The 107,130-nt window shown below is 71.7% G+C and carries 113 protein-coding genes and 13 pseudogenes (1 of these 126 only partly in view); 65 read left to right on the top strand and 61 right to left on the bottom strand.

Annotated elements, in window-relative coordinates; translation table 11 throughout:
• Positions 1 to 448, bottom strand: partial view of an RNA polymerase sigma factor gene (locus ACIGXP_RS34400; protein ID WP_399775127.1) — the 5' portion only. Its footprint begins 101 nt before the window's first position; the window shows 448 of its 549 coding nt (coding positions 1–448); the start codon lies at positions 446 to 448; its stop codon lies off the left edge, out of view.
• Positions 449 to 495: 47 nt separating this feature from the next.
• Between ACIGXP_RS34400 and ACIGXP_RS34395 the strand changes: the two genes are divergently transcribed.
• The 5 genes from ACIGXP_RS34395 to ACIGXP_RS34375 all read left to right on the top strand — a co-directional run bounded on the left by ACIGXP_RS34395 (position 496) and on the right by ACIGXP_RS34375 (position 6,000).
• Positions 496 to 1,884 carry a serine/threonine-protein kinase gene (locus ACIGXP_RS34395; protein ID WP_399775124.1) on the top strand — a complete coding sequence of 463 codons (1,389 nt, stop codon included), beginning with the start codon at positions 496 to 498 and terminating at the stop codon, positions 1,882 to 1,884.
• A 148-nt stretch (positions 1,885 to 2,032) separates the two neighbouring features.
• On the top strand, positions 2,033 to 2,722 hold the full coding sequence (locus ACIGXP_RS34390; RefSeq protein ID WP_399775122.1) for a DUF4232 domain-containing protein: 690 nt from the start codon (positions 2,033 to 2,035) through the stop codon (positions 2,720 to 2,722).
• Positions 2,723 to 2,921: 199 nt separating this feature from the next.
• A complete protein-coding gene (locus tag ACIGXP_RS34385; protein WP_399775248.1) occupies positions 2,922 to 4,160 on the top strand; it encodes a hypothetical protein in 1,239 nt (412 codons plus the stop codon).
• 65 nt (positions 4,161 to 4,225) lie between these two features.
• Positions 4,226 to 5,479, top strand: coding sequence for an arsenic transporter (locus ACIGXP_RS34380; RefSeq protein ID WP_399775245.1), 1,254 nt, complete (start codon positions 4,226 to 4,228; stop codon positions 5,477 to 5,479).
• A 29-nt stretch (positions 5,480 to 5,508) separates the two neighbouring features.
• Positions 5,509 to 6,000, top strand: coding sequence for a universal stress protein (locus tag ACIGXP_RS34375; protein ID WP_399775119.1), 492 nt, complete (start codon positions 5,509 to 5,511; stop codon positions 5,998 to 6,000).
• A 1-nt stretch (position 6,001) separates the two neighbouring features.
• On the opposite strand, the gene ACIGXP_RS34370 is transcribed toward ACIGXP_RS34375, so the two are convergent.
• Positions 6,002 to 8,155 carry a ricin-type beta-trefoil lectin domain protein gene (locus ACIGXP_RS34370; RefSeq protein ID WP_399775117.1) on the bottom strand — a complete coding sequence of 718 codons (2,154 nt, stop codon included), beginning with the start codon at positions 8,153 to 8,155 and terminating at the stop codon, positions 6,002 to 6,004.
• Between the two features lie 459 nt (positions 8,156 to 8,614).
• Here ACIGXP_RS34370 and ACIGXP_RS34365 point away from each other — a divergent pair.
• Positions 8,615 to 8,782 (top strand): annotated as a pseudogene (locus tag ACIGXP_RS34365) (phytanoyl-CoA dioxygenase family protein); the annotation flags it as partial.
• 16 nt (positions 8,783 to 8,798) lie between these two features.
• Here the strand turns inward: ACIGXP_RS34365 and ACIGXP_RS34360 are convergent.
• Entirely contained in the window at positions 8,799 to 9,767 is a 969-nt protein-coding gene (locus tag ACIGXP_RS34360) for an aldo/keto reductase (protein ID WP_399775114.1), read from the bottom strand.
• A 290-nt stretch (positions 9,768 to 10,057) separates the two neighbouring features.
• Here ACIGXP_RS34360 and ACIGXP_RS34355 point away from each other — a divergent pair, with 290 nt between their 5' ends.
• Positions 10,058 to 10,915, top strand: a complete 858-nt coding sequence (locus ACIGXP_RS34355; protein ID WP_399775112.1) for a hypothetical protein — start codon at positions 10,058 to 10,060, stop codon at positions 10,913 to 10,915.
• A 59-nt stretch (positions 10,916 to 10,974) separates the two neighbouring features.
• Here the strand turns inward: ACIGXP_RS34355 and ACIGXP_RS34350 are convergent, their stop codons facing one another.
• Entirely contained in the window at positions 10,975 to 11,508 is a 534-nt protein-coding gene (locus ACIGXP_RS34350; protein WP_399775110.1) for a flavoprotein, read from the bottom strand.
• Positions 11,509 to 11,517: 9 nt separating this feature from the next.
• A complete protein-coding gene (locus ACIGXP_RS34345; protein ID WP_363219488.1) occupies positions 11,518 to 11,976 on the bottom strand; it encodes a nuclear transport factor 2 family protein in 459 nt (152 codons plus the stop codon).
• A 132-nt stretch (positions 11,977 to 12,108) separates the two neighbouring features.
• Between ACIGXP_RS34345 and ACIGXP_RS34340 the strand changes: the two genes are divergently transcribed.
• Positions 12,109 to 12,696: a TetR/AcrR family transcriptional regulator gene (locus ACIGXP_RS34340; RefSeq protein ID WP_399775106.1), complete on the top strand. Its 588-nt coding sequence runs from the start codon at positions 12,109 to 12,111 to the stop codon at positions 12,694 to 12,696.
• On the opposite strand, the gene ACIGXP_RS34335 is transcribed toward ACIGXP_RS34340, so the two are convergent.
• From ACIGXP_RS34335 to ACIGXP_RS34325, 3 genes are all read right to left on the bottom strand, one after another.
• Positions 12,671 to 12,871 (bottom strand): ferredoxin, encoded by a 201-nt coding sequence (locus ACIGXP_RS34335; protein ID WP_363219490.1) that lies wholly within the window; start codon positions 12,869 to 12,871, stop codon positions 12,671 to 12,673. The genes ACIGXP_RS34340 and ACIGXP_RS34335 overlap by 26 nt on opposite strands.
• Before the next feature lie 12 nt (positions 12,872 to 12,883).
• Positions 12,884 to 14,113 (bottom strand): cytochrome P450, encoded by a 1,230-nt coding sequence (locus tag ACIGXP_RS34330; RefSeq protein WP_363219491.1) that lies wholly within the window; start codon positions 14,111 to 14,113, stop codon positions 12,884 to 12,886.
• Positions 14,114 to 14,282: 169 nt separating this feature from the next.
• Positions 14,283 to 14,741, bottom strand: a complete 459-nt coding sequence (locus ACIGXP_RS34325; protein WP_399775102.1) for a nuclear transport factor 2 family protein — start codon at positions 14,739 to 14,741, stop codon at positions 14,283 to 14,285.
• A 196-nt stretch (positions 14,742 to 14,937) separates the two neighbouring features.
• Here ACIGXP_RS34325 and ACIGXP_RS34320 point away from each other — a divergent pair, with 196 nt between their 5' ends.
• Positions 14,938 to 15,387 carry a nitroreductase family deazaflavin-dependent oxidoreductase gene (locus ACIGXP_RS34320; protein ID WP_399775099.1) on the top strand — a complete coding sequence of 150 codons (450 nt, stop codon included), beginning with the start codon at positions 14,938 to 14,940 and terminating at the stop codon, positions 15,385 to 15,387.
• Positions 15,388 to 15,490: 103 nt separating this feature from the next.
• Here ACIGXP_RS34320 and ACIGXP_RS34315 read toward each other — a convergent pair whose 3' ends face one another.
• Positions 15,491 to 16,456, bottom strand: coding sequence for a cation diffusion facilitator family transporter (locus ACIGXP_RS34315; protein ID WP_399775243.1), 966 nt, complete (start codon positions 16,454 to 16,456; stop codon positions 15,491 to 15,493).
• A gap of 215 nt (positions 16,457 to 16,671) precedes the next feature.
• On the opposite strand from ACIGXP_RS34315, the gene ACIGXP_RS34310 reads away from it, so the two are divergent.
• A complete protein-coding gene (locus ACIGXP_RS34310) occupies positions 16,672 to 17,688 on the top strand; it encodes a glutathione S-transferase C-terminal domain-containing protein (RefSeq protein ID WP_363219494.1) in 1,017 nt (338 codons plus the stop codon).
• 28 nt (positions 17,689 to 17,716) lie between these two features.
• Complete coding sequence (locus tag ACIGXP_RS34305) at positions 17,717 to 18,019, top strand: DUF4235 domain-containing protein (RefSeq protein WP_399775096.1); 303 nt, start codon at positions 17,717 to 17,719, stop codon at positions 18,017 to 18,019.
• Between the two features lie 4 nt (positions 18,020 to 18,023).
• Here the strand turns inward: ACIGXP_RS34305 and ACIGXP_RS34300 are convergent, their stop codons facing one another.
• The gene (locus ACIGXP_RS34300) at positions 18,024 to 18,485 is read right to left on the bottom strand and encodes a pyridoxamine 5'-phosphate oxidase family protein (RefSeq protein ID WP_399775093.1); all 462 of its coding nucleotides are present in this window, start codon (positions 18,483 to 18,485) and stop codon (positions 18,024 to 18,026) included.
• 194 nt (positions 18,486 to 18,679) lie between these two features.
• Between ACIGXP_RS34300 and ACIGXP_RS34295 the strand changes: the two genes are divergently transcribed.
• On the top strand, positions 18,680 to 20,314 hold the full coding sequence (locus ACIGXP_RS34295) for an amidohydrolase (protein ID WP_399775090.1): 1,635 nt from the start codon (positions 18,680 to 18,682) through the stop codon (positions 20,312 to 20,314).
• Between the two features lie 33 nt (positions 20,315 to 20,347).
• On the opposite strand, the gene ACIGXP_RS34290 is transcribed toward ACIGXP_RS34295, so the two are convergent.
• Positions 20,348 to 21,316 carry a helix-turn-helix domain-containing protein gene (locus tag ACIGXP_RS34290; protein ID WP_363219498.1) on the bottom strand — a complete coding sequence of 323 codons (969 nt, stop codon included), beginning with the start codon at positions 21,314 to 21,316 and terminating at the stop codon, positions 20,348 to 20,350.
• A gap of 71 nt (positions 21,317 to 21,387) precedes the next feature.
• On the opposite strand from ACIGXP_RS34290, the gene ACIGXP_RS34285 reads away from it, so the two are divergent.
• Both ACIGXP_RS34285 and ACIGXP_RS34280 read left to right on the top strand, forming a co-directional pair.
• Positions 21,388 to 22,338, top strand: coding sequence for an NADP-dependent oxidoreductase (locus ACIGXP_RS34285; RefSeq protein ID WP_363219499.1), 951 nt, complete (start codon positions 21,388 to 21,390; stop codon positions 22,336 to 22,338).
• Positions 22,339 to 22,513: 175 nt separating this feature from the next.
• On the top strand, positions 22,514 to 22,894 hold the full coding sequence (locus ACIGXP_RS34280) for an anti-sigma factor antagonist (protein WP_363219500.1): 381 nt from the start codon (positions 22,514 to 22,516) through the stop codon (positions 22,892 to 22,894).
• A 21-nt stretch (positions 22,895 to 22,915) separates the two neighbouring features.
• On the opposite strand, the gene ACIGXP_RS34275 is transcribed toward ACIGXP_RS34280, so the two are convergent.
• Positions 22,916 to 23,863 carry a ribose-phosphate diphosphokinase gene (locus ACIGXP_RS34275; RefSeq protein ID WP_399775085.1) on the bottom strand — a complete coding sequence of 316 codons (948 nt, stop codon included), beginning with the start codon at positions 23,861 to 23,863 and terminating at the stop codon, positions 22,916 to 22,918.
• A gap of 154 nt (positions 23,864 to 24,017) precedes the next feature.
• Between ACIGXP_RS34275 and ACIGXP_RS34270 the strand changes: the two genes are divergently transcribed.
• Positions 24,018 to 24,677: a DUF4230 domain-containing protein gene (locus ACIGXP_RS34270; protein ID WP_363219502.1), complete on the top strand. Its 660-nt coding sequence runs from the start codon at positions 24,018 to 24,020 to the stop codon at positions 24,675 to 24,677.
• Here ACIGXP_RS34270 and ACIGXP_RS34265 read toward each other — a convergent pair whose 3' ends face one another.
• The 6 genes from ACIGXP_RS34265 to ACIGXP_RS34240 form a co-directional block, all read right to left on the bottom strand.
• Positions 24,678 to 26,450, bottom strand: a complete 1,773-nt coding sequence (locus ACIGXP_RS34265; RefSeq protein ID WP_399775083.1) for a complex I subunit 5 family protein — start codon at positions 26,448 to 26,450, stop codon at positions 24,678 to 24,680.
• The gene (locus tag ACIGXP_RS34260; RefSeq protein WP_363221043.1) at positions 26,450 to 26,797 is read right to left on the bottom strand and encodes a sodium:proton antiporter; all 348 of its coding nucleotides are present in this window, start codon (positions 26,795 to 26,797) and stop codon (positions 26,450 to 26,452) included. Before ACIGXP_RS34260 ends, ACIGXP_RS34265 begins: the two co-directional genes overlap by 1 nt.
• A 10-nt stretch (positions 26,798 to 26,807) precedes the next feature.
• A complete protein-coding gene (locus ACIGXP_RS34255) occupies positions 26,808 to 27,545 on the bottom strand; it encodes an MnhB domain-containing protein (RefSeq protein WP_399775080.1) in 738 nt (245 codons plus the stop codon).
• Positions 27,542 to 27,802, bottom strand: coding sequence for a hydrogenase subunit MbhD domain-containing protein (locus ACIGXP_RS34250; protein WP_363221042.1), 261 nt, complete (start codon positions 27,800 to 27,802; stop codon positions 27,542 to 27,544). Before ACIGXP_RS34250 ends, ACIGXP_RS34255 begins: the two co-directional genes overlap by 4 nt.
• Positions 27,803 to 28,183: 381 nt before the next feature.
• Positions 28,184 to 28,636: an MrpF/PhaF family protein gene (locus tag ACIGXP_RS34245; RefSeq protein ID WP_399775076.1), complete on the bottom strand. Its 453-nt coding sequence runs from the start codon at positions 28,634 to 28,636 to the stop codon at positions 28,184 to 28,186.
• Positions 28,633 to 28,827 (bottom strand): hypothetical protein, encoded by a 195-nt coding sequence (locus tag ACIGXP_RS34240; RefSeq protein WP_399775074.1) that lies wholly within the window; start codon positions 28,825 to 28,827, stop codon positions 28,633 to 28,635. Before ACIGXP_RS34240 ends, ACIGXP_RS34245 begins: the two co-directional genes overlap by 4 nt.
• Positions 28,828 to 29,068: 241 nt before the next feature.
• On the opposite strand from ACIGXP_RS34240, the gene ACIGXP_RS34235 reads away from it, so the two are divergent.
• Both ACIGXP_RS34235 and ACIGXP_RS34230 read left to right on the top strand, forming a co-directional pair.
• The gene (locus tag ACIGXP_RS34235; protein ID WP_399775071.1) at positions 29,069 to 29,713 is read left to right on the top strand and encodes a VanZ family protein; all 645 of its coding nucleotides are present in this window, start codon (positions 29,069 to 29,071) and stop codon (positions 29,711 to 29,713) included.
• A 111-nt stretch (positions 29,714 to 29,824) separates the two neighbouring features.
• Positions 29,825 to 31,060: an RICIN domain-containing protein gene (locus ACIGXP_RS34230; protein WP_399775068.1), complete on the top strand. Its 1,236-nt coding sequence runs from the start codon at positions 29,825 to 29,827 to the stop codon at positions 31,058 to 31,060.
• 9 nt (positions 31,061 to 31,069) lie between these two features.
• Here ACIGXP_RS34230 and ACIGXP_RS34225 read toward each other — a convergent pair whose 3' ends face one another.
• From ACIGXP_RS34225 to ACIGXP_RS34215, 3 genes and pseudogenes are all read right to left on the bottom strand, one after another.
• The gene (locus ACIGXP_RS34225; protein WP_399775065.1) at positions 31,070 to 31,315 is read right to left on the bottom strand and encodes a hypothetical protein; all 246 of its coding nucleotides are present in this window, start codon (positions 31,313 to 31,315) and stop codon (positions 31,070 to 31,072) included.
• Positions 31,316 to 31,350: 35 nt separating this feature from the next.
• Positions 31,351 to 32,376, bottom strand: a pseudogene (locus ACIGXP_RS34220) (DNA topoisomerase IB).
• 4 nt (positions 32,377 to 32,380) lie between these two features.
• Complete coding sequence (locus ACIGXP_RS34215) at positions 32,381 to 33,169, bottom strand: SDR family oxidoreductase (RefSeq protein ID WP_399775063.1); 789 nt, start codon at positions 33,167 to 33,169, stop codon at positions 32,381 to 32,383.
• Positions 33,170 to 33,329: 160 nt separating this feature from the next.
• Here ACIGXP_RS34215 and ACIGXP_RS34210 point away from each other — a divergent pair, with 160 nt between their 5' ends.
• Both ACIGXP_RS34210 and ACIGXP_RS34205 read left to right on the top strand, forming a co-directional pair.
• Positions 33,330 to 34,370 (top strand): PHP domain-containing protein, encoded by a 1,041-nt coding sequence (locus tag ACIGXP_RS34210; RefSeq protein ID WP_399775238.1) that lies wholly within the window; start codon positions 33,330 to 33,332, stop codon positions 34,368 to 34,370.
• A gap of 75 nt (positions 34,371 to 34,445) precedes the next feature.
• Positions 34,446 to 35,111 (top strand): HAD family hydrolase, encoded by a 666-nt coding sequence (locus ACIGXP_RS34205; RefSeq protein ID WP_399775060.1) that lies wholly within the window; start codon positions 34,446 to 34,448, stop codon positions 35,109 to 35,111.
• Positions 35,112 to 35,275: 164 nt separating this feature from the next.
• On the opposite strand, the gene ACIGXP_RS34200 is transcribed toward ACIGXP_RS34205, so the two are convergent.
• Positions 35,276 to 36,160 carry an alpha/beta fold hydrolase gene (locus ACIGXP_RS34200; RefSeq protein WP_399775058.1) on the bottom strand — a complete coding sequence of 295 codons (885 nt, stop codon included), beginning with the start codon at positions 36,158 to 36,160 and terminating at the stop codon, positions 35,276 to 35,278.
• 177 nt (positions 36,161 to 36,337) lie between these two features.
• On the opposite strand from ACIGXP_RS34200, the gene ACIGXP_RS34195 reads away from it, so the two are divergent.
• Positions 36,338 to 37,369 carry an SDR family oxidoreductase gene (locus tag ACIGXP_RS34195; RefSeq protein WP_399775236.1) on the top strand — a complete coding sequence of 344 codons (1,032 nt, stop codon included), beginning with the start codon at positions 36,338 to 36,340 and terminating at the stop codon, positions 37,367 to 37,369.
• Between the two features lie 34 nt (positions 37,370 to 37,403).
• Entirely contained in the window at positions 37,404 to 37,646 is a 243-nt protein-coding gene (locus ACIGXP_RS34190) for a hypothetical protein (protein WP_399775055.1), read from the top strand.
• A 31-nt stretch (positions 37,647 to 37,677) separates the two neighbouring features.
• Here ACIGXP_RS34190 and ACIGXP_RS34185 read toward each other — a convergent pair whose 3' ends face one another.
• Entirely contained in the window at positions 37,678 to 39,087 is a 1,410-nt protein-coding gene (locus ACIGXP_RS34185) for a PLP-dependent aminotransferase family protein (protein WP_399775052.1), read from the bottom strand.
• An 84-nt stretch (positions 39,088 to 39,171) separates the two neighbouring features.
• On the opposite strand from ACIGXP_RS34185, the gene ACIGXP_RS34180 reads away from it, so the two are divergent.
• Both ACIGXP_RS34180 and ACIGXP_RS34175 read left to right on the top strand, forming a co-directional pair.
• Positions 39,172 to 39,927, top strand: coding sequence for a metallophosphoesterase (locus ACIGXP_RS34180; RefSeq protein ID WP_399775050.1), 756 nt, complete (start codon positions 39,172 to 39,174; stop codon positions 39,925 to 39,927).
• Positions 39,924 to 40,169 (top strand): alanine racemase, encoded by a 246-nt coding sequence (locus ACIGXP_RS34175; protein ID WP_399775048.1) that lies wholly within the window; start codon positions 39,924 to 39,926, stop codon positions 40,167 to 40,169. Before ACIGXP_RS34180 ends, ACIGXP_RS34175 begins: the two co-directional genes overlap by 4 nt.
• 121 nt (positions 40,170 to 40,290) lie before the next feature.
• Here ACIGXP_RS34175 and ACIGXP_RS34170 read toward each other — a convergent pair whose 3' ends face one another.
• Entirely contained in the window at positions 40,291 to 41,583 is a 1,293-nt protein-coding gene (locus ACIGXP_RS34170; RefSeq protein ID WP_399775046.1) for an ROK family protein, read from the bottom strand.
• A gap of 142 nt (positions 41,584 to 41,725) precedes the next feature.
• Positions 41,726 to 44,944, bottom strand: coding sequence for a cytochrome P450 (locus ACIGXP_RS34165; protein WP_399775044.1), 3,219 nt, complete (start codon positions 44,942 to 44,944; stop codon positions 41,726 to 41,728).
• Positions 44,945 to 45,193: 249 nt separating this feature from the next.
• Between ACIGXP_RS34165 and ACIGXP_RS34160 the strand changes: the two genes are divergently transcribed.
• Both ACIGXP_RS34160 and ACIGXP_RS34155 read left to right on the top strand, forming a co-directional pair.
• Complete coding sequence (locus ACIGXP_RS34160) at positions 45,194 to 45,835, top strand: PAS domain S-box protein (RefSeq protein ID WP_399775042.1); 642 nt, start codon at positions 45,194 to 45,196, stop codon at positions 45,833 to 45,835.
• A 227-nt stretch (positions 45,836 to 46,062) separates the two neighbouring features.
• Positions 46,063 to 46,557 carry an FBP domain-containing protein gene (locus ACIGXP_RS34155; protein ID WP_399775040.1) on the top strand — a complete coding sequence of 165 codons (495 nt, stop codon included), beginning with the start codon at positions 46,063 to 46,065 and terminating at the stop codon, positions 46,555 to 46,557.
• Positions 46,558 to 46,631: 74 nt separating this feature from the next.
• Here ACIGXP_RS34155 and ACIGXP_RS34150 read toward each other — a convergent pair whose 3' ends face one another.
• Positions 46,632 to 46,853, bottom strand: coding sequence for a hypothetical protein (locus ACIGXP_RS34150; protein ID WP_399775038.1), 222 nt, complete (start codon positions 46,851 to 46,853; stop codon positions 46,632 to 46,634).
• Positions 46,854 to 47,240: 387 nt separating this feature from the next.
• Positions 47,241 to 47,849, bottom strand: coding sequence for a TIGR03086 family metal-binding protein (locus tag ACIGXP_RS34145; protein WP_363219584.1), 609 nt, complete (start codon positions 47,847 to 47,849; stop codon positions 47,241 to 47,243).
• A 165-nt stretch (positions 47,850 to 48,014) separates the two neighbouring features.
• Between ACIGXP_RS34145 and ACIGXP_RS34140 the strand changes: the two genes are divergently transcribed.
• From ACIGXP_RS34140 to ACIGXP_RS34130, 3 genes are all read left to right on the top strand, one after another.
• Positions 48,015 to 49,268, top strand: a complete 1,254-nt coding sequence (locus ACIGXP_RS34140; protein ID WP_399775035.1) for an aromatic acid exporter family protein — start codon at positions 48,015 to 48,017, stop codon at positions 49,266 to 49,268.
• Positions 49,269 to 49,337: 69 nt separating this feature from the next.
• Positions 49,338 to 50,438 carry a hypothetical protein gene (locus ACIGXP_RS34135; protein WP_399775033.1) on the top strand — a complete coding sequence of 367 codons (1,101 nt, stop codon included), beginning with the start codon at positions 49,338 to 49,340 and terminating at the stop codon, positions 50,436 to 50,438.
• Positions 50,439 to 50,550: 112 nt separating this feature from the next.
• On the top strand, positions 50,551 to 51,783 hold the full coding sequence (locus ACIGXP_RS34130; RefSeq protein ID WP_399775031.1) for a lactonase family protein: 1,233 nt from the start codon (positions 50,551 to 50,553) through the stop codon (positions 51,781 to 51,783).
• A 146-nt stretch (positions 51,784 to 51,929) separates the two neighbouring features.
• On the opposite strand, the gene ACIGXP_RS34125 is transcribed toward ACIGXP_RS34130, so the two are convergent.
• Both ACIGXP_RS34125 and ACIGXP_RS34120 read right to left on the bottom strand, forming a co-directional pair.
• The gene (locus ACIGXP_RS34125) at positions 51,930 to 52,670 is read right to left on the bottom strand and encodes a DUF2470 domain-containing protein (protein WP_399775029.1); all 741 of its coding nucleotides are present in this window, start codon (positions 52,668 to 52,670) and stop codon (positions 51,930 to 51,932) included.
• Positions 52,671 to 52,750: 80 nt separating this feature from the next.
• A complete protein-coding gene (locus ACIGXP_RS34120; RefSeq protein ID WP_399775027.1) occupies positions 52,751 to 53,356 on the bottom strand; it encodes a TetR/AcrR family transcriptional regulator in 606 nt (201 codons plus the stop codon).
• 119 nt (positions 53,357 to 53,475) lie between these two features.
• On the opposite strand from ACIGXP_RS34120, the gene ACIGXP_RS34115 reads away from it, so the two are divergent.
• Positions 53,476 to 55,056 carry a cytochrome P450 gene (locus ACIGXP_RS34115; RefSeq protein WP_399775025.1) on the top strand — a complete coding sequence of 527 codons (1,581 nt, stop codon included), beginning with the start codon at positions 53,476 to 53,478 and terminating at the stop codon, positions 55,054 to 55,056.
• Here the strand turns inward: ACIGXP_RS34115 and ACIGXP_RS34110 are convergent.
• From ACIGXP_RS34110 to ACIGXP_RS34095, 4 genes and pseudogenes are all read right to left on the bottom strand, one after another.
• Positions 55,018 to 55,887, bottom strand: a complete 870-nt coding sequence (locus tag ACIGXP_RS34110) for a pentapeptide repeat-containing protein (protein ID WP_399775023.1) — start codon at positions 55,885 to 55,887, stop codon at positions 55,018 to 55,020. The genes ACIGXP_RS34115 and ACIGXP_RS34110 overlap by 39 nt on opposite strands.
• Before the next feature lie 648 nt (positions 55,888 to 56,535).
• The gene (locus ACIGXP_RS34105) at positions 56,536 to 57,279 is read right to left on the bottom strand and encodes a PIG-L deacetylase family protein (RefSeq protein ID WP_399775021.1); all 744 of its coding nucleotides are present in this window, start codon (positions 57,277 to 57,279) and stop codon (positions 56,536 to 56,538) included.
• 191 nt (positions 57,280 to 57,470) lie between these two features.
• Entirely contained in the window at positions 57,471 to 58,772 is a 1,302-nt protein-coding gene (locus ACIGXP_RS34100; protein WP_363219371.1) for an alpha/beta fold hydrolase, read from the bottom strand.
• Positions 58,773 to 58,897: 125 nt separating this feature from the next.
• Positions 58,898 to 59,390, bottom strand: a pseudogene (locus ACIGXP_RS34095) (LacI family transcriptional regulator); the annotation flags it as partial.
• Between the two features lie 209 nt (positions 59,391 to 59,599).
• On the opposite strand from ACIGXP_RS34095, the gene ACIGXP_RS34090 reads away from it, so the two are divergent.
• The 4 genes from ACIGXP_RS34090 (at position 59,600) to ACIGXP_RS34075 (ending at position 63,770) form a co-directional block, all read left to right on the top strand.
• Positions 59,600 to 60,355 (top strand): (Fe-S)-binding protein, encoded by a 756-nt coding sequence (locus ACIGXP_RS34090; RefSeq protein WP_399775019.1) that lies wholly within the window; start codon positions 59,600 to 59,602, stop codon positions 60,353 to 60,355.
• Complete coding sequence (locus ACIGXP_RS34085) at positions 60,352 to 61,830, top strand: LutB/LldF family L-lactate oxidation iron-sulfur protein (RefSeq protein WP_399775017.1); 1,479 nt, start codon at positions 60,352 to 60,354, stop codon at positions 61,828 to 61,830. The genes ACIGXP_RS34090 and ACIGXP_RS34085 overlap by 4 nt, the downstream gene beginning before the upstream one ends.
• Positions 61,827 to 62,468, top strand: coding sequence for a lactate utilization protein C (locus tag ACIGXP_RS34080; protein WP_399775014.1), 642 nt, complete (start codon positions 61,827 to 61,829; stop codon positions 62,466 to 62,468). The genes ACIGXP_RS34085 and ACIGXP_RS34080 overlap by 4 nt, the downstream gene beginning before the upstream one ends.
• 147 nt (positions 62,469 to 62,615) lie before the next feature.
• A complete protein-coding gene (locus tag ACIGXP_RS34075; protein WP_399775012.1) occupies positions 62,616 to 63,770 on the top strand; it encodes a betaine/proline/choline family ABC transporter ATP-binding protein in 1,155 nt (384 codons plus the stop codon).
• On the opposite strand, the gene ACIGXP_RS34070 is transcribed toward ACIGXP_RS34075, so the two are convergent.
• From ACIGXP_RS34070 to ACIGXP_RS34060, 3 genes are all read right to left on the bottom strand, one after another.
• Positions 63,667 to 64,722 carry an ABC transporter substrate-binding protein gene (locus ACIGXP_RS34070; protein WP_399775010.1) on the bottom strand — a complete coding sequence of 352 codons (1,056 nt, stop codon included), beginning with the start codon at positions 64,720 to 64,722 and terminating at the stop codon, positions 63,667 to 63,669. The genes ACIGXP_RS34075 and ACIGXP_RS34070 overlap by 104 nt on opposite strands.
• A 62-nt stretch (positions 64,723 to 64,784) precedes the next feature.
• Positions 64,785 to 65,456, bottom strand: a complete 672-nt coding sequence (locus ACIGXP_RS34065; RefSeq protein ID WP_399775007.1) for an ABC transporter permease — start codon at positions 65,454 to 65,456, stop codon at positions 64,785 to 64,787.
• A gap of 28 nt (positions 65,457 to 65,484) precedes the next feature.
• Positions 65,485 to 66,228: an ABC transporter permease gene (locus tag ACIGXP_RS34060; protein ID WP_399775004.1), complete on the bottom strand. Its 744-nt coding sequence runs from the start codon at positions 66,226 to 66,228 to the stop codon at positions 65,485 to 65,487.
• Between the two features lie 159 nt (positions 66,229 to 66,387).
• Here ACIGXP_RS34060 and ACIGXP_RS34055 point away from each other — a divergent pair, with 159 nt between their 5' ends.
• Genes ACIGXP_RS34055 through ACIGXP_RS34045 form a run of 3 tightly spaced genes read left to right on the top strand, consistent with a single transcriptional unit; the run spans position 66,388 to position 69,622 of the window.
• Positions 66,388 to 67,245 carry an AAA family ATPase gene (locus tag ACIGXP_RS34055; RefSeq protein ID WP_399775001.1) on the top strand — a complete coding sequence of 286 codons (858 nt, stop codon included), beginning with the start codon at positions 66,388 to 66,390 and terminating at the stop codon, positions 67,243 to 67,245.
• Positions 67,242 to 68,594: a VWA domain-containing protein gene (locus tag ACIGXP_RS34050; protein WP_399774998.1), complete on the top strand. Its 1,353-nt coding sequence runs from the start codon at positions 67,242 to 67,244 to the stop codon at positions 68,592 to 68,594. The genes ACIGXP_RS34055 and ACIGXP_RS34050 overlap by 4 nt, the downstream gene beginning before the upstream one ends.
• 59 nt (positions 68,595 to 68,653) lie before the next feature.
• Positions 68,654 to 69,622, top strand: a complete 969-nt coding sequence (locus tag ACIGXP_RS34045) for a pyridoxal-phosphate dependent enzyme (RefSeq protein WP_399774996.1) — start codon at positions 68,654 to 68,656, stop codon at positions 69,620 to 69,622.
• 429 nt (positions 69,623 to 70,051) lie between these two features.
• Here ACIGXP_RS34045 and ACIGXP_RS34040 read toward each other — a convergent pair whose 3' ends face one another.
• Complete coding sequence (locus tag ACIGXP_RS34040; protein ID WP_363219724.1) at positions 70,052 to 70,408, bottom strand: cupin domain-containing protein; 357 nt, start codon at positions 70,406 to 70,408, stop codon at positions 70,052 to 70,054.
• 275 nt (positions 70,409 to 70,683) lie between these two features.
• On the bottom strand, positions 70,684 to 71,340 hold the full coding sequence (locus ACIGXP_RS34035) for a hypothetical protein (RefSeq protein WP_363219723.1): 657 nt from the start codon (positions 71,338 to 71,340) through the stop codon (positions 70,684 to 70,686).
• Positions 71,341 to 71,424: 84 nt separating this feature from the next.
• On the opposite strand from ACIGXP_RS34035, the gene ACIGXP_RS34030 reads away from it, so the two are divergent.
• From ACIGXP_RS34030 to ACIGXP_RS34005, 6 genes and pseudogenes are all read left to right on the top strand, one after another.
• The gene (locus tag ACIGXP_RS34030) at positions 71,425 to 71,991 is read left to right on the top strand and encodes a GNAT family N-acetyltransferase (protein WP_399775235.1); all 567 of its coding nucleotides are present in this window, start codon (positions 71,425 to 71,427) and stop codon (positions 71,989 to 71,991) included.
• 147 nt (positions 71,992 to 72,138) lie between these two features.
• A complete protein-coding gene (locus tag ACIGXP_RS34025; RefSeq protein WP_399774993.1) occupies positions 72,139 to 72,576 on the top strand; it encodes a hypothetical protein in 438 nt (145 codons plus the stop codon).
• Between the two features lie 172 nt (positions 72,577 to 72,748).
• Positions 72,749 to 72,931, top strand: a pseudogene (locus ACIGXP_RS34020) (sigma factor-like helix-turn-helix DNA-binding protein); the annotation flags it as partial.
• On the top strand, positions 72,928 to 73,269 hold the full coding sequence (locus ACIGXP_RS34015; RefSeq protein ID WP_399774990.1) for a hypothetical protein: 342 nt from the start codon (positions 72,928 to 72,930) through the stop codon (positions 73,267 to 73,269). The pseudogene ACIGXP_RS34020 and the gene ACIGXP_RS34015, both read left to right, overlap by 4 nt.
• Before the next feature lie 91 nt (positions 73,270 to 73,360).
• Positions 73,361 to 74,326: a pirin family protein gene (locus ACIGXP_RS34010; protein WP_363219721.1), complete on the top strand. Its 966-nt coding sequence runs from the start codon at positions 73,361 to 73,363 to the stop codon at positions 74,324 to 74,326.
• A gap of 180 nt (positions 74,327 to 74,506) precedes the next feature.
• Positions 74,507 to 74,740 (top strand): annotated as a pseudogene (locus ACIGXP_RS34005) (IS5/IS1182 family transposase); the annotation flags it as partial.
• A gap of 36 nt (positions 74,741 to 74,776) precedes the next feature.
• Here ACIGXP_RS34005 and ACIGXP_RS34000 read toward each other — a convergent pair.
• The gene (locus ACIGXP_RS34000) at positions 74,777 to 74,989 is read right to left on the bottom strand and encodes a DUF4287 domain-containing protein (protein WP_399774986.1); all 213 of its coding nucleotides are present in this window, start codon (positions 74,987 to 74,989) and stop codon (positions 74,777 to 74,779) included.
• 29 nt (positions 74,990 to 75,018) lie between these two features.
• Positions 75,019 to 75,147 (bottom strand): hypothetical protein, encoded by a 129-nt coding sequence (locus ACIGXP_RS33995; protein WP_399774983.1) that lies wholly within the window; start codon positions 75,145 to 75,147, stop codon positions 75,019 to 75,021.
• 303 nt (positions 75,148 to 75,450) lie between these two features.
• On the opposite strand from ACIGXP_RS33995, the gene ACIGXP_RS33990 reads away from it, so the two are divergent.
• Positions 75,451 to 75,813 (top strand): TetR/AcrR family transcriptional regulator, encoded by a 363-nt coding sequence (locus tag ACIGXP_RS33990; RefSeq protein WP_399774981.1) that lies wholly within the window; start codon positions 75,451 to 75,453, stop codon positions 75,811 to 75,813.
• 627 nt (positions 75,814 to 76,440) lie between these two features.
• Here the strand turns inward: ACIGXP_RS33990 and ACIGXP_RS33985 are convergent.
• Positions 76,441 to 76,620: a hypothetical protein gene (locus ACIGXP_RS33985; RefSeq protein ID WP_363219719.1), complete on the bottom strand. Its 180-nt coding sequence runs from the start codon at positions 76,618 to 76,620 to the stop codon at positions 76,441 to 76,443.
• Positions 76,621 to 76,666: 46 nt separating this feature from the next.
• Positions 76,667 to 77,089, bottom strand: a complete 423-nt coding sequence (locus ACIGXP_RS33980) for an Hsp20/alpha crystallin family protein (RefSeq protein WP_399774979.1) — start codon at positions 77,087 to 77,089, stop codon at positions 76,667 to 76,669.
• Between the two features lie 232 nt (positions 77,090 to 77,321).
• On the opposite strand from ACIGXP_RS33980, the gene ACIGXP_RS33975 reads away from it, so the two are divergent.
• The 5 genes and pseudogenes from ACIGXP_RS33975 to ACIGXP_RS33955 all read left to right on the top strand — a co-directional run bounded on the left by ACIGXP_RS33975 (position 77,322) and on the right by ACIGXP_RS33955 (position 80,549).
• On the top strand, positions 77,322 to 77,897 hold the full coding sequence (locus ACIGXP_RS33975) for an HdeD family acid-resistance protein (RefSeq protein WP_399774976.1): 576 nt from the start codon (positions 77,322 to 77,324) through the stop codon (positions 77,895 to 77,897).
• An 82-nt stretch (positions 77,898 to 77,979) separates the two neighbouring features.
• Positions 77,980 to 78,369 (top strand): hypothetical protein, encoded by a 390-nt coding sequence (locus ACIGXP_RS33970; RefSeq protein ID WP_399774973.1) that lies wholly within the window; start codon positions 77,980 to 77,982, stop codon positions 78,367 to 78,369.
• A gap of 82 nt (positions 78,370 to 78,451) precedes the next feature.
• Positions 78,452 to 78,874, top strand: a complete 423-nt coding sequence (locus ACIGXP_RS33965) for an Hsp20/alpha crystallin family protein (protein WP_399774970.1) — start codon at positions 78,452 to 78,454, stop codon at positions 78,872 to 78,874.
• A 203-nt stretch (positions 78,875 to 79,077) separates the two neighbouring features.
• A pseudogene (locus ACIGXP_RS33960) lies at positions 79,078 to 79,299 on the top strand (IS256 family transposase); the annotation flags it as partial.
• 167 nt (positions 79,300 to 79,466) lie between these two features.
• Positions 79,467 to 80,549 carry a hypothetical protein gene (locus ACIGXP_RS33955; RefSeq protein ID WP_399774968.1) on the top strand — a complete coding sequence of 361 codons (1,083 nt, stop codon included), beginning with the start codon at positions 79,467 to 79,469 and terminating at the stop codon, positions 80,547 to 80,549.
• A 301-nt stretch (positions 80,550 to 80,850) separates the two neighbouring features.
• On the opposite strand, the gene ACIGXP_RS33950 is transcribed toward ACIGXP_RS33955, so the two are convergent.
• Entirely contained in the window at positions 80,851 to 81,240 is a 390-nt protein-coding gene (locus ACIGXP_RS33950) for a hypothetical protein (RefSeq protein WP_399774965.1), read from the bottom strand.
• Positions 81,237 to 81,617: an STAS domain-containing protein gene (locus ACIGXP_RS33945; RefSeq protein WP_399774962.1), complete on the bottom strand. Its 381-nt coding sequence runs from the start codon at positions 81,615 to 81,617 to the stop codon at positions 81,237 to 81,239. Before ACIGXP_RS33945 ends, ACIGXP_RS33950 begins: the two co-directional genes overlap by 4 nt.
• Positions 81,618 to 81,890: 273 nt before the next feature.
• Between ACIGXP_RS33945 and dnaK the strand changes: the two genes are divergently transcribed.
• The 7 genes and pseudogenes from dnaK to ACIGXP_RS33910 all read left to right on the top strand — a co-directional run bounded on the left by dnaK (position 81,891) and on the right by ACIGXP_RS33910 (position 86,240).
• Positions 81,891 to 83,756: a molecular chaperone DnaK gene (dnaK, locus tag ACIGXP_RS33940; protein WP_399774959.1), complete on the top strand. Its 1,866-nt coding sequence runs from the start codon at positions 81,891 to 81,893 to the stop codon at positions 83,754 to 83,756.
• A gap of 2 nt (positions 83,757 to 83,758) precedes the next feature.
• Positions 83,759 to 84,304 (top strand): nucleotide exchange factor GrpE, encoded by a 546-nt coding sequence (gene grpE / locus ACIGXP_RS33935; RefSeq protein ID WP_399774957.1) that lies wholly within the window; start codon positions 83,759 to 83,761, stop codon positions 84,302 to 84,304.
• Positions 84,305 to 84,416: 112 nt separating this feature from the next.
• On the top strand, positions 84,417 to 84,554 hold the full coding sequence (locus tag ACIGXP_RS33930; protein WP_399774955.1) for a hypothetical protein: 138 nt from the start codon (positions 84,417 to 84,419) through the stop codon (positions 84,552 to 84,554).
• 15 nt (positions 84,555 to 84,569) lie between these two features.
• Positions 84,570 to 84,647 (top strand): annotated as a pseudogene (locus ACIGXP_RS33925) (hypothetical protein); the annotation flags it as partial.
• A 174-nt stretch (positions 84,648 to 84,821) separates the two neighbouring features.
• Positions 84,822 to 85,217, top strand: a complete 396-nt coding sequence (locus ACIGXP_RS33920; RefSeq protein WP_399774953.1) for a DUF2267 domain-containing protein — start codon at positions 84,822 to 84,824, stop codon at positions 85,215 to 85,217.
• 440 nt (positions 85,218 to 85,657) lie between these two features.
• Positions 85,658 to 85,876: an ANTAR domain-containing protein gene (locus tag ACIGXP_RS33915; RefSeq protein ID WP_399774950.1), complete on the top strand. Its 219-nt coding sequence runs from the start codon at positions 85,658 to 85,660 to the stop codon at positions 85,874 to 85,876.
• A gap of 52 nt (positions 85,877 to 85,928) precedes the next feature.
• Positions 85,929 to 86,240 (top strand): hypothetical protein, encoded by a 312-nt coding sequence (locus ACIGXP_RS33910; protein ID WP_399774948.1) that lies wholly within the window; start codon positions 85,929 to 85,931, stop codon positions 86,238 to 86,240.
• A 373-nt stretch (positions 86,241 to 86,613) separates the two neighbouring features.
• Here ACIGXP_RS33910 and ACIGXP_RS33905 read toward each other — a convergent pair whose 3' ends face one another.
• Positions 86,614 to 88,692, bottom strand: coding sequence for a SpoIIE family protein phosphatase (locus tag ACIGXP_RS33905; protein ID WP_399774945.1), 2,079 nt, complete (start codon positions 88,690 to 88,692; stop codon positions 86,614 to 86,616).
• Positions 88,693 to 88,996: 304 nt separating this feature from the next.
• On the opposite strand from ACIGXP_RS33905, the gene ACIGXP_RS33900 reads away from it, so the two are divergent.
• Positions 88,997 to 89,170, top strand: a complete 174-nt coding sequence (locus ACIGXP_RS33900) for a hypothetical protein (protein ID WP_399774943.1) — start codon at positions 88,997 to 88,999, stop codon at positions 89,168 to 89,170.
• A 445-nt stretch (positions 89,171 to 89,615) separates the two neighbouring features.
• On the opposite strand, the gene ACIGXP_RS33895 is transcribed toward ACIGXP_RS33900, so the two are convergent.
• From ACIGXP_RS33895 to ACIGXP_RS33865, 7 genes and pseudogenes are all read right to left on the bottom strand, one after another.
• Positions 89,616 to 89,882, bottom strand: a complete 267-nt coding sequence (locus ACIGXP_RS33895; protein ID WP_363217257.1) for a DUF4235 domain-containing protein — start codon at positions 89,880 to 89,882, stop codon at positions 89,616 to 89,618.
• 3 nt (positions 89,883 to 89,885) lie between these two features.
• Positions 89,886 to 90,374: a DUF3618 domain-containing protein gene (locus tag ACIGXP_RS33890; protein WP_399774941.1), complete on the bottom strand. Its 489-nt coding sequence runs from the start codon at positions 90,372 to 90,374 to the stop codon at positions 89,886 to 89,888.
• Entirely contained in the window at positions 90,371 to 90,802 is a 432-nt protein-coding gene (locus ACIGXP_RS33885) for a phage holin family protein (RefSeq protein WP_399774938.1), read from the bottom strand. Before ACIGXP_RS33885 ends, ACIGXP_RS33890 begins: the two co-directional genes overlap by 4 nt.
• 455 nt (positions 90,803 to 91,257) lie before the next feature.
• The gene (locus ACIGXP_RS33880; RefSeq protein ID WP_399774935.1) at positions 91,258 to 91,572 is read right to left on the bottom strand and encodes a phosphatase PAP2 family protein; all 315 of its coding nucleotides are present in this window, start codon (positions 91,570 to 91,572) and stop codon (positions 91,258 to 91,260) included.
• Between the two features lie 49 nt (positions 91,573 to 91,621).
• Positions 91,622 to 92,015: pseudogene (locus ACIGXP_RS33875) on the bottom strand (transposase); the annotation flags it as partial.
• A gap of 136 nt (positions 92,016 to 92,151) precedes the next feature.
• The gene (locus tag ACIGXP_RS33870) at positions 92,152 to 93,135 is read right to left on the bottom strand and encodes a BtrH N-terminal domain-containing protein (protein WP_399774933.1); all 984 of its coding nucleotides are present in this window, start codon (positions 93,133 to 93,135) and stop codon (positions 92,152 to 92,154) included.
• A 98-nt stretch (positions 93,136 to 93,233) separates the two neighbouring features.
• Positions 93,234 to 93,519: pseudogene (locus ACIGXP_RS33865) on the bottom strand (integrase core domain-containing protein); the annotation flags it as partial.
• Between the two features lie 376 nt (positions 93,520 to 93,895).
• On the opposite strand from ACIGXP_RS33865, the gene ACIGXP_RS33860 reads away from it, so the two are divergent.
• The 3 genes from ACIGXP_RS33860 (at position 93,896) to ACIGXP_RS33850 (ending at position 96,289) form a co-directional block, all read left to right on the top strand.
• Positions 93,896 to 94,102 (top strand): hypothetical protein, encoded by a 207-nt coding sequence (locus ACIGXP_RS33860; RefSeq protein ID WP_399774930.1) that lies wholly within the window; start codon positions 93,896 to 93,898, stop codon positions 94,100 to 94,102.
• A gap of 134 nt (positions 94,103 to 94,236) precedes the next feature.
• The gene (locus tag ACIGXP_RS33855) at positions 94,237 to 95,796 is read left to right on the top strand and encodes a sigma factor-like helix-turn-helix DNA-binding protein (protein ID WP_399774927.1); all 1,560 of its coding nucleotides are present in this window, start codon (positions 94,237 to 94,239) and stop codon (positions 95,794 to 95,796) included.
• A 235-nt stretch (positions 95,797 to 96,031) separates the two neighbouring features.
• Positions 96,032 to 96,289 (top strand): hypothetical protein, encoded by a 258-nt coding sequence (locus ACIGXP_RS33850; protein WP_399774924.1) that lies wholly within the window; start codon positions 96,032 to 96,034, stop codon positions 96,287 to 96,289.
• Positions 96,290 to 97,614: 1,325 nt separating this feature from the next.
• Here ACIGXP_RS33850 and ACIGXP_RS33845 read toward each other — a convergent pair.
• Positions 97,615 to 98,352, bottom strand: a complete 738-nt coding sequence (locus tag ACIGXP_RS33845; RefSeq protein ID WP_399774922.1) for a TetR/AcrR family transcriptional regulator — start codon at positions 98,350 to 98,352, stop codon at positions 97,615 to 97,617.
• On the opposite strand from ACIGXP_RS33845, the gene ACIGXP_RS33840 reads away from it, so the two are divergent.
• Entirely contained in the window at positions 98,351 to 98,794 is a 444-nt protein-coding gene (locus ACIGXP_RS33840; protein ID WP_399774919.1) for a nuclear transport factor 2 family protein, read from the top strand. The genes ACIGXP_RS33845 and ACIGXP_RS33840 overlap by 2 nt on opposite strands.
• Positions 98,795 to 98,991: 197 nt before the next feature.
• Positions 98,992 to 99,609 (top strand): hypothetical protein, encoded by a 618-nt coding sequence (locus ACIGXP_RS33835; RefSeq protein ID WP_399774916.1) that lies wholly within the window; start codon positions 98,992 to 98,994, stop codon positions 99,607 to 99,609.
• 90 nt (positions 99,610 to 99,699) lie between these two features.
• On the opposite strand, the gene ACIGXP_RS33830 is transcribed toward ACIGXP_RS33835, so the two are convergent.
• A complete protein-coding gene (locus ACIGXP_RS33830) occupies positions 99,700 to 100,608 on the bottom strand; it encodes an NmrA/HSCARG family protein (RefSeq protein ID WP_399774913.1) in 909 nt (302 codons plus the stop codon).
• Positions 100,609 to 100,735: 127 nt separating this feature from the next.
• Here ACIGXP_RS33830 and ACIGXP_RS33825 point away from each other — a divergent pair, with 127 nt between their 5' ends.
• The gene (locus ACIGXP_RS33825; RefSeq protein WP_399774910.1) at positions 100,736 to 101,320 is read left to right on the top strand and encodes a TetR/AcrR family transcriptional regulator; all 585 of its coding nucleotides are present in this window, start codon (positions 100,736 to 100,738) and stop codon (positions 101,318 to 101,320) included.
• A gap of 607 nt (positions 101,321 to 101,927) precedes the next feature.
• Here the strand turns inward: ACIGXP_RS33825 and ACIGXP_RS33820 are convergent.
• The 4 genes and pseudogenes from ACIGXP_RS33820 to ACIGXP_RS33805 all read right to left on the bottom strand — a co-directional run.
• Positions 101,928 to 102,548 (bottom strand): LysE family translocator, encoded by a 621-nt coding sequence (locus ACIGXP_RS33820; protein ID WP_399774908.1) that lies wholly within the window; start codon positions 102,546 to 102,548, stop codon positions 101,928 to 101,930.
• Positions 102,549 to 102,675: 127 nt separating this feature from the next.
• On the bottom strand, positions 102,676 to 102,861 hold the full coding sequence (locus ACIGXP_RS33815; RefSeq protein ID WP_399775271.1) for a hypothetical protein: 186 nt from the start codon (positions 102,859 to 102,861) through the stop codon (positions 102,676 to 102,678).
• A 4-nt stretch (positions 102,862 to 102,865) separates the two neighbouring features.
• A pseudogene (locus ACIGXP_RS33810) lies at positions 102,866 to 103,015 on the bottom strand (IS5/IS1182 family transposase); the annotation flags it as partial.
• Positions 103,016 to 103,018: 3 nt separating this feature from the next.
• A pseudogene (locus tag ACIGXP_RS33805) lies at positions 103,019 to 103,159 on the bottom strand (IS5/IS1182 family transposase); the annotation flags it as partial.
• A gap of 84 nt (positions 103,160 to 103,243) precedes the next feature.
• On the opposite strand from ACIGXP_RS33805, the pseudogene ACIGXP_RS33800 reads away from it, so the two are divergent.
• Positions 103,244 to 103,363: pseudogene (locus ACIGXP_RS33800) on the top strand (IS5/IS1182 family transposase); the annotation flags it as partial.
• A gap of 382 nt (positions 103,364 to 103,745) precedes the next feature.
• Here the strand turns inward: ACIGXP_RS33800 and ACIGXP_RS33795 are convergent.
• Entirely contained in the window at positions 103,746 to 104,249 is a 504-nt protein-coding gene (locus ACIGXP_RS33795; RefSeq protein ID WP_399774906.1) for a hypothetical protein, read from the bottom strand.
• Positions 104,250 to 104,390: 141 nt separating this feature from the next.
• Complete coding sequence (locus ACIGXP_RS33790; protein WP_399774904.1) at positions 104,391 to 105,530, bottom strand: NUDIX hydrolase; 1,140 nt, start codon at positions 105,528 to 105,530, stop codon at positions 104,391 to 104,393.
• A 353-nt stretch (positions 105,531 to 105,883) separates the two neighbouring features.
• Here ACIGXP_RS33790 and ACIGXP_RS33785 point away from each other — a divergent pair, with 353 nt between their 5' ends.
• Positions 105,884 to 106,174 carry a hypothetical protein gene (locus ACIGXP_RS33785; RefSeq protein ID WP_399775269.1) on the top strand — a complete coding sequence of 97 codons (291 nt, stop codon included), beginning with the start codon at positions 105,884 to 105,886 and terminating at the stop codon, positions 106,172 to 106,174.
• On the opposite strand, the pseudogene ACIGXP_RS33780 reads toward ACIGXP_RS33785, so the two are convergent.
• Positions 106,098 to 106,476 (bottom strand): annotated as a pseudogene (locus ACIGXP_RS33780) (IS5 family transposase); the annotation flags it as partial. The gene ACIGXP_RS33785 and the pseudogene ACIGXP_RS33780 overlap by 77 nt on opposite strands.
• 51 nt (positions 106,477 to 106,527) lie before the next feature.
• Between ACIGXP_RS33780 and ACIGXP_RS33775 the strand changes: the two are divergent.
• Entirely contained in the window at positions 106,528 to 107,034 is a 507-nt protein-coding gene (locus ACIGXP_RS33775) for an NUDIX hydrolase (protein WP_399774901.1), read from the top strand.
• Positions 107,035 to 107,130: the final 96 nt, after the last annotated feature.

Below are 107,130 nucleotides of genomic sequence, written 5' to 3'. Positions count from 1 at the left end.
AGTCCAGCTGGCAGATGTCCCGGTAGACCAGCGGCGCGACCAGGTGCGGATGTGTCCGCTCCAGCCGGTCCAGCGCCTCCAGCAGATCCACCCGGGAGCCGGCGATGACGCTGGTGGTGCGCGGGTCGACGGCGTACGACGGCTCGATGGCGGCCGGCTGCTCGGCGGCCCGCCGCTTCAGCTCGCGGTACTTCTGCCGGGCGCAGTTGGCGACCACGGTGTACAGCCAGGTGCTGAAGCGGCTGCGGCCCTCGAAGCCGGAGATGTACCGGGCCACCTGGAGCAACACGTCCTGCGCGGCCTCCTCGGCGTCCTCCCGGCACGGCAGGAAGCGCCCGCAGCGTCGCAGGACCTCCGGCCGGATCTCGGTGAGCAGCCGGTCCAGGGCCGCGCTGTCGCCGGCGGCGGCCCGCCGCGCGAGGTCTTCCAACGGCGCCTGGTCCTGCACGGACGGGCCCTCCTTCAAGTCGATCTCAGGCCAGGCATGATAGTCGTATGCACTCCCTGGAGCGGATCGGCCGCTACCGCCTCAACCGGCCGCTGGGCACCGGCGGCTTCGCCACGGTCTGGCTCGCCCATGACGACGAGCTTCAGGCACCGGTCGCGGTCAAGGTCCTCGCCGACAACTGGGCCCACCGGCTCGACATCAGGGACCGCTTCCTGTCCGAGGCGCGGCTGCTGCGCCGGGCCGGCTCCAGCCGTGTGGTGCAGGTCTACGACATCGGCGAACTCCCCGACGGCAGGCCGTACTTCGTGATGGAGTACGCCGACGGCGGCACCCTCGCCGATCTGCTGGCGGGCGGGCCGCTGCCGGTGGGGCACGCGCTCGCGCTGACGGCCGAGGCCGCCCGGGCCGCCGCCGCGCTGCACGAGGCGGGCATCGTGCACCGGGACATCAAGCCCACCAACGTGCTGCTGCACACCGCCCCGGACGGCACCCGGCGGGTGCTGCTGGCCGACCTGGGGCTCGCCAAGAGCCTCGCGCAGGCCTCGGTGCTCACGCTGGCCGCGGGCTCGGCGGGCTATCAGCCACCGGAGCAGGCCGAGCCCGGCGAGGGCATCGACGAGCGTGCCGACGTCTACAGCCTGGGGGCGGTCGGCTATGAGCTGGTCACCGGCAGCGTGCCGGGCCCGCCGGGCAGGGTCGTACCGCCCGGGCGGCTGCGGCCGGACCTCGGTGACGACGTGGAGCGGGCGCTGCTGCGCGCGCTGGAGCCGGACCGCGCGCGGCGCTGGCCCGGCGCACAGGCGTTCGCGAACGAGCTGGACCGGCTGTCGGCGTCCTTGGCGCTCCGGCCCGCCCGGCGGCTGGACGGCGTCCGCGGCCGGCTGAACGCGGTGACGCTGGCCCTGGCCGCGCTCCTCGCCGCGGCAGCGGCCGCGGCCACGGTGACCGTGCTGATCAACCGCGGCGGTTCCTCGGACGAGGTCCGGGTGACGGACTCGACCGGACGGGTGGTCGTGAAGGTTCCGGCCGGCTGGAGCCGCGAGCTGCGCAACTCCGGCTGGGACCCGGCCACGCTGGGACTCGGCAAGGGGCGTGAACCGGGGCTGGTGGTCGCCGACGACCTGAGCCACTGGCCCGATCTGCGGAAGGCGGTGGACGGCGTGTTCGTGGGGGTGAGCGAGCACGGCGACGTCACCGCGAAGGTGAAGGCCCTCACCCACTCCGGCTGCCGCTACTCCGGCAGCCGCACCTTCACCGACGGCGACTGGCACGGCCTGGTGCGGGCCTGGAGCGGCTGCCCGGACGGCGGTTCGGTCACGGAGTCCGCGCTGAACCCGGCGGACGGCGCCGCGCAGCCCCAGGTGTACGTACAGGTGCGCGAGCGGGGCGCCGGGGACGCGACCGAGGGGATACTCCGTTCGCTGAGCGTGACCTGACGGGCGGCTGGCGGCGGTCGCGGCGGGGAAGAAAACCCTCCGTGCCGAACTTTTCCGGCGTTCGGTGCATCGGAGTGTGAGGACGGCGCAGTCCGCGCCGTCAGGCACGCGGTCCGCCGCGTGCCGTGACCATCCAGGAGTGTTCTACATGGTGTACACACCCCGGTCCGCGCGGCGCGGGACCCTGCTCGTGGGCACGGTCACCGTGCTGGGGCTCCTGACCGCCTGCGGCAACGGCCAGGACGTCCACAGCAACCCACCGATGACGGTCTCCGGTACGGCCGCCCCGGCGACCGGCACCACGAAGAGCCCGGAGTCCCCCACGTCCGCCCCGGCGGCGTCCCGCAGTACCGTCCCCTCGTCCTCGACCACGAAGGCCACCGCGTCCACGGGCGGCGGTACGGCCACGCCCGCGGCGAGCAACCGCTGCCACACCTCCGAGCTGCGCGCCTCGGTGGGCCGCAACGACCCGGGCGCCGGCCAGGAGAACTTCCCGGTCGTCCTCACCAACAGGTCCGGCCGGACCTGCACCCTGCACGGCTATCCGGGCACGGCGTTCGTGACCGCCTCCGGCGCACAGCTCGGCCCGGACCCGCAGCGCGAGTCGGGCTCCCCGGTCACCGTCACCCTCAAGTCGGGGCAGAGTGCCTGGGCCGGGCTGACCTTCTCCAACCCCGGTGTCAGCGGCGCCCGTACGGCCACCCCGGCCGCGCTGCTGGTGACGCCGCCGGACGAGCGGGACGCGCTGAAGGTCGCCTGGACGGGCGGAGCGGTGCCCGTCTCCGGCAACTCCTCGTCCGTCTTCCTGTCGCCGCTCAGCCCGGGCACCGCTCCCTGACCACTGCCCACATCCCCGGGACGAACCCCGCTGCCCCACTCCCCCGGCAGCGGGGTTCGTCATGAGCGCGCCACAACTGTCACAGGACGGCAACAGGCGCCGCAGGCCGCGATCCATCCGCTGGACCCCGTCATCGAACCCGTCGACCTACACCGGCGAGCAGGCCCCCAAGGGCCGTGACGAGGAAATCGGGGAGAAGATGAGCGGGATCTCACGCAGGCGGGTGCTGACGGCGGGCGCGGCGGCGGGCGCCCTGGGCACGCTGGCCGCGTGCTCCTCCGGCACCGGCCTCTCGGTCGACGGCCCGGCGGACGGCAGGGGCACCGCCCAGGCCCGGCCGGCCAAGCCGATAGGTGACGGCTCCACGGCCGACACCGGGGCCCAGCCGCACCAGCCCAAGCCCGAGCGGCTGAAGCCGGGTCAGAAGCCTCCGCAGTTCGTGGTGTTCTCCTGGGACGGCGCGGGCGAGCTGAGCAACAATCTGTTCTCCCGGTTCCGCAAGGTGGCCGCCGACCACGGCGCGAAGATGACGTTCTTCCTCAGCGGCATCTACACGCTGCCCGAGTCCAAGAAGCACCTGTACCGTCCGCCGCAGCACCCGGTCGGCGCGTCCGCGATCGGCTACCTCGCCGACCGGCACATCCACGCCACGATCCAGCAGGTCCGCGCGGCCTGGCTGGAGGGCCACGAGATCGGCACCCACTTCAACGGGCACTTCTGCGGCGCGAACGGCGTGCGCAACTGGTCCCCGGCCGAGTGGCGCAGCGAGATAGACCAGGCCGTCGGCTTCGTGACCAAGTGGAAGACCAACACCGGCTTCACCGACCTGGAGCCCCTCCCCTTCGACTACCGCAAGGAGCTGATCGGCGGCCGTACGCCGTGTCTTGAGGGCCAGTCCAACCTGCTGCCCACGGCCGCGGCCCTCGGCTGGAAGTACGACGCCAGCTCCCCCGGCGGGCTCCAGATCTGGCCGGGCAAGGTGCAGGGCGGAAAGATCTGGGACTTCCCGCTGCAGTCCATACCGTTTCCCGGGCACTCCTTCCAGGTGCTGTCGATGGACTACAACATGATGTTCAACCAGTCCGGCGGCAACCCGCTCGGCGACCGCGCCCATTACGACGCCTGGCGTGCCCAGGCCCGCGACGCCTATGTCGCCGGTTTCCGGCGGGCATACGAGACCAACCGCGCCCCCTTCTTCATCGGCAACCACTTCGAGCGCTGGAACGGCGGCATCTACATGGACGCCGTCGAGGAGGCGATCGGGAAGATGGCAGCGCACGGCGACGATGTGCGCTTCGTGTCGTTCAAGCAACTCGTGGCCTGGCTGGAGGCGCAGGACCAGGCGGTGCTGCGCAAGCTGCGCACACTGGTGCCCGGGCAGGCCCCGGCGGGCGGCTGGGCGGAGTTCCTGGGCGCGGCGGGCAGCCCGTCGTCGTAGGACGTTCAACGTCTTCTGTTTTCATGGGCGGGCACTCCTGATGATCGCTTCCGGAAGGACCCGCCCTGAACACGCCGCTCGCCGAAGCGCTGTCCGCCGTGCTGCTCGTTGCCGTCCTCGCCTGGGCCGTCGTACGGCCTTTCGGGTGGCCGGAGGCGGTGATGGCCGTTCCCGCCGCCGGCATCGCCGTCGCCACCGGGGCGATCTCGCTGGACCACGCGCGGGCCGAGGCGGAGCGGCTCGGGCCGGTGGTCGGGTTCCTGGCGGCGGTGCTGGTGCTCGCCCACTTCTGTGATGAGGAGGGGCTGTTCCGGGCCTGCGGGGCGTGGATGGCCCGGTGGTCGCGGGGCCGTCCGGTGCGGCTGCTGACGGCGGTGTTCGCGCTGGCCTCCGCCATCACCGCCGTCCTCAGCCTGGACGCCACGATCGTGCTGCTCACCCCGGTGGTGTTCGCGACGGCCGCGCGGACCGGCGTACGGCCGAAGCCGCATGTGTACGCCTGCACGCATCTGTCGAACACCGCGTCGCTGCTGCTGCCGGTGTCCAACCTGACGAACCTGCTCGCGTTCGCGGCGAGCGGGCTGAGCTTCACCCGGTTCGCGGCGCTGATGGCGCTGCCGTGGCTGGTGGCGATCGGCGCCGAGTACCTGGTGTTCCGCCGGTTCTTCGCCCGTGATCTCGTGGCGGCGGCACCGGCGGGCGGGGAGAGCGGCGGGGCTCCGCGGCTGCCGCGGTTCGCGCCGGCGACCGTGGCCTGCACGCTGGCTGGGTTCGTGGTGGCGTCGGCGTTCGGCGTGGAGCCGGCCTGGGTCGCGGCGGCGGGTGCGCTGGTGCTGGCGGGGCGGGCGCTGGTGCGGCGCAGGGCGACGCCGCTGACGGTGGTACGGGCGGCGGCCCCGGCGTTTCTCGCGTTCGTGCCGGCGCTGGGCATCGTGGTGCGGGCGGTCGTCGACAACGGGCTCGCGGATGTGCTCGGGCACGTGGTCCCGGGCGGGACCGGGCTGCCGGCACTCCTGGGAACCGCCGCGCTGGCCGCCGTCCTGGCGAACCTGATCAACAATCTGCCCGCGGTGCTGGTCCTGCTGCCGCCGGCGGTGCCGGCCGGGCCCGGCGCGGTGCTGGCCGTGCTGCTCGGGGTGAACATCGGGCCCAATCTGACCTACGCCGGGTCGCTGGCGACGCTGCTGTGGCGGCGGATCGTGCACCAGCACGAGCACGGCGTGGATCTCGCCGAGTTCACCCGGCTGGGCCTGCTCGCCGTGCCGTCCTCCCTCGCCGTCGCGGTCGTGGCACTGTGGGGATCGCTGCAGGTTCTCTGAGGTTCGCGTGCGCCGAAGGGGGCGACCGGATGCGTGTGATCGCCTGGCTCGTCGAGGGCACCTGGCCGTCCTGTGTGGACGCCGTGCGCAGCCATGCACCGGAGACCGCCGAGGTGGTGCTGCTGCACGTCAGCGGGCCCGAGGTGCCGGGGCTGGCGCACGGCGCGTTCGCGGGGCTGCTCGGGCGGGGGCATCCGGAGAAGGATCCGGGCGACCGGATGGAGGCGCTCGGCGGGAGCTCGGCGGCCGGTCTGCTGGACGCGGCGGCACAGCGGCTGGGCCGGCCGTGTGCGCGCGAGGAGCGGGCGGGCCGGGTCGAGCGGGAGGTGGTGGCCGCCGCCGAGGGCGCCGATCTGCTGGTGCTGGCCCGGGACGGCGACCGGTCCCGGCTCGGGCCGAAGAGTCTCGGCCCGGCCGCCCGGTTCGCCGTCGACCATGCGCCCTGCCCGGTGCTGCTGGTGTGGCCGGAACCCGCCCCGGGGCTGGGCACCATCCCGCCGCCACCGCCGCACCGTCCCTGAGTCAACGGCGGTGGTGCCCGCCCTCGCCGTAGCCCCCGCCACAGTAGTACCGGTAGGCGGAGCAGGGATCGGCCGTGGCGGACGGCGTGGGTGACGCGGCGGCCCCGGTCGCCTTCGGGGTCGGGCTCGGGACCCGCGACGAGGTGGTGGAGGCCTTGGGTGCGGGCGTCGCCCGGGGTACCGACCGCTGCGGGGTGGGGGCCGGCAACGGGCTGCTGTCGCCGTCCCAGTTCACGTTCTGCATCTGCAGATCCGGCTTGGTGGTGTCGACGGCCCAGCGCTGGGCGGCACCGGCGGCTCGGGACTTGAGGACCAGCGCGCCGGAGCCGTCGGTGGCGGCCGGGGTGAGGGCCAGGTCCTGGTTCCAGCGGGGGATCAGGGCGCCCTGGAGGGTGAAGTCGTAGCGGACGTTGCGAGCGGCGCTGCCGGTGGCCGAGCAGGGGGCCAGGCGGACCGAGTAGCCGAGGTGGGAGTCCAGGCACAGGTCGGGGGCGGCGGAGTTGCGCAGCAGTCCGTCGGTCTCGTACGTCCACTGCTGGCTCCATGTCGTGGAGCAGGTGGCGAGTTCGGTCTCGGCGCCCTTGACGGCCTTCTTCCCCACGACGCCGATGCACAGGCCGGAGGCGAGGTTGTGCAGCCGGCCGTGCAGGGCGCCCCGGCCCGCCGCGTTGACCGCGGTCCAGGACGCGCCAGGACTCGCGGTGCCCTTCCCCGGCGCCGGGGAAGAGGTGCTGTCACCGGCGGATGCGGGGCCGTCGCCGGATCCGAGCACCGACCACAGCACCAGGGGCAGTACCACCAGACCACTGACGGTACCGGCGGCCACGACGAGATTGCGCCGCCGAGCACGCCGGGCACGGGCGGCTCGCTGGGCCGATCGACCGGAGACGGCGGTTTCCCCGGGACCGGCCGGCACCGCGGCAGCAGCGGCGCCGGTGTCGCGGGAGGAGCGGCGACGCGAGGACGCGGCATCGGCAGCACCGGCCGGGGCCTTCGGCCCGGCGGAGCCCCGCAGCCCCGCGGACTCGGCGGCGCCGCCCCGGCGCCCGCGCCCGGCGGAACCACTGCCGCCCGTCGACTCGGCGAATCCGGAACTGGCCGTCGGCCCGGCAGAATCAGGCGAAGCCGGGGACTCGGCGGCGCCACCCGCGCGCACGGACTGCACGGAAGCACCCTCGGCCGGGACCTCGGCCGGGCCACCCCGGCGTCCCCGCCCGGCGGAACCCGCCCTCCTCCTCGGTCCGGCGGTAGCGCCCCGGCCCGCTCGGCCTGCCTCGTCCGGCGGCCCGGGTGGCAGGAAGGCTTCTCCCCCGGGGGGTGCGACCGTCTCGGGACGAGGGACCGGCTCGGTCGCCTCCTCGGTGCGGCTTGCCCGTGAGTCCAGGTAGGCGCGGGCACCCCAGCCGAGGACCGCCTCGGCGAGGGCGAGGCCGAGTCCGGTGTCGAACGCGGCGAGCTGGTCGGCGGTCCGGCTGCAGTGGCCGCACCGCCCCAGGTGCTCACGCAGATCCGGGTCGATGTCGACGCCGCCGCGCCGGAACGTCACGTCGAGCATGCGCAGATAGCGCTGGCACTCGTCCTCCGGAGCGAGTTCGCGGTGGACCTGGAGGCACTCCTCGCGCAGCCGTTCACGGGCTCGGCGCAGCTCGATGCCGGCGTCCTCCTCGTCCAGGCCGAGCAGCGCCGCGGGTACGGCGAGCGGTTCGGCCTCGACCTCCGTGTGCCACAGCACGGCCCGGGAGGTCTGGGGCACCCGCTGGAACGCGCGGGACAGCAACCGCCGGCCGGGCGGCGGCAGCATCCGGGCGGCGGCACGTTCACCGGTGACCCCGGACCGCAGGCCCGGGTGGAGGAGTTCCTGGCGGCCGTCGGTGTCCCACTCGGCCGCGATCCTGCGGACGGCGACGAGCACCTGGGGCCGCCAGGCGGCGGTCGGACCGACCTGCCGGAGCGATTCTCCGAACAGCCGGGTGAAGGCGGCGGTGGTGAGCATGCCGGCGGCACGCGTCCCGTCCGTGCACAACCGGGCGTAGGCGAAAGCCGCTTCCCAGTGCCGGTCGAGGAGTTCACCGACGGGCTGGAGCGCGGGTGTCCCGCCCGTCCACTTCTTCAGCTCGGCACTGAGTCGTTCGTCCGACAGGCCTGCCTCATTCACGACCGCATTCCTCCAGACGCGATAAGGAAATTAGTCCATACCAAGTGGTATGGGAAGGCGGTGGGGCTGCTCGAACGTCCACCTGAGGCGGCTCTTTTGAAGCGTGGGGGGTGTACGGGGAGCGGCCTGGCACAGAGAGTCGCATTCCGCTCTGCCTGCGCGCCGACGGTGCACACTTTTACACAGCCGCACACGCACGAACAAGGGATCTTTCGACAATCGACAAATGCGTGCGACATCGTTCCTTATTGACGCGCGGTCAAAGAAATCCTTTTCTTCCGCTTACCGCCGTTCACCCGCCCGGTAGGCGCCGGGCGGCGGCGGGTCTGGCCGGCGCGGGTCCGGGCGGCGCCCTGCCGGAACAGTCCGGATCCGCCCAGGGTGCAGGTGAACAGCCAACTGCCCGCCCTGCCAGTCCGGTTGACGCCGTAGTCAGGCATCCTCCCGTGGCTCGGTACCGGGACCCACCGGATGGACCTGTTCTGTCCCGAACTCGCGGACGAGCAGCTGTCGTTCGTCCGCGAGTACGTGCCGCCCCCAGCCGGACCGGCCCCCGTCCCGGTGGATATGGCTTCGGGTGACGTGCCGTTCTTCAACGGCAGCCTGGTGCACGGCTCGGGGCCCAATCCCCTCGGGGCGTTTTTCAGTGGCCGCTGATCGCGCGCGCCGTGTAGGGCTCCTCCAGTTCCTCGATCTCCTTCTCGGTCAGCTCCAGTTCCACGGCGGCCACCGCGTCCTCGATGTGGCGGGGCTTGGGAGCGCCGACGATCGGGGCGGCCACCGTGTCCTGGTGCAGGAGCCAGGCGAGGGCCACCTGGGCGCGGGGCACGCCGCGGTCGTTCGCGATCCGGGTGACGGCCTCCACGATCGAGTGGTCGCTCTCCAGGTACAGGCGGCTGCCGAAGTTGTCGTTGGCGCTGCGCTCGGTGACCGTGCCCCAGTCCCGGGTGAGCCGGCCTCGGGCGAGCGGGCTCCACGGCAGCACGCTCACTCCCTGGTCCGCGCAGAGCGGCAGCATCTCCCGCTCCTCCTCGCGGTAGAGCAGGTTGTAGTGGTTCTGCATGGACACGAACTTCGTCCAGCCGTGCCGCTCCGCCGTGTACTGCAGCTTGGAGAACTCCCAGGCGTACATCGAACTCGCCCCGAGGTAACGGACCTTGCCCGCCTTGACCAGGTCGTGCAGCGCCTCCATCGTCTCCTCGACGGGAGTCGCACGGTCGTAGCGGTGGATCTGGTAGAGGTCGACGTAGTCGGTGCCGAGGCGGCGCAGGCTGTGGTCGATCTCGGTCATGATCGCCTTGCGGGACAGTCCGGCTCCGTTGGGGCCCGGCCGCATCCGGCCGTTCACCTTGGTGGCCAGTACGATCTCGTCGCGGTTCGCGAAGTCGCGCAGGGCCTTGCCGACGATCTCCTCGCTGGTGCCGTCCGAGTAGACGTTCGCGGTGTCGAAGAAGTTGATGCCCGCCTCCAGCGCCTGCCGGATGAGCGGGCGGGACGCCTCCTCGTCGAGGGTCCACTCGTGGACGCCGCGGTCGGGCAGGCCGTAGGTCATGCAGCCCAGACAGATCCGCGACACGTCCAGGCCCGTCGAACCGAGCTTCACGTACTGCATCGTTGCTGCTCCTGCCTTCGGGACGATGGTCACGGACGAGCGTACGACGTGGCCCGGCGGTGGCCCGGGCCGTTGCCCTTCCGGCGCCCGCCGGCTGCGGGTTGGCCGTGGTTGCTCGCGCCACGCGGTGGAGCCGCCTGTCGATGCAGCCCCGCGTCCCTTCGGGGCACGTGCGTTGCTGCCCCCAGGTGACCGCCCGGCGTGGGAGCCGAGGATGGTCGTACGGTCGGATCATCCTCGGCGCAGACGACCGGCATCCGGCCGGTCTCGGCCACCCGGAGGAAAACGCGGTGCCGATTCGTCCCACCACCCTGAGAACCCTGGCCGGAGCAGCACTGCTGCCCCTGGCGCTCGTCACCCCGGCCTGGGGGCACCCCGCTGCCGCACCGGGGCCGGCGCCCGAGAGCCCGGCCACGCTGTGCGCGGCCGCCGGCACCCTGCGCGGCGCACACGGTCAGGAGGCGCAGGTCAGCCTGTGCACGGACACCGGCTCGCCGAGACTGACCATCGCGGCCCCGGCCAGCTGCCGCCGCGCGGGTGTGCGGGTCCGGTACGCCTGCCGCACCGAGGGCACCTGGACGGTCCGCCACGCCGGCAAGACGCTGGACACCGGCACCCTGCCCGGTTCACGGATGTATCCGGGTCCGGGCACCTACGACATCAGCGCCACGGTGCGGGTGCGGTCGACGCCCTCCGGAGTCGATCTGAAGGGCACGGTGCAGACCACCCTGTCGCTGACCGCGCCCAAGGCCCTGCCCACGCATGCCGTCACCGTCGACCGGACCACGCTGCACCCCAATGCCACGACGACGGTGACCTACACCGTCCGCCGGGACAGCGACCAGGGCGACGGCAACGCGCGGCTGGGACTGATCGGCGAGGAGGGCACCGGTGTGCGGATCGACACGGCCGACCGGCGCTGTGTCAACCCGCTGGTCGGCCGGTACCCGGCGAAGACCCGGCTGGCGCACTCCGTGGACTGCGCGCTGACCGAGCTGCAGCCCGGCCACCCGGAGAAGGTGACGGTCCGCATCACCGTCGGGGCGAAGTGCTCCTCGGTGGTGTCGAAGCTCGGCTACTGGCTGCCGGAGGGGCAGGCCCTGGAGACCGGGGGCATGCTGGCGGGACCGACCCTGACCTGTCGCTAGGCCCTGTCGTCTCCTTGGCGTCGTCCGCCCGCGTAGAGGGTGGGAATGCGACGTCACGGCTACCGCGGCGGGAGCAGGTCCAGGGTGCGCTCCCAGGCGACGTCCGGCCGGCTGCCGTCCGGCCGGACGTCGCCGGTGTACGCCTCGCCGAAGCGGACCCCCATCCCGCGCAGCCGTCGCAGGCTGTCCTGGTAGGCGGGGTGGGCGGCCAGCGCGTCGGCGACGCAGGGCAGGACGGCGATCGGTACGCCCAGCCCCGCGGCCTCGCTCAGGGTGCCGAGCGCCAGGGTGTCGGCGATCCCGGCGGCCCACTTGTTGAGGGTGTTGAAGGTGGCGGGGGCCACCACAACGGCGTCCGGGGGCGGGAAGGGGCGGGGGTCGGCCGGTGAGCGCCAGGCCGATCTGACGGGGCGGCCCGTCTGTGCCTCCACCGCCCCGCTGTCGAAGAAGCCGCCCATCGCCACGGGGGTGGCGATGACCCCGACCTCCCAGTCCCGTTCCTGGGCGGCGGTGATCAGCTTGCTGACGCCCGCGGCGATCCCGGCCGCGCACACGACGACGTAGAGGAAGGGCCTTGCGGCCTGTTCGGTCATCCGGGAACCCTACTGAAGCGGGAAGGACACCCCTCGCTCGGCCTCGGGCCGGGGTCCGTGGATGCGGCGCTCCTTCTCCTCGATGGCTACGTCGTTGATGCTCGCCTCCCGCCGGGTCATCAGGCCGTGCTCGTCGAACTCCCACAGTTCGTTGCCGTAGGAGCGCCACCACTGGCCGTCGGTGTCGTGGGACTCGTACTGGAAGCGGACGGCGATGCGGTTGCCGTCGAAGGCCCACAGGTCCTTGCGCAGCGCGTAGTCCAGCTCTCGCTGCCACTTGGCGGTGAGGAACGCGACGATCCCGTCGCGGCCGGTGACGAAGGTGTCGCGGTTGCGCCAGACGGAGTCCTCGGAGTAGGCGAGTGCCACCTTGTGCGGATCCCGGGTGTTCCAGGCGTCTTCGGCGGCCTGCACCTTCTGCGCGGCGGTCTCGCGGGTGAACGGCGGCAGGGGCGGGCGGTCGGCCATGGTCTCCTCCTGGGCTTGGACGGCATGGGCTCGGACAGCATTCGGAGAACGAGCGTTCTCCCGGTAGCTGCTACCGTAGGAGAACGCTCGTTCTCTCGTCAAGGAACACATCGAGGAGTGATGGTGTCGCCGATGGACAGCGCGGTCGCCCGGGACCGGGCACTCGACGCCGCCGAGGAACTGTTCTACGCCCGCGGCGTCCAGTCCGTGGGCATGGACGAACTGCGCGGCGCGTCGGGCGTCTCGCTCAAGCGCCTCTACCAGCTCTTCCCCACCAAGGAGCAGCTCGTCGCGGCCTGTCTGGCACGGCGGGACGAGCGCTGGCACGGACGCCTCGCCGCGCACCTGGCGGAGCAGCGGGACCCGACGGAGCGGATCCTCGCCGTCTTCGACTGGCTGGAAGGGTGGTTCGGCGAGGACGGATTCCGGGGGTGCGCCTGGATCAACGCCCACGGCGAGCTGGGCGCCACCTCGGCTCTGGTGGCCGAGCAGGTGCGCGCGCACAAGGAGGCGTTCCGGCGCCGGCTCGCCTCGCTCGTGGAGGACGCCGGGCTGCCCGCCGCACTGGCCGGGCCGCTGTTCCTGCTGGCCGAGGGAGCCATGGTGACGGCGGGCATCACCGGGAGCACGCGGCCGGCGGCCGAGGCCCGCGCGGCGGCGCGGGCGCTGATGGCGGCCGCCGGCCGGGGCGAACTCAGCCGGCCGTCTCCGACACCGTGATGGCACTCACCGGGCAGGCGCGGGCCGCCTCCCGGACCATCGGGTCGCCCGCGCCGTCCTCGCGTCCGGGGAGCAGGGTGCTGTAACCGTCGTCGTCCTGGGTGAAGACACCCGGTGCGGCCAGCGCGCACTGGCCGGCCCCGATACAGACGTCCTTGTCGATGTCGATGCGCATGAGCAGAGCCTCTTACCAGGTCACGGGGAGTTCCAGCATCCCCTGGATCGTGTCGCCGGGCTTGAAGCGGACGTCCTCGACCGGGACGGCCGGCCGCAGCCCCGGCAGGCGGGTCAGGAGGGTACCGAGGGCGATCTCCAGCTCCGCGCGGGCGAGGTTCTGGCCCAGGCACTGGTGGATCCCGAAGCCGAAGGCCACGTGGTGGCGGACGGGGCGGTGGAAGTCGAGGCTGTCGGGGTCCGCGTACTGAGCCGGGTCGCGGTTGATCACCGAGGTCGAGAAGAGCACGCCCTCACCGGCCCGGATGGTGGTGCCGGCGATCTCGATGTCCTCCAGCGCCACCCGCAGCAGGCCGTCCGCGATGGACAGCATCCGCATCAGCTCCTCGACGGCGGCGGGCAGCAGCGCCGGGTCGGCGCGCAGTTCGGCCAGCCGCTCGGGGTGCTGGAGCAGGGTGTAGGTGCCGAGGGAGATCATGTTGGCGGTCGTCTCATGGCCCGCGACCAGCAGGATGAGGGCCAGCGAGACGAGTTCCTCGCGGTCGAGGGTGCCCTCGCGCAGCTGGTGGTGGACGAGGTCGTCGAGGATGCCGTCGCCGGGTTCGGTCTGCTTCGCCTTGTCGTCGACCAGTTGTCCGAGGTAGCCCTCCAGACGGTCGCGGGCCACCCGGGCGTCGGCCGCCGTGGGGCCGCGCAGCAGCCGGCGGGACTGTTCCTCGAAGTACTCGTGGTCGGCGTACGGCACCCCCAGCAGGCGGCAGATCACCATCGAGGGCAGGGGCAGGGCGAAGGCGGAGACCAGCTCGGCGGGCGGTCCCTCGGCGATCATGGCGTCCAGCAGCCCGTCCACGGTCCGCTGGATCCACGGCCGCAGCTCGGTCGCGCGTCTGACGGTGAACGACGGGATCATCAGCCGCCGCTGTCGCTGGTGCTCGGGATCGTCCACCCCGACCAGGGCCGCGCGGCGGTCACGGATGCCGGCCAGGCGCTCGGTGGGTATGGGAAAGCCGGGACGGCGGCGGTCGCTGGACAGGCGGGGATCGGCGAGCAGGGCTCGGGCGGTGGCGTGCGCGGTGACCGCCCAGACCTCGCGGCCGTCGAAGAGGGTGACGCGGGACAGCGCGTGCCCGTCGCGCAGCGGCGCGTATCCGGTGGGCGGGTGGTAGGGGCAGGTGCGGTCCTGCGGGAAGGCGACGGGTTCGGCCGGGGTCGCCGGGCCGGTGATGTCCGTCAGTTCCGTCATGGAAAGACCTCGCAGACGAAGAAGTGCGTCGTGCCGATCTTCATTAGATGCCTCGGGCATCTATGGGGCGACGGCAAGTTCGGCCACTTCGGTGAGGTGCGTGATCTGGCCGAAGAGCGGTTGATCGCAGGGGCGGTATCCGGCCACACATCGCCAACGCGTCCACCGGTCAGGGCAGCCGACGATGCGCCTCCGGCCGGGCGAAGGCACGCGCGACCGCGAGACTGTCCTCGTACACGTGATGCCGTACGACCATACCGGTGCGAATGGTGAGATGCAGGGCGAACCGGGCGGCGTAGGCGCGGCCGGTCGGTTCGGCCGTCTGCCGGATGACGCCGAGCACGACCGCGTCCTCGCCGTCGACCAGGATCCGCTCGACGCGGGTGTCCGCCCGCTCCGGTACGTGGTACGCGGCCAGCTCCCGGTAGTGCGCGGCGGCGTCGGCGCGGGTGGAACGGTGCCGGATCCACGGGGTGTCGGCGCGGCCGTGCTCCTCCTCCGGCCAGTCGAACCGCCAGTCGCAGCCGTCGGCGTACAGCTCGGCGATCCGCTCCGGGTCACCCTGGCCGATCCTGTGCAGCAGTTCCTCGACCGCGGCGCGGGTCGACAGGTCGTGGCTGGTCGTCATGGGCAGCTCCTTGTACGCACGGACCGACGGGTTGCCGGGACGCGGACCACTGTGCCGCGTGCACCGGGGCGGCGCGATTACCCCGGAGGTCATCACCCCGCCGGCCCAACCGGTCCGCGGTGCGGATGATTCGCGGCGCCACGGGTGTTGAATGCCGGTGGCAGACAGCCGTTGGACCGACGAAGGGGACGGATCCATGCCTCTTGAGGGCGAGTACGAGCCCAGCCCGACACAGTGGGTGCGCGAGCAGGTCGAGCTGTACGAGAGCTCCGGCGGGACGAAGGGCACGACACTCCTCGACACCGGGCTGCCGGTGGTCGTGCTGACCTCCCGGGGCGCGAAGAGCGGAAAGATCCGCAAGACGCCGCTGATGCGGGTGGAGCACCAGGGGACGTACGCGGTGGTCGCCTCGCAGGGCGGCGCGCCCAAGCATCCGGTGTGGTACTTCAACATCACCTCCGATCCGCATGTCGAGCTGCAGGACGGGCCGGTCAAGCGGGACATGAGGGCCCGTGAGGTCACCGGTGAGGAGAAGGCGCAGTGGTGGGAGCGGGCCGTCGCCGCGTACCCGCCGTACGCCGACTACCAGGAGAAGACCTCGCGGGAGATTCCGGTCTTCGTGCTGGAGCCCGTCGAGGAGAGCTGACCGCAGAGGGCCGCGGAGAGCGGCTTCCCGCCGCGCACCGACCGGTTTCAGAAATATCTGTGCCGGTCAGGTGTGAACCCGTCTCGGGGCGGGCACTCGTGCCTCAGGCCCCGCCGCGTTCCCCCGTCGCGGCGGGGCTCTCCGCTGCCTCGCCCGCCGGCCGGTCGGTCACGTCCAGGAAGATCTGGTCGGCCTCGGGGAAAGTCCTCGCCAGGGACCGCTTGATGCGTACGGCGACCTCCTCCACCCGCTCGCTGTCCAGGCCCGGCACCAGGTCGATGCGGGCGGCCACCAGGGTGGATTCGAGGCCCATCTTCATCGTGAACAGGGCCTCCACGCTGTCGATCTCCGGCTGTGCCCGCAGCAGCGAGCGGATGCGGCCGCTCAGCTCCGGGTCGGCGGCCTGGCCGATGAGCTGGTCCCGGGCGTCGCGGCCCAGCCGGTAGGCGACGTACACCAGCAGCACGCCGATCGCCAGCGAGGCCGACGCCTCCCAGGCGACCTGCCCGGTCACCATGTGCAGGGCCATCCCGACGAGGGCGAGCACCACACCGAGCACCGCCGTGCCGTCCTCGGCGACCACCGTGCGCAGCGCCGGATCGCTCAGCGAGCCGAGGCCGCCGCCCTGCCGGCGCACCTGGTGCAGGGCGCGCAGCAGCGAGATGCCTTCGGCGACGAGGGCCACGCCCAGCACGATGAGGCCCGCCACATAGCCGGCGAACGTCTCCTCGGTGCCCTGGCTCAGCGCCTCGGCGCCCTGGAAGAAGGAGAAACAGCCGCCCATGACGAAGATGCCGACGGCGGCGAGGAGGGACCAGAAGAAGCGTTCCTTGCCGTAGCCGAAGGGGTGTCGCTTGTCCGCGGGGCGGCGGCTGCGGCGCAGCGCGGCCAGCAGGAACACCTCGTTGAAGCTGTCGGCCACGGAGTGCGCGGCCTCCGACAGCAGTGCGGGCGAGCCCGCGAGGACACCGCCGACGGCCTTGGCGACGGCGATCACCAGATTGGCGGCGAGCGCCACGAGGACGGTGACCTTGGTGCGCCGGTCGGACGTGGGGCCGGCGTCGGGCACCGCACGGCTCTGCCCGCCGTTCCCCGCACCGTGCTGCCCGGCGGCCGGTGTGGGGGGCGTGGCGTTGTCCTCGGCCGTTCGTGCGGCCTGTTTCCGTTCCGGGGATGTGCCGCTCACCTGACGACGACTGCCCCCGAGCGGGCGGATCACACCGTGCGGGCGGCGGAAAACGGGGAAGGCGAATCCGAGGAGCAACGGGCGGCGAGGAGGCAGACATGGGCGGCGACGGCAACCGTGCCTACGGCCACAAGACGTTCAGCCGGTCCAGGAGCCACTTCACGGACCGGATCACCGCCGACGGACGGGACGGCTGGCCGGTGGAGGCGGGCCGGTACCGGCTGGTGGTCTCCCGGGCCTGTCCGTGGGCGAGCCGGGCGGTGATCTCCCGGCGGCTGCTGGGCCTGGAGGACGCGCTGCCGATGGCCGTCGCGGATCCGGTCCAGGACGACCGCAGCTGGCGGTTCACGCTGGACCCCGGCGGCCGGGACCCGGTGCTCGGCATCCGCTTCCTGAGCGAGGCCTACGACCGCCGAGAGACCGGTTACCCGGGCGGGGTCAGCGTGCCCGCCGTCGTGGACGTGCCCAGCGGCCGGCTGGTCACCAACGACTACCAGCGGCTCACCCTGGACCTGGCCACCGAGTGGACGTCCCTGCACCGCCCGGGCGCGCCCGACCTGTACCCCGAGGCCCGGCGTGAGGAGATCGACCAGGTGATGGCCGAGGTGTACGAGGACGTGAACAACGGTGTGTACCGGGCCGGGTTCGCCACCCACCAGGAGGAGTACGAGAAGGCGTGCACGGGCGTCTTCCGGCGGCTGGAAGTGATCGCCGAGCGGCTGTCCGGACAGCGGTATCTGGTCGGCGACACCCTCACGGAAGCAGACATCCGGCTGTTCACCACGCTGGTCCGGTTCGACGCCGTCTACCACGGCCACTTCAAGTGCAACCGCTGGAAGCTGACGGAGAACCCGGTGCTGTGGGCGTACGCCCGGGACCTGTTCCAGACACCGGGGTTCGGTGACACCGTCGACTTCGACCACATCAAGCGGCATTACTACCAGGTGCACACCGGGATCAATCCCACCGGGATCGTGCCCGTCGGCCCCGATCTCGCCGGCTGGCTGGTTCCGCACCACCGCGAGGAGCTGGGCGGCCGGCCGTTCGGCGAGGGCACGGCGCCGGGACCGGTGCGCCCTGGCGAACGGGTGGCCGCCGCGGGTCGGCCCGCTTGAGGGCCGACCGACGAGGAAGGAGTCACACATGGCCAAGCAGAAGAAGAAAAAGCTCCCGTTCGTCTACCAGCCGATCGGTTTCGTGATGAGCTGGGTGAGTGGCGCGCTGGCCGGAATGGCCTTCCGGCAGGCGTGGAAGGCGATCCGGCACGAGGACGACGCGCCCGACGCCCTCGACCAGGACCGCGGCTGGGGCGAGATCCTGCTGGCCGCGGCGGTCCAGGGCGCGATCTTCGCCGTGGTCCGCAGCGCTGTCGACCGGACGGGGGCGAAGGCCATTGCCCGGTCGACGGGTCAGTGGCCGGTGGCCGACCAGGGCGGCCGGGACTGAGCCCCTAGGGGGTGATCCACGTGCCGTCTCTCATCAACTCCCGGCCGCGCAGCTCGTTCTCCTCGCGCCAGGCCTGGACACGCTGCGGGAGGATCCTGAAGTACAGGTAACGGGTGGAGAGTTGACGGGGGTCGAAGCCTGTCTTGCCGGCGAACACCTCGGCGTCCTCCTCGGGCAGGTCCTCCGGTGTCACCGCCTGGACGGTGCCCTCGATCAGGACGACGTCCCGGGTCGGACCGAGGCCGAGGCGGGTGCGGCCGGTGGCCACGAGGTTGCGGCCGGTGGGGCTCTCGGCCGGGGTGGCGATCAGCAGGGTGGCGCCGTCCCACACGAAGGACAGCGGCACGAGGTAGGGCGCGCCGCCGTCGGGGCCGGCGGTGGAGACCCAGACGTCGACATCGTGCTCCAGCCGGTGCAGAGTGTCCTTCTTGCGCTGTTCGGCGGTACGGGCGGGCGGTGGGGTCATGGCGTACGGCCTCCTCGGGATACGGATCCCGTCCAGTGTGGCCGTCGGTCGCTGATCTCCGCACGAATGTGATCAAGGCGTGTCCGGGCGGCCGGCGGGGGCGCGCTCAGCAGCGGGCGGCACGGCCGCTGCTCGTGCCGGTTGCGATGATCAGGTCCGGGTTCACCACCCACCGACCGACCAGGAAAGGCACCATGCACGCTGATCTGCTGTTCACCGGCGGCCCCGTCCTCACCCCCGAAGGCCCCGAGGGCCGTACCGCGACCGCCGTCGCCGTCACCGGGGGCCGCATCACCGCGGTCGGCGGCGACGAGCTGCGCGACCTGGCCGGGCCGGGCACGGAGGTGGTCGACCTGTCCGGGCGGCTGCTGCTGCCCGGCTTCCAGGACGCGCACGTCCATCCGGTGCCCGCGGGCCTGGAGCTGGCCCAGTGCGACCTGAGCGGCACGACGACCGCCGCGGACACCGTGGCCGCCGTACGCGCCTACGCCGAGGCGCATCCCGAGCGGGAGTGGATCCTCGGCGGCGGCTGGTCGATGGAGGCGTTCGCGGGCGGGACGCCGACGAAGGAGCTGCTGGACGCGGTCGTTCCGGACCGGCCGGTGTATCTGCCCAACCGGGACCATCACGGGGCCTGGGTCAACAGCCGTGCCCTGGAACTGGCCGGCATCGACCGGGAGACCCCCGACCCGGCCGACGGGCGGATCGAGCGGGACGCCTCTGGAGAGCCGGGCGGCACGCTGCAGGAGGGTGCGATGCAGCTGGTCGGCCGGTTCGCCCCGCCCGCCACACCGGCCGACCGGCTGGCCGCGCTGCTGCACGCCCAGCGGCATCTGCACGCACTCGGCATCACCGCCTGGCAGGACGCGCTGGTCGGTGACTTCCTCGGCATGGACGACCCGGCCGAGGCGTATCGCACGGCGGCACGGGACGGCTCGCTCACCGCACGGGTGGTGGGCGCGCTGTGGTGGGACCGGGAGCGCGGGGCCGAGCAGATTCCCGAACTCGTGGAGAAGCGCGCCGAGTTCAGTCACGGCCGGTTCCGGGCGGGTGCCGTGAAGCTGATGCTGGACGGAGTCGCCGAGAACGGCACGGCCGCGCTGCTGGACCCCTATCTGGACCGGTGCGGCTGCGTGACCGCGAACCGCGGCACGAGCTTCCTCGATCCGGCGCAACTGCCCAAGTACGTCACGGAGTTGGACGCTGTCGGCTTCCAGTGCCACTTCCACGCGCTGGGCGACCGGGCCGTACGCGACGCGCTGGACGCGGTCGAGGCGGCCCGTGCCGCGAACGGGCCGAGCGACACCCGGCCGCACCTCGCGCATCTGCAGGTCGTGCACCCGGACGACGTCCCGCGTTTCGCCCGGCTCGGCGCCACCGCGAACATCCAGCCGTTGTGGGCCGCGCACGAGCCGCAGATGGACGAACTGACGATCCCCTTCCTCGGACCCGAACGGGCCGCCCTGCAGTACCCGTTCGGCGCGCTGCTGCGCTCGGGGGCACGGCTCGCGGCGGGCAGCGACTGGCCGGTGAGCAGCCCCGATCCGCTCCAGGGCATCCACGTCGCGGTCAACCGGGTCGAGCCGGGCGGCACCGGACCGGTGTTCCTGCCGAAGGAACGGCTCGGCCTCGCCGACGCGCTGACGGCGTACACGGCCGGATCGGCGTACGTCAACCATCTGGACGACACCGGCCGGGTGGCCGTCGGGGCGCTCGCCGATCTGGTGGTGCTGGACCGCGACCCGTTCGCCGGGCCGCCGGAGGCGATCGCGGAGACGGCCGTGGCGCTCACCTACGTGGGCGGGGAGCGGGTCTACGCGGCCGAGTGAGCCCGTGCGGCGGACCCGGCCCCGCCGCTACGCTCAGCGGGCCTGCTGGAATGTGCGGCGGTACGTCTGGGGGGACACGCCGATCGCCGCGTGCAGGTGCTGCCGCAGTGAGGCGCCGGTGGCGAAGCCGACCTCGGCGGCGATCCGGTCCACCGGCAGGTCGCTGGCCTCCAGCAGGTGCCGGGCGCGGGCGACGCGCTGCTGGATCAGCCAGCGGCCGGGGCTGAGGCCGACCTCGTCGTTGAAGCGGCGGGCGAAGGTGCGCAGGCTCATCCGGGCGTGCCCGGCGAGGTCGGACAGGGTGAGCGGCGTGTCCAGGCGCTCCAGGGCCCAGGCCCGGGTCGCGGCCGTGCTCGCGGCGCCGCTGACCGGGACCGGCTGCTCGATGTACTGGGCCTGGCCGCCGTCCCGGAACGGCGGGACGACACAGCGGCGGGCGACGGAATTGGCGAGCTCGCTGCCGTGGTCGGTCCGCACGATGTGCAGGCAGATGTCCACGCCGGAAGCGGCTCCGGCCGAGGTGAGGATGCGGCCGTCGTCGACGAAGAGGACGTCCGGGTCCAGGTCCACTTCGGGGAACCGGCGGCGGAACACGTCGGCGACCTGCCAGTGCGTGGTCGCGCGGCGGCCGTCGAGCAGGCCGGCCTCGGCGAGCACGAAGGCGGCCGTGCAGATCGACACGATCCGTGCGTCCGGGCGGATCCGGGCGAGCGCCGCGGCGACCTCGTCCGGCAGCCGCGTGGGGATGTACGCGGGCGGCATGGAGGTGACCACCACGGTGTCGGCCGTCCCGAGGATCTCCGGGCCGTGCGCGACACCGATCGTGAAGTCGGCATTGGTGCGCACGGGGCCGCCGTCGACCGAGCAGGTCAGCACCTCGTAGTGGCCGTCGGCGGCGCCGAGGATGCGGCTGGGTATGCCCAGCTCGAAGGGGTAGACGCCATCGAGGGCCAGGACGACCACCCGCTCCGGCGGCCGGGTGCGCAGCTCCATGTCATGCATGGCACGATCCTATCGAAGCTTGGCAATCATGCCATTTCCCGAGCGGGCGCCGCCCGGCAGGCTGGATGACCATGAGCGATGTGAACACGATGCGAGCCATCAGCCAGGACGTCCTCGGCGGTCCCGAGGTCCTGAAGGAAGTACGAGTGGAGCGGCCGCAGCCGGGCCCGAACCAGGTGCTGGTCCGGGTGCGGGCCGCCGGGGTCAATCCCACCGACTGGAAGCACCGGGCCACCGGCGGGTTCCTGGGCGAGCCGCCGTTCGTCCTCGGCTGGGACGTCTCCGGCGAGGTCGTCGAGACCGGGATCGGCGCGGCCGCCTTCCGGCCCGGCGACGAGGTCTTCGGCATGCTGCCCTACCCCTACGGCCACGGGTCGCACGCCGAGTACGTGATCGCCCCGGTCCGGGCCCTGACGCACAAGCCGGCCGCGATCGACCACACCCAGGCGGGCGCGCTGCCGCTGGTGTCACTGACCGCCTGGCAGGCGCTGACCGAGCACGCGGACGTGCGGCCCGGGCAGCGGGTGCTGATCCACGCGGCGGCCGGCGGCGTCGGGCACGTGGCCGTGCAGATCGCCAAGGCGCGCGGCGCGTATGTGATCGGCACGGCCAGCGCGGGCAAGCACGACTTCCTGCGGGAGATCGGCGTGGACGAGCCGGTCGACTACCGGTCCACCGATGTCACGGAGGCGGTGCGGGATGTCGACGTGGTCCTGGACACGCTCGGCGGGGACACCTCCGTCGAGTCGCTGAAGGTGCTGCGGCCGGGCGGTGTCGTCGTATCGATCCTGCCGGTGGGGTCCCAGGAGTTCCACGACGAGGCCGAGCGGCTCGGGGTACGGGCCGTGCGCATGCTGGTGGACGCCGACCGGGCCGGGATGGAGAAGATCGCGGAGCTGGCGGAGTCGGGGAAGCTGACGGCGACGATCGCCGGGACGTTCCCGCTGTCCGACGCGGCGAAGGCGCACGAAGTGGGCGACACCGGACGGACCACGGGGAAGCTGGTCCTTCTGGTCGACTGACGGGCCGGCCGACGGGTCTGACGGGTCGGCTGACGGTCGTCCTACGGCGGTTACCGGGCGACAAGCGCCAAACTCGAAGACATATGTCAATCGAACATGCTCAAATTCCTTCCATCGAGGGTAACTTGACGATCGGGAGACCGACGTCCGGGCACGGGTGGGAGGTGATGCCGGCGTGCGAGACGAGCCTGCACCGTTCACCCGTCACCTCCGCGTCTACGAACACCGGGCGCACACGGTCCTGGAGCTGCGCGGCGAGATCGACCTGGCCTCGGCCACGGAGATCGGCCCGCTCCTGGACCGGGTCACCGCCCGGCCCGGTGCACGGGTCGTCATCGACCTGCGGCCGGTGGAGTTCTTCGACTGCTCGGGGCTGCGGCTGCTGTACCGGGCCCGCACCCGTGTCCTGGGCGGCGGCGGACAGCTGCACCTGGTGTGCACGCACCCGCTGACCCTGCGCGTCTTCCGGGTCACCGGGCTGTCCCGCCTGCTGCCCCCGCACCCCACGCTGGACGCGGCCCTGGCCCCCTCCGGGGCCGCGTCCGGCTCGCTGTGAGCGTCCTTCCCGCCACGCGCTCTACGACGGCTCGAACAGGGCGCTCACCGATTCACCGTTGTGAATGCGCCGTACCGCCTCGGCGAGGGCCGGGGCGATCGAGAGCACCCGCAGCTTGTCCGTGCGCTCCCCGTCCACCGGGACCGGCACGGTGTTGGTGCAGACGATCTCCAGCACGTCCGGCTGCTCGCTCAGCCGCTTCAGCGCACCGGCCGCGAACAGCCCGTGCGTGCAGGCCACCCGGACCGACCGCACGCCCGACTCGCGCAGTCTGCCGAGGAGTTCCAGCACGGTGCTGCCCTTGGCGATCTCGTCGTCCAGCACGATGACGTCCCGCCCGGCGACATCGCCGATGACGGAGCTGACGCTCACCCGGTCGTCCGCGAACCGCTGTTTGGCGCCGGCCGCCACCTGGGCCCCGATGAGCCGGGCGAAGGCGGCGGCCTCCTTGGCGTTGCCGAGGTCCGGCGAGACCACCGTGGTGCGCGTGAGGTCGTACCGGCGGAAATGCGCGGCGAGTTCACGCAGCGCGTTCAGGTGGTCGACCGGCACCGAGAAGAAGCCGTGCACCTGCGGGGAGTGCAGGGTCATGGCGAGCACCCGGCCCGCGCCCGCCGCCACGAGCAGATCGGCGACCAGCCGGCCGCCGATGGAGATGCGCGGGGCGTCCTTCTTGTCGGAGCGGGCGTAGGAGTAGTGCGGCATGACGACGGTGATCCGGGCCGCGGAGGCGCCCCGGGCGGCGTCGCACATCAGCAGCAGCTCCACCAGGTGCTCCTGCACGGGACGGACGAGCGGCTGGACCAGGAACACGTCCCGTTCCCGGCAGTTGGCCTGAAGCTGCACGCCCAGACAGTCATTGGCGAACCGGCTGACCCGGGCCGGACTGAGCGGTACCCCGAGATGGGCGCAGACCTCGCGGGCCAGGTCGGGATGGGCGCTGCCGCTGAAGACGGCGATGTCTCGCACGATCCGCTCCTCGCAGAATCGTCACGGGCTGGGCCGTCATGCTACTGGCGGCACCCTGTCCCGGCGCGTACGTCAGGCGTGCGATTGCATCAACGCATCCGTCTGGCCCAGCCGTTGGCGGGGCATCCGGACAGCAGGAAGGAGGACCGTCGCGATGACGACTTCCCTCAGGCGCCTGCCCGGCTGGGCCAAGGCCGTCGCCGCGCTCGTCCTGGTGCTCGCCGTGCTGTTCGCCGGAATCCGGCTGGCCGTACTGCCCGGCATCAAGGACCTGTTCGGCACCGAGACGCACGACCGTTCCGGACCCGCCCTGCTCAAGTCGATCCAGGACATGAGCCGTTATGACGCCGCCTCGGGCAACTTCCAGGTGGTCGTCGACCTGGAGAAGGACGCGAAGTTCCTGCCCGACGCGATCCGCGGCACGCGCACCCTGTACGTCGGTGCGGGCACCGTGGACGCGTACGTCGACCTCGGCCGGGTCGGCGAGAAGGACGTGTCGGTCAACGGCGACCGTACGTCCGCCACGCTCCGGCTGCCGCACGCGCGGCTCGGCAGGCCGGCCCTCGACCCCGACCGCTCCTACGCCGTGTCCAAGCAGCGCGGGCTGCTGGACCGGCTCGGCGATCTGTTCTCGGACAATCCCAACAGCGAGCAGGCCGTGCAGAAGCTTGCCGTCCGGCACATCGGCGACGCGGCCAGGAGCAGCGGACTGACCGCCCGCGCCGAGACCAACACCACCGGCATGCTCCAGGGGCTGCTGCGCTCGCTCGGCTTCACCGAGGTGCACATCTCCTACGGCACCCCGGCGCACTGATCAGCCGCCCAGCACGCCCGGCAGGGCCAGCGCCCCCAGCAGCGTGGCGCCCAGCAGCAGCCAGGCCACGTAGTCGCCGACGTGGCCGGACTGCAGGCGCCGGAGGGGCCGGGCCCAGTCGGGGGCCGCGGTCCACCGCGGGCGGGTCACGGCGAGGCCGGCGAGGGCCACGGCCAGCGCGGTGGAGGCGAGGCCGAGCAGGACGCCGGAAAGCGTCCAGTGGACGGAGGCGTGGGCGCCGCCCGAGCCCGCCTCGTTGACGGAGCGGGCGACCAGGTCGCCGAAGCCGGGGCCCACCCCGACGGCGAGGGCGGCGGCGAGCAGCACGGCGGGCACCGTCGTCATGGTGTCCGGGATCCGGCTCAGCAGGCCCGTCGTCTCGGGTTGCTCACCGGATCCGCTGGTCTCCAGGTCGGAGTCGGCGTTCTCGGGGCGGGGCCCCAGGCCGAGGAACACGCGGGCGGTGACCCGCAGGACGGCGCCGGCGGTGATCGCGGAGGCGGCCACATACACGACGGTGAGCGGGCCGCCGACCGCCTCCTCGGTGACCGCCTTGCCGAGCGCCGTACCGAACGGGGGCAGTCCGGCGAGGCCGAGGGCGCCCACGGCGAACAGCACCGCGGTCGTCCGCAGCTCGCCGGCCCGGCCGTGCAGGGCGTGTTCGTCCACACTGCCGTACCGGTCGAGCAGCACCCCGGCGCAGGCGAACAGCGCGGCCTTCACCCCGGCGTGGCCGAGCATGTACAGGGCCACCCCGTCGTCGCCCTCCGGGGTGAGGACACCGAGCCCGACGAGGAACAGCCCGGTGTGGGCGACGGTGGAGTAGGCCAGGAGCCGTTTGATGTGCCGCTGGTACCAGCACATGACGGCACCGGTCACGGCCGTGAGAGTGCCCAGCGTCACCAGGGCCCGGGTCAGGTCGGCGGCGGGGATGCCGCCGGGTCCGGCGAAGACGGTGCCGTACACGCGCCAGACGCCGTAGGCGCCGAGTTCGACCATCACGCCGGACAGCAGCATGCACACCGGTGTGGGGGCGACGGCATGCGCGTCCGGGAGCCAGAAGTGCAAGGGTACGGCGGCCGCCTTCACCAGCAGTCCGGTCAGGACCAGCACGAAGGACGCGAGGACCAACGCGTCCGGTCCGCCGTGCCCGGCCGCCGTGTCCAGGCCGCGGCCGATCTTCGCCATGGCCAGTTCGCCGGTGCGCGCGTACAGCAGACCGATGCCCATGAGCATGCTGTAGGCACCGAGGGAGTTGACGACACCGAAGGTCAGCGCACCCTGTACGGCCTTCGCGTCGTCGATGCGGTAGCCGGTGAGCGCGTACGCGGTGACGCTCATCAGCTCGAAGAACACGAACGCGTTGAACAGGTCGCCGGCGATGGCGAATCCGCACATCGCACCCTGGAAGACGAGCATCAGCGCGGTGAAGGCGCCGCGGTGACCGCGCGGGGGCTCGTCGAAGTAGCGCCAGGAGTAGGCGAGGGCCGCCAGCGTCAGCAGGGAGACCAGCGCGGCCATGCCGAGCGCGGGGCCGTCGCCGACCACGACGATGCCGACGCTCTCACCGGCGACGGGCAGCCAGCCGCCGACCCACTCGACCATCGGCGGCGAGGAGTTCAGCAGCAGGAGCAGTGCGAGGGCGCCCGTGCCACCGGAGACCACGAAGCCGGTGATCTCGGCGGCGACCCTCGGCAGATGGCGCCCGGTGGCCACCAGCAGGGCGGCGCCGAGCAGGGGGACCGCGACGAGCAGCGGGAGCAGGTGGTGCATCAGCCGCGCAACTCCCGCAGTTCGTCGGGGTCGACCGTGCCGTGCCGTTTGGCGATCTGCAGGACGAGGGCGAGCAGCAACGCGGTGACGGTGGCGCCGACGACGATGTCGGTGAGGGTGAGCGCCTGCACGACCGGGTCGACCACCGGCCGGGAGCCGGGCTGGAGGTCGGAGAAGACGGGTGCGGTGGCGCCGTCCTGGTAGCCGACCGCCAGCAGCAGCACATAGGTCGAGGACTGGCACACCGCGAGACAGCCGACGGCGTGGATGAGGTTCCGGCTGGTGGCGAGGCCGTAGCAGCCGGTCAGGAAGACGTAGGCGGAGACAAGGTAGGGCAGGACATGCATCACGGTGTACTCAACTCCCGTGTTCCTCCTCGATCTCGACGGCCTGGTCAAGGAAGTTTGCGAGCAGGACGACGACCGCGCTCGCCACCTCCATGCCGATGGCCGCGTTCAGCAGGGGGACGGTGCCGCCGGAGGACAGGGTGTTGAAGGTGCCGTACGGCAGGAGGGTGTTGGCGAGGAACGCGGTGCCGGCCAGGACTCCGGCGGCGCCCAGCACCAGGTACGAGGAGACCGCGAGGGCGTCGGAGGTCTCGTAGACGGCGAGCGGGCGGACGCGTTCCAGCGCGCGGTAGTCGGCGCCCAGGTAGAGCAGGTGCAGGGCGGTCGCGGCGACGACCCCGCCCTGGAAGCCGCCGCCCGGGCTGAGCTGGCCGTGGGCGATGACGTAGAGGCCGGTGACCAGGGCGACGGGCAGCACGAGCAGGGCGTAGCGGCGGACCGGCCGGGCCACCTCGGCGGGCCGGGGCCGGGCGCGGTGTTCGTCGCGGGCCTGACGCAGCAGCACCACGCAGCCGAGGACGGCGGCGAACAGGATGCTCATCTCGCCGAGGGTGTCGTAGGCGCGCTGGTCGAAGTTGACCGAGGCGATGGTGTTGGCGGTGTGCCGGGTGAGGGAGGCGTGCACGGCACGGGTGCCGTAGGGGTGGCTCCGGCCGCCGAAGCCGGGCAGATCGAGGCAGGCGGCGACGAGCAGGGCGGCGAGGCCGGCGCCGCCGACGGCCAGCAGGGCGAGTCGCAGCCGGTTCACCGCGCGTCCTCCTTCTCGCGGCCTCGGCGTCTGACCTTGCGTACGCACAGCATGATCAGCAGCGGGGTGAGCGCGGAGCCCACGGCCAGCTGGGACAGGCCGACGTCCGGGGCCTGGAGCACGGTGAACAGCACGGCCAGCACGGACCCGAGCACGGACAGCACCAGCGCCTGGCGGGCGGGGTCGCGCTGGACCACCGCCGCGGTGGCGGTCGCGGCCATCAGCAGCAGGGCGACGACGATCACGGCGTCGTCCATACGACACCCCCGTTCGCCCCCACCGACGCCCCATCGGCCTCCGCGCACCCCGGCGGCAGCCCCGCCGTCGCATCAGCCGCCACGGACCCCGGCCGAACCGCCGGCACACCCGCGGCGAACCCTGCCTTCGACCGGCCCGTCGGCACCACGGCCGCCGGCCACCCCTGCGTCCTGCCCCCACGCATGCCCGGCACCACGCACTCCCCCGGCCCACCCGCAGGCACATGGGCCACCGCACTCTCCAGCAGCCGACCCGCGCGCACACCAACCACCGCACACCCCGACAGTCCACCCGCGCACACCCCAGCCGCCCCCTCCGCCCGCGGCCGGGCCCCGGGCGTCCGGGGCGCTGTGCCGGCCCGGACGTCGTGCGAGTGCAGGTCAGCCACCGCGCACCCCCCGCAATCCGCCCGACAGTGCACGGGAGGCGATGACGTTGCCAAAGATCAGGAGGGCGCCGATGACCAGGACCTTCACCATCGCCCGACCTGGGCCGGTGGCGACGCACACGGCGGTCACGACCGCCGCGCCCGCTCCGGCGGCGGTCCAGGTCAGCGCCCAGGCGCTCGGCCGGCCACCTTCCAGGTCGTCGGAGAGGAGCCGGGCGAAGACGAGCGTGCCGACCGGGCCGAGCAGGGCCAGCAGCAGGGCGAGGTCGACGTAGGACGGGCGGCCGTAGCCCTGGGAGAGCAGCAGCAGGGCCGGGCACAGGGCCGAGGTGGTCATGTTCTGGGCGACGACCCGGCGGGCCGGCGGGCCGGTGGTGACGCCCCACAGGGCGGCCGCGCCTCCCCCGCCCAGTTCGACGGTCGCCGCGAGGATCCAGCCGTTCACCGCCAGGCCACCGCCCGCCGGCCGGCCCGTGCCAGCAGCGCCCCGACGGCCGCGGCGCTCCCTCCGACGATCCGTTCCAGGGTGTCGACCGACGTGATGAACACCAGCCACAGCAGCGCCAGCACCCCCCACCAGGCCAGGAGTTCACCAATGGCGAGGAGGGCCGTGCGCGGGGACGTACGCCGGGTCATCGACCACCTCCTCGGTCTGCTCCGTTCACATGCGCGCCGTTATGTCCGAGCTGCCGCTCGGGGCATCCAAGCACCGCCGGGCCCGCGGCGGGGCGGCGGCACGCGGGTCCGCAGCCGGAGTGCCCCGGGAGCGTGAACGGAAACGCCCCTGTGCGCCCGGAGCGGTCCGCGCGGTGGCATCCCGGACCGGTTGCCGGGTAACCGCCTCACGGAACAGGGAAGTTGGAGACCGGAGGACCATATGGCCCGCACCGCCCCGCGCCTGCCCGCCGTGCTGCGCCTGCCGGGGAAGCGGCGGCAGGCCGAGCAGCCCCGCCCGTGGCGACCGAAGGACCGTACGGGTCGCGCCGCCTCGCGTCTGGCTGCTGTGCTGCGCCGACCCGCGGCCGGCAGGATCCGCCCGCAGGCCGAGCGACCTGCGCTTGCCCTGCCCCTGCGACTGCTGGCGATGCTGGCCGCCTTCGTGTGCATGGTGGCGTTCGCCGCCGCCCTGGCCCGGATCACCCTGGAGCCGTCGCCCGCGTCGGTGCATCTGACGCACAGCAATCTGCACCCGGGCCGCTCTCTGCGGGCCTACGCGGAGCAGGCGCGGACGGTGGACGCGGTGCGGCAGATCGGCGGGAACGTGCTCCTCGGCGTGCCGTTCGGGGTGCTGGTGCCGGTCCTCGCGCCGCGGGCCCGAAGGCTGCTTCGGGTGCTGGCACTCACGGCGCTCGTGATGCTGATGGTGGAACTGGCGCAGGGCGCGCTGGTCACCGGGCGGGCCTTCGACATCGACGACGTGCTGCTCAACACCGCCGGGGCGCTGCTCGGCTGGCTGCTGCTGGGGCGGCGGCTCGGGCGTGCGGTGCACCGGCGTGTGCGCACACGCCACTCGGTGGACTGACGAGAAATCAGGAACAGGTCCGGACCAGAGTATTGACGCCCTGTTATCTCACTCCTTAAATCAAGAGGCATTCTCATAGGTCACCGCAGCCCCCACGCCGAACGGAGAGTCATGGCCTCCCCACGCCTGCTCCGCAGATGCCTCCTCGCCGCTCTGTCCGCCGCGCTGATCGGTTCCGCAGCCGTCGGCCCCGCGCGGGCCCAGGCCGCCGCACCGGCGGCGACGACCGTCACCACCTTCTCCGACACCTTCGACGGACCCGCGGGATCCGCGGTCGACTCCTCGAAGTGGACACTGGAGACCGGCGACAACGTCAACAACCACGAGCGGGAGTACTACACCTCGGGCACGCACAACGCGGCCCTGGACGGCCAGGGCCACCTGGTGATCACCGCCCGCAAGGAGAACCCGGCCGGCTACCAGTGCTGGTACGGCAGCTGCCAGTACACCTCGGCCCGGCTGAACACGGCCGGGAAGTTCGAGGCCCGGTACGGGCACGTCGAGGCGCGGATGAAGATCCCGCGAGGGCAGGGCATGTGGCCGGCGTTCTGGATGCTCGGCACGCCCGTGAACTGGCCGGACTCCGGCGAGATCGACGTGATGGAGAACGTCGGCTTCGAGCCCTCCACCGTGCACGGCACCATCCACGGCCCCGGCTACTCCGGATCCGGCGGCATCGGCGCGGCCTACACACTGCCGGGAGGGCAGGCCTTCGCGGACGCCTTCCACACCTTCGCCGTGGACTGGGCGCCCGGGTCGATCACCTGGTCCGTGGACGGGAACGTCTACGAACGGCGCACGCCCGCCGACCTCGGCGGAAAGACGTGGGTGTTCGACAACAAGCCGTTCTTCCTGATCCTGAACCTGGCGGTCGGCGGCTACTGGCCGGGCGACCCGGACGGCAGCACCGCGTTCCCGCAGCAGCTGGTGGTCGACTCGGTGTCGGTGACGACCAGCGACAGCGCGGCCGGGGCGCCGATACGCGGCCTGGCCGGCAAGTGCGTGGACGTGGCCGGCGCGAACTCCGCGAACGGCACCCCGGTGCAGCTCTACGACTGCAACGGTACGGCCGCGCAGATGTGGACGGTAGGCGCGGACGGCACGATCCGGGCGCTCGGCAAGTGCCTGGACGCCACCGGCAACGGCACGGCGGACGGCACGCCCGTCCAGCTGTGGGACTGCACCGGCGGCCCGAACCAGAAGTGGACCGTCACGGGCGCGCAGGACATCGTCAACCCGCAGGCCGACAAGTGCCTCGACGTGACCGGGAACAACGCGGCCAACGGGACACGCCTGCAGATCTGGACGTGCACGGGCGGCGCCAACCAGAAGTGGGCGGTCGGCTGAGCCGTCGGCTCAGCGCGGCGTCCAGGTGTACTTGTCACCGCCCACGAAGCGGACCACGTCCGGGTCGTCCAGGTCGTGGATGGTGATGCCGTAGGACGCGGCCGCCTCCAGCACGTCGGTGACGGTCCTGGCCTCACCGACCACCTGACCGTCGATCTCCATGATCCGGAACGGCGGCTCGCCCGGCCTGCCCGGGCACACGCCGTGGACCAGAACCCGCGGATGGGAGATGTAGGGAGCTGCTTGTTCGGTCATGCAATCGAGGGTAGAACGCAACCCGCGCGGACGGGTCATCCACCGGAGCCGTCCAGAAGATCGAGAACCGCGGCCTCGACCGCACCCTGGGTGGCCGGACGCCCGAAGTCCCCGTGTTCCCCCAGCCGGGTGAGCACGGGGGCGATGGTCACGCCCTTGTTCGAACAGCTCGAAGACCGCGGGGTCGATGTAGGAGGACCGGCACACCGCGGGGGTGTTGCCCAGGTAGTGGCTGACCTCGCGGACCGCCCGGGTGACCTGCCGCCGCCGGGCGGTGTCGCTCGCCCGGGCGTTCTCGGCGGTCACGGCGACCGCCACGGCGGCGAGCACGGTGGCGTGCCAGGTGCGGAAGTCCTTCGCCGTGACATCGGTGCCGGACAGCCGGCGCAGCGCCTCGCTGAGGTCGTCGCCGTGCAGATCGTGCCAGCCGCCCCGCTCGAAGAAGACGAGGAAGCGCTCGCCGCCGCGCGGGCGCCGCAGCAGGGCGCGGGTGACCACCTGGACCTGCTCGTCGACCAGGGCACGGACCAGCTCGGTGCCGCCCTTGGCCGGGTAGCTGAACATGATCTCGTCGCGGCCGCAGGTGACGTGCTCGCGGAGCATCGTCGTCAGGCCGTAGGTGCCGCTGTTGCGGGTGTGCCGGTCGCTGCCGATGCGGAAGAACCCGAGGTCGAGCAGGCGGACCGCGCAGGCGGTGACCCGGGGCCGGCTCAGCCCGCACCCCGCCAGGTCGACGGCCACCCGGGCGCGCAGCTCCGGCATGGCTCGCGCGATCTGCCGGACGTCGCGTGCTTGGCCTTCTCCTGCTCGGCCCGGAACTGTTCGTGGTACAGGTACTGGCGCCGCCCGGCGTCGTCCGTGCCGACGGCCTGGAGGTGGCCGTTGGGCCAGGGGCAGATCCACACGTCGTGCCAGGCGGGCGGGATGGTGAGGGCGCGGATGCGGGCGAGCTGCCCGGGGTCGGTGAGCGGCTCCCCGCCGATGTCGACGTAACGGAAGCCCTTGCCGCAGCGGACGCGTTCGTAGCCGGGGCCGTCGCTGGAACTGGTCCGCAGGCGCATCGGCTCAGGGATGCCGCCAGTCGTCGCCGGTGAGGTGCGAGCCGGCCTGCGGGCCCATGCGGAGCATGCCGCCGTCGACGCTCCAGGAGGCGCCGGTGACGTACGAGGCGTCCGGGCTCGCCAGGAAGGCGATCACGGCGGCGACCTCGCGGGCGTCGCCGGGCCGCCCGAGCGGCACGCCGGGCCGGCGCTCGGTGTGCACGTCGATGTCCTCCTGGCCGGTCATCGGCGTGGCGATCTCGCCGGGCGCGACCGCGTTCACGGTGATGCCGTACTCGGCGAGCTCCAGCGCCATCACCTGCGTGAGCAGGCCCAGTCCGCCCTTGGCCGCGCAGTACGGGGCCGCGCCGACGCGGGGCTGGTGCTCGTGGACGGAGGTGACGTTGACGATCCGGCCGCCGTCGCCCTGCCGGATCATCCGCCGGGCCGCGCGCTGCCCGCACAGGAACGGGCCGATGAGGTCGACGTCCAGGACGCGCCGTACGTCCGCGAGGGTCAGGTCCAGGTAGGGGGTCATGGTGCCCGTGCCGGCGTTGTTGACCAGCACGTCGATACGGCCGAGTGCGTCGCACAGCTCGTCCACGGTGTCGGCGGCCTCGGGCAGCCGGGTGAGGTCCAGCCGGGCCACGGCGGCGCGGCGGCCGGTGCCGCGCACTTCCTCCGCCGTCCTTTCGGCGCCCTTCTCGTCGGTGTGCCAGGTGATACCGATGTCCAGGCCGGCTTCGGCGAGGCGGACGGCGGTGGCTCGGCCGATTCCGGAGTCCGCGCCGGTCACGATCGCTGCGCTTGGCATGGCCGACCTCCTCAGCTGCGGTTGGGCACTGCAGTACCCGGGGGTGGGGTGGGCAAACGGGTTCGGTTGCCTGGTGCGGACCGTCGCGGTCTGCGGGTCCGCCGTGACGGTCGCGCAGTTCCCCGCGCCGCTGACCGGCATCCGTCGCACCCTGGGGTGCATGGAACCCGTGGCCGCACTCGACCGGATCGCGTTTCTGCTGGAGCGGGCGTTGGCTCCCAGCTACCGGGTCAAGGCCTTCCGTACCGCCTCCCGGGCACTGGCCGCCCTGCCCGCGGACGAGGTGGCCGAACGGGCCGCGGCCGGGACGCTGGAGGCGCTCAGGGGCGTCGGGCCGAAGACCGCGCAAGTGGTCCGGGAGGCGCTGGCCGGGGAGGTGCCCGGGTATCTGCGCAAGCTGGAGGAGGAGGCCGGTACGGCGTCCCGGTCCGGTGCGGGGGCGCAGTTGCGGGCGTTGGTCCGCGGGGACTGCCACACGCATTCGGACTGGTCCGACGGGGGAAGTCCGATCGAGGAGATGGGGCGGACGGCGGCCGCGCTCGGGCATGAGTGGACCGCCCTCACGGACCACTCCCCCCGGCTGACCGTGGCCCGCGGCCTGTCGCCGGAGCGGTTGCGCGAGCAGCTGGAGGTGGTGGCGGAGCTGAACGCGCGGTGGGCGCCGTTCCGGCTGCTGACGGGCATCGAGTGCGACATCCTGGAGGACGGCTCGCTGGACCAGGAACCGGAGCTGCTGGAGCGGCTGGACGTGGTCGTGGTGTCCGTGCACTCCAAGCTGCGGATGGACGCCCGGTCGATGACCCGCCGGATGGTGGCCGCCGTGCGGCATCCGCACGCCGATGTGCTCGGGCACTGCACCGGGCGGCTGGTGACGGGCCGGGGGCGCCCCGAGTCGGAGTTCGACGCGGACGCGGTGTTCGCCGCCTGCGCCGAGTCCGGTACGGCCGTGGAGATCAACAGCCGTCCCGAGCGGCTGGACCCGCCCCGCCGGCTGCTGCGCAGGGCCGTGGCCGCGGGGGTGCTGTTCGCCGTGGACACCGACGCGCACGCGCCCGGCCAGCTGGACTGGCAGATCCTCGGCTGTGCCCGGGCCGAGGAGTGCTCGGTGCCCGCCGAGCGGGTGGTGACCACCTGGTCCGCCGACGAGCTGCTGGACTGGACGCGGGAGAGGCGGGTACCGGCGCGGGTGACGGGTTCCTGACCCGGGTCCGCGTGGTACCCGGTCGCGAGCGGCAGCCGGGGAAGGAGCCGGGACGGAGCGAGGGAAGGAGCCGGCATGGAGCGAGCCGCCGTCTTCGATGTCGACGGGACCCTCGTCGACACCAATCACCTGCATGTCGTCACCTGGTGGGAGGCCTTCCGCCAGGCCGGGCACGACGTGCCCATGCACGCGGTGCACCGGGCCGTCGGCCTCAGCTCCACGGATCTGATCGCGCACCTGCTCGGTGACGGCCGCGACACCGGCCGGGACGGCGAGCTGAGCGCCGCGCACAAGGCCCTGTACGGCCAGTACTTCGACCGGCTGCCCGCGCTGCCGAGGGCCGGGGAGCTGCTGCGGCGGCTGCACCGCGACGGCTGGACGGTCGTCCTCGCCACCTCGGCCGGCGGTGCCGAGTTGGGGGCCCTGCGCCGGGCCCTCGACGCCGACGACGCGATCGCGGACACGGCGAGCGCGGAGGACGTGCGGGAGGGCAAGCCCGCGCCGGAGCCCGTGGAACACGCGCTGGAACTGGCCGGGGTGCCGGCCGGGCGGGCGGTGTTCGTCGGGGACACCGTGTGGGACATGCAGGCGGGCAGCAAGGCCGGGGTCCGGTGCGTGGGCATGCTGTGCGGCGGGATTCCCCGGGCCGACCTGGAGAAGGCGGGGGCGGAGGCGATCTATGCCGATCCCGCCGATCTGCTCGAAGGGCTCGACGGGAGTCCGCTGGCCCGAGCATCATAGGAAGTGGTGCAGGTCACATCACTCACCGGAACAGGTGGTCGCTCGTTGCACCGGCCGCCTCTGGAGCTTTCACCGAGGGGCGACCGCCCTCCGTGCTCGCCCCCTGAGCGCCCCGGCCGTGATTCCCCCGTCGCGGCCGGGGCCCTCCCTATGGGGGCGAGGTGTCAGGGCGTCCAGGCGTCGGCCTTCGCCCCGGCTGGCGCGCCGTCCCGGGCGGCTCCGGCGTCGATGAACGCGCGCAGATCCGCCGTGAGCCGTTCCGCGTGCGTGACGAACAGGCCGTGGCCACCGCGCTCGTAGACCTTCAGGGTGCTGTCCGGGACGAGCCGGGCCACACGCTCCCCGGTACGGGCCAGGGGCGCGGAGGTGTCGTCGGTGCCGTGCACGACGAGCACCGGCACGTTCACCGCGGGCAGTTCGGCCGCCATGTCCAGAGCGGCGACCACGCCCCGGATGCCCGTCGCGGCGCGCGGACCGGTGGCCGTGCAGAGGCCGATCAGATAGCGGACGTACTCCGGGGACGGCTCGTTGCCGGGCAGGTGGGCGGCGAAGAAGGCGTCGACCCCGGAGACGAACCAGGCGGCCCGGTCGCGCCGGAACACCTCGTCGTCGGCGCGCACCGCCTCCGGGTCCACGCCGTCCGGGGTGCCCGTCGAACGAACCAGGCCCGGGCTGACACCGGCGACCAGGGCGAGGCGGGCCACGCGGGCGGTGCCGTGCCGGGTCAGGCAGCGCAGCACCTCACCGGTTCCGATGGAGTGCCCGATCAGCGTGGCCTCGCGCAGGTCGAGATGGTCGAGCAGACCGTGCAGATCGTCGGCGAGGGTGTCCAGGTCGAAGCCCGACCAGGGGCTCTCGGAGCGGCCATGGCCCCGCCGGTCCAGGGCGACGCAGCGGTAGCCGGCCTCCGCGAGCGGCAGGATCTGGTACTCCCACATCTCGTGGCCGACGTAGGCGCTGGCCGCGAAGACGGCGACGGGGCCATCGGCGGGGCCGTGGTCGACGTAGTGCAGACGGGTGCCGTCGACGGGGCTGTCGTAGTACGGCATGGGGTGCCTCCTCGGCGGTGGGACCTGGTGCGACGCCTCTCGGTCGCGCTCACGTCCTCGATGCTCCCCGGATCCCGCACACCGGTCGATTACCTCCCACGTCATGCCCGGGGTGTGCGCGCACCCGGCCCCGGGTACCCGGCCGTCCGCCGGAGTGTGGGCCGAGAGGAGCCGATGGTGAGCAGCGCAGCGGGCAGCAGGGTCGTCGTGACGGGCGCCACCGGCAATGTCGGCACGAGCGTGGTGCGACTGCTCTCGGAGGACCCGGCGGTCAGGTCGGTGCGCGGACTGGCCCGGCGTACGCCCGAGTGGTCGCCGCCGAAGACCGAGTGGTCCGCGGTCGACATCGCCTCCGACCAGGCGAACCTCGCGGAACGGTTCGAGGGCGCCGACGCGGTGGTGCATCTGGCGTGGGCGTTCCAGCCGACGCACGATCCGGCGGCGACCTGGCGGACCAATGTGCTGGGCGGTATCCGGGTGTTCGAGGCCGTCGCCGCGGCGCGGGTGCCGGTGCTGGTGCACGCGTCCTCCGTGGGCGCGTACTCGCCGGGGCCCAAGGACCGCGCGGTGGACGAGTCCTGGCCGACGCACGGCTGGCCCGACGCCGCGTACTGCCGTGAGAAGGCCTATCTGGAGCGCACGCTGGACGTGTTCGAGCGGGACCATCCCGAGGTCCGGGTGGTGCGAATGCGCCCGGCGTTCCTGTTCAAGTGGCAGTCCGCCAGCGAACAGCGCCGGATCTTCGGCGGACGCTTCCTGCCGGGTCCGCTGGCCCGGCCGGAGCTGATGCCGTTCCTGCCGGACATCCCCGGCCTCAGGGTGCAGGCGCTGCACACGGACGACGCCGCGGAGGCCTACCGGCTCGCCGTGACCACGCACAGCGCTCGGGGTGCCTTCAACCTCGCGGCGGATCCGCCGCTCGACGCCGGTGTGCTCGGCGAGCTGCTGGGCAGCCGCCCGGTACGGCTGCCGCGCGCGGCGGCCCGGTCGGCAATCGCCGCGGCCTGGGGGCTGCACCTGCTGCCGGCCTCACCGCACCTGTTCGACGCGGTGCTCCGGCTGCCGCTGATGGACTGCGGCCGGGCGCACACCGAGCTGGGCTGGCAGCCGCGGCGCACGGCGACGGAGGTGCTCCAGGAGTTCCTCGACGGCCTGCAGAAGGGCGCGGGGATGGAGACCGAGCCGATGCGCGGGCGCAAAGTCGGCTGACGCGCCCTGTGCCCACGCCCGAGGGGAGAACGCCATGGCAGCACAACGGGAACCCGAGCCGGGCCAGGACCGGGGCCCGGTCCCGAGGGACATGCCCGACCAGCAGGCGGGCGCCGGCGAGGACCCGTGGGAGGTCACGCCGGACCGGCCGGGTGAGGACGACGCCACCCCGGCCGACGTCCCCGACACGGACGAGGCCGGCTCGGGCCCCCGCGGCGCACCGCACCCGGGCACGGCACAGCCCGAACACCCGTCACCGGACGAACCGTCGGCTTGACCGCCGGGGAACGGTGCGGGTCACGCCTTCCTCATTCCGGGCTGGTCGCCGGCTTCTGCAATGCTGCGAACAGCGCGTCGACGGCGGGCCGGAAGGCGTGTTCCGGCGGGGCCGCGAAGCCGATGAGCAGACCTGCCGGCCGCCCGTGAGGATCGATGTGGAGTTCGGACAGGCCGCGCAGGGCAATTCCCTGCCGGGCGCAGCGGGAGAGGATCTCCTGCTCGGGCGGCCAGTCGGCGGAGAGGGTCACGAGAGTGTGCAGACCGGCGGGAACGCCGTGGGCGTCGAGTCCCGTGACACCGGACAGGCGGGCCAGGAGCAGTTCCCGTCGTCGGCGGTAGCGCAGGCGGGTGGCGCGGACGTGGCGGTCGTACGCGTGCGTGGTGATCAGGTCCGCGAGGATCAGCTGGGAGAGGCTCTCGGTGTACAGGTCGGCCTGCTGCTTTGCCTCGACCACCGGCTGCACCAGCTGGGGCGGTAGGGCCATCCAGGCCAGGCGCAGAGCCGGCCCCAGGGTCTTGGAGGCGGTACCGCAGTAGACGGTCCGGTCGGGTGCGATGCCCTGGAGGGCGCCGACGGGTTGGCGGTCGTAGCGGTACTCGCCGTCGTAGTCGTCCTCGATGATCAGACCTCCGGTGGCACGTGCCCAGGCACCGACGGCCTGTCGTCGGCCGGGGTGGAGGGGGACCCCGGTCGGGTACTGGTGCGAGGGCGTGAGCAGCACGGCGTCGGCCTCGTGCGTCAGCGCGTCCACGCAGGCGCCGTGGGCGTCGACGGGCACGGGCGGGGTGGCGAGTCCGGCGCGCCGGACGACCGCGCGGAAGGCGTTGTGGCTGGGATCCTCGACGGCCACCGTCCTGGCGCCGTTCCGGGCCAGCACACTGCTGAGCAGGCTCAGGCCCTGGTAGTAGCCGGAGGTGATGACGATCCGGTCGGCGCTCGTGACCACACCGCGGGTACGGCCCAGGTAGTCGGCCACCGCGGCACGCAGTTCGATCCGGCCTTGCGGGTCTTTGGCGCCGAGCACCATCGAGCGGGGGTCCGCGACCACCCGGCGTGTCGCCGCGAGCCAGGCCCGGGCGGGGAAGGCGCTGACGTCGGGAAGCCCCGGGCGCAGGTCATGGCGGGGACCCGCCGGTATCGGCGTGACCGGCTCGGAGGTCACCGCCTTGGGCGGTATGTCGGTCACGGTGGTGCCCGACCCGGGCCGGGTGGTCAGGTAGCCCTCTTCGACCAGTTGGTCGTAAGCGGCGGTCACCGTGCCACGGGACAGGCCGAGTTCGGTGGCCAGCCCCCGGGTGGAGGGCAGGAGCGTCCCCGCGGACAGGCGTCCCTGGCGGATCGCGTCGCGCAGCGCCGACTCCAGAGCCGCACGGCGGCCGGTCGAGGGGTTGAGATCGATATGCAGGTCGACGCGTGAACCGGACCAGGATTTCCGCACGGAACTGGATCTTACTCGTGGTCCGGTGTCCGCCTAGCGTCGGCCCAGGTGATCAACGGCCCGACAGCGACAGGACGTTCCGCGATGATCGTGACAGCCCATCTCAGCGACACCCACATCGACAGTGAGCCGCGCAGCATCGAGCGCACCCGCGCCGTCATGCGCTACCTGGAAGAGCTGCCGTACGACCTGGACGCGGTCCTGGTGACCGGAGACATCACCGATCACGGTCTGCCTGCCGAGTACGAACAGGCCCGGCGGCTCTTCTCCTCGCGGCACCCGGTGCTGCTCTGTCCCGGCAACCACGACCGGCGTGATGCGTTCCGCACCCACCTGTTGGGGCAGGCGAGCGCCACGACTCCGGTCAACCAGGTGCACCGCGGCGCCGACGTGGTCATCGCGATGTGCGACTCGTCGGTGCCGGGCAAGGACGAGGGTTTCCTCTCGGACGAGACCCTGGCGTGGCTCGGGGACGTCCTGGCCCGAACGTCCGACCGGACGCCCGTGCTGATCGGATTCCACCACCCGCCGGCGCAGTTGCACGTCCCGTTCGTCGACGGCATCCGCCAGTTCGGTGCCGAGCGACTCGCGGCGCTCGCCGACCGCCACCCCAATGTCACGGCGTTCGTCTGCGGCCATGCCCACACCGCCGCGGCGACCGTCTTCGCCGGGCGCCCGCTGCTGGTGGCCCCCGGAGTCGTCTCCACGACCCGTCTTCCGTGGGAACAGCGTGCGCACCCCCAGGACCATGTCCACCTGGACCACCGTCCCGCACTCGCTTTCCATGTCCTCGACGAGACAGGACGGTTGACCACGCACTTCCGTCAGATCCCCGGGTGAGCACGCCGCAGCGGCGCGGGAGAACCGCCATCGAAATCGACAGCGGGCTGCGCCGCACCGGAGTGGCACCGCGAGCCGCAGCCGAGGTGGGCAGGGCAGCCGCCGATGCCGGGCTGCGGGTGGCCGGGGTGTTCACCTTCCCGGGACACGGCTACGGTCACGCCCCGCGGCCCGCGAGCGCGCCGCACGCGACGAGGAGCGAGCGCTGGGCAAGGCGGTCGACCGTGATCAGCAGCCCGTGACGGCAGTCGACCTCGTCGACGTCTCCTGATCGTCCGGCGCGGGGAGTTCGCCGACCGCCGGCAGGTGACCGCACGCGGCGCGGACACCTGGCGAGCCCGGTCCCCGGTGGCACCGGACCCGTCAGCGCGGCGTCCGCTCCCGGAGCGCCGCACGCCACGCCGGCAGCCGGGTCTCGGTGGTCGGTTCCGGGCGTCGGCCGCCGCTCGCGAAGAACTCGGCCAGCGGCAGGATCGCCGCACCGACGGTGACCGCGTCGGGGCCGAGCCGCCCGAGGCCGATGGTCACCTTCGCGGCCGGATGGCGCAGCGCGTGCGTCATCGCATGGCGCCGTACGGCGGGCAGGAAGCGGGGGCCGAGCTGCAGCCCGGCCCAGCCGCCGATGAGGATCCGTTCGGGCTGGAACAGGTTGATCAGGTCGGACAGGCCGGCGCCGAGGTACTCGGCGGTCTCCTCCAGGACGGCCAGCGCCACCGGGTCGGGCTCGGTACCCTCGGGCGGGTAGGCGACGGCGAGCATCGCGGTGAGCGCGGTCTCCTCGTCGGTTTCCTCTGGGGGCCGGCCGCCGCCTTCCCGCCAGCGGGCGAGCAGCGACTCGGCGCCCGCGTAGGCCTCCAGGCAGCCGGGCGCGCCGCAGCGGCAGCGGCGTCCGCGCACCCGTACCGTCAGATGACCCCATTCGACGGCCCGTCCGTGCTCCACCTCCGGGGTGACCACGCAGGCGCCGACGCCGGAGCCGAAGAGCACGACCACGGCGTTGCGGGCACCGCGTCCCGCGCCGAACCACATCTCGGCCTGCCCCAGTGTCTTCGCACCGTTGTCGATGAAGTACGGGACCTGGTCCGGGAGTTGTGAGGCCGAGCGGAGCAGCCGCTCCAGCGGGGCCGCGTCCCAGCCGATGGTCTGGCCGTGGACGACGGCGCCCTGGTCCGGGGTGTGCTCGACGATGCCGGGCACGCCGACGCCGACACCGAGCAGCCGCCCGGGCACGGCCTGTTCGGCGCCGAGGACCTCGGCGATGCCGTCGCGGATGTGCCCGGCGATCACCTCGACGTCGTAGCAGCCCTGTGGGCTCAACCCACGCTCGGCACGGGCGAGTTCGGTCAGGGTCAGATCGAACAGCTCCACGCGGACACGGGTTTCGCCGACGTCGATGCCGATCATCTGTCCGCTGTCCGGGGCGACGCGCAGCAGGGTACGGGGCCGGCCGCCGTCGGAGTCGACGCTGCCGGCCTCCTCGACCAGACCGTCCGCGATCAGGTCGGCGACCACGTTGCTGACCGAGCCGCTGCTCAGGCCGGTGGCCGGGCCCAGCTCGAACCGGCTGAGGGGGCCGTCGAAGTACAGCTTCTGCAGCACGGCCGTACGGTTGCCCCGCCTGAGGTCGCGTACCGTGCGCCCGTTCCGCTCTGACATGCGGCTCCCTTCACGAACCACGTCCGACCTGCAACATACCCCTTCGGGCGGGCGGGATGCGTCATTCCCCAACCCTTAGTTCATGATCTGAGCTAAGTGGAGCGCTCCGCGGGCCTCGCCGTTGGACTGCGGGTCGGTCGCCTCAGCCCGCCGCGTACACGTCCTCCACGTAACGCCCCTCCGCGATCAACGAGTCGAGCCACTGCCCGGCGTCGGCCGAGTCGGTGCCGGGAGCGTGTTCCCGGTACAGCGTGCGGAACGCCTCGCGGACGCCCGGTGCCATCCGGGCACCGTCCCCGCAGACGTACACCCGGGCCCCGGCGTTCAGCAGCTCCCAGATCTCCCCGGCCTCGGCGGCGATGCGGTGCTGCACGAAGGCGGCACCGTTCTCGGGGGCGGCGCTGAAGGCAGGGCGCAGCGAGACCGCGCCTGCCGCCTCCGCGTCCCGCAGTTCCCCGGCGTGCAGGAAGTCGGCGTCGGGGGCGTCGCAGCCGAAGTACAGCAGCGCGGGCGGGAGTTCGGCGCCCGCGGTGCGGGCCGCGGTGCGGTCGGCGACGGCGCCGCGGAACGGGGCGAGTCCGGTGCCGGCCGCGACCATCACCACGGGTGCCGAGTCATCGATCCGGAAGGCCTCGCGGCAGGGCTGGACGCGGGCGTACACGGTGTCGCCCGGCCGGACGGAGGCGAGGTAGCCGGAGCCGGTGCCCCGGTAGCGGCCCCGGCCGATGGGGCTGCCCCCGCGCGAGCGCAGCCGAGCATGGGGGAGGGCGGGGGCGTCGAGCACGGAGACCATCAGGTCCACATGGCCGGCGTCGACGGCCGGCGAGGAGGACACCGAGTAGTGGCGGGGCCGCAGCGGGGTCAGCAGGTCGAGCAGGAGCGGCCAGTCCAGCGCGCCGCGCAGGGCGGGGTGGTCCTCGGCCAGCTCCACCAGCGTGCGCGGATCGTCACCGGCCAGGGCGGCGAGGGCGGCGCGCTCGGGCGGGCAGGGGTTGGCCTCGGCGAGCAGGGCCGCCTGCCGGGCGGTCGGCCGCTCCTGCAACTCGACGTGATGGGTGAGGAGTTGCCGGACGGTGAGCGGGCGGTCCACGGCGAGGCCGTCGTGCCGCGGGCGGGTGGGGCGGAGGTCCAGGACGGCGTCGGGGTCGAGGCCGAAGGCGGCGACGGCGCGGTCCACCAGGTCCGGGGCGTTGGCCGGCAGTACGGTCAGATGGTCGGCGGTGCGGTAGGTGACGCCCTCGGGCAGCGCGATGCGCAGGAACCGCTTGGTGCGCGGGTGGTCCGGCGCGGTCAGGTCGTACGCCTCGGTCACGGTCATCGGGACCAGTTCGTGCCGCTCGGCGAGGGCGTCCAGCGGGCCGCCGCTCAGCGTGCGCACCTCGTAGGCGTGGGCGGGCTCCTCGGCCGCGGTGCCGTGCGCGGCGTTTGGGTCGCCGTACTCGGTCAGGAGGGCGGTGCGCAGCCGGGCCGTGAACTGCCGCACGGTGCCGGTGAGATCACCGGAGGCGTCGGCCGCGGCGCGGTCGGTCAGGCGGGTGGCGCCGAGTTCGGCGAGGCGGGCGTCGATGCGGGTGGGGACGTGCTGGTAGGTGGCGGCCCAGTTGCGGTCGCCGACGCCGAGGACGGCGTAGGTGACGCCGGCCAGGTCGGGGGTGCCGTCGAGCCATGCGGTGAAGGCGCCGGCGTCGTCGGTGGGGCGGCCGTTGTAGGAGGCGGCGGTGATGACGACGGCCCGGTCGGTGGGCAGTCCGTCCGCGTACGCGTCCAGGGCGGCGACCTCGGTGGCGCAGCCCACGGCGGCGGCCTCGTCGGCGAGCTGGGCGGCGAAGGCGCGGCAGGTGCCGTAGTTGCTGCCGTGCAGGAAGAGGACGCTCGTGCCGGGACGGACCCGGGCCGGGAGCGTGTCCGGGGCGGCCGTCCGGTCGGCCTGCGCGGGGAGGGTGCCGGGCAGCGGGGCGTGGACGCGGTCGGCGGGGGTGCGCGGGGTGAGCGTGAGGGTGAACCCTTCGGGCTTGAGGGTGAGGGTCTCCTTGACGGTGAGCCGGTAGCCGGCGTGGTCGTGCAGCCGGTAGCGGTGCACCAGCATGGCGAGCAGCATGGTCGCCTCGTGCAGCGCGAACTGCCGCCCGATGCAGGCGCGTTCGCCGGTGCCGAAGGGCTTGAAGGCGTGCACCGGGCGGGCGGCTTCGGCCTCCGCGGCGAACCGCTCGGGGTCGAACAGCTCCGGGTTGTCGCCCCACACGGGCTGCCGGTGCAGCATCGGGGTGAGCACGGTGACGGCCTGGCCGGCGGCGAGCGGGATCCGGCCGCCGAGGACGGTGTCCTCGCGGGCGTGCCGGCTGAACGCGGCGGCCGTCGGCCACAGCCTGAGCGCCTCGTTGAGGACCTGACGGGTGTAGGTGAGCCGGCCGATGTCGTCGTACGACGGCTCGGGGTCGGCCGAGTCGCCCCACAGCGCGTCGGCCTCACGCTGCACCAGCCGGAGCACGGCGGGGTGCTTGGCGAGGTAGTACAGGGCGAAGGACATCGCGCCGGAGGTCGTCTCGTGGCCGGCGATCAGGAAGGTGATGACCTGGTTGCGGATGTTGGCGGCGTCCAGGGTGGTGCCGTCGGCGGGGTGCGGGGCGCTGAGCATCAGCCCGAGCAGGTCCTCGGCGCCGCTCTGGTCGGTGCCGGTGCGGGCGGCGATGACGTCGTCCACGACCTGGGCGAGGTAGCCGGCGTCCGCCCGGAAGGCCGCGTCGGCCGCGGAGTGGTCCTGGCCCGGGGTGCGGGCCAGCTGGTTCATGCTCCACTCCAGGCAGCGGACCATCGACTCCACGAAGGGGTGCGGTTCGCTGCGTTCGAAGGAGCGGAAGTCATAGCCGAACCCGGCGAGCCCGATGGTGTCGAGGGTCATGCGGGTCATGTCGTCGGGCACGTCGACGGGGCGCCCGTCGCGCGCCGCGCGGTCCCAGGAGCCGATGAGCCGGCGGGCCACCTTGAGCATGACCGGGTGGTAGGTGCGCATCGAGCCGAGCGCGAAGGCGGGCATCAGGATGTCGTGCGCCTTGGCCCAGTTGGGCTCGTCGTTGTACGCCGTGAACAGGCCGTCGGCGGTGAATTCACGCACGTTCTCCAGCGCGGGCCCGACGTGCTTGGCGAACCGCTCCTCGTCGGCGAGGTCCGCGACCAGGTCGGCGTCGGCGACGAACAGCACGTCCCGGCCGTGCAGTCGGCGCACCAGCACCGGGCCGTGGGTACGCATCAGGCCCATGACCTGCTGCAGGGGGGTGCGGCCGGGACCGGTGGCGGTGATGTCGGCGACGGGGACGCCGGGCAGGGTACCGGCCGGGTCGGGGTGCACTGCGGTGGGGGGCATGGCGCGACAACTGCCTTTCGCGGTAACGGGGTACTCGCGGTAACCGAGTACTGCGTTCCAGGGTGGTCGAGCGGCGCGCTGTGCACGTGCCACCGCACTACACGATCGCGCAGTCAAAAATCGGTCACGGGGCTTGCGCCGACGTCGGACCAGGAGCTCGACGACACGCGCCGGCGGGCCACTGATTTGCCGCTGACCTGGCCCTGCGTCTTGGATGAGGGGGCTGGCTCGGCACATCGGGAGGTAGGTGTGGATGCGGGGCGGGCCGACGGGGTCGTGTGGCGCAACCGCGCGCTGACGCTCTTCGACCGGCTGGCGGTGCCGGTCGCGGTGTGCGATGTGTACGGCCGGGTGATGCTGGCCAACCCCGCGATGGCGGCGGAGTGCGGTACGACGCCGGGGCGGTTGCGGGGCCAAGACGTGCTGGAACTGTTCCGGCCGCAGGAGGCCACGCAGGTGGAGCGGATCGCGGAGGCGCTACGGCTGCGGCACCGCTCGCGCTACCAGGTGTCGGTGCGCTGGCGGGCGTCCGGCGGGGCCGAGCGGTTCGGGGAGCTGACGGCGGACCCGGTCAGCGACAGCGTGGACGAGACACCAACCCTGCTGGTGATGCTGCGGGTGCGGGGCGAGTGCGCACCGGCCGAGCCGGAGCCGGCGCGGGTCACGCCGGTGGAGGGCCGGGTGCTGGCGCTGCTGGCGGGCGGCGCCACCACGGCCGGCGCCGCCCGCGAACTGGGCCTCAGCAAGGACGGCGTCACGTACCACCTACGCCGCCTCTCGGCCCGCTGGAACGCCGCCAACCGCACCGAACTGGTCGCCCGCGCCTACGCGTTGGGCGTCCTCACGCCCGGTGCATGGCCACCGGAACCCAGACCGACGGACACGAAGTGAGGCCCACCGACCGCCTCGGGACAGTCCGCCACGAAGACTTCGGGCCTGGTCGGATAGGGGTGGGGCGGATGGGAGTGAGGTGGGGCGGACCGTTCCTGCGCTCTCGGGGGCGCCGAAGCGGGCCAGTCCCTGCTCGAAATCCATTGGCACACCCTCCCCTTGGCTTCCTACACTAGCCGCGAACCTAGACCCCCTAGGTTACGGCGATGAACACGAAAGGCCTCCCCATGAGATCGCTCACCGAGCAGGACATCCGCAACTCCTTTGTCAACTGCTCCAAGGGGGAGGCCAAGCGGCTGTCGGTTCCCCGGGATCTCGGTGAACGCCCTTGGCCCGACCTGGACTTCCTCGGCTGGCGGGATCCGGGCGCGCCCGACCGCAGCTATCTGGTCACCGAACGGGACGGCCGGCTCGTCGGCGTCGCCTTCCGCTTCCAGGCAGCCCAACGCGGGTTCCTGCACCGCAGCATGTGCTCGGTGTGCCTCACTACGCACCCCGGTGGCGGAGTCTCCCTGATGGCGGCACGCAAAGCGGGACCGGCGGGCCGCGAGGGCAACTCGGTCGGCCTGTACATGTGCACCGACCTCGCGTGTTCCCTGTATGTGCGGGGCAGGAAGGTGCCGGAGTCCGGCGCCCGGTTCGAGGAGAGCCTGACGATGGAGGAGCAGATCACCCGCATGACGGGCAATCTCTCCGCGTTCATCGACAAGCTCTACACCTGACAGCCCCGCATCCCCTCTTCAGCGGCTGGTGCTCCATGGAGTACTGCGGCGACGGGTGAAGGTGGATCAGCACGTCATGGCTGCGAGCGAGTGCGATGTCCCGGGGGCCGTCGGGACAGGCGGTGCCGATGCTGCGGGTCGGCCGGGCCCGCTCCAGCCGACCGCGTGCGGGCGAGCGGAGCGTGCGCAGGTCCACCCCGGCCGCAGGTCAGGCCCACGCTCACACAACCGGTACCGAGGCGGTCGCGCAGGAAGGCGCCCTGCACCTTCGGGTACCGGGCGGGCTGCTGCGGCACGCACCCGACATGGGCGTCGTGCGCGGACAGCAGCACCTTGCTGCCGGCTCGACGCAGGGGCCCGCGGCCACGGCCGGCCGCAGTCCCCGGTACAGCTCGGCGAGCTCGGTGGAGGCCTCGGGGTGGGTGCGGGCCACATAGCCGGTGACCTTGTGCGACAGACGCCGCCCGGTGCTTTCTTCTCGACCGGATGGCGGAGCACCCAGTCCTTGAGGGCGAAGAACTCGTGCGAACTGCGTGGCCTCGCCGAGCCCAGGGTCCCGCTCCACAGGCCTCCCCAGGGCCCGCACGATCAGGAACCGTCAGCCGTCGCTCGGACCGGCACAGAGGTTGCCCAGCCGCGGGGCCCACCCCGTCGCCGCCCAGGGCTGCCCGACGCCCGCGTGGTCAGGGAGCCTCGGGCGTCCACTGCGGGTTGCGGCCGAGGAAGGCGAGCAGGGCCGCCGCCTCGTCCTGGGGACCGTCGGAGGCGAGGGGCGGTGCGAAGACGCCGTAGTCGCGCAGCCGTGGGACCAGGTGGTCGGCGGCCGGTCGCAGGCCCGCGGCCAGCGCTGGTGCGAGCGGCCGGTTCTGCCCCGTGGCGACGGCGATGTCCCAGGCGTGCACGGCGGCGTCCAGCGCACCCGCACCGGCGGCCAGCGGCAGGGGCAGCGGCCCCAGCGGCGTCGGCACGGACTCGGCGTCGGCGGGCAGCTGCGCATAGGCGTCGGCCACGGCACCCAGGACCTTGTCCAGCTCGGCCACCGGATCGCCGTGGAGGGCGTCGGCCGGCTGGAACGAGTCCTCGCCGGGCCGCTCGGCGACCAGCGCAAGACCGTACGCGTGCTGGTCGATCCGCGCGTGGTTCAGCACCTGCCGCACCGTCCACTCGGAGCACGGCGTCGGCCTGCCCCAGGCCTCCTCCGGTACCTCGGCGACCACCTCGCGCAGATAGGCGTGCGCCTGCTGGAGCAGTTCGACGCCCGCGGGCTTCCAGGCACCCCGGAGCTCCCCCATGCCGACCCCTTCCGTGGCCTCTCGACGGCCTCTCGACGGCCTCTCGACGGCTTCTCCGTCCGGCGGCCTCTCACCGCCGAACTCACTGTACGAACCCTTGCGGACACCTACAGTCCGCGATCGAAGCACGTTCGTCCCAGCCACGGAAGGGGAACAGGCCAAGGGATGCACGACGTACGCAAGTGGACCACGGGACTCCTGCGCCTGCTGGAGCGCCGCCGGCAGCCGGTGGTCGTCCAGACGCTCCGATCGGCGACGGCGGCGACGATCGCCTACGTCGTCGCGCTGCGGCTCAGCCCCGAGCCGGCCCCGCTGACCGCCCCGCTGACCGCGCTGCTGGTCGTTCAGGTGACCTTCTACGCCACCCTCACCAACGGCATCCGGCGGGTGAACTCGGTGGTGGCAGGGGTGCTGGTCGCGATCGCCTTCAGCGTGCTGGTGGGGCTGACGTGGTGGAGCCTCGCGCTGCTGATCGTGGCCTCGCTGGCGGTCGGGCACCTGGTGCGGGTCGACGAGTACGTGGCCGAGGTGGCGATCAGCGCCATGCTGGTGCTCGGCGTGACCACCGTCGGGTTCACCGCGTGGGCGCGGATCGTGGAGACGCTGATCGGCGCGGTCGTCGGGACGGCCTGCAACCTGCTGCTCCCGCCTCCGGTGTGGGTGGACGAGGCGGGCCGCTCGATGGAGGACCTGGCGCGCCGGATACGGCAGCTGATGCTGCGGATGGGTGAGGAGGCCGCCGGGCGGATCCCCTGGGAGCGGGCGGCCGAACGGCTGCACGAGGCGCGCCGGCTGGACCAGCACATCGCCCACGTGGACGCCTCGCTGCGGCAGGCCGAGGACAGCCTGCGGCTCAATCCGCGCGTCAAGGAGGGGCTGCTGCACCGGGTGGTGCTGCGCACCGGCCTCGACACGCTCGAGATCTGCACGGTGGTCCTGCGGGTGCTGGCCCGGTCCTTCACCGACCTGGCCAAGGCCCGCGGCGCCGAGGACCTCTTCCCGCCCCGGGTCGGGGTGACCGTGGAGCAGCTGCTGTCGGAGATCGCGGACGCGGTGGTCAGCTTCGGGGTCCTGGTCACCACCCATCTCAGCGAGAACGCCGAGTCCGCGGAGGCCCGTCTGTCGGCCGAGCTGCACATGGCGGCCGGCACCCGGGACCGGCTCGCCGAGCTGCTGCGGGAGGAGGTCGGCAAGGACTGGACCAACTGGCAGCTGCTCGGGGCCGTGCTGACCGAGACGACCCGGATCATCGACGAGCTGAACACCGAGCACCGCACCCGGCGCCTGTTCGAGGAGCTGGACCGGGTCTCCCGCGGGCAGCGGGCGAAGCTGCCGCGGATGTCCCGGCTGCGCGAGCGGCTCGGGGTGCAGGAGGAGCTGTGGCGGAACCGTACGGGGTTCGGCGAACGTTATCCGTGAGGAAGCCGCCGGGCGGGGCCCGGCGGGAAGTGCCGGGCGGGCCGGTGCGCGAGGCGAAGGGGGCGACGGATGGCCGGTTCCGGTTCCGGGGTGCGGATCGACGGGAACACACTGCGGCTGCCGGGCGGGGTGGCGGTGCGGTTCGTCCGCACGCTGCGGCTGCCGGAGACGGGCACGCATCCGCTGCCGCCGGGCCTGGGCGAGTTCCCGGTCCGGCGGGTCGCGGACTACGCCGACACCGTCCCGGACGAGTGGCGGGCGCGCGGCGGAGTGATGCTGCCGGTGTATCTGCGCGAGGCGATGTGGCTGAGCTTCTCCGGCACGAGGGAGCCGGCCGCGCTCCAGGTCGGGGTCGGCAAGGTGTGCGCGGTGTCCGGCCGGCCCTGGAGCGACCGTCTCGCCCGGGATCCGCAGAACTACGTGGTGCTGCCCCGCCAGCCCTGGCTGGACGGCATCAACTCCGGCAAGGGGACCGTCCGCCAGTTCGTCGCCGTGCCGCTGGGTCTCGGCGCGACGGTGGAGGGGCAGGTCACCGGCGAGGAGGTGTGGGGAGGGGTGCAGCTGCAGTCGTTCCCGCTGAAGGAGCCGGTGCTCGCCGAGTGGCGGCGCCGCGAGCGGGAGCGGGAGCGGGAGGAGGCGCGCCGCAGGACCCTGTCCGCCGGGCCGGCGGGCGGGTACGGCGGGCCGGCGATGCCGATGATGGCGTCCGCCCCGGGCGGCGCCCCGCCGATGCCGGCCGCGCCCGGTGGGGCCCCGCCGCCGGCCGCCGGTGCGGCACCCCGGCGCGCCGCGGCCATGGGCCTCGGCGTCGGCGGCTCGATGCGGCAGGAGGTCTACCAGGACGAACGGCCGCTGTCGGACTGGTCCGAGGAGCCCGCCGGGCGGGTGTTCGTGCACCTGGTCACGCCGCCGGAGTGGCGGCGCATCACCGGCGAGGCGCCCCCGCCGTCCCCGGTGGACCGGGCGGCGTACACGCGCGCGGGACTGCCCTGGTACGACTACTACGACGCCGACGCCGAGGATCTCGCCCCCGCCGACACCCTGGAGGGGGTCAAGCCCGTCGGCGACTGGCTGGGGGACGACCTGGATCCCTGGCAGCCGCCGTCCGCGGGCCAGGTCACCCCGCTGAAGGACCCGCCGGGCAAGCCGGTCGAGAACGGGGAGTGGTGAACCGGCCGTCCATTGCACTGTGCGCAACGCCTGTTGCCTGTCTTGCCGTTGGTGGCGGGTTCGGGCCAAGGTTGCTGTCACGAGCGGGGCAACCGAGGACCTGAGGTGCGGCATGGGCAGGCAGGCGCGGGCGGCGCGACGGGGATTTCCTCCGCGCGGGCGGGAGTCCGGGGGCGGCTGGAGCCGGCGCCGGTTCGTCGGGGTCGCGGCGGGCGCGGCGGCTGTCGTCGCGGCGCCGTCCCCGGCGGCCCCGCCGGCCGGCCCCCCGGCAGCGGCGGAGGAGCCGGGGACCGCCCCTCCTGCCCGCAGGCCGTCCGGGCCGCGCCCGCTGTACGTGGGCACGTACACCTCGGCCGACGGCGGCGGCACGGGCATCGCGCTGACCGCCTACGACCCGTCGACCGGCCGGATCACCGGTTCCGGCACGCTCAACGGCGTCCCCGACCCGTCGTATCTCGCCGTGCACCCGGACGGGCGCACGCTGTACGCGGTGGACGAGCGGGAGGACGGCGGTGTGACGGCGGTACGCCTCGCGGACCGGCGGATCCTCGGCGCCCGGAGTACGGGCGGCTCGGGCCCCTGTCATCTGTCGGTGCATCCCTCCGGACGCTGGCTGCTGAGCGCCAACTACGGTTCGGGCAGTGTCGCCGTGCATCCGGTCGACGCATCGGGCGCCCTCGGCGAGCGCACCGACCTGGTCACGCACTCGGCTCCGCCACCAGGTCCGGGACAGCAGGGGCCGCACGCGCACCAGTTCCTCACCAGCCCGGACGGCGGTCATGTCCTCGCGGTCGACCTCGGCACCGACACCGTCTACAGCTACCGCCTCGACCAGGCGAAGGGCACCCTGACGGAGGTGGCGCAGGCGCACACGCGACCCGGCGCCGGACCGCGCCATCTGACCTTCCATCCGGGCGGCCGGTACGCCTATCTGGCCAACGAGGTGGACGACACGGTCGCCGTCTGTCCCTACGACCCCGCGTCCGGCCGGCTGACGATCGGCGAGCCTCAGCCGACGGGCTCGGACGGCGGCACCAACTACCCGGCCCAGTTCGTGGTGACGGCGGACGGCAGGTATGCGTTCCTGGCGAACCGAGGGCACAACAGCCTCGCCCGGTACGCGATCGAGGCCGACGGCGGCCGGCTGCGGCTGCTCGGTACGGTGCCGGTGGGCGGGGACTTCCCCCGGCAGATCGCCCTCTCGCCGGACGGCGGGCTGCTGTTCGCGGCGAACCAGCGCTCGGGTACGGTCACCGTCTTCCACGTGGACCGGGAAGGCGGCGGACTCCGGTCGGCCGGTGAGCCGTTCGCCTCACCCGTCGCCGTCTGCGCGCTGCCGCTGTAGGGCCTGTCCGGCGGATCATGCCGCAGAAGGAGGTCCGGCACGCACTCCCCCACGTTCGGCTCTGCTCGCGCGCGGGCACCCCATCGCGTCGACGCCCTCTTCCGCCTTGCGGCTGCACGCCTCCCGACCCCGCTCGGGCCGGCCGATCAGGCACCGCCGCCTCCCTGCGGCGTGACCCGCCGGACAGGCCCTCGCGCCCTGGGGCAGGCGGCGGCAGCAGCCTGGGCCAGCAGGGCGTGCATGCGCTCGGTGAGCTGGGCGACGTCGTCGGCGGGCGTGTGGAAGGGCAGCCGTACGTCGCCGTGGGTGCGGGTGCGCTCGATGCGCAGGGTCAGTCCGTGCCGGTCGACGGCGAGCGGCAGCACGCGGGTCGCGGCGTGCAGGCTTTCCGGCCGTACGAGGCGGGTCAGCCGCTCGACCGCGTCCGGGTGGGCGTCGGCGAGGTGGGTGAGGAGCCGGGCCTCGGCCCCGGCGAGCGGGTCGGGCCGGGCGGTGGCGTACTCGTCGAGGTCGACCACCACGGCCCCGGAGGACTGCCGCAGCACCACTCGCGTGGGACGGAAGAGCAAAGTGCCGCGGTCCGGGGCGAACCAGCCGGCCAGGTACAGCCGGGCCCGGATCCGGCCCCGCACCGGTACGGGCGCCACGTCGGCGAACTCCAGCACGGCGGAGGGTTCCTGGCGCGGGGCGCAGATGGCCGCGGTCAGCAGGGCACTGTCGTCGGGCACCGTCAGCCGCACGGCGCCGTCGTCGGTCACGGTGTGCGCGCCGACGTACTCCTCGCGGGCGCCGTCCGCGGTCACCGCGCACGACCAGGCGGCGGCCAGCACCGACCGTGCCCGTTCCGCCGCGCCGGGGGCGGCCGTCCAGTCCTGCGTGTCACCCATCCCAGACCTCCTTAGGTAAGCCTTGCCTAACTTACCGAAGATCGAGGCGCGCGCCAACCACTGCCCTCGACGAGAGGGAGTCAGGCGATGACACCCAGCAGCGCCCGCGCGCACAGGTCGCGCACCTGCTCACGGGTCAACTCGCCGTCGCGCAGCCACTCCAGGCACACGGCCGTGGTGAAGGCGAGCCAGCCACGCACGGCCAGGCGCACCTGCGGGGCACTCTCGAAGACGGGCCCGAACTCGGGATCGGCGGCGAGTGCGGCGAGGATCTGCTGCTCCTGAGCTGCCAGGGCCCGCTGGTACACCCGGCGTACGGCCTGGTCGCCGGCCGCGTCCGCGCGGTGGAAGGCACGGAATCCGTGCGCATGTGCCTGGACGTAGGTGAGGTAGGTGTCGAGGCCGGCGGCGAGCTGCTCGCGTACCGGCACACCCGGCACGGCCGCCGTCATGCGCAGCATCCGCCCGCTCTCGCGCTCCACGACCGCCGCGAAGAAGTCCCGCTTGGTCGGGAAGTAGTGGTACAGCAGCCCGCGGGAAACCCCGGCGATCTCGGCGACCTGCTCGATCCACACGTCGTCGTACGGACTCTCCGAGAACAGCTTCGCGCCGACCGACAGCAGCTGCTCACGACGCTCCTCGGTGCTGAGTCGGCGCCGGGCACGCTCCCCCTGGTTCGCGGGCATGGCGTCACTTTACTTGACGCGGATTCAACAAGCGGCCCACACTGAAACGCGTTATTGAACCCACGTACAACACGCGTGTCACAGAATCAACATCCGCTGGATCAAGGGAGATCGGCGTCATGGCGGAGACGACGGAGACGGGACTGCCGAGGGGCTTCCGGAGCGCCGAACAGGGCTGGCCCGAACTGCACCGCATTCCGCATCCGCCACGCCGGGTGCCACTGCTCGGCGATGTGCTGGGCGCCGACCGGCGCAGGCCGGTGCAGGACTCCATGCGCTTCGCGCGCGAGCTGGGGCCCATCTTCCGGCGGCGGGCCTTCGGCAAGGAGTTCGTGTTCGTGTGGGGCTCGCGGCCGGCCGCCGACCTGGCCGACGAGTCCCGGTTCGCCAAGCACGTCGGGCTGGGGGTGGCCAATCTCCGGCCCCTCGCCGGGGACGGCCTGTTCACCGCCTACAACCACGAGTCCAACTGGCAGCTGGCGCACGACGTCCTGGCGCCCGGGTTCAGCCGGGAGGCCATGGAGGGGTATCACGGCATGATGCTGGCGGTCGCACAGCGCCTGACCGGCCACTGGGACCGCGAGGCGGCGGCCGGCCGTACGGTGGACGTGCCCGGCGACATGACCAAACTGACCCTGGAGACCATCGCACGCACCGGCTTCGGGCATGACTTCGGCTCCTTCGAACGGGCCCGGCCGCACCCCTTCGTCACCGCGATGGTCGGCACGCTCACCTACGCCCAGCGTCTGAACAGCGTGCCCACGCCGCTGGCCCCGCTGCTGCTGCGCGCCGCCGCCCGGCGCAACGCCGCCGACATGGCCTACCTCAACCGCACGGTCGACGACCTGGTCGCGGCGCGTCGTCGCTCCGGCCGCGCAGACGGTGACCTGCTGGACCGGATGCTGGAGACGGCACACCCGCAGACCGGTGAGAGGCTGTCGGCGGAGAACGTCCGCAAGCAGGTGATCACGTTCCTGGTCGCGGGCCACGAGACCACCTCGGGCGCGCTCTCCTTCGCCCTGTACTACCTCGCCCGGCACCCCGAGGTCGCCGCCCGGGCCCGCGCCGAGGTGGACCGCGTCTGGGGCGACACCGAGGAGCCCGCCTACGACCGGATCGCCAAGCTGCGTTACGTCCGCCGGGTGCTGGACGAGTCGCTGCGGCTGTGGCCGACCGCGCCGGCCTTCGCCCGTGAAGCCCGCCGGGACACGGTCCTCGCCGACGAGCACCCGATGCTCCGGGGTGCCTGGGCGCTCGTCCTCACCCCGATGCTGCACCGCGACCCGGAGGTGTGGGGCGAGGACGCCGAACGCTTCGACCCGGACCGCTTCGAAGCGGCGGCCGTACGGTCCCGTCCCCCGCACTCCTTCAAGCCCTTCGGCACCGGCGCGCGGGCCTGCATCGGCCGCCAGTTCGCCCTGCACGAGGCGACCCTGGTCCTCGGCCTGCTGCTGCGCCGCTACGACCTGTCGGCCGACCCCGCCTACCGGCTGACCGTCACCGAACGCCTGACGGTGATGCCGGAGGGGCTGCGGCTGGGGCTGGAGCGACGGCGAGCGGTGCCGCTGGGCGGGGCTGGGGAGCAGTGCCCCGAAGAAGCGCGGGGCGGTGTGGGAAATGCGGTCACTGCCGCGGGGGCGCGACCGGCCACGACGAACCCGTCAGCGCCCCGTTGTCCAGTGCGCGGGCCGGGTGACTGACGCCGGCAGACGGGTGCCGGTGTTCCCGCGGGCCGCGTTGAGCTGCGGCTGAGTCAGGAAGAACGCGCCGGTGAGATCCGCGTCGGACAGGTCGGCGTCCCGGAGATCCGCGCCGATCATGTCCGCGTCGCGCAGATCGGCGCCGGTGAGGTCGGCGGCGATGAGGTAGGCGCCGCGCAGGCTGGCACCGCGCAGGTCGGCGCCCCGGAGCCGGGCCCCGACGAGGTCCGCGCCCCGGCGATCCCTGCCCTTGCCCTTCCCGTTCCCCTTGCCCTTCTTGCCGCTCTTCGCGTCGGCGACTTGGGCCCGGGCCAGCTCGCTGGTGCGCAGGAGCAGCACGTTGACCTGCTGGCGGTGTGCGGCCACGTCCAGCGCGGCCAGTTCCTCCGGGGTCAGCCGGGTCAGCCGCTCGGTCTCCTCCAGCGCCCGGCGCAGCTCCGGATGGACCGGGCGGGCGGCGGGCAGGCCGAGCGCCTCGGTCAGGTACCACAGCAGCTCGTGCAGCTGCCGTACGACCGGGAACACGTCGAACATCTCGCGGGCGTGCTCCTTCGAGCCGGTACGCCAGTCCCGGCCGCCGAAGGTGACCTGCGAGACCTTCTGTCCGGCGCCGAAGCAGTCGTAGACCGTGCAGCCGGTGAACCCCTTCTTCCGCAGGTCGGCATGGATGCCGCAGCGGTGGTCGCCCTGGAGGTTCGGGCACGGCTTCCCGGCGGGCTTGTCCAGCGCGAAGTCGGCGGACGCGGCGAAGGGCAGGGCGACGCAGCACAGCCCGAAGCAGCGCGCGCAGTCCCCGCGCAGCTCCGGAAGGCCCGCTATCTGGTCTGGCATGAGGGACAGCCTACCGGGGCAGCCACCTCCCTGATCCTGCGGGATCACGCAGGTCAGGGCTGCGCGAGCGGCTCGGCGGCCGTCCCTGCCCCGGCCGGCGCCGTCCTCTCCGGCCACCTGCGCCGCTGCGGGCGCGGCGACGGTGCTGGACGGCTGGTCCGCCGTGACCGGCACGGGGACGGCCGGGACCCCGGCGTGCACCACTCGCCATGGACCCGAAGCCGGCGAGCACCGGCCGGGGCCCCGGCACGCGGGAAGTCCCCGCAGCGGCGGGCAGGTGCTCAACGGCACCGACGCACGGCCGGCAGGTGCCGGCGACCTCCAGTCCGGACCGCCGGTCGGCGGGGCGTGCCACGCGGGCCGTGCTGAAGCCGTGCAGCACGGGCCGGTTCGCCGCCCCGGTGCCCGGTACCTGACGACCTGTTGCGCCGGCTCGGCGAGGCGCTCCAGCCGGTCGGTCTCCTCGCGGAACTGCCGCTGCCCGGACCGCGGACGGTGCGGGGGCGTTCGCCTGTGCGGCGTCCGCGCGGTCGAGCCTGCGAACGGCCATCTGCCCCACAAAGTGACCCATGAGCCTGCCCTTTCGTCCGCCCACAGCACCAAGCCCGCCGTGCGGGGAGGCTCGACTCGGCGCGGCCCCGGGACGGGTCAGTGGTCGAACACCTCGAAGGCCACCGCCGGTGTGCCGCCGAAGCGTTCGGCGAGGGCGGTGGTCTGTGTGGTGAGGAAGTCGCGGACGTAGGTCTCGGGGTCCTGGTCGGTCAACGCCTCGATGTAGGTGCGGTGTTCGAGCAGTGAAGCCACCGCCCGCTCCAGGCCGGGTGTGGCGTCGACGGCGTGGGTGGGGCTGCTGGAGCCGGCGATGGCGATCCAGCGGACGCCGTTGAAGGGTTCGAGGCCCTGCTCGGTGAGTTCCGGGAAGATCCAGCGGTTGCCCGCGTCCGCGACGGCGTCCAGGGTGGCCCGGCCGACGGCCACGTGGTCGGGGGTGTTCCAGGCGGAACCGCCCCAGGTGTCGCGGTGGTTGAGGGTGAGGACGAGTTCGGGGCGGTGGCGGCGGATGGCGGCGGCGATGTCCCGGCGCAGCGCGGGGCCGTACTCGATCACTCCGTCCCGGTGGCCGAGGAACTCCACCGTGGTGACGCCGACGACGCCGGCGCTGGCCCGCTGCTCGCGCTCGCGCAGCGGGCCGCAGGTGGCGGGGTGCAGGGTGTCTATGCCCGCCTCGCCACGGGTCGCCAGCACATAGGTGACCTCTCGGCCGGCGTCGGTCCAGGCCGCGATGGCCGCGGAACATCCGTATTCGAGGTCGTCGGGGTGGGCCACCACGGCCAGGGCGCGCTGCCAATCGTCGGGCATGGGCTGGAGTTGGGTGTTCTTCGCCTCGGTCATGGACCGCAGACTATGCGCTCCGCCGGGAGAGCCGACCGCGGTGGGCAGGTGTCGCGATGGGCTGTCGGGCGTCTGCTGCGCCGCTGTGGCCGGTCGCGCCCACATGGCGGTAACCCCACATCAGCCACATGGCGGTAGCCCCACATCAGACCGGGCCCCGCCCCTTCGCGGCGCTGCCCATGCCCCGCGCTTCACACCTCGTCGCGCGCCAGCGCCAGCAACCGGTCCAGCACCCGCGGTGCGCCCGCGCGCAGGCCGTCGTGTTCGTACTCGTCGGTGACCCAGGTGCGCAGGCCGCGGACGGCGCGGGCGGTCTGGAGGGAGTGTGCGGTGTCGACGTACATGTCGTCGTGGTAGATCGCGGCGGCGACCGGGACGTCGTTGGCGGCGAGGCGGGCGGGGTCGTACAGCGGCTGCCAGTCGGTGCGGGCGGCGAGGAGGTCGGCCGTCTCGCGCAGCGGGCGCAGCGCCGGGTCGGTCTCGAACATCCAGGGGTGGATGGTCTCGCCGGTGAAGAGGACCGGTGTGTCGCCGGCGAGCGCCTTGGCCGCGTCGAACTGCGGGAACTCGGCGCGGACCCGCTCGGCGGCCCAGGCGGTGGGGCGGGTGTCCTGGCCGTAGATCGACTCGTGGACGAGCGCGTAGAGGGGGTGTGCGGCGTACGACAGCAGGGCCTGGGCCTGCTCCTGGAAGGCGTCCGACAGCTCCGGGCCGCCGGGCGTGCGCACAAAGGCGTGCTCCAGGAGGTGGTGCAGCCGGTGGCTGCCGTCGCTCGTGCCGAGCATCAGGCCGAGGGACTGGAAGGCCTCGACGGTGAACCGGTACCCGTTCGGGAGGACCACGTCGTGGGTGAGGAGGTGGTCGGCGATCCGGCGGACCCGTTCCACGTCCTGCGGGTAGCGGGCGTAGTGCGCGGTGGCCTTGCGTTCGATGCGCGGGTAGGCCGCGCGGTAGACGTCGTCGGCGTGGGCGTGCAGGGAGGGCAGGCCGCCGGTGATGACGGCGGTGGCGAGGCCCTCTGGGGCGAGGGAGAGGTACGACACCGTGCAGAAGCCGCCGAAGCTCTGGCCGAGCACCGTCCACGGGGCGCCGCCGGTGACCTCGGGGCGGATGGCCTCGCAGTCCCGGACGATGGAGTCGGCGCGGAACCGGGTGAGGTAGTCGGCCTGCTCGGCGGGGCCGCCGCGCAGCGGGAGCGTCTGCCGGGTGGCGGGTGTGGAGCTGCCGGTGCCGCGCTGGTCGAGGAGGAGGACGCGGTAGTCCTTCAGGGCTCGGTCGAGCCAGGCCTGACGTCCGACGAAACGATTCGCTCCGAAGCCGGGGCCGCCCTGGAGGTACAGCAGCCACGGCAGCTCCTGGCCGGCCTTGTCGCTCGCGACCGCCTCGCGGGCGTACAGCTCGATCGTCTCGCCGTCGGGTTCGGCGTGGTCGAGGGGCACGGTGAAGCGGCGGTCGGTGAGGACGACGCCGGGCTGGCGGTAGCTGAGGCTCAACGGGTCTCCCGGGACGGATGGGACGGACGCATCCCAGTTCAGCACAAGGACCGGTCCCACGCCGACCCCCGGGATCATGGATTGTTACTGAACTACCGGTCAGCTCACGGCCGCCGTACGGCTCAGCGTGCGGCGAGGCCCAGCAGACGGGCGCCCGCGTCCCGGCCGGCGGCCACGTCGAGGCGTTCGGTGGGCAGCTCGCGCAGCGCGTCGGGGCCGAGCCCGGCCTCCGCCAGGGCGATCAGGGCGCCGGTACGGCGGTCCCAGGCCTGATGGAACCCGGGCGGTCCGCTGACATGGGCGAGGGAGCGGTGCCCGGCGTCCACCGGGTACCGGACCGCGAGCGCGCCGCCGGCCACGTCGTCCACGGACACCGAGCACTCGGTGGTGCCCTCGGCGACCCGGTCGACCAGCACGAACGGGATGTCGTGCCGGCGGAAGGTCTCGATGTTGCGGCCGGTGGCGTCGGCCGGGGTGAGCAGCACGCCCCGCACCCGCTGCTCGGCGAAGAGCGCCAGGTACTCGGCCTCCTCCGCGGCGTTCCGCGCGCTGTTGCACACCATCACCCCCTAGCCCCGCCTCGCGGGCCCTCCGCTCGGCACCCCGCGCCACGTCCAACCGGCGGCGAGGGCGGCACTGGTGCGGCGGAGGGAGGATTGAGCATCACGGGCGGTTCTTGGCAAGGAGGACGACGCTGCCCGGTGGCGGGAGGCCGGGGCACGGCTCGCCACACGGTGAGGGTGTCTGCCCCGGCGAGGCCGTCTCCTCCGCGGCGGTGTCCGCCCACTACCCTGCACTCGTCCGATGACCGACCCCGAGGAGCCGTGATGCGTGTCGCCCTGTTCCTGACCTGTGTCAACGACACGCTCTATCCGGACACCGGCCGCGCCGTGGTGAAACTGCTGACCCGGCTGGGCGTCGACGTCGATTTCCCGATGGGCCAGAGCTGCTGCGGACAGGCGCACTACACCACCGGTTACCGGCACGAGGCCGAGCCGCTGGCCCGGCACTTCTCCGATGTCTTCCGCGAGTACGAGGCGATCGTGACCCCATCCGGGTCCTGCGGGGCGATGGTGCGGGAGCTGTATCCCCGGATGGGCGAGCGGGCCAGGGCCGAGGGGCGCGGGGACTGGCTCGCGCGGACCCTGGCGCCGGTGGTGCCGAAGACGTACGAGCTGACGGAGTTCCTGGTGGACGTGCTGGGCGTGACGGATGTGGGCGCCTACTACCCCCACACGGTCACCTATCACCCGACCTGCCACGGGCTGCGCGGCCTGGGGCTGGGCGACCGGCCGCACCGGCTCCTCCAGGCCGTCAAGGGGCTGGAACTGGTCGAGCTGCCCGGTGCCGAGGAGTGCTGCGGCTTCGGCGGGACCTTCGCGCTGAAGAACGCCGAGGTGTCGGCGGCGATGGGCGCGGACAAGGTGCGCAACGCCGAGTCGACCGGCGCTCAGGTGCTGTGCGCGGCCGACAACTCGTGTCTGATGCACATCGGCGGCACGATGAGCCGGCTGCGGACGGACATGCGGCCGGTGCACATCGCGGAGATCCTGGCGAGCACGGAGGAGGAACCGGCGGCATGAGCGGAACGTTCGTCGGCATGCCGGCCTTTCCGAAGGCCGCGCACGAAGCCGTCCACAACCCCACCCTGCGCGGCAATCTGCGCCACGCCACGCACACCATCCGCGCCAAACGCGCCCGCGCGGTCGCCGAGTTGGACGACTGGGCGGCGCTGCGCGAGGCGGGCCGCCGGATCAAGGACCACACGCTGCGCCATCTCGACCGTTATCTGGAGCAGCTGGAGGAGTCGGTCACCGCGGCGGGCGGTACGGTCCACTGGGCGGCGGACGCCGGCGAGGCCAACCGGATCGTCGCGGACCTGGTGAAGGCGACCGGAGAGTCGGAGGTCGTCAAGGTCAAGTCGATGGCCACCCAGGAGATCGGGCTCAACGAGGCCCTTCTCGAAGAGGGCATCCGCGCCTACGAGACCGATCTCGCCGAGCTGATCGTGCAGCTGGGCAAGGACCGGCCCTCGCACATCCTGGTGCCGGCCATCCACCGGAACCGGGGGGAGATCCGGGACATCTTCCGCTCCGAGATGGGCGCGTGGGGCCGCCCGGCCCCCGAGGGGCTGACCGACACTCCCGCAGAGCTCGCCGAGGCGGCCCGGCTGCATCTGCGGGAGAAGTTCCTGCGGGCCAAGGTCGGTGTCTCGGGCGCCAACTTCATGGTCGCCGAGACCGGCACCCTGGTGGTCGTCGAGTCCGAGGGCAACGGCCGGATGTGTCTGACCCTCCCGGAGACGCTGATCTCGGTCGTCGGCATCGAGAAGATCGTGCCCACCTGGCGGGATCTGGAGGTCTTCCTGCAGACCCTCCCCCGCTCCTCCACTGCCGAGCGCATGAACCCGTACACGAGCATGTGGACCGGCACGACGGACGAGGACGGGCCACGGACCTTCCACCTGGTGCTGCTCGACAACGGCCGCACCGACGCCCTCGCCGACCAGGTGGGCCGCCAGGCCCTGCGCTGCATCCGCTGCTCGGCCTGCCTGAATGTGTGCCCGGTGTACGAGCGGGCGGGCGGCCACGCCTACGGCTCGGTCTATCCCGGCCCGATCGGCGCGATCCTCAGCCCCCAACTCCGCGGCACCACAAGCGAGATCGACGCTTCACTGCCGTACGCGTCGAGTCTGTGCGGGGCCTGCTACGAGGTGTGCCCGGTCGCCATCGACATCCCCGAGGTGCTGGTGCATCTGCGCGAGCGGGTCGTGGCGGGCGGCCCGGCGGTGCGGCAGGGCAACAAGGTGGTGCTGAAACCGGCCAAGGGGCACGCGGCCGAGCGGGCGGCGATGCGCGCGGCACGCTGGGCGTTCGCCCACCCCGGCGCCCTGCGTGCCGGTCAGCGGCTCGCCTCCCGCACCCGCCGGCTGCACCCTCGTACCCTGCCGGGCCCGGGGAAGGCGTGGAGCGGCACCCGGGACCTGCCGGCCGTGCCGGCGGAGCCGTTCCGGGACTGGTGGCAGCGCACGCGCGGCGGAGAGGACGGCACCAAGTGAGCAGCAGGGACAGGATCCTGGGCCGGGTGCGGCGGGCACTCGCCGATGTGACACCGGACGAGCGGCCGTACGGGGAAGCGGTGCCCCGGGACTATCTGCGCGTGCACGGGGAGCTCACGACGGAGCAGACGGTGGAGTTGCTGGCCGAGAACCTGGCGGACTACCGGGCGATCGTGCACCGCGCCGACGCGGAGGAACTGCCCCTGCTCATCATGCGGCTGCTGGCCGAGCAGGGCGCGCAGGAGGTGCTGGTGCCGCCCGGACTGCCACCGGAGTGGATGGCCGCCGCGGACCCGGTGCGGATCCCCGACCGGGCGGCGGACACGCCGCAGCGGCTGGACCGGGTGGACAGCGTGGTGACGGGGTGTGCCCTGGCGATCGCCGAGACCGGCACGATCGTCCTGGACGGCTCCCCCGACCAGGGGCGGCGCCGTATCTCGCTCATCCCGGACCACCACATCTGTGTCGTGCGCGTACCCGGCCAGGTGGTCTCCTCGGTCCCCCAGGCTCTTGAACGCCTCGCTCCCGCACGACCGTTGACCTGGATCTCCGGTCCCTCGGCCACCAGCGACATCGAGCTGGACCGGGTGGAGGGCGTGCACGGACCGCGGAAGCTGGACGTGGTCCTGCTGAGCTGACCCGGTGCCCCTCCGACGGCGGCCGGCGCGGTGGTCACGCGGATGCGGTACGCGGTCGCCGTCATCCCTTCGGCCGTTCGGTCGGTCGTTTGATTCGTTTCACTCGGTCGGAGAGCATGCCGGCAGGGGCGCCGTTAGCGTGAGGGAATGATCCGGTTCGAGCATGTCACCAAGCGGTATCCGGACGGTACGACGGCCGTGGACGACCTCTCCTTCGAGGTGGCCGAGGGAGAGCTGGTCACGCTCGTCGGCCCGTCGGGCTGCGGCAAGACGACGACCATGATGATGGTCAACCGGCTCATCGAGCCGACCTCCGGCCGGATCCTCGTCGACGGCGAGGACATCGCCGGCGTCGACCCCGTGCGGCTGCGCCGCCGTATCGGCTACGTCATCCAGCAGGTGGGCCTCTTCCCGCACCGCACCGTCCTGGACAACACCGCGACCGTGCCCGCGCTGCTCGGCTGGAGGCGTGCGGAGGCACGGGCGCGGGCCGCCGAACTGCTGGACCTGGTGGGGCTGGACCCGAAGACGTACGGTCGGCGCTACCCGGAGCAGTTGTCCGGCGGGCAGCGGCAGCGGGTGGGGGTGGCGCGGGCGCTCGCGGCGGATCCGCCGGTGCTGCTGATGGACGAGCCGTTCGGTGCGGTCGACCCGGTCGTGCGGGAGCAGCTGCAGGACGAGTTCCTGCGTATGCAGGCCGCCGTGCGCAAGACGGTGCTGCTGGTCACGCACGACATTGAGGAGGCCGTCCGGCTCGGCGACCGCATCGCCGTCTACGGACAGGGCCGCATCGAGCAGTTCGACACGCCGGGCGCGGTGCTCGGAGCGCCCGCGACTGCGTACGTCGCCGGTTTTGTGGGCGCGGACCGGGGGTTGAAGCGGCTGTCGGTCACCGCGATCGAGCCGGACGACCTGGAACAGCCGCCCGTGGCCCGGCTGGACGAGCCCGCCGAACGCGCCGTCGAGCGGCTGCGGGCCCAGGGCGCGCGGTGGACAGTGGTCCTCGACGGGCACGGTGATCTGCACGGCTGGGCCGGCATCGAGGAACTGGCGGCGGGCGGCAGCGTCGGGGATCTGGCCCATCGGATGACCGCGTGGGTGCCGGTGGGCGCGCCGCTGAAGCAGGCGTTCGGGGTGATGCTCCAGCACGACGCCGGGTGGGTCGCGGTGCTGGACGGCGCACGTTTCCTCGGCGTGCTCACCCCGGCGAAGCTGCACGAGGCGCTGCGCCGCTCGGTGGACGCGGATGCGCGCGGCGTGACGCGGGGGCAGGTGCCGTTCGACTCGGTGGCGGACGCGTGACGCCTGCTGTTTCAGCCTGTGTGAGCAGGCCCTTTTCTTTGAGGTAGGTCCGGGTGACGTCGGCGGGCAGCCGGCGCCGGCTGTCGACCTGCTGGTTCAGCTGTGCCAGGTCCTTGGTCGTGAGAACGTCGTTGAGCCTGCCGAGCGCCTTGGCCACGCGGTCGCTGCCGGCCCGGGAACGGTTGACGACCGGGACCACGTAGTCGGCGTTCTGCAGATGTCTGTCGTCGGCGAGCAGGACCAGGCCGAAGGAGTCCAGCGTGGCGTCCGTGGTGGTGGTCAGCACCATCTGGTCCCTGCCGTCCTGCACGGCCCGCTTGGCCTGTGTGGTGCCGACGCCCTTGGGATCGACGCCGGTGATGCCGATGCCGTACACCTTCTTCAGCCCCGGCTCGCAGTACGGCCGTTGTACGCATTCGTCACCGGCGGCGAGCCGTACCTTCAGCTTCGCGGCACCGAGGTCGCTGAGGGTCTTGAGGTGGTGCTCGCGGGCGTAGGCGGCGCTGACCGCGAAGGCGTTCTGGTCGACGGCCCGGCCGGGCGGGAGGACGGTGAGCCCGCGGGGCGTGGCGAGCGTGCGCAGCGCCTTCATGGTGGCGGTGAGGTCGGGTGAGCCGACCGGCTTCGCGTCGGCGCCGTGGGTCTTGGCGTTCAGCCAGTCGGCGAAGGTGGCCGCGTACTCGGGTACGACGTCGATCTGGCCGGACTCCAGCGCCGGTTCGTACAGCTCCCGGTTGGCGACCGTGAGGATCGAGGTCGTGTACCCCGCCTGGTTCAGCAACTGCGCATACATCTGGGCGAGCAGGTCGCTCTCGGTGAAGCCGGCCGAGCCGATGGTCAGGTGGTGACGGTCCCCGGGCGGCACGGTGACCCGACCACGGTTCTCCAGGGAGGGGCCGGTGGAGCAGGCGGTGAGGGCGAGGAGGGAGACCACAGCGAGGGCTCTCCTCATGGGCTGTTCGCGGCCTGCGGGGACGCTGCCGGCCGGCCGCCGCCGGCTCCTGCCCGGGCCGGTCATCGGGCGCCCCTCGCCCGCACCGGCGCCAGTCTCTCGGCGAGCTCGAACATGCCCTCGACCACCAGTGCGAAGACCGCGACGAGCAGGGCGCCCGCGACCACCTGGGGCGTGCTGGCGAGGTTGAAGCCGGCGGTGATGATCCGGCCGAGGCCGCCGCCCCCTGCGAGCGCGGCGATGGTGGCGGTGGCGACCAGCTGGACGGCGGCGATCCGTACCCCGTTGAGGATCATGGGCAGCGCGAGGGGCAGCTCCACACGCAGCAGCATCTGCTGTCCGGTCATCCCCATGCCCCGGGCCGCCTGGACGATCCCCCGGTCGACCTCGCGCATCCCGACATAGGCGTTGGTGAGCAGCGGTGGAACGGCGAACAGCACCAGCGCCACCACCGTGGGCCCCTCGCCCCACCTGCCGACCGGCGTCAGGAGCAGCAGGACCAGGACGGCGAAGGTGGGCACGGCCCGGCCGACGTTGGAGATGTTGACGGCGAGCGCGCCGCCCTTGCCGAGGTGGCCGAGGACCAGGGCGACGGGCAGCGCGATCAGGCAGCTGAGCAGCAGGCAGACCACGGTGAGCACTAGGTGCTGGAGCAGCCGGTGCCGGATGCCGTCGTCGCCGGACCAGTGCGCGGAGTCGGCGAGCCAGTCCCAGGTCGCGGTGAGCGTGCTCATGCGCGGCCCGCCGTCGCCCCGGTGGTCCTCATGAGCGGCCCGCCTTCGCCCCGGTGGCCCTCATGGGCACCCGCCCTCGCCGCGGAGGCACGCGTGCGCGGCCCGTCCTGGCCCACGGCGTGATCAGCCACTGCACGCCCAGCAGGAGCAGGTCGGCGGCGACGGCGATCAGCACACAGAGCACGGACGCGGTGAGGACCTGGGCCTTGAAGTAGGTGTTCATCCCGGCGTAGATGAGGTTGCCGAGGCCGCCGAACCCGACGATCGCGCCGACCGTGACCAGGGAGACCGCCGAGACGGTGGCAATGCGCAGGCCGGCCATCGCGGCGGGCAGGGCGAGGGGCAGTTCCACGGTGAGCAGCAGGCGGATCGGGCCGTAGCCGAGGCCGCGCGCGGCCTGTCGGGTCTCCTCGGGGACCGCGCGCAGGCCGGCGAGGATGTTCCGGACGAGCAGGGTGAGCGAGTACAGCACGAGCCCGGCGACGACGAGGGTGGCCGAGAGCCCGTACAGGGGCAGGAGCAGGGAGAACATGGCGAGTGACGGGATGGTGTAGAGGATCGTCGTCGCGGCGAGGACCGGGCCGGCCGCCCAGCTCCAGCGGCGCGCCAGCACGGCGAGCGGCATGGCGATGACCAGGCCGATCAGGACCGACAGGACGGTCAGCTGAAGGTGCTGCACGACCGCGTCGAGGAGGATCTGACGGCGGGTGCTCAGATAGGCGCCGCAGATCCACTCGTTGCGCGCGAGGCAGTCGTCCAAAGGCGCGGTCACGGTTTTCATTGGACCGGGTGGACGAGCGGATCGGCGCGTTGCGCTGGCCCACATGGGGGGAGGCCGCCGGCCCCCGCTGGGGCTCCGGGTGACAAGAGCGCTGAACAAGCGCTTAGATATGGGCACCGGACCCCGCTCCCGACCCGCCGGAGGCCCCCGTTGTTCACGTCCGTCGACGACGTCTCCGCCCGCCTCGCCGAGACCGGCTACCTCGCCTCGCCCGCCGTCGCCACGACCGTGTTCCTCGCCGACCGGCTGGGCAAGCCGCTGCTGGTGGAGGGCCCGGCCGGGGTCGGCAAGACCGAGCTGGCCAAGGCCGTCGCCCAGGTGTCCGGGGCACGGCTGGTGCGGCTGCAGTGCTACGAAGGCGTGGACGAGTCCCGGGCGCTGTACGAGTGGAACCACGCCAAGCAGCTGCTGCGGATCAGCGCCGGCCGCGACGAGAGCTGGGACGAGACCCGCACCGACATCTTCAGCGAGGAGTTCCTGCTCCCCCGCCCGCTGCTCACCGCCATCCGCGGCGACGAGCCGACCGTGCTGCTGATCGACGAGACCGACAAGGCCGACGTCGAGATGGAGGGCCTGCTGCTGGAGGTGCTCAGCGACTTCCAGATCACCGTCCCGGAGCTGGGCACGGTCACCGCGAACCGCCGCCCGTTCGTCGTCCTCACCTCCAACGCCGGCCGGGAGCTGTCCGAGGCACTGCGCCGCCGCTGCCTGTTCCTGCACATCGGCTTCCCCGAAGAGGAGCTGGAGCGGCGGATCGTACGGCTGAAGGTGCCGGGCCTCGGCGCGGCGCTGGCCGAGTCGGTGGTCCGGGTGGTCGGGGCGCTGCGCGCGATGGACCTGCGCAAGGCGCCGTCCGTCGCCGAGACCATCGACTGGGCGCGCACCCTGCTGGCCCTGGGCGCCGACACGCTGGACGAGACGGTCGTACGGGACAGTCTCGGGGTGATCCTCAAGCACCAGGACGACATACAGACGGCGGCGGCGAAGCTCGACCTGGACGCGCTGTGAGCGCGGTCGCCGAGCGGATCACCGGGCTGGTCGGGGCGCTGCGCGCGCACGGGGTGCGGATCGGCACGGGCGAGACGCTGGACGCGGCCCGCGCGGTGGAGGCGCTGGGGCTGGCCGATCGGGAGCGGCTGCGCGAGGGGCTGGCCGCGACGCTGTTGCACGGCCCCGGGCAGCGGGCGGTGTTCGACCCGGTCTTCGACCTGTACTTCCCGCGCGGGGTCGGCGGTCCGGACGGGGAATCCGGGGACCGTGAGGCGCTGCGCGACCGCCTGGCGCAGGCGCTGGCGGCCGACGACCGTGCGCAGATGGCCCGATTGGCGGCGGAGGCGGTCGACGGCTGGGGAGGATACGGCAGTTCGCCCGGCTCGGACGGCTTCTCGGCGTACCAGACCCTGGACCGGCTGCGCCCGCAAACGCTGTTGGCCCGGGTGCGGGCCGATGTCCGGGGCCGCGAGGGGAGCGGCGCAGGCTTCGCGGACCGGTTGCTGGACGACGAGATCCGGCGCCGGATCGAGGCCTTCCGGCGGATGGTCGGGGCGGAGGCCCGCCGCCGGGTCGCCGAGCGGCGCGGGCGGGACGAGATCGCCCGGCGCGGTGTCGTACCGACCGCCGACCGGGTGGACTTCCTGTTCGCGAACCGGGACCAACTGGCCGAACTGCGCCGGGCGGTGCAGCCGCTGGCACGCAAGCTCGCCACCCGGCTGGCCGCACGCCGCCGCCGGGCCGCGCGCGGTACCGTCGACCTGCGCCGCACCCTGCGCTCCTCGCTGTCCACGGGCGGCGTGCCGATGCGGCCGGTGCTGCGCCGGCGCCGCCCGGTCCGCCCCGAACTGGTGCTGCTCTGCGATGTGTCCGGCTCGGTGTCCGGCTTCTCGGACTTCACGATGCTGCTGGTGCAGGCGCTGCACGACCAGTTCAGCAAGGTCCGGGTGTTCGCCTTCGTCAACCGGCTCGACGAGGTGACCGGCCTGCTCGGCCACGGCCGCGCCGACCCCGACGGACTGAGCGCCCGGATCCGCGCCGAGGCCACGCTGACCGGCTGGCACGGCAGCAGCGACTACGGCGTGGCGCTGGGCGAGTTCACCGAGCGGTACGGCGGCGCGGTCGGCCCGCGTACGACCGTGTTCGTCCTCGGGGACGCCCGGACGAACATGAGCGACCCGAACCTGGCCGCCGTACGCGAGGTCGCCCGGCGGGCTCGCCGCGTGTACTGGCTGAACCCCGAGCCGAGTGCTCAGTGGGGCACCGGCGACTCGGCCGCGCCCGCCTACGCCGACCTGGTCGAGATGCACGAGTGCCGTACGGCCCGCCAGCTCAGCGCGCTGATCGCCCGCCTGCTGCCGGTGTGATCGACTGGTCCCGAACGACCGCGATCGGCATCCCCGCTCCGCACCGAAGGGCGTACGCCATGAGTCACTCCCCCGTACCGCTCGGCACTTTCCCCACCCCCGTCGAACCGGCGCCCCGGCTGGCCGCCGCGCTCGGGCTCGGACCCGGGGACCTGTGGATCAAGCGGGACGACCTGACCGGTCCGGGCGGCGGCGGGAACAAGATCCGCAAGCTGGAGTGGACGGTGGGCGCGGCCCTCGCCGAGGGCGCGGACACACTCGTGACCACGGGTGCCCCGCAGAGCAACCACGCCCGGCTGACCGCCGCGGCGGCCGCCCGGCTGGGCCTGTCCGCCGTCCTCGTACTGCGCGGCACACCGGGCGCCTCGCACTCCGGGAACCTTGCGCTGGACGGGCTGTTCGGGGCGCGGCTCGTCTGGGCGGGCGAGGTGGACCGGGCGGGGCTGGACGCGGCGGCGGCCGAGGTGTGCGCGCGGCTGCGGGCCGGCGGTGCCCGGACCACGCTGATCCCGTTCGGCGGGTCGGGAGTGCTGGGCGCCCGTGGCTATGTGCGCTGCGGCGAGGAACTGGACGAGCAGCTGCCGGAGCTGCGGACGGTGGTGGTCGCGCTCGGTTCGGGCGGCACCATGGCCGGGCTGGTCGCGGCCCTGGGCACCGGTGCGGTGCTCGGCGTCGACGTGGGCGCCCTGGCCGACCCGGCGGCGGCCGTGACGGAGTTCGCGGCGCCGCTCACCACGGAGGAGGTCACGGCCGAGGGGCTGCGGGTGCGCCGGGACCAGGTGGGTGCCGGGTACGCGACGCTGACCGGCCCGGCAAGCGAGGCGCTCCGGCTCGCCGCCCGCACCGAGGGCCTGGTCCTGGACCCCGTCTACACGGCCCGGGCCCTCGCCGGCCTCCACGCGGCCGTCCGCGACGGTGAGATCCGCCCGGGCGAGAAGACGGTATTCGTCCACACCGGCGGCCTACCCGGCCTGTTCGGCCACCCAGCCGCCGTCGCCTTCGCGGAGGAGGGGGCGGGGGCCTTTTGAGGGGAAAGGCGGGGTCGTCTTCTCAAGGTGAGGGGGCAGGTCAGGGTGAGGGGGAAGCCTTCGAAGGGTGAGGGCCATCGAGGGGCGAGGGAGCAGGCCTTCGAGGAGCAAGGGTCGGAGGCGTTTGCGGGGCGAGGGGTCGGAGGCGTTTGCGGGGCGAGGGGCCGAAGACCTTCGCGGGGCGAGGGCACCTTGCAGGGGCGGCGCTGCAAAAAAGGGGCGGCGCCTAGCCGCACGGCGGTGCTACGACGCACGCCCGTGGCGGCCTTTCGACCGGCGCCGCTCTTCCTCCGGTGGCGGCTCAACGACGGACGGCGGCTCCTCTTCGGGGGCGGGGGATGCGGCGCGGGCCACCGGCACGGCGACCGGGTCACACCACGTGCGACCCGGTTCCGCGAGCGGGCGGACCGCCGTGCCCGCCCCGCCCTGTCAGCCCTTCGCGTACTCCTTCGCCATGGTCCCGGCGAAGTCGAAGACCACGACCTGTTCGTCGCCCACCACCCAGGCGTCGTGCCCGGGCGGGCACACGAACACGTCGCCGGGGCCTATCTCGGCCTCGCCGCCGTCGTCCATGCGGATGCGCATCCGCCCCCGCAGCACATAGCCGTTGTGGTGGACCATGCAGCTGTCGGTGCCTGCGAGCGGAGCCACGGACTCCGACCAGCGCCATCCGGGTTCGAAGGTGGCCACGGCGAAGTCGAGCCCGGTCAGGTGCAAAGCTTCGAGGTGACCGCGGGGGAAGTCGCGCCGTTCGTCAGGCTTCTCGACCGTCTTCACTTCCAGCATGACGGTGTCCTCCCTTCCGGCCGCTCACCGCGGCCGGGGCCGGCCACCGTCCCCCGGCGGCCTCGGACGGCACCGGCGCTGCGGCGGCGGCCGTACCCCACGCCACCATCGTCGGCCTCGCGCCCGTGCGACGCCACACGGGACCGGACAACGATGTCGGCCGTACGAGACCGAGGACACCGCATGCCGCCGCACGCCGCCACTGGCGCCGGGCCGCCGGGCCACGGCAGCCGGCCTGGCGCACGGGGTGAGCCCGGCGGGAACCTCCCCGGCGGTCAGCGCGCCCATGCCGGGGCCGTGCCGCAGGCCGTTCGCTCGGCGTGACGGCGTACGGCGAACAAGGCGGCGGCGTAGGCGAGATCGAGCAGGAAGCAGCCGACGTAGAGGTAGTACATGAGGGCGCTGTCATGGCGGGGCACCGAGTCGGGGTCGGTGAGCATCGACAGGGAGGCGCAGGCCGTGCCGAGGAGCTTGGTCACCGCGATGCCCATGGACTGGCCGCGGGTGCCCCGGCGGGCGGCGAGCATCGCGAGGAACATGCCGGACATCGCCAGGTTGCTGCCGAACGCGGTGACGGCACCGGCTCCGGCGTCGAACTGCTCCGAGGCGTAGTTCATGCCCGGATAGGCGAAGGCGATCAGCACGGCGAGCGCGGGCAGGAACAACCGCTCGGGCACGTAAGGGAATTCGGCCCGTCCGAAACGTACGAGCGTGTAGCCGACGGCCAGGTCGAAGCAGAACCATACGATGTTGACGATGTGCCCGAGCCCGGTCGGGGGCCGCACGAACGCGAACGTGAACTCCCAGCTGATGTTGGTGGCGAAGGCGACCACGGGCATCCCGAACGTACGCTCCCGCAGCCCCGTCCGGATCAGCAGCACATAGGTCGCCGTCCAGAACGCCCCCGTGCCGAGCAGGAACAGTGTGTGCATGAAGACCCCCGTCTGCCGACCACTTGATGCGCAACGGTGACTACTGTGGCAGAGATGTCCCGCCCGATCATCCGAAGGGTGACCATGTTCGCGACCTCCCTCGGCTCCGACGGCGCCGAGCTGTGTCCTCTCCAGCCCTGGCAGGCCGAGGAGTTCCTCGCCCATGTGAACCGGGGCCGGGAGTTCATCGGGCGGTTCAACGGCCTGCCGGACGTGGTCACGGACCTGCCGGCCGCCCGGTCGTTCCTGACGGCGTACGCCGGAAAGGAAGCGGCCGACGCGGGGCTGATCCGGGGGATCCGACTCGACGGCACACTGGTCGGAGCGGTCATCCTGCGCCGGATGGACGTCGCGCAGGGTACGGCGGAGGCGGGTTGCTGGCTGGAACCGGCCGCGGTGGGCCGGGGTCTGGTGACCCGCGCCGCGCGGCTGCTCATCGACTGGGCGATCAGGGAGCGCGGCATCCACCGGGTCGAGTGGTGGGTGTCGGCGGGAAACGCGCCCAGCATCGCGGTCGCCCGGCGGCTCGGAATGCGCAAGGAGGCCGTGCTGCGGGAGAGTTACCCCTACCGGGGCGAGCGGCACGACGAGGAGATCTGGTCGGTGCTGGCACCGGAGTGGACGGGTGGGGCCGGCGGCGCGGGCGGGTGAGGGGTAAGGGCGGCCCGAGCGCAGGCTGACCACCGGCCCGGGACAATTCCCGTTCGCCGCCTGCAACCTCGGCCGGGGTCGGACGTCTGTCCGGGTGGAGGCCTCCACTTCGACCAGATGCCCGATCCCGAACGACCGAAGGAACCCATGTCCGCACACCGTGCATCCCGGCCCGGCCGTGCCCGCAGGCTGCGTGCCGCCCTGGGGGCCTCCGCCATCGGCGCGGCCCTGGCCGTCGCCGGCACCATCACCGCCCAGGCGGCCCAGGACGGCAGCCACACCGCCCTCCACAACGGCGCCACCCCCACACCGGCACCGGCGAACGACCACGCGACCCCGTCCACCGCACCGTCGCCAGTCCGCACAGCAACCCTCTCCCCCGTACCCACACCGCCCCACACCGCGACCCCCTCCCCCGTGCCGGGCACCCCGACCCCGGTGCCGGCACCGACACACGCCCAGCCGAGCCCCGTACCCTCCTCGCCCGCACCCGCGGCCCCGAGCCCCATGCCCGCACCGATGCGGCACGAGCACGTTCCGCAGCACGGCCCCGCAGCACCGGCGCCGGTTCCGCAGCACGACTGAGCACCACCGAGTCAGGGACCGGAAGCGTGGCCCGCGCTCGGCGGCACCCCGCTTGCGGTTCCGGGAGATCCATGACGACAGCCACACCACCGGCGGCGGCCCTGCCCTGGGAGCGAGCCCGTGCCGCACAGCGCCCGGCGCCCTGGCGGCGGTTCACACGGGCTCTGCGGACGAGGTGCTGACGGCTCTGCACACGCTGACCCGGCGGCAGCGGGAGGTCCTGGTGCTGCGCTACTGGTCGCATCTGAGCGAGGCCGAGATCGCGGCGACGCTCGGCCTGTCGCGGGGCGCCGTCAAGTCCACCGCCGGCAGGGCTCTGGACGCACTCGGCCGACGTCCGGAGGGGCTGCGATGAACGAGTCCGGTGCCGGTACCGTGCGGACGCCGGTCGAGGAAGGGCTGCGGGCCGCGCCGGCCGCACGTGCCCACTCCGTCGGTCCCGCCGACCTGCGCCCCCTGCGCCCGCCGACGCCGGCGTCCCGGCTCCGCCGCGTGCTGCTGCGCCGGGCCGTGCTGGGCGCTCTGGCGCCGGCCGCCGTGGCCGCGCTGCTGTTCTTCGCCACGCGCGGCGGTCCTCCCCGTCCGACCGAGCCGGCCCACGTCCCGCGTCCCACGGTCGGCACACCGTCCCCGGTGCCGAGCGCGGTCACCACGTCCGCGCCCGCGCCGTCCCCGAGCGCGCCGCACCCGTGACCTCGCCATAAGTCGATTGATTGGCTCAACCAAGGAAAATCCGCGTTTCCGCACCCACCGGTAGGACGCCCGCCCCGCTAAGTTGGGCGGCATGAGCAATCTTGACCGCGCACCCGTGCCCAGTGTCTGCGGCGGTCGCGGATTCGTCGTCGCCGAGCCCGTCCGCGAACTGCTGAGCCCCCGGCAGGTGAAGCTGGGTGAGTCGACCGAGGTGCGCCGGCTGCTGCCGAACCTCGGGCGTCGCATGATCGGCGCGTGGGCCTTCGTCGACCACTACGGCCCGGACGACATCGCCGACGAGCCCGGTATGCAGGTCCCGCCGCATCCGCACATCGGACTGCAGACGGTGAGCTGGCTGCACGAGGGCGAGGTGCTGCACCGTGACTCGACGGGCAGCCTGCAGACGATCGGGCCGCGGCAGCTGGGCCTGATGACCTCGGGCCGCGCGATCAGCCACTCCGAGGAGAGCCCGCGCCCGCACGCCCGCTTCCTGCACGGCGCCCAGCTGTGGGTCGCGCTGCCCGACGAACACCGCCGGACCGACCCGAAGTTCGAGTACCACCCGGACCTGCCCACGGTCACCGCGCCCGGCCTGACCGCCACGGTGATCCTCGGCGACCTCGACGGCTCCGCCTCGCCCGGTACGACGTACACCCCGATCGTCGGCGCGGATCTCGCCCTCACCCGGGGCGCCGACGTACGCCTGCCCCTGGAGCCCGACTTCGAGTACGGCGTCCTGGCCATGTCCGGCGAGGTTCATGTGGACGGCGTGCCGGTGCTGCCCGGCTCGATGCTGTACCTCGGCTGCGGCCGCTCCGAACTGCCGCTGCGCGCCGAGTCGGACGCCGGAATCATGCTCCTGGGCGGTGAGCCGTTCGCGGAGGAGCTGATCATGTGGTGGAACTTCGTCGCCCGCACCCAGGCGGAGATCGAACAGGCCCGTGAGGACTGGGTGAAGGGGACCCGGTTCGGCGAGGTGAAGGGCTACGACGGGGCTCCGCTGCCCGCACCCGAGCTGCCGCCGGTGCCGTTGAAACCACGCGGAAGGGTGCGCTGACCTGGGGATACCCGGGCTCTCGTTCCACGGATCACGACCAACCCCTCCGCCTGTCCTACCGCGGCGATCTCCGGCCACGCGGGCGTTTGGAGGCCGCCTCACGACGCCTTCAAGGCTGTCCGACGTTTCCAAGGTGTGCGCATCTGTGGGCAGCTTTGGCGAGACGAACGCTGACCCAATAAGCACACCATCCCCGAGCCGAAGAACCAGCGGGCCAACCGCCAGCGCCGCGGCAGTGCGGGCGGCCGGCCATGCGGGTTTGACCGGCCAGCCTACCGGCGCAGGAACCAAGTTGAGCGCACGATCTTGGCGCTCAAGGGGTTCCGAGCCGTGGCCACCCGATACGAGAAGCGGGCGTACGTCTTTCACGGCACCGTCACCATCACCGCGATCCGGCTCTGCCTCCGGAGCTGACCGCCGCAGACCTCTCCCGGGCTCTCCAGGGGAGGTTCACTTGCCGCTTGCCTCGGCGAGGGTGTGGGCGACCAGGGCGTTGGCGTGGCCGTGGCCCAGGCCGTGTTCGGTCTTGAGCCAGGTCACGAGTTCCATGTGCTTGGTCAACGGCGAGGAGCGGATGAGGTCCTTCCAATCAGCGATCGGGCGGCCGTACTTCTTCTCAATGGAGGGGAAGTAGCTCGCGGGGCCCTTCACGGGTGTGTTCACGGCGGGTTCCGTTCTGTGTGGTGGTGGGCTCAGGAGGGGTGGGCGGTGCGCTCGGGGCGCAGCAGGACCACCCGTGAGTCGAGGGTCCTGGTCTCGGCCAGGGTCAGGTCGATGCGCTGCTGCGGGGTGGTGAAGACGGGCTTGCCGCCGCCGAGCACGACGGGGGGACGAAGATCTGGTACTCGTCGATCAACATCATGTCCCGTACCACGCGGCCGTGCAGGAAGATGTCGGCGCTGTGGGTGAGGGCCTGCGGGGCCAGTCGAACTCCCCGTTCGGGCCCTCGATGAAGCCGTCCGGTGACTGGTGCACGAAGTGTGTGATCTTACCCATGAGTAGCGGGTCCCCCTTGGCGACAGATGTGCGGACGGCTGTCGGCCGACCTTGTGTACGACGTCCACATTCGGAGAGTGCGCCGATCTGTGCCCCCGAGTGATCACGCAAGAGCCTAGACGACCTAAGTGGATGCTGTCCACATTGGAGGTGGCGGCCATGGCGGCGGCCGGGAACCCACAGCCCAAACGGGATCCCTACCGCCCGGCGACCTGCGCAACGCACTGATCGAGGCCGCCCCCGAACTCGCCCGCCAGGGCGGCCCGGAAGCCGTCGTGCTGCGCGCCGCCACCCGGCAGGCCGGGGTCGTCCCCAACGCCGCCTACCGCCACTTCGCCGACCGTGACGCTCTGCTGCACGCCGTCTCCCAGACAGCCATGGCCCAGGTCGCCCGCACCATGGAGACCACTCAGCCCACCGGCCGCTCACCCGGCCCAGGGGGACGGCCGCATCCAGCTGGTGGTCCCGGCGGAGCCGGTCTCTACTACTGAGGGTGTCTCATCCGGCCAGTTCGACGCCTCGCCCGTTGTCAAGTGCGGCTCGGCCCTCGGGGCGCAGGCTGGCTACCAGGTCCGGCAAGGCCCGCGCGCGGGCACGCCGGGTGCGGAGTCGGCGAACCCCAACATCGGCAGTTGCCGGGACGGCGGTGGACGTCACAGCCTCAGCCCCTCGTCGCGCAGTGCCGCCGGACGGATGTGGCGGAGTCAGGGCCGCCGGCTACGCCTCGCCACTGCATTACTCGCCATGACAAGAGCACCCCAGCGGCCCGCCGCAGTGACCCATGCATCGTTCGAACACCATGGCCTCGCCGTGACTGTTGGGATGCTCCGAGCGGAGCCGGAAGGACTCCCGACGACATCCCGATCATGGCCTACGTCACGAGCGAGCCGGGCGGAGAGACTGTGAGCCAGCGCGTGGTCGCCGGGCGCGCACGGTCCTGGAAGTGTGCAGGCCCAGAAGAGGCGCTGAAGCGCGACACGGTTCCGGCGGCCGTCAATCGCCCGCGATGGCGCGCCGATTGGGCGACCCTGGCGTCGCATGTCGACGCCGGCAACCTCGCCCGCAGTGAGGAGCCCCGCGGTGCACATGCGTCCGGCTCGATCCCGCGATCACCTGGCTCACGCCGCCTTGCAGTGCTCATTGGCGCTTAGGACGGTCCGCAGTCGCTGGTAGCGGTCGAGGTCTTCCCAGGTGTCGTGGTCGGGCGGGCTGGGGTTGCGGTGTCCGGTGCTCCAGGCCCAGATGCTGGCGGCGATGCCGACGACGAGCGGGATGAGCAGCCACAGCAGGGCGCCCACGGTTTCAGCCTCCTTCGATGCGATGGGACGGGTGGCCAGGCAGCTCTCAGGCGGTCAGCTGCTTGGGTCCGCCGCCGGAGATGGCGATCTTGCGGGGCTTGGCGTGTGCGGCCAGGGGGATGCGCAGGGTGAGGACGCCGTTGTCGTACGCGGCCTCGGCGGCAGCCGTGTCCAGGGCGTCGGACAGGGCCAGGCGGCGGGTGAACCGGCCGGTGGGCCGCTCGGTCAGTACGGCACGGGCGTCGGCCGGGATCGGGGAGGGCCGCTCGGCGGTCAGGGTCAGCGTGTGCTGTTCCGTGGTCAGCTCGATGGTGGAGCGGTCCATGCCGGGCAGGTCGAATTGCAGGTAGAGCGCTTCGTCATCGCGCCAGGCATCCACCGGGACGACGGTGCCGGCCGGGGCGGCGGCATGCGCGAGCTGATGGGTGAGCCGTTCGAGATCGCCCAGACCGCCCGTACGCGCAAGCATGTACAACTTCTCCCTCCCTGAAGGCAGGCCGCAGGGGCTGCGGCCCGACGATCGAGTACCGGCTATTCGTATAACCGACAAGAGATTCACTGACAAGTTCCGACTGCATGAAGTTGACACTGAGCGACTCAATTCACTATCACGGGCAGTGAGTGTTCGGTTGCGCCGATGGCCTTGGCTGCCGGGGCGGCCTGGGCGGTCGGCGCACGGGAAGGCCGGAAGGGAGGAGCTCGTGACCGAAGAGATGAAGAGTGTCTGGCTGCTGGGAGCCCGCGGCGTTTCGGCGGTCGTTTTCGGCGCGCTGACGCTGCTCTGGCCGCAGTTGACGGTGCTGGCCCTGGCCTGGGTGTTCGGCGCGTACGCCCTGGTGGACGGCGCGATGCTCATCGCTACGGCGTGGCGGCACCGGCATGAACGCCGGCCTGCCGCGGCCTGTGCGGCGGCCGGCGCACTGGGGGTGGTGGCCGGACTGGTCACGGCCCTGTGGCCGGGCCTGACGGCCTTGGCACTGGTAGTCATGGCGGGCGCCTGGGCCATCGTGACGGGATGCCTGGAGTTGTGGGTCGCCACACGGATGCGGCACGCGAGGTGGTTGCGGGCCTCCGCCGTCGTGTCAGTGGCGGCGGGTGTGCTGCTCTGGCTGCGCCCGGATGCCGGCGCCGTGGCCATCGCCCTGGTTCTGGGCGTGTACGCGCTGATCGCGGGCGGCCTGTGGCTGATCGCGGCCTGGCGGGAGTACCGCACCCTTGCCGAGCACGGTTCGCGGTCGTGGACCAGGCCGGCGTCCGGTGCCCGCGTGGCTCACTGACCACTCTGCTCCCCGCGCCCCCAAGGGCGCCGCACCGCAGGCCCGCAGGTGCCTGCGGTGCGCCACGTTTACCGAAAGGCAGGTGAGCATCGTGACGCGGCTGCACACCAACGGCGGCGATCTGGTGGTGCGTCTGCCGTGGCGGTGGGCGCTGGCGGCGCGGCGCCGCAGCGTGCGCCTGCCGCTTCAGTTCGTGGACGAGGTCCGCGTGGAGCCGCACTGGTGGCGCGCGGTCCGCCCGTACCCCGGGCCCCGCTACCGCTTCCGCCCGGGGCGCTGGTGTGTGGGCGAGCTGGAGCACAGTCGTGGCCGGGACTTCGCCGCCTTGAGCACCCAGGGCCCAGTGCTCGTAGTGACGACCTTCGGTCACGACGCCCCCTACACCCGTCTGGCTGTGTCCACCCCCGATCCGGAGGCCGACGCAGCCTGGCTGCGGCAGACCGCCGCCAACAATTGCCCGAAAAAAAGTTGAGCCGACTGTTGTCAACTTTTCGGCGCAGTGGTACATCGGAAGAGAGCGAAGGACGCGAGATGGACGACAAGGAGGGATGAAGATGCTGATGCGTACAGATCCCTTCCGCGAGCTTGACCGGCTCGTCGAGCGGGTCTGGGGTACGGCCGCGCACCCGGCGGGCATGCCGTTGGACGCCTGGCGTGAGGGCGAGATGTTCTTCGTGGAGATGGACCTGCCGGGCGTGGACCCCGAGTCGATCGACCTCGATGTCGAGCGCAACGTCCTGACCGTGAAGGCCGAACGCAAGCCGGCGTACGGCGAGAACAGTGACACAGTGATCACCGAGCGGCCCGCGGGGACGTTCAGCCGGCAGCTGTTCCTCGGTGAGACCCTCGACACCGACAAGATCGAAGCCTCCTACGAGGCCGGTGTGCTGAGGCTGCAGATCCCGGTCGCCGAGCAGGCCAAGCCCCGCAAGATCGCCGTCAGCGGCGGCAGCGATCGCAAGGAACTGGGCAGCTGACGCGACAGCAACACCACTGCTTCAGGGCTTCGGGCATCAGTCCGGAGCCCTGACGCCTTCCCTGGCCTCTCGGGGCATACCGGCCGTCAGACATCGGGGGTCTGCGGCGGGTGACGGTCTTTCTGGCCGTGGCATGGCCAAGCCATGCACGGCAGAGCCCGACGCCGAGGGCAGGTGAGTAGTCCGGTGGGCGCGGTACGCCGTTCTCCACCGTCCGGCTGCGGACCAAGGTCACCCGCGGCGCCGGCTCCCGCACCGCCGCCCTGGCCATGGTCGTCAAACTCGTCAAGTCCGCCCAGCAGCGGTGGCGGACGGTTGACGCACCCCACCTCGTTGACCTGGTCCGTGCCGGAACCCGCTTCGAACGCGGCCAGATCGTCGAGCGAACCAGCGCCCTCGTGGCACGAGTGACCCCGCGCCACTGAGTCTGCATGTGCTGGTGAGCGTTCGTCAGGGCAGCCCGCATGCCCTGGTCCGTCTGAATGACGAGATCGGTCTCCGCCACCCGACGGAGACGCACGCTCCCCGTGGCGGATGTACTTGGGCAGGGGATGTCCGAGGCTGGAGTTCCCGCTGAGGAAGGGCTGTCCAGGTGGAACGCTGGGACCGGGTCGGACGGTGCGCAGGATACGGGGCGGCGCTGGCTGTGTCGCCCTATTTGTTGATCAAAGTGTCGTGGGTCGTCGGCTCGCTACTGGGACTGGCGCCGATCGGCGAGGGGTTCAACCTGGCCGGTTGGGTCCTCCTCAATACCGTGACCATCGGCATGGCGGGCACTGGGATGGCCCTGGCGCTCGCCCTGGCGCGGCCTTGGGGCATGCGGATACCGGGGCGACTGGTGGCCTTCTGCGCCTGGACGGGGGCAGGGTTCCTCGTGTCAATCCTGCCGTACGCCGTACTCAGTACGGTGCTGGATACTGCGCGCGGCGGCGAAAAGAGCGGGAGCGACGACTCCGCCATGCCTGGCTGGGAAGGCGCACTGATCCAGTTTGGCTTCATCGGGATGGGGCTGGGGCTGGCCCTCGCTCTCCCCGCCTACCTGCGGCGACGCTGGCCGGAAGTTTTCACCGCGAGAGTCGGGGACGGTACCCGTACCGCTGAGCCGTGGGCTGCTGCTGTCGCAGCCGTCGTCGGTCTTGCCTGGCTGTACTGGGCAGTTGGCGGCACCCTCGGAGTCACGCACCCGGCCGAGCGGGATACCAATGGGTGGCTGCTGACGGCTGTGGGTGCATTCTGGGCGCTTGCCGGATCCGCCGCCGTCTGGATGCTCGCCCGACAACACCCTGCCCGAGTGCCCCACCGCCTCCTGCTGGCGCTCGGCTGGCTCGGGTCAGGCTCGCTCTTCGCGTGGAGCGGCTGGAAACTGCCCCTCACGCTATTCGTGGCACTGGCCCACCCCCGTGACGTCACCTTGCCGGAAAACCTCGCCGTCGCTGCGGTGCTGCACGCCGCCGCCGTCGTGGCGGGGGTCGGCATGCTGAGAACACTTGTCGGCTCACGCCCACGCACCCCCGCATACAGCCGACGCGAACGGGAACGCCAGGCTCGCGGCCGAGCCACTACCGCTGCCCAGTCTGAGACATCCGAGCACACCGGCCGCACGGCGGCGGGGCCAGGCATCAGGAGCCGGGTAGGCGTTCCGGTTCCCCGCCGTCGGCGTCGAACACCTTGGTGAAGGTGGCCCCGCATCGGCAGCGGGAGTGTTCGATCAGCTCGCCGTCGGCGGACACGCTCAGCCCCTGGCTGAGCCGCACGTGCACATGATCACCCATGAGGAGCTGCCTTCCTTGACGTCTCTGATCCGGTCATCGTGGAGGCCGTCCGCGCGGATCGGCAATGCTGCAGCTCACACCTGACAGTCAACCGGGACGTCCATCCTCCATCCGCAGGCTCCCGCCGTAGCGTCCTGGAAGTCGGCGCGCCAGAGTGCCTGGCATACAGTGCGCGCCCGCCTTCAAGAGGGGGCGCGCACGGGGTCACCCGGAGGGCTTCGTGGACGGCGGGGCTGCTTGTGCGCCGGGTTGCGGCTGCGGGTGACCGGCGGCGTGGAGCATCGGCGCGGTGTGCCGCTCGGGGCGATCGGCACCCTGGGCCGGGACTTGGCTGCGCGGCGCCTCGGCGTCACCGGGCAGCGGCACGGGCCGGCGCGCCACCAGGCGACCGACCCAGCGGCGGCCGCAGTGCTCGCAGGGCGGGGCGCCCTGCGGCGTATACGGGGAGGGAACGGCGGTGTTGTCGCGGTAGAAGACCTCCCACTCGGCGTCGAGGGCGTCTCGGTAGCGCTGCACGTCGTAGTCGACGCTCCAGCGGTGCCAGCACGAGCCGCAGGTGAACTCCACACGTTCGACAGCAAGTTCGGTGATCACTGCACTGCACCTCCCATCCGGTGTGCGGGAACGATCCGGGGTGCTGACAGGGCCGCGTCGAGGGAGGGATACACGGGCAGGTCTGAAGCGGCGCCGCTGCTGTGCAGCAGCCGCTCGGTCCGCCCTTGTGGGCATACCAGGCGGAGCTCCTCCTGGTCCTGGTCCAGCAGCGTCCGCACGGACATCAGAGCGTCGAGGCCGTCGGCGTCGGCATGGGTCAGTTCGGACAGGTCCAGGATCAGATGACGGTGCCGGTGCCGCGCGTGGACGGGCGCCGCGAAGTCACGCAGTTCCCTGGCCGTGGCCGTGTCCAGGGCGCCGTTGATCTCTCTCACGGCCCAGCCGTTGTGCCAGTGCGCCGCGAGGAACAGTGCCATGATCCGCACCCCGCTCTCTGGGTATCGGGAGTACCGCGGACACCTCCCCTATACCTCGCCCGAACTTGACAACACAAGACTCAAGTTTTATTTCAGGAAGGTAGGCAAGTGGGTATGAAACCGCAGTTCAGGATGGCGAGGAGGTGGCCGGACGTGCGGGTTCGGAGGAGCGGGGGATGCACGTCCCGAGCCGCCGCTGCGTGCAGGTCCGGTCCGGTGGATGCCCTGCCGGTGAGGCGAAGAACGAGGTGAGGACGAGGAGGGAGAGCACAGATGGCACGTGCGGTTGGTATCGACCTGGGTACGACGAACTCGGTGGTCTCGGTCCTTGAGGGCGGCGAGCCCACCGTCATCACCAACACCGAGGGCGCCCGGACCACCCCGTCGGTGGTGGCGTTCTCCAAGAACGGTGAGGTCCTCGTCGGCGAGGTCGCCAAGCGGCAGGCCGTGACGAACGTGGAGCGCACCGCGCGCTCGGTCAAGCGGCACATGGGGGACCATGCCTGGCGTTTTCCCGAGCACGGGGACGTCGACGGCAAGCGCTACACCGCGCAGGAGATCTCCGCGCGCGTGCTGCAGAAGCTGAAGCGGGACGCGGAGGCGTATCTGGGTGAGGACGTCACGGATGCGGTGATCACCGTGCCCGCGTACTTCGACGACGCCCAGCGGCAGGCGACCAAGGAGGCCGGTGAGATCGCGGGGCTGAACGTGCTGCGGATCATCAACGAGCCGACGGCCGCCGCGCTGGCGTACGGGCTGGACAAGGAGAACGACCAGACGGTCCTCGTCTTCGACCTGGGCGGCGGGACCTTCGACGTGTCGCTGCTGGAGATGGGTGAGGGCGTCATCGAGGTCAAGGCCACCAACGGCGACACTCATTTGGGCGGTGACGACTGGGACCAGCGGATCGTCGACCACCTGGTCAAGCAGTTCAAGAACCATTACGGCGTCGATCTGGCCAAGGACAAGATGGCTGTGCAGCGCTTGAGGGAGGCGGCGGAGAAGGCGAAGGTCGAGCTGTCCTCGTCCACCGAGACCACCATCAACCTGCCCTACATCACCGCCTCGGCCGAGGGCCCGCTGCACCTGGACGAGAAACTGACCCGCGCCCAGTTCCAGCAGCTCACTGCCGACCTGCTGGAGCGGTGCAAGGCCCCGTTCCACAACGCGATCAAGGACGCCGGGATCAAGGTGTCCGACATCGACCACGTCGTCCTGGTCGGCGGCTCCACCCGGATGCCGGCGGTGACCGAGCTGGTGAAGGAGCTGACCGGCAAGGATCCGCACAAGGGCGTCAACCCGGACGAGGTCGTGGCCGTCGGTGCCTCCCTGCAGGCCGGTGTCCTCAAGGGCGAGGTCAAGGACGTCCTGCTCCTCGATGTCACCCCGCTGTCCCTCGGTATCGAGACCAAGGGCGGCATCATGACCAAGCTGATCGAGCGCAACACGACGATCCCGACCCGGCGTTCGGAGATCTTCACCACGGCCGAGGACAACCAGCCCTCGGTGACGATCCAGGTCTTCCAGGGCGAACGGGAGATCGCGGCGTACAACAAGAAGCTCGGCATGTTCGAGCTGACCGGTATCGCTCCGGCGCCGCGCGGGGTGCCGCAGATCGAGGTGGCCTTCGACATCGACGCCAACGGCATCATGCACGTCTCCGCCAAGGACCTGGGCACCGGCAGGGAACAGAAGATGACGGTGACCGGCGGCTCGGCGCTGCCCAGGGACGACATCGACCGCATGGTCCGCGAGGCCGAGCAGCACGCCGAGGAGGACCGTCGGCGCCGTGAGGCGGCCGAGACCCGCAACCAGGGCGAACAGCTCGTCTACTCCACCGAGAAGCTCCTCAAGGACAACACCGAGAACATCCCGGCCGACGCCAAGTCCGAGACGGAGACGGCGCTGGCCGAGCTGAAGGAGAAGCTGAAGGACGAGAACGCGGACACGGCGGCGATCCGGCAGGCCGTCGACCGCACCGCGCAGGCCGCGCAGAAGATCGGCACCGCCCTGTATGAGAAGTCGCGGGCCGAGCAGCCGGCCGGCGCGTCCGCGGGCGGTGGTACGAGCGGTGGGTCGTCCGAGGATGACGTGGTGGACGCCGAGATCGTGGACGACGACAAGCCGGAGGCTGGCTGACGATGACCGGGAGCGGTCCGCGGAGCACCGAGCTGGACAGGCTGCGGCGCCTGGTGGAGGAGCGGACCGCCGACCTGCAGCGGGTGAAGGCCGAGTACGACAACTACCGCAAGCGGGTCCGGCGGGACCGCCTGGCCGTACGCGAGATAGCGGTGGCCAACGTGGTGCGGGCGCTGCTGCCCGTGCTGGACGCCGTCGACCGGGCGTTGGCGCACGAGCCGCTGACGCCCGGCCTGAAGGACATCACTGACAGCCTGCAGGAGCAGCTCGGCTCGTTGGGCGTCACGTCGTTCGGTGAGGTGGGCGATCCGTTCGACCCCGCGTGCCACGACGCTCTCACCCACCATGTCTGCGCCGCTGCGGACCGCCTGGTGTGCTCGGCGGTTCTGCGTCCCGGCTACCGTCTGGGCGAGAACCTGCTGCGCCCGGCGACTGTGGAGGTCACCGGACCGGCCCCGCCGGCGAGGAGTGCACCGCGGCGGGAGTGTGGCGTCGGGGAGTCATCCGCTCCGGCAGACAAGCCGCCCTGGCCTGTCGCGCGTAGCTGACAGGCTTGCCCCTACTTGAGTACCGAGGGAAGCGGGCATCGCCTTCGATGCCCTGAGATCGCTGGCAGGCGGAGGTGACGAAACGACGCAGCACCATGAGTTCCTCGCGCGCGTGCGTGAGCTCGGCGAATACGACAGCATCCTGACCACCCTGGCCGGCGCCGTCTCCGGCGGTGAGCTGAACCAGATCATCAGCCAGCTCCCCTCCGGCTACGCCGTCCCGTTCGGCAAAGCCGATCTGGCCGGCTGAAACCAGGCCCCGGCGCACCCCGAGCACGGCCACACCGCTGGCGTGCCGACCACCACCGGTCCGCTCGGCCAGGGCATGACCAACACAGCCTGCGCTCCGAGCGCCAAACCCCGCAAGATCGCCATAAGCGGTCCCGTGAGGAGATCTCCGGCTGGTCGATGGCGGCCGGGGCCGACAAACCGGCGGAGGACGGGCATCCGATCTCCCCCTCACCCGCCCTCCGCCCCCCCACCGGAGCAAAGAAGCCGAAGAAGGGTGGCGGCCGACATGACCCTGCGACGCGAAGCCTTCCTCGACCAGGTGAAGGAACGCGGCGAGTACGAAACAGATCGGGAAGCAGAGCGCGCGGCGCGCGTGGTCCTCGCCCTGCTGGGTGCCCACCTGGTCGGCGAGGTACGCGCCCAGCTGGCGGCGCGCCTGCCGGAAGACTTCGCCCTGATCCTGCTCAACCCCCTGCAGAGCGCCGAGCCGCTGCCTCCGGAGAGGTTCGTGCGGGCGACGGCAGCCTGGATCGAGGGGGCCACCGAGCAGACCGCGGCCTGGGACGTCAGCGCCGTCCTCAGCACCGTCGCCGACGCTGCGGGCCACGATCTCCTGGGCCAGATCCTGCTCCAGCTCCCCGCAGGCTACGACCTGCTCTTCGGCCGCCCCCAGCCCACCTGATCAAGCCCCCAACCCGGTGCCGCGCTCACGGGATACCAGCGACAGAAGGGCAAACGCCCGAGTCCCGCAACGACCAGGCGGACGGCTTCTTCGACCCCCTTCCCAGGTATTCCTAGCGGCTCTTCTCCAGCATCTGCGGGAAGTGCCGCTGCGGACGGCGAGGTTGCTACGCGCTGATGTTCGGCCGCGCCGACTCGCCCAGCCGCCTGAGCGGGCTGCGCGCCAACTGTGCGGCCAACTTCTGTACCGGGTCGCGCACATGACCCAGCCCCGGCCGGCCTCCCTGCGTTTCGCCGCCGGCGCCCGAGAGCTGGGAGTGGACAGCATGAGCGGAGTCCTGCGCTGCACCGACCGGGAAGACTTCGGCGCGCTGAATCTCTGCTCTCACCTTCACCAAGGAGTTCGAAACCGCCGGCCGGCTGCCGGCCTCCCACGCGGCCGTGGCCCTGGCCAGCATCCACACCATCAATCAACTCCAACACGCCATCGATTCCCGGCACGCCATCGGCGAGGCCATGGGCATCCTCATGGAACGCCACCACCTCGGCGAGGGCGACGCCTTAGACGTGCTGCGCCGGATCTCCCAGCACCACAACACCAAACTGCGCGACGTGGTCCAGCAGGTCCGGCCCTGTAGTCGGCCGTCTTCCCTGGCCTGAAGCAGGCCGATTCAGTTGAAGCCCTCCACGCCGGCTTGTGTAGATTTCGTGCATGGCTGACGGAGTTGCTCTGCAGGGGCTGTTCACGGATGTGTGCAGCACGCTCGCCCGTGCGGGGTTCGATGTCGCGTCCGCGAGTGCCGCAGAGGGGACGGGCCTGAAGGTCCGCCAGGAGCAGGATGCAGTGGTCGTCGGCTGGCTGCCGTCACCAGAGCTGGATCCGGTGGGGCGGCAGGTCGCGGAGTACGAGGGGATCCGTGCCGCACTGCGACAGGCGTTGCTGGAGATTCTCACGCAGGCCGGCTACGCGGTGCAGGCCGACCGGCACAGCGGAGAGGTGCGGATCAAGCCGGTAGAAAGCTGAAGCGGCCGGTGTGCAGATCTGGTGGGATATCCGGCCACCGGCACTGCGGGGGGCGTGCACGCGGCAGGAGTTGTGGCGAGTCCGGGGTGTTGCTGGCGTCCGTGCGGGGTGGCGCATCGAACTGGACGGTGATCTTCTCGAAGCCTTTGAAGCTCCGTTGCCGCGTAGGAACGGTAGGCCGTGATGACGTAGACCAGGGCGCCGAGACAGAGCCAGGCGAGCAGGCCGAGACGTCGCTGGTAACCATCCAGCCGGCCCAGCACGCCCACAGCACCCTGCCCGCCCGTCCCTGCTGGGCCCACCTGCACCACGCCACGCATCACCTCCGTGTGCCCGCGCCTGGCGTCCTCCATACCGCCACCGGCGCCCATGGCTACCGAATCACGGGCTGGGCACGAGCGATGAGCAGGGCGATGTCGTCGTGTCCGGCCGAGTGCTGCAGCCGCTGCAGAAGCCGGTCGCAGGTCTCCTCCACCGTGTTACACGGTTGCGCCAGCAGGCGCAGGAGGGCGTCGAGACGTTGGTCGATGGCGTGCTCGCGGGTCTCGATGAGTCCGTCGGTATAGAGAACGAGCTGGTCACCGGGCTCGAAGGAGAGGGTGGTGGTATCGAAGGGCAGACCGCCGACGCCCAGGGGCGTGCCGGTCGGCAAATCCAGCAGCTCGGGCGCTCGGCGGGACCGGATGAGGACGGGGGGCAGGTGGCCGGCGCAGGCCACGTGCAGCCGGGTGCGGTGGGGGTCGTACAGCGCGTACAGGCAGGTGGCGATGTAGGGGTCGAGACTGTTGGTGATCTTGTCGAGGTGGGTGAGGACCTGGGAGGGGTCCAGTTCGAGCTGGGCGAGGGTGGAGGTGGCGGTGCGCAGCCGACCCATGGTGGTGGCGGCGTCGATACCGCTGCCCATGACGTCGCCGACCGTGAGCGCGGTGCGGTCGCCGTCGAGCGGGAGGACGTCGTACCAGTCGCCGCCCACCTGGCTGATGGCCTGCGCGGGCAGGTAGCGGGCGGCGATCTCCAGACCGGGATGGCGGGGCGGCAGCTGCGGCAGCAGGCTGCGCTGGAGGGTCTCGGCGGACTTGCGGATGTGCTGGTGCAGGACGGCGTTGTCGATGCTCAGCGCGGCAGTCGAGGCCAGCTCGCAGGCCAGGGCGAGGTCGTCCTCGTCGAACGGCTGGGGGGTGCGGGCGCGGGCCAGGCCCATGACACCGATGACCTCATTGCGGGCGATGAGAGGGATGGCCATGTCGCTGTGGACCCCGGCCCGGGCGAGCAGGTCGGCGCCCTCGGCGTCGGCGGCGATCCGGGCGTGCTCGCCGCCGCCGATGTGGGTCAGCAGCTGGGGTGTGCGGGTGCGGATGCAGTGGGCCGCCGGGTGGTCGGCGTGGTAGGTGGTGAGCCGGCCGGGCGGGACGATCGCCCTTGCGGCGTCAGTGGGGTAGGCGGTCTTGACCGCCAGGGCGCGAAACAGCGGCGGGCCCTCGCCGGGGTCGGTGCGGCCCGTCTGCAGCACGGAGTCCAACAAGTCGACCGCGACCATGTCGGCGAGGCCGGGCACGACGACGTCGGCGAGTTCCCGCGCGGTGCGCTCCACCTCCAGGGTGGTGCCGATGCGGGATGAGCCCTCCGCGATCAGGCGCAGGCGCTGCTGGGCCCGGTCGGCGCGCAGTGCCGCCTGGTAGCGGTCGGTGACATCGACGACCACCATGGCGATGCCCAGCACGTGGCCGCGGTGGTCCTCAAGACGGTAGATCGATGCCGTCCAGGCGTGCTCGTGGTCGGGGTCAGCGGGGGTGCGCCCGATGACCTGGTTGTCCACCACAGGGACACCGGTGTCAAGGACCTTGCGCATCGCCGCTGCCGCGGCCCGAAACGGCGCGGCGGGAAGGATTTCTTGGAAGCGGCGGCCGATGTGGTCGGCCTCGTCGGTGCCGTGCATGGCGGCCAGGGCGGGGTTGACGACCAGGTAGCGCAGGTCGGTGTCCAGGACGGCCAGCCCGATGGGGGCCTGGGTGACCAGCCGGGTGGACAGGGCCACGTCGCGTTCGACTTGGCGGAGCGTGGTCCGGTCGGTGGCCAGCCCGAGCGCGTAGTGGTCACCGACGTTGTCCGTCAGCCGCATGTTACGGAACTCCACCATCCGGGTGGAGCCGTCCTTGTGCCGGATGGGAAACGCCCCCGCCCAGCTGCGGCCGGTGGCCATCACCTCCGCGAAGAGCCTGATCGCCGCGTCCCGGTGTTCAGGGTGCAGCAGCAGCGGCGCCGCATACCGGCCGACAGCTTCCTCACGGCTGTAGCCGAACAGGTCCTCGGCCTGCGGACTCCACATGTCGATGCGTCCGTCGGCCTCCACCAGCACCGCGGCGACCGCGAGGAGATCCATCAACCCGCTCGGGTCCGACGGCTCCGTCTCAGGAGGTTCCACGTGCTGCGGGCGCTGCCTGGCTCGGCTCATCGAACTCGCCTCCTTTCTGTGTGGGCAGCATCCCCGCCCGAAGCGGTGCCTCCACTGCGCGGCGCCAACGTCGGGACAAGGCACGCGCCAGGCATTTCCGGTGGTTTCCCTCACCATGCGGAAGCCACCGAAAGACCCATAGTCCACCTCACCACGGGCTGGTCACCACTTCCCGCCTACCCTCATCTGCGCGCCGTGAGGTCCGCGTACAGGTGCATGGCCGGTGGGCTGGCGGGGCAGCGCCAGCGTGCATGATGACTCACCTGCGGGATCGAGGATCAAAGGAAACTCGCAGGTCACCTTGATGGACGCCAGCGGGATCAACACCCTTCTCGCCGCTCACCGCAACCTGGTCCAAGCCAGCGGCTCGCTGCGCCCGGCCGGCCTCGCGGCCTCGGTCATGCGCACGGTGCAGATCGTGGGCGTCGAGACCGTCTTCCCAGGCTGTGGCAGTCTGCGCGACGCCCTCACGGCCTGACTCGCAACCCGGCCAAGAACGCTGCGCGGCTCGCTGCGCAGCGGCCGCCGCCGGTGCCAGCCGGCTGTCCCGGCTGTGCTCGCGTCCGGTTCACTCGGGCGGGTCAGTGGGTGCTTACCACTGCTGCCGGCAGCGGTAGATGTGCTGTTCGGCCTCTCGCACGGCGCGCAGAGCAACGTCGTCCGGCGGTGCGGCGGCACGTGGCGCAGTCGTATCGGCGTGGGATGCAGTGTCACGCTGTGGCGGTCGCGCCGTGCAGGCGGCGCGCTCTCGACCCGTGTGGTGCAGGACCGCTGCCCGGGTGATCAGGATCGTGGCGATGACTGCTGCGGCTGTCAGCGTGACCGCCGCGTTCTGACCAGACATCTGTGACGGGCCTTCGTGGGATTTCACGGGCGGACGCGGGGCCGGTATCTGGTCACCGGCCCCGCATCCTTATAGCGGATCAGCCGGGCCAGGTGCCGGTCAGGCTGCGGGTGGCGGCTGCGCCGGCACGGTCCACGACCGCCTTCGTCCCGGCGAAGATCGCGCCCTGCAGGACCGCGGCCGTCACCACTTCCCCCCAGCCGCGCTCTTCATCGGTGGCATCGGGTGCGTCGTCATCGTGCCCCAGCATCTTCCACGCCTGCTTGAACAGGGCACCGGCGAGCATGCCGCTGACCGCACCAAGGACGAGACCGACCGGCTTATAGGCGATCTTGGACGCCTTCATCGCTCATCCCTTCCGCCGGCGGCACACCAGCCAGACCAGCACGGCCGCACCGGCGGCCGCCAGCAGCAGGCTGTTGTCCCGAGCCGCCTGAGTGGCCTGGGACGTCTTGGCCCGTACCGGCTCGGGTGCCTCCGGGGCCTTGTCCTGCCACAGCTGACCGGCCTTAGCTGCCTTCGAGCGGGCCTGCCCGGCGGCCTGGGCGGCCTTGTCCCTGACCGGCCCGGGCGCCCTGTCCGCCGCCAGGGACGCGGCCTCGGCCGCCTTTTCCATCAACTGACCGGCCTTCAAGGCGGCTTGTTCCTTCAGCTCACCGGCCTTGGCGGCGGCCTGGTCCTTGACCTCGGCGGCCTTCCGCTGGGCGCGGGCCTTCAGGTCGGTCTCGGCCGCGAGCGCCTCCACCGTTCCCCCGAGCTCGTGGCGGGTCTGCTCGACCTGCTCGCGCAGCTCCTGCGGGGTCCGGGCGGTCGGCTCGTCGTGAGGCGGCTGGGTCATCGGTGCGCACGCTCCTTGATCTCGGCCACGTCGGCCTTCACGTTCTCCATCGACTCTTTCGGGGCGGGCGGCGCTGCCTGGGCGACCTCTTTCTTCCCCGTCAACGCCATCACCGCGGCGATCGCACCGAGGACGGCGGTCACGATGAGGGCTGCGGCCCACACCGGCAGCACCACCGCGAGTGCGGCGATCACGGTGACCACCAGGGCCTGAAGCATCAGGAACCCGACCAGGCCGGCGCCGCCGAACAGGCCGCCTCCCTTGCTGTAACGCCTGCCCTTCTCCTTCATCTCCGCCTGGACCAGGCGCATTTCCCCGCGCACCAGTTGTGTCAGCTGCTGCGAGGCACGCTGCACCAGCTCGCCCACCGGTTCCGTGCCCGGCAACTGCCGGCCCGGGCCCCGGGGCTGCTGCGGACCCGACGACATGAACATCACCTCCCGTCACTTGGCTTGCGACGGCGCGAGTACCCCGAGCAGACCAGTTCAGGACACCTGCCTGCGCCTGCCGGTGCGTCCGGCGTCACTGTGCCCGTCCCACCGGCCGAGCCGGCACGACGGCTGGCACGCTCATGCCGACGCCGGGGTGAGAGCAAAGCGCGCTCCTACTGGGGCAGGCACAGGCCCTCGGGCGGGAGAGGTCTACCGGACCGAGGGCCCTACCCAGCCACTCCGACTGGGAGCGCTTGGAGTGAACGCGCCAACTGTGCCATGCGCAAGATCCTGACACCCGTAGGCGACGCCCACCGCCACGGTGGCCGCCAGCGTGGAGCGCGCCCTGACCCGCCCTCCCTTCTTCGGACAGGGCGCACCGCCAGGCCCATGCAGCTGGCGGTGACGAGCCTGCGCGCAGTGCGCCACTACGGCAGCCGCCACAGCAGCACTCAGCGGGGGCTGTGGCGGACGAGCCAGGCCCCGGCAGCGACATCGCTGGGAAAGTGGGCACCGCTTTGCACGCGCTCGATCGCCACCGCGGCGGCCGGCACCGCGCACACCATGCCCGCCAGCGGCCAGGCGGGCCAGACGGCGGCAGTGAAGGCTGCTGCGGCTGCGGTGTGCCCGGAGGGAAACGAGGACGACTCGGGGGGTCCTGTGGTGCGGCGCGGCCGTGGTCTCGGCGTCGAATGTGTCGGCAAGGCGGTCGATCTGGTCGATCTGTTGGCGGGGCTGCTTCTAGGGACTGCCCGTCGCCTCCTCACCGAAGCCAGAACCGGATCGCGGCGAGAGCGACCGCGTCATGGAAGCCGTACCAGCGGACCGGCCGCCGCGGCTTCCACGACGTTGGCGGTCGGCCCGCTGATCCCGGTGCTCCGGGATCGTGTGCCGGATCTGCCGCCGCCGCAGGTAAAGATGGTTGCGGCGGGAACTGTACGCTTTGTCGCCGCAGACGTGGTCCGGGCGCGTCCTCGGATGCCGGCCAGCCGGCCGCGGGACACGAATTCGGTCCAGGATCGGAATCGTCTGCGGGGCGGCACCCCACTGCCCAGGGGTGACCATAAGCGGCCGGCGGACGGCAACCGCCGTCGCTCGCCAGGTGAATCTTCATGGTGAGCCCGCCGCGTGAACGGCCGATCGCCTCGTCGAGGCGGTGGTGGGCGGGCCGCACGCGTCGGCCTGGTATCCGCGGCGGGCGGTGGCGCGCCCACCGCCCGCCCCGCCCATATCCTCCGGCAAGTGCGGCTCAGGACGAGCCCACTCCCGATCCGACGGATCACCTCGCCCCACACCGACCGAAACGACACCGGCACGGCTCCGTCACGCGATCCGTCGGACGCACCTTAAAGCAGGCTGAGTGCCTGCATCGCATCGCGTTCGATGCGCGAGAGGTCGTGGAGGATGGAGCCGGCCTGCACGAGGTTCTTCGCGTCGCCGGATTCGCCTGCTGCCGCGATGAGTACGGCCACCTGTGTCCAGAGGGTGGCGGCTTCGGAATACAGGCTGTGGCCGGTGCGCAGGTGGCTGCTGCCGATCAGCTGGACGCACTCGGCGAGGAAGTCCCGGTAGAGATTGCGGAACAGAGCGCCGCCGGTGCCGGCCCTCGCCATGAGGGCGGCAGCCCGTGGCAGGTCCTCCCCCGGATTGTCGCTGCGCTGCAGCCACTTCGGCACTTGCTTGGCGGTCTTCTCGATGCCCCGGTGACCCAGGTTCGCGATGGGCGGGTTCAGGAAGGCGTCGGCGCAGGTCTTGATCGCGAGGATGATCCGGTCCAGCGGTGGCTTCGGGCTACTGGGCACTGTGATGGTGAAGGAGCGGTGCTTGGCGGTCATGGGGCCGCGCTCGGCCCTGGCCCTGGCCAGGCTGACGAGACTGGTGGTGACAGCTCCACCCTGCGAGTCGGTGTCCACCAGGTAGGCATCGTGTTCGTCGTAGCCGTACATGGCCACGACGTGGCCGCCGAAGTGCACCTTGGTGCTGAAGTAATCCAGGTGGTAACTGTCGAGCTGAAGGCCAACCGGCCGACCGACGTCGATGGGTGCTGCTACGTTCTGCCAAGCCTTGCGCGGGGAGGTGGTCTCCTCGACCAGCAGCTCAAGCCCGAGTGCGGCGGCCAGGTTCCTGGTGAGCTCGAACGGCTTGACCCGACCTCCCAGGAAGGGGAAGCCCATGCCTTTGCTGTCCCAGTAGATGAAGGACAGCCCTGAGCCGAGCCCGAACAACATGGGCTCAGACAAGTCGAGTCCCTCGTGCCGTAGCAGCACGCCCAGCGCCGTCGTCTCGCAGTGCTGCATACCGCGGGCCTCGATGTCCGTCACCATGGTCATGCCGCTCATTCTCCTTCCTCACGAAGACGCCGCGGACGGGCGTACCAGACCACCGCGTCCCAGGCATGATCCGCCGGACAGGCCCTAGATGTACTCGGTCATGACTTCGGTGACAGTCGGCTGATCCGGGGCTGGCCTGCGAGCGCGGTGTGTCGGCGTCGTGTGTCGTAGAAGGTCAGCCATGGCGCCGGCGCGTGGTTGCGTTCGGTGTTGCTGGTGAACACCCGGCGGTAGGACCATTCGGTTTGCAGGGTGCGGTTGAAGCGTTCGATCTTGCCGTTTGTCCAGGGGCAGTGCCTTCTCATCGGCGTGGATCTCGGCATGGGCCAGGCGGGAGTGGTCATCGACGGCGGCGTGGACGTAGTCGTAGCCAATCCCTGCCCGCCAAGGGGCGGTTACCGCCCGGCGTTGTCGCCATTCAAGTGGTCCGAGCTTCGGTCACGTATGCGTTGAGGGCTGTGGTGAGGTGAACGTGCTCATCACGGGCCGCCTGCACGGAGGCAGCGTCGGAATTGTCCCGGTCCCTCTGGCGAGCGGCGAGCCGAATCTGAAAGGCCGCGCTGGCGACGACTGCTGCTATCACCTGTGGGTCCATGAATGCGATCTTGCCGCAGCCGAGCGCTCAAGCGGCGGGCGTGAGCGTTCGCACGCACCAGGGCCGAACAGGCGACGCTGCATCGGGCAGTGAGGGCCGGTCAATCATGCGGCTGCGAGGCGACAGACACGATCCCCCCATGCCGGGACTGTCCTGCATATCACCATGGCGATCAAGGGCGATGGCCCGCGCGGGAGCGTCGCGGACAGCGTGAGAACGGGTGCGGAGTTGGCGCGAGCGGCCCAGCTGGACCAGGACGTGGCCGAGCAGCTGATCGAGCGGGCCCGCAGGGAGGGGGTGAACCTGGTCGGTGAGGGCGGGCTGCTGGCCGGACTGGTGAAACGCGCCCTGGAGGGCGCCTTGGAGGCGTAGCTGACCGAGCACCTGGGCTACGAGAAGGGCAGTTCTCGCCGAGAACACAGCGCCAAGCCGAGCGGTAGCCCCTGATCTGGGGTGATCTCGGGGAACGGTGCGGTGGCCGTGAGCGGCTCGGTAGCGTCGCGGCCATGCTGAGTCGCTGCGCCGGCACCCGCCACCTGGACGGCGCGCCGGACGCGATCCCCGCCCGTCACACGAAAACTGCCTCAAGGCCGCCCAGGTTGTCTGGCAATCTTGCTGGACAACTCGTAGACATCTCTACCCTCATCCAGACTTGTGCTCCCGGTGAGCGCGAGGAGGAGTGGATGGCAGGGCGGCGGACTCGGCCTTGGGGCCCTCTGAAGGGCACCAGTCCACAGGAGTACCAGGCTGCGGCCCTGGTGCGTACGTGGATGGATGCGGCAGACCTGACCGTGACGGCCCTGCACTCGGCAATGGCCGACGGGTCCGTCGGCAAGGGGCCGGTGCCGAGCCGGGCGACGGTCGCCGACCGACTGGCCGGGCTCAATCTCACCGGCGAGTTCGTCGATGCCGTGGCCGCGGTCTGCTTCTCCGCCGCGGACGCGCCGGCCAGGGCACGGCAGGCACGTCAGATCCTCAACGGCGGCGGCCAGTTTCGCCCCGAGGGGGTCGGTACGGCGCCCGGCGCGCCGACCCCGATGGCACTGCCGCAGCCCACCCCACCGGTTCACGGTGTCAGGAGGAATCCCGGCCGTGGCTTGCGGCCGGACAACGTGGCCGACCTACATCGCATCCTGAGCGCGATGACCAGGGAACTCACCGCGCTCCGCGCCGAACGGGACGCGTTGGTTGAGCGCTACGAGACCCTGCTCCGCGCGTTATCGGCGTCCGAGGCGGTGGGGAAGAAGCTGACTGAACCGCATGAGCCGCCCGACGGCAAGGCCCACGAGTCGCCCGCGCCGAAGGCGATCCCCATGACACTGCCCGCGGAGGACGTGCCCCCCGTCGCCGGGTGCGACGGCACAGAGGCAGAAAGGCCCGCCGGAAGCAGCCCCTGCCCGGAACCGATCGCCGGGGAGGGCGGGGGGTCCGCGCATCGAGGGCCCGCGAACACGGCCGGGATGCCGCTGGCGCCAGGCGTCCAGCCCACACGGAACGACGCGCAGGCGCACCCCGGATCGGCACCGGTCGCGACACTCGTGCCCTCTGACGTCAGAGGTGAGCAGGCAGTCAGACTACCGCTCGACTTCCAGGCGTTCTTCCTGATGAACGCGGAGGCGTACACCAAGTACGCCCGCCTGCATCTGCGGGAGGAACTGGCCCAGGAGGCGGTACATGGCACCTTTCTCACCATCCTGAACGAGTGGGAGGTCTTCCTGGGCCGCTCGGAGCCCGCTGCCTGGGCCTGGAAGGTGTTGCGGCGCAGTGTGGCCGAGCGGGCTGGAATCGTCTCACGGGACCATGTGGTGGCACAGGCCATGCGGGGCGCCCGGGCCACCCTCGACGGAATGACCAGCGATCTCGGCCTCTTCAGCGCCATCGCGGAACTGCCGGAGCGTCAGTTCGACGTGATCGTGCTGCGGTACGTGCTGGGCTGCGGCACCGGGCAGATCTCCGAACTGCTTGGAGTCGGCCCGACGACCGTTCGCTACTACGAGCGGCTGGCCAGAGGGCGTCTGGCGAGAAGACTCGGCCTGCGCACCAGTGACGATCAGCTGTCATGGTGAGCTCCTGGGCAGGGCTCGGCACCCATCGGTCACCGTCCGTCACAACTGCGCGAGGGCCACCGTGCGGGCAGGGAACGGCGAAGTCGGCAGTGACCGCACACGAACGACACACCAGAAACCGATTCCGCACGTCGGGGGCCGCAGCGCCACTGCGACCCCCGGCGCATCGAACACCGAGGAGGCATCCCTTGAACAGGCCCGGCCTCGGCCCAAGCAGTCCCGAACGGAGAACCACTTGACCGACAACCGTAACGCGCGCGTCGCGCCTCACGCAGCAGCCGTCAACATCACGGTCGAGGGCCCGGCACGGCTGGTCGTGGCGACCACGATCGCAAGCACCGACCACGGATCGCGGAGCGAGATCGCCGCGCCCGCCGTCGCCGAGCCGGACGTCGGTCCGCCGTTCTGGCACCGCACGTCCGTGATCTGGAGCGCCCTGGCGGCCCTGGCCGCGACCGCCACCGCCGTCCTGGCATGGGTGTTCGGAAGCTGAGTGCGACCGGAGGGGCCGCCGGGATGCACTTCCGGCGGCCCACGTCGTAGCGGTGATCTTGCCGCGCTTGTCCTGCGGGTACGGGTCCTCCACGTTCAGGCATAGCACCTCGTCGGGCCGGGCCGCCGATTCGTAGAGCATCTTCCAGAAGGTCTTCTCCCCCAGTGACGCGTCCAGCCGCCACAGGGCGGCCATCTGACTCTCCGCCAGAGCCTTTGCGCGGTCCGGCGGGGCCGGGCGCCGCTCGATGCCGATCGTCGGATCGCAGGTGATCCTGCCCTGCCGCTGCCACCAGCCGATCGCCTTGCGCGCGATGGACAGCTCCCGGTTGACGGTGTCGGCGTCCATCTCGTCCGCCCGTGCGGCGGCCAGCTCGGTAAGCACCTGCGGCAGCGCGGGGTCATCGATGACGGGGACGGCGGGCGGCTTCGCGCCGCGGCGGGCCCGCCCCGTCGGCGCCGGCTGCCCGGCGACCATCCACCCCACGTCATCAGCGAGATCCGGTAGATCCGCGCGAAGGACTTCGCGATGCCGGCTTCGGTCAGGTACCGCTCGACCGCCGCGGCGTATGACGCCGGAACGGCGGACAGGGGCACCACCCGGGCGCGCGGCAGCCGGAGCGCGCCCCCGGTTCCCGAGTTCGGTCGTTGGTTCGATCGTCTCGGGGGTTCTCGCAGAACTCTCTCTCAACTGCATTCATGAGAGTCGCGCTGCGTGTTGCTATGGCCTCTCCTGAACCGGGGAGACGGCTTCGGAGATCGACAGGACCGTGGGTGGCGCTGAAAACGACTTGGTGCCGCTCACCGGCCCCGGTCCGCACGATCTTCGCGTGCGACTACCTGGCCAGCCCTCACCTGCGCCGGGAGATCCACGACGGGCTCCAGGTCATGGCCCCCCAACGCCTCAACCGTTGGGCCGGGTCGACCGGTGCAGTGCTGATAGCGTGCCGTCCTGATCACGATCACTCGCACACACCGTCCACCGGGGGGAGAGACGGCTGAGTTGCCTCATCGCCCCACGCAGTCGCAGTGGGCGACAGGAGGAGCCGAGTACTCCCGGCCCGGGCTGCTCTAACTTGCAAGCGCCTCTTTGCCCGTTGTCACCTCCGGCTTTGGCCTGCTTCTGTGAGTCCACGATGCCAACACGGGCGTCTCTCCCCTCTCTCGAAAGGACTTGATCATGTCCAGGAAACAGATTGCGGCGGTGACCGGTGTGATCGTGCGGGCCCTCGCGAAACGGTGGGGCGACGACACCTAATACTCCAGCGGTAGATCGTGATCCTGACAGTTTCAGACCGCCCGGAGCGAAGGCTGCCCGTTCCTCCTTCAGGAGTGGGCACGTCCTTGAGGCACAGGCCCTTCCGGGCTCCCGGCGCACGCCTTCAGCCCGTCGCGGACGACCGCTCGGGCCCGCTTCGCGGACTCCGGGTGACCGTCCAGGTGCTCCAGCATGCGGCAGGTGCCCACCAGGATCGCCGTCAACTCCGGTACCTCCAGGTCCCGTCGCACCACACCAGCCTGCTGGGCGCCGTCGAGGAGCGCGGTGAGCACCTCGCGCAGGGCTCGCCCGGCCTCAGAGGTAGCGGCCCGCACATCGACTCCCGCGTCCGCGAGCGCCGCAGCGAAGGCATTCTTGACCGGAGACTGATCCAGTACCAGGTCGAAGAACGCGAAGAGAGCGTGCGTCGGCCCGGTCTCGACCATCAGGCGGCGCCCCTCCTCGGCCAGCCGTTCCAATCGCCGGACGAGCACCGCTTCGAGCAGGGCTTCCTTGGTGGGGAAATGTCGGAACACGGTGGCAATGCCGACCTTCGCCTCCCGGGCGATCTCCTCCGTCGAGGCGCCCGTACCCCGCTCAGTGAAGACCGCCTCGGCGACCTCCAGCAGCCGCGCGCGGTTTCGCCGGGCGTCGGCGCGCAAGGGCTTCACGCCTGTGGCGGGGGAAGTCTGATCTGTCGTCAAGTGGTCCTCACCATGCCTGGACAAACGGAGTCGCGTATCCGTATCGTCGGAACCGGAGTCGCCTATCCGATTATAGGCGGCGGGATCACGGAGGTCAGCCATGTCTGCACCAGCTACGCCCCGCGACATCTTCGGGCAATTGACGGGTCTCATCTCGGCGGGCAAGTGGAGCGAACTCCCCGAGCTCTACGCGGAGGACGCCGAGGTGGAGATCGTCTTCTCGCCAGTTCCTCCACGCCGCATCCACGGCCGGGCGGAGCTCCGTAAGCGCTTCGACGCCCTGGAGGCCTCTGACGCGGTTCGCCTACGTACCGAGAACATCCGCATCCACGAGACCGACGACCCCGAAGTGGTGATCGCCGAGTTCGACTACGAGGGCCTGTACCCCGCCACTGGCCGCACCTTCCGCACCGCCAACATCCAGGTCCTCCGCGTGAGGGACGGCCTGATCATCGAGACCCGCGACTACCACGACCACCTCGCCTTCGCCGCGGCGGACGGACGCGCGAGCCAGTTGCTCGCCGCGCTGGACCAGCAAGGGTGACCGGTACATGACGGCACGTCAGGCTGCGCCGAACATGGCTCATGCAGTCCGCTGATCACGTTGGGGCGGCAGCCTGGCAGTGGTAGTGGCTTGCTCGGGGTTTGCAGGTGAGCGGGATCAGGTTGTCCGGCACGGGATGGCAGGCTCCTTCGTCGGCACGGACGACCGCCAGGAAGGCGTGCGCGAGCAGGGCGAGGGTGACCCAGCGGGACCAGGATGTCAGCGGCGGAGCTGGTGCCCATCCAGCCAAGGGACAGCGCTTCTACGATTGGGCCCACATCGACCTGCCCAACCCGGCCCACGGCTACCGCCACCTGCTGATCCGCCGCAACCGCGCCACCGGCGAACTCGCCTACTACCGCTGCTACTCGCCCACCCCGGCAGACAGTTTCTGCCAGGCCTGCCTGGGGCGTTTCTTGGACAGGGCGTCCGCACGGACCTCGCCTGCCGCCGCACCCATGTCCGCCCCAGCCCCCACCAGCGAGATCATGATCTACCGCTGGAGTATTAGGGGTGTCAAAGCGCCGCAGTACGACCCCGAGCGCGCAGTCATCCCCTCGGTGGAGCAGTTGCGGCGGATACGTGTTGCCGGCGACGACCGCTTCTTGCTGATCGCGGACCTGATGAGCGGCTGTGGTCTGCGTAATGGCGAGGCGGCTGCGGTCAACCTCCGTGACATCGTGGCCGATGATGTCTACCGGGTCGCGGAGCAGGTCAACCAGACCACCGGCCGGTACGCCCCGCTCAAGCACCGCAAGGCGAACGAGTACCGTGACGTGCCCCTGCCGGTGCGGGTGCCTGGCCCGCGACCATGAACCTCTAAGGGCTGAAGCGGGCACAAGTACGCAGAGCCGCTGATCATCGGTGCGTGAGGACAGAAGGCCGTTCGGTGGCAGCAGGTCACGTCAGGCGGGCCGATCACGGAACAGCGCGTCGAACTGCGTCTTACCTTCCTTGCGCAGCCAGGTGTCGAAGTCCATCAGAGCCGGGTGCAGGCTTCGCAGCTTGGGAATGTCAGCCTGCCAGCCGCCCTTGTGATTGGCGAAGTCGTAGCCGGCGCGGGCGTCCGGATCGAGCCCCGTGAGGACCTCGCGAGGGATCGCCCGGTAGGTGATGGCGACTCCGGTGGTGCGGCTGATCGCGTCGACGATCTGCGGGAGCGTCAGTTCATCACCGGCGATCTCGAGTGCCTGGCCGATGTACTGGTCAGGGTTGGTGAACGCCAGGGCCGCGAAAGCACCGATATCCGTGCCGGCGATGAGTTGGACGGGCACCTCCGGCTTGATCACATCGGCGAGTACGCCATCGTGAACCCCCAGGGTCGGGTCGAAGTGGTTTTCCATGAACCGGACGGGACGCAGGATGGTGGCGGGCAGACCCAGGGCACCGATGCGCCCCTCGATGTGCCATTTACTCTCCCAGCGGCGGATACCCGTTGAGCGCTCGGCGCCGGCGACCGAGGCGTAGACGAGGTGCCGGACATCGGCGTCGATTGCCGCTTCGATCACATTCATGCCCAAATGGATCTCATCTTCCACGGTGAAGCCGGCCGGGGTGCCGGGATAGCCGACGGTCGGTTGAACACTGAAGACGCCGTGCACGCCCCGCATCGCCGAATCGAGCGAAGGGCGGTTTCCCATGTCTCCCGGGACGGTCTCGGCGCCGGCCTGCACCAGCGCTTGGGCCCGGGGGGCGGCCGGGTCGCGGACGAGGGCTCGCACCTGCCAGCCGGCGGCCAGCAACTGCCGCGCCGTGGCGCCGCCCTGCAGGCCGGTAGCCCCGGTCACCAGCACTGTGGGATTCGATGTCGTCATTTCTACCTCCGGAAGAGCGCCGGACGTTGCCGGGCTCGGAAGCGAGAGCCGCTTCAACTGGGGAGTGTCCCCAGTTACGTACTGGTACTATATGGGGAGTCTCCCCAGTTCGTAAACAGAGGGCGCCATGACCACACCTCCACCCCAGCCCGCGCTCCGGGCCGACGCACGGCGCAACTACGAACGACTGGTCAGCGCCGCTCGCGAAGTCTTCGCCGCGCGGGGAGTCGACGTCCCCATGGACGACATCGCCCGCCACGCCGGCGTCGGGAACGCCACTCTCTACCGCCGCTTCCCCACCCGGGAGGCATTGCTGCAGGCCGTGCACCGAGACCAGATCGAGGCCCTGTACGCACGGTCGCAAGAACTGCTCGCCGCACGGTCCCCGGATGAGGGGCTGGCGACCTGGCTTCGGGAACTCGTCATGCAGGGGAGCACGTCACGCAGCCTGGCCACGGCACTGGTGATTGCCCTGCGCGATGAGGGCTCCGACGTGTCCTGGTGCCGGGAGACGATGTACGCCGCTGCGGCAGCCCTGCTCGACCGGGCCCAGCAGGCCGATACGATCCGCACCGACGTCACAGTGGGCCAGGTACTCAAGCTCGTCAACGCCGTGGCCTTCGTCGCCGAAGGCGAATCCGACAGCGAACAGCAGGCCGATCAACTTCTGGCCGTGGTGATGGACGGCTTGCGGCATCGGCAGCACCCTTAGACCATGTAGGACACGGTCTCGGCTTGTCGTTCGGACACCGGTTCCTTTGGCTGCCGGGAGCTGGCCGAGGCCGGTTGTGGGTGCCGTGTGAGAACCTCCGGGCCTGAGCTACGACCTGGCGGTTTGGGAGGGCGAGAGGCCGGCGGACGACAAGACCACTGGCCGGGTCTTCAACGACCTCTACGACCGGTACATCGAAGCGGACACCGACCAGCCGCCGACCGAGCGCATCGCCGGCTACGTCGCCGCGCTTCTTGAACGGTGCTGTGACGCGACTGGGGACGAGAACGACGCCTCGCCCTGGCCTGCCGGCCTGTTGATCCGCGAGGCCAGGGGGCCGCTGATCCACTTCCCGATGAGCTGGAGGATGGCTGAGGAAGCCTCCGCTTTCGCCGCTTCCCTGGCCCCGTCCATGGAGGCGCGTAGCGGCGATGCAGGCGACGGCACCCGGCGATGCGATGACGAATGCCACGCTCGCACAGCCAGCGCCGCAGGTAGGCATTGCCGTATGCCTCAGAGCCTTCGCCAGTAGGTAGTGACAGGAACAACGGTTGAGCACGTTACGCCTCGGCGGTCCGGTCGGACTTGACCACGGTGTCAGCCGTCGTCAGCTCTCGATGGCCATCCGAACACCAAGGAGGACCAGCACACTGCCGGAGACCCGCTCGAGGCGCTGGCGTACCTTGGCCCGGGAGATGATCTTCTTCATTCGGCCGACGAACCATACATATAGTCCGTAGTAGCCGACCTCGAAGACGGCCCAGATGGCCGCCAGGCCGATCATGGTGGGCAGATGAGGGGCGCCTGCGGGCACGAACTGTGGCAGGAAGGACATCGCGAACACTGCCGCCTTGGGGTTGGCGAGGTTCAGCAGGAGGCCCGAGCGGTACGAAGCCCAGCCCGAGCGCAGAGCCTGTGCATCCTGGCTCTCCTCTTCTCCCTGCTCGCCACGGGCGTCCAGCAGCGTCTTGATACCGAAGCCGACCAGCGTCACGGCACCGACGATCCGCATGATGTCGTACGCCAACTGGGAGGCCGCGAGCAGTGCGGTGAGCCCGAGTGCCGCAATGACACCCCAAATGAAGACGCCAGTCTCATTGCCCAGCACAGTGAGGAAACCGGCACGCCGGCTGCGCAGGGACTGTCGGATGATCAGCATCGTGCTCGGGCCGGGCGAGGCCGCGATCAGGGTGCAGGCGCCGATAAAGGCGAAGAGGGTGCTCAGCATGCGCCTCATCGTGGAGTCCCGCTGCCGATCATGTCCATAGGCCCCCTTGGCGGACGGGGGCGAGACCATCGGATGCGGTGGCCGCGGGAGCGGGTATGCCAGCGGTGAGTGAACCAGGCGCGGCGGATCAGGCTGCGGACGGTGATGACGGCGGCGGCCAGGGCGAGGAGATGCCACGCATCGCCGGCGGCGTGCGCTCCACCACCCAGCGGTTGTTGGCCGGGATGGGCGTCTTGGCGCCTCGTTCGGCGATCTGGGCGACTACTTTCCGGGAGGCCAGGTCATCGTGAACGACGCGGTAGTCGTAGCCCATACCCAGGCTCAGCCGGGGCCCCTTTGAGGGCGCGGACGCAGACGGAGTCGATCGCGCACCGTGACCAGTCCAGCCCGCCCCGGGGTCCGAGTTCGTCCAGGACCAGGCGGTGGAGCTTGGCCCACACCCGGGCCTCGGTCCACTCAGTGAATCGACAGATGATCGCAGCCGGCACCTCGCGGTCCCCTCGCCGACGATGCCCTCCACCCTGCGGACGCACCGATGCCGGCGGCACCACCCGCTGGCACAACGTCCACAGGCCTTCCGGCGCCATCCGCTCGACAAGCGCTGCAGTCACCACCACGGACGGCCGCAAGATCACGCCAACTGAAATGGCATCCAAGACGGTGTCCTACGTGGTGATGCGGACGTTGGTCCGTTCATGGGGCGGGGTACGTGGAGTTGGATAGTTCCGGACGGCCTGCGGGAGATCGCGGGGCCACTGATCCCGCCGTCGAAGGTGCGGCCTCAGGGCCGGGGAACGCAGGACACGCCTGACGAGGCGCAGTGCCTCTGTCGTGGCGGTGACGCTGTGGTCGACCACAGCGGCCCTATATTGCTCGCAACCTAATCGACCGCGCCCAGAGGGCGTCCCCGCTGTCCTCATCCCCCTGCCCGCCTCCGTCAGCCGGGGCGACCAGATCGACAATGCCGCCGCGTACGCCGCACGCCGGGCCGACCGCTGCCGCGTCGCACCGGACGAGCGGCTGCGGATGGGGCCGCGCTCGTCAGGGCGTGCGAGGAACTCGTGCCCGTCATCGGCCTCCGCGGCGGGACTTCCCCCGCTGTTCCCCGTGCAGCGGGCCGTCCTCGCGCACACGCGCGCGGTCCGGCCGACCGGGCGCGGCAGGACAAGCTCACGCATCGCCCGGCTCTGCCGGACTCTAATTGCGTGTCCGCTTCTCGATCTCCCGCTGTACGTGGACGATCGCGGTGCGCGCGGCTTCGAGCCTGATGCCCTGCACGCGGGCGAGAGCGAGGTGGTCGTCGAGCAGGCTCCCGTCCGCGGCGAGCTTGTCTGCGTGGTTCCGCGGCAGCACGTTCGCTCGGTAGCCCTCCAGCTCCGCTACGACCACACCGAACGGAAGGTCCGGGGAGCGCTGTTCGGCGATCCTGAGCCGGCTGACCACATCGACCAGCTCGCGCAACTCGTCCGTGAGGCCATCGACGGCCGTCGTGAGCGACAGCCGGTTCAGCACGAGGAGCGCATCGCTCGCCGTGTCGTAGTCGGGCTGGTGCCACTGGAGGATCTGGTCGTGGCGGCGGTGGTTGACGACGAGCCAGGTGCTGACGACCAGGGCGACGAGGGCGATCACCGCCCCCCAGGTCCAGGAGGAGGAGAAATCGCCGGCGCCGGAAGAAGAACTGGAAGAAGAAAGCGGCAGCATGGTGTTGTCCTTCCTGAGGATGGATGCTCACCAGGTCGCCTCTTCCACAGGATCTGGTGAGCGTCGGTGTTCTCCACACCGGTGCAACGGTGTGTTCCGGCCGCGGCCTCGGTCTCTCGCACAGTCCGGGGCCGCGGTGTTCTAGGGGATGCGGCGGCCGCGCAGATACGGGGGGTACAGCAGGTCCGCCGTGCCCCGGCGGAACAGGGCAGGCGGTTTCCCGGGCCCTGACCTGCGCACCTTGCCGGTCTTGAGCACGAAACCCTGAGTCTCGTCCACGACCTTGCGGTAGAAGTTCCCCGCGTTGAGCTCGCAGCCCCACACGGCCTCGTAGACCTTGCGCAGGTCAGTGATGGTGAAGAGGTCGTCGCAGAAGGCGGTGGCGACGGTGGTGTGTTCCAGCCGGGTCCGGAGGTGTTCAAGCCCGCGCCGGAGAATCTCGCCATGGTCGAAGGCGAGGCTGCTGTTGGGGCCCCACAGCGATTCCTCGACCTCGACCCAGTCAGCCTCGCGGGCGTCGCTCGCGCCGGTCACCTCCGGAGGATCCGGCATGACCGCCAGAAAGGCGGTCGAGATGATCCGGCCCCGGGGGTCACGCTCCGGGTGCGAGTACGTGTGCAGTTGTTCCAACCGGATCCCGGAGCCGTTCAGCCCGGTCTCCTCCCGGAGTTCCCGCTTCGCCGTGTCCTCCAGGGACTCTCCCGGCCGGACGAATCCGCCGGGCAGAGCGAGCATCCCGCGATACGGCTTCTTGCCGCGCCTCACGAGCAGGACCCGCAGCTGCTCCGAGCGGATCGTGAAGATCACGATGTCGGCCGTCGGCTGCGCCGCGACCCGTGGCCGCCTGACCGGAGCGGGTCCCGGATCGCTCCCGGCGATGATCTCCACCAAGCGGCGCGCATCGACGACGGTTCCCTCCGGGACGTCGATGGGCAGGTCCTTCGGCGGCTCCGCGTAGTAGACGGCCATGCCGCGTTCGTGGACGCGCCCCAGTTCGTACGCGGTGGTGCGACCGATGTATCCGCCGGGATTCACGACGTACACCAGGTCCGAGGTGAAGATCTTCGCAAGGGTCGCCGCCTGGAGGTCGTGGTTCGAGGACTCGGGCGGGTCGGAGGCGAAGCGCACGAACTCGTCCTCGTGGTTGACGATCTGGCAGTCCGGCGGGCTCTTCACGGTCAGCCCGGCTTTCGCGAAGGTCCGGGCGGCTGCCAAGACTTCGGGGTAGTGCTGGCGGAAGCTCCCGATGAGAGCGACGGAGCCCTTGGTGGAGATACGCATAACGAGACTGTGCCAGCCGAACACCGCCGATCCGAACTCCCAATAGAGCCTCCCTGACAAGAACCCGGCCGTTGTCCGAGGTGAGAGCCGGTTTCCCGACAAAGTCTCAGAATGAAAAGAACCAGGGGAGGTTGACGGCCACGCCTGTCGCGACACCAGGGCCCTTCGATCGGGATGCACCATCCGAACGACCAACGACCGAGCCGCCCCCGGCCATCGGCCAAGCTGCGGGCGGTGTTTGACGGTATGACTTGCGGCCCGCGCGGGGGACACAGCGCTGAACGCCCCGCAGCCGGCCTCACGGAGCGGCTACGAAGATCACGCCGATGTTGTGATCTTCGAGAGGAAGCCGCTTGCGTCGCATCCACCCGGTGCGGACGGTGCTGGCCGTCCTGTCCGCGCCTGCCACCCTGGTCTTCCCGGCCGCCGTCCCGCCCGCATCCGCCCGCGCCGTGCAACGGCACGCCACCGGCGACACGATCACCCTGCCCGTCCCGGACGCCCTGGCCGCACTTCCCGTCCAGGACGAAAACCGCACCGGCTACGCGAAGGCGATGGGGCACGGGGGCGGTGCTCAGCGGGAGAGCCGGGGGACGAGGGTGGTGTCCGGCGGGCGCCGGCCGCGTCCTGGTGGGCGCGCATGACAGCGGAGTCCACCGAGATGTCCAGTCGATGCCGCCCTCGGCGTCGGCGGCGGCCAGGGTCTGCTGGAACAGGCGCTCCCAGGTACCGTCGGCCGACCACAGCGGTGGCGCTCATACGCCGTCTTCCAGGGGCCGAACCGTTCCGGCAGGTCCCGCCACGGCACCCCGGTCCGTATCCGGTGCAGTATCCAGTTGATCACCTGCCGGTGGTCGCGCCAGCGGCCGCACGGGCCGTTGCTCACCGGCAGCAGCGGCTCAAGCCGCTCCCACTGGCCGTCCGACCACTTGCCTCGCCCCGTCATGCTCCGGTCAACGCGCCAGGAGGTTGATCGGTACGCCCCTACAGTGAGGCCATGGCAGCAGACCAGCACCCGGATGTCGTCATCAGCAGCGGCGTCGAGATGCCCGTCCCCTCCGACGGCGAGCTGTGGGCGGTGGGAGCGGTGATCCTCGACGAGCAGGGCCGGGCCTTCGCCCAGAAACGCAGCCCCGACCGGCGGCTCTTCCCTGACTGCTGGGACATCGTGGGCGGCCACGTCGAGTCCGGCGAGACCCTGCTGGACACGCTCGTGCGGGAGGTCCGGGAAGAGACGGGGTGGCGTCTGCGCCGGGTCCGGTGCCTGCTCAGCGTCACTACCTGGACCGGCGACGACGGCGACGGCCTGCGGCACGAGGCCGACTACCTCGTCGAGGTCGACGGCGATCTTGGCCACCCCGCCCTGGAATGGTCCAAGCACACCACCTATGACTGGTTCGGCCCCGAAGACCTGCACCGGCTCAAGGAGAACCGCGCCCCCGGGGAGTTCCTCATCCACGACCTGGTCGCCGTGGCGCTACAAGACCGCCCGGACATGCTCTAGTTGTATTGATCACGAGCGTTGTTAACGCTGGTCGGGCTTGATCATGGCGAAGACCTCCGGTGTGGTGGAGGTGTCGAGTCTTCACCGCGCGGAGGT

This window comes from Streptomyces sp. NPDC053069 (assembly GCF_044546895.1).
Taxonomy (GTDB): Bacteria; Actinomycetota; Actinomycetes; order Streptomycetales; family Streptomycetaceae; genus Streptomyces.
The sequence above is the reverse complement of the archived record's forward strand: the minus strand, read 5'-3'. Positions and strand labels throughout refer to the sequence as shown.

What these genes read in the sequence shown, in the direction of transcription:
- ACIGXP_RS34395 (WP_399775124.1), top strand. Translation starts at nt 496, where the DNA reads ATGCACTCCCTGGAGCGGATCGGCCGCTACCGCCTCAACCGGCCGCTG.
- ACIGXP_RS34390 (WP_399775122.1), top strand. Translation starts at nt 2,033, where the DNA reads ATGGTGTACACACCCCGGTCCGCGCGGCGCGGGACCCTGCTCGTGGGC.
- ACIGXP_RS34385 (WP_399775248.1), top strand. Translation starts at nt 2,922, where the DNA reads ATGAGCGGGATCTCACGCAGGCGGGTGCTGACGGCGGGCGCGGCGGCG.
- ACIGXP_RS34375 (WP_399775119.1), top strand. Translation starts at nt 5,509, where the DNA reads ATGCGTGTGATCGCCTGGCTCGTCGAGGGCACCTGGCCGTCCTGTGTG.
- ACIGXP_RS34360 (WP_399775114.1), bottom strand. Translation starts at nt 9,767, where the DNA reads ATGCAGTACGTGAAGCTCGGTTCGACGGGCCTGGACGTGTCGCGGATC.
- ACIGXP_RS34350 (WP_399775110.1), bottom strand. Translation starts at nt 11,508, where the DNA reads ATGACCGAACAGGCCGCAAGGCCCTTCCTCTACGTCGTCGTGTGCGCG.
- ACIGXP_RS34345 (WP_363219488.1), bottom strand. Translation starts at nt 11,976, where the DNA reads ATGGCCGACCGCCCGCCCCTGCCGCCGTTCACCCGCGAGACCGCCGCG.
- ACIGXP_RS34340 (WP_399775106.1), top strand. Translation starts at nt 12,109, where the DNA reads ATGGACAGCGCGGTCGCCCGGGACCGGGCACTCGACGCCGCCGAGGAA.
- ACIGXP_RS34335 (WP_363219490.1), bottom strand. Translation starts at nt 12,871, where the DNA reads ATGCGCATCGACATCGACAAGGACGTCTGTATCGGGGCCGGCCAGTGC.
- ACIGXP_RS34330 (WP_363219491.1), bottom strand. Translation starts at nt 14,113, where the DNA reads ATGACGGAACTGACGGACATCACCGGCCCGGCGACCCCGGCCGAACCC.
- ACIGXP_RS34325 (WP_399775102.1), bottom strand. Translation starts at nt 14,741, where the DNA reads ATGACGACCAGCCACGACCTGTCGACCCGCGCCGCGGTCGAGGAACTG.
- ACIGXP_RS34320 (WP_399775099.1), top strand. Translation starts at nt 14,938, where the DNA reads ATGCCTCTTGAGGGCGAGTACGAGCCCAGCCCGACACAGTGGGTGCGC.
- ACIGXP_RS34310 (WP_363219494.1), top strand. Translation starts at nt 16,672, where the DNA reads ATGGGCGGCGACGGCAACCGTGCCTACGGCCACAAGACGTTCAGCCGG.
- ACIGXP_RS34305 (WP_399775096.1), top strand. Translation starts at nt 17,717, where the DNA reads ATGGCCAAGCAGAAGAAGAAAAAGCTCCCGTTCGTCTACCAGCCGATC.
- ACIGXP_RS34300 (WP_399775093.1), bottom strand. Translation starts at nt 18,485, where the DNA reads ATGACCCCACCGCCCGCCCGTACCGCCGAACAGCGCAAGAAGGACACT.
- ACIGXP_RS34295 (WP_399775090.1), top strand. Translation starts at nt 18,680, where the DNA reads ATGCACGCTGATCTGCTGTTCACCGGCGGCCCCGTCCTCACCCCCGAA.
- ACIGXP_RS34290 (WP_363219498.1), bottom strand. Translation starts at nt 21,316, where the DNA reads ATGCATGACATGGAGCTGCGCACCCGGCCGCCGGAGCGGGTGGTCGTC.
- ACIGXP_RS34285 (WP_363219499.1), top strand. Translation starts at nt 21,388, where the DNA reads ATGAGCGATGTGAACACGATGCGAGCCATCAGCCAGGACGTCCTCGGC.
- ACIGXP_RS34270 (WP_363219502.1), top strand. Translation starts at nt 24,018, where the DNA reads ATGACGACTTCCCTCAGGCGCCTGCCCGGCTGGGCCAAGGCCGTCGCC.
- ACIGXP_RS34265 (WP_399775083.1), bottom strand. Translation starts at nt 26,450, where the DNA reads ATGCACCACCTGCTCCCGCTGCTCGTCGCGGTCCCCCTGCTCGGCGCC.
- ACIGXP_RS34260 (WP_363221043.1), bottom strand. Translation starts at nt 26,797, where the DNA reads ATGCATGTCCTGCCCTACCTTGTCTCCGCCTACGTCTTCCTGACCGGC.
- ACIGXP_RS34250 (WP_363221042.1), bottom strand. Translation starts at nt 27,802, where the DNA reads ATGGACGACGCCGTGATCGTCGTCGCCCTGCTGCTGATGGCCGCGACC.
- ACIGXP_RS34240 (WP_399775074.1), bottom strand. Translation starts at nt 28,827, where the DNA reads ATGACCCGGCGTACGTCCCCGCGCACGGCCCTCCTCGCCATTGGTGAA.
- ACIGXP_RS34235 (WP_399775071.1), top strand. Translation starts at nt 29,069, where the DNA reads ATGGCCCGCACCGCCCCGCGCCTGCCCGCCGTGCTGCGCCTGCCGGGG.
- ACIGXP_RS34230 (WP_399775068.1), top strand. Translation starts at nt 29,825, where the DNA reads ATGGCCTCCCCACGCCTGCTCCGCAGATGCCTCCTCGCCGCTCTGTCC.
- ACIGXP_RS34225 (WP_399775065.1), bottom strand. Translation starts at nt 31,315, where the DNA reads ATGACCGAACAAGCAGCTCCCTACATCTCCCATCCGCGGGTTCTGGTC.
- ACIGXP_RS34215 (WP_399775063.1), bottom strand. Translation starts at nt 33,169, where the DNA reads ATGCCAAGCGCAGCGATCGTGACCGGCGCGGACTCCGGAATCGGCCGA.
- ACIGXP_RS34210 (WP_399775238.1), top strand. Translation starts at nt 33,330, where the DNA reads ATGGAACCCGTGGCCGCACTCGACCGGATCGCGTTTCTGCTGGAGCGG.
- ACIGXP_RS34205 (WP_399775060.1), top strand. Translation starts at nt 34,446, where the DNA reads ATGGAGCGAGCCGCCGTCTTCGATGTCGACGGGACCCTCGTCGACACC.
- ACIGXP_RS34200 (WP_399775058.1), bottom strand. Translation starts at nt 36,160, where the DNA reads ATGCCGTACTACGACAGCCCCGTCGACGGCACCCGTCTGCACTACGTC.
- ACIGXP_RS34190 (WP_399775055.1), top strand. Translation starts at nt 37,404, where the DNA reads ATGGCAGCACAACGGGAACCCGAGCCGGGCCAGGACCGGGGCCCGGTC.
- ACIGXP_RS34180 (WP_399775050.1), top strand. Translation starts at nt 39,172, where the DNA reads ATGATCGTGACAGCCCATCTCAGCGACACCCACATCGACAGTGAGCCG.
- ACIGXP_RS34170 (WP_399775046.1), bottom strand. Translation starts at nt 41,583, where the DNA reads ATGTCAGAGCGGAACGGGCGCACGGTACGCGACCTCAGGCGGGGCAAC.
- ACIGXP_RS34165 (WP_399775044.1), bottom strand. Translation starts at nt 44,944, where the DNA reads ATGCCCCCCACCGCAGTGCACCCCGACCCGGCCGGTACCCTGCCCGGC.
- ACIGXP_RS34155 (WP_399775040.1), top strand. Translation starts at nt 46,063, where the DNA reads ATGAGATCGCTCACCGAGCAGGACATCCGCAACTCCTTTGTCAACTGC.
- ACIGXP_RS34145 (WP_363219584.1), bottom strand. Translation starts at nt 47,849, where the DNA reads ATGGGGGAGCTCCGGGGTGCCTGGAAGCCCGCGGGCGTCGAACTGCTC.
- ACIGXP_RS34140 (WP_399775035.1), top strand. Translation starts at nt 48,015, where the DNA reads ATGCACGACGTACGCAAGTGGACCACGGGACTCCTGCGCCTGCTGGAG.
- ACIGXP_RS34135 (WP_399775033.1), top strand. Translation starts at nt 49,338, where the DNA reads ATGGCCGGTTCCGGTTCCGGGGTGCGGATCGACGGGAACACACTGCGG.
- ACIGXP_RS34130 (WP_399775031.1), top strand. Translation starts at nt 50,551, where the DNA reads ATGGGCAGGCAGGCGCGGGCGGCGCGACGGGGATTTCCTCCGCGCGGG.
- ACIGXP_RS34125 (WP_399775029.1), bottom strand. Translation starts at nt 52,670, where the DNA reads ATGGGTGACACGCAGGACTGGACGGCCGCCCCCGGCGCGGCGGAACGG.
- ACIGXP_RS34120 (WP_399775027.1), bottom strand. Translation starts at nt 53,356, where the DNA reads ATGCCCGCGAACCAGGGGGAGCGTGCCCGGCGCCGACTCAGCACCGAG.
- ACIGXP_RS34115 (WP_399775025.1), top strand. Translation starts at nt 53,476, where the DNA reads ATGGCGGAGACGACGGAGACGGGACTGCCGAGGGGCTTCCGGAGCGCC.
- ACIGXP_RS34110 (WP_399775023.1), bottom strand. Translation starts at nt 55,887, where the DNA reads ATGCCAGACCAGATAGCGGGCCTTCCGGAGCTGCGCGGGGACTGCGCG.
- ACIGXP_RS34105 (WP_399775021.1), bottom strand. Translation starts at nt 57,279, where the DNA reads ATGACCGAGGCGAAGAACACCCAACTCCAGCCCATGCCCGACGATTGG.
- ACIGXP_RS34090 (WP_399775019.1), top strand. Translation starts at nt 59,600, where the DNA reads ATGCGTGTCGCCCTGTTCCTGACCTGTGTCAACGACACGCTCTATCCG.
- ACIGXP_RS34085 (WP_399775017.1), top strand. Translation starts at nt 60,352, where the DNA reads ATGAGCGGAACGTTCGTCGGCATGCCGGCCTTTCCGAAGGCCGCGCAC.
- ACIGXP_RS34075 (WP_399775012.1), top strand. Translation starts at nt 62,616, where the DNA reads ATGATCCGGTTCGAGCATGTCACCAAGCGGTATCCGGACGGTACGACG.
- ACIGXP_RS34070 (WP_399775010.1), bottom strand. Translation starts at nt 64,722, where the DNA reads ATGAGGAGAGCCCTCGCTGTGGTCTCCCTCCTCGCCCTCACCGCCTGC.
- ACIGXP_RS34065 (WP_399775007.1), bottom strand. Translation starts at nt 65,456, where the DNA reads ATGAGCACGCTCACCGCGACCTGGGACTGGCTCGCCGACTCCGCGCAC.
- ACIGXP_RS34045 (WP_399774996.1), top strand. Translation starts at nt 68,654, where the DNA reads ATGAGTCACTCCCCCGTACCGCTCGGCACTTTCCCCACCCCCGTCGAA.
- ACIGXP_RS34040 (WP_363219724.1), bottom strand. Translation starts at nt 70,408, where the DNA reads ATGCTGGAAGTGAAGACGGTCGAGAAGCCTGACGAACGGCGCGACTTC.
- ACIGXP_RS34035 (WP_363219723.1), bottom strand. Translation starts at nt 71,340, where the DNA reads ATGCACACACTGTTCCTGCTCGGCACGGGGGCGTTCTGGACGGCGACC.
- ACIGXP_RS34030 (WP_399775235.1), top strand. Translation starts at nt 71,425, where the DNA reads ATGTTCGCGACCTCCCTCGGCTCCGACGGCGCCGAGCTGTGTCCTCTC.
- ACIGXP_RS34025 (WP_399774993.1), top strand. Translation starts at nt 72,139, where the DNA reads ATGTCCGCACACCGTGCATCCCGGCCCGGCCGTGCCCGCAGGCTGCGT.
- ACIGXP_RS34015 (WP_399774990.1), top strand. Translation starts at nt 72,928, where the DNA reads ATGAACGAGTCCGGTGCCGGTACCGTGCGGACGCCGGTCGAGGAAGGG.
- ACIGXP_RS34010 (WP_363219721.1), top strand. Translation starts at nt 73,361, where the DNA reads ATGAGCAATCTTGACCGCGCACCCGTGCCCAGTGTCTGCGGCGGTCGC.
- ACIGXP_RS33980 (WP_399774979.1), bottom strand. Translation starts at nt 77,089, where the DNA reads ATGCTTGCGCGTACGGGCGGTCTGGGCGATCTCGAACGGCTCACCCAT.
- ACIGXP_RS33965 (WP_399774970.1), top strand. Translation starts at nt 78,452, where the DNA reads ATGCTGATGCGTACAGATCCCTTCCGCGAGCTTGACCGGCTCGTCGAG.
- ACIGXP_RS33945 (WP_399774962.1), bottom strand. Translation starts at nt 81,617, where the DNA reads ATGGCACTGTTCCTCGCGGCGCACTGGCACAACGGCTGGGCCGTGAGA.
- dnaK (WP_399774959.1), top strand. Translation starts at nt 81,891, where the DNA reads ATGGCACGTGCGGTTGGTATCGACCTGGGTACGACGAACTCGGTGGTC.
- grpE (WP_399774957.1), top strand. Translation starts at nt 83,759, where the DNA reads ATGACCGGGAGCGGTCCGCGGAGCACCGAGCTGGACAGGCTGCGGCGC.
- ACIGXP_RS33920 (WP_399774953.1), top strand. Translation starts at nt 84,822, where the DNA reads ATGACCCTGCGACGCGAAGCCTTCCTCGACCAGGTGAAGGAACGCGGC.
- ACIGXP_RS33910 (WP_399774948.1), top strand. Translation starts at nt 85,929, where the DNA reads ATGGCTGACGGAGTTGCTCTGCAGGGGCTGTTCACGGATGTGTGCAGC.
- ACIGXP_RS33905 (WP_399774945.1), bottom strand. Translation starts at nt 88,692, where the DNA reads ATGAGCCGAGCCAGGCAGCGCCCGCAGCACGTGGAACCTCCTGAGACG.
- ACIGXP_RS33900 (WP_399774943.1), top strand. Translation starts at nt 88,997, where the DNA reads ATGGACGCCAGCGGGATCAACACCCTTCTCGCCGCTCACCGCAACCTG.
- ACIGXP_RS33895 (WP_363217257.1), bottom strand. Translation starts at nt 89,882, where the DNA reads ATGAAGGCGTCCAAGATCGCCTATAAGCCGGTCGGTCTCGTCCTTGGT.
- ACIGXP_RS33890 (WP_399774941.1), bottom strand. Translation starts at nt 90,374, where the DNA reads ATGACCCAGCCGCCTCACGACGAGCCGACCGCCCGGACCCCGCAGGAG.
- ACIGXP_RS33885 (WP_399774938.1), bottom strand. Translation starts at nt 90,802, where the DNA reads ATGTCGTCGGGTCCGCAGCAGCCCCGGGGCCCGGGCCGGCAGTTGCCG.
- ACIGXP_RS33870 (WP_399774933.1), bottom strand. Translation starts at nt 93,135, where the DNA reads ATGACCATGGTGACGGACATCGAGGCCCGCGGTATGCAGCACTGCGAG.
- ACIGXP_RS33860 (WP_399774930.1), top strand. Translation starts at nt 93,896, where the DNA reads ATGGCGATCAAGGGCGATGGCCCGCGCGGGAGCGTCGCGGACAGCGTG.
- ACIGXP_RS33855 (WP_399774927.1), top strand. Translation starts at nt 94,237, where the DNA reads ATGCTGAGTCGCTGCGCCGGCACCCGCCACCTGGACGGCGCGCCGGAC.
- ACIGXP_RS33840 (WP_399774919.1), top strand. Translation starts at nt 98,351, where the DNA reads ATGTCTGCACCAGCTACGCCCCGCGACATCTTCGGGCAATTGACGGGT.
- ACIGXP_RS33845 (WP_399774922.1), bottom strand. Translation starts at nt 98,352, where the DNA reads ATGGCTGACCTCCGTGATCCCGCCGCCTATAATCGGATAGGCGACTCC.
- ACIGXP_RS33830 (WP_399774913.1), bottom strand. Translation starts at nt 100,608, where the DNA reads ATGACGACATCGAATCCCACAGTGCTGGTGACCGGGGCTACCGGCCTG.
- ACIGXP_RS33825 (WP_399774910.1), top strand. Translation starts at nt 100,736, where the DNA reads ATGACCACACCTCCACCCCAGCCCGCGCTCCGGGCCGACGCACGGCGC.
- ACIGXP_RS33820 (WP_399774908.1), bottom strand. Translation starts at nt 102,548, where the DNA reads ATGCTGAGCACCCTCTTCGCCTTTATCGGCGCCTGCACCCTGATCGCG.
- ACIGXP_RS33815 (WP_399775271.1), bottom strand. Translation starts at nt 102,861, where the DNA reads ATGGGCTACGACTACCGCGTCGTTCACGATGACCTGGCCTCCCGGAAA.
- ACIGXP_RS33795 (WP_399774906.1), bottom strand. Translation starts at nt 104,249, where the DNA reads ATGCTGCCGCTTTCTTCTTCCAGTTCTTCTTCCGGCGCCGGCGATTTC.
- ACIGXP_RS33790 (WP_399774904.1), bottom strand. Translation starts at nt 105,530, where the DNA reads ATGCGTATCTCCACCAAGGGCTCCGTCGCTCTCATCGGGAGCTTCCGC.
- ACIGXP_RS33775 (WP_399774901.1), top strand. Translation starts at nt 106,528, where the DNA reads ATGGCAGCAGACCAGCACCCGGATGTCGTCATCAGCAGCGGCGTCGAG.